The organism is Rhodovulum sulfidophilum DSM 1374, assembly GCF_001633165.1.
Lineage (GTDB): Bacteria > Pseudomonadota > Alphaproteobacteria > Rhodobacterales > Rhodobacteraceae > Rhodovulum > Rhodovulum sulfidophilum.
The window spans coordinates 2,957,710-3,071,739 of the sequence record NZ_CP015418.1 but is presented as its reverse complement, the minus strand read 5'-3'; the positions used below and the strand labels follow the sequence as shown (position 1 = coordinate 3,071,739).

General features: G+C 66.7%; 103 protein-coding genes, 1 tRNA gene and 1 pseudogene (2 of these 105 cut by a window edge). 32 read left to right on the top strand and 73 right to left on the bottom strand.

Annotated features, from left to right (window positions below; translation table 11 throughout):
* The 9 genes from A6W98_RS14400 to A6W98_RS14360 all read right to left on the bottom strand — a co-directional run.
* Positions 1-715 carry the 5' portion of an SIR2 family protein gene (locus A6W98_RS14400; protein ID WP_042462536.1) on the bottom strand. 575 nt of this gene lie to the left of the window's left edge, so only the first 715 of its 1,290 coding nucleotides appear in the window; it begins with the start codon at positions 713-715; its stop codon lies beyond the left edge, outside the window.
* Positions 716-952: 237 nt separating this feature from the next.
* Positions 953-1,528: an HNH endonuclease family protein gene (locus tag A6W98_RS14395; RefSeq protein ID WP_081251942.1), complete on the bottom strand. Its 576-nt coding sequence runs from the start codon at positions 1,526-1,528 to the stop codon at positions 953-955.
* 62 nt (positions 1,529-1,590) lie between these two features.
* Complete coding sequence (locus A6W98_RS14390; RefSeq protein WP_063490988.1) at positions 1,591-2,397, bottom strand: DNA adenine methylase; 807 nt, start codon at positions 2,395-2,397, stop codon at positions 1,591-1,593.
* A gap of 369 nt (positions 2,398-2,766) precedes the next feature.
* Positions 2,767-3,096: a bacteriophage spanin2 family protein gene (locus A6W98_RS14385; RefSeq protein WP_042464309.1), complete on the bottom strand. Its 330-nt coding sequence runs from the start codon at positions 3,094-3,096 to the stop codon at positions 2,767-2,769.
* Positions 3,093-3,602: a lysozyme gene (locus tag A6W98_RS14380; protein WP_042464308.1), complete on the bottom strand. Its 510-nt coding sequence runs from the start codon at positions 3,600-3,602 to the stop codon at positions 3,093-3,095. Before A6W98_RS14380 ends, A6W98_RS14385 begins: the two co-directional genes overlap by 4 nt.
* Before the next feature lie 4 nt (positions 3,603-3,606).
* The gene (locus tag A6W98_RS14375) at positions 3,607-3,819 is read right to left on the bottom strand and encodes a DUF7940 domain-containing protein (protein ID WP_042464306.1); all 213 of its coding nucleotides are present in this window, start codon (positions 3,817-3,819) and stop codon (positions 3,607-3,609) included.
* 25 nt (positions 3,820-3,844) lie between these two features.
* On the bottom strand, positions 3,845-4,132 hold the full coding sequence (locus A6W98_RS14370) for a hypothetical protein (protein WP_042461673.1): 288 nt from the start codon (positions 4,130-4,132) through the stop codon (positions 3,845-3,847).
* A gap of 70 nt (positions 4,133-4,202) precedes the next feature.
* Complete coding sequence (locus tag A6W98_RS14365; protein WP_042464304.1) at positions 4,203-5,048, bottom strand: hypothetical protein; 846 nt, start codon at positions 5,046-5,048, stop codon at positions 4,203-4,205.
* A gap of 7 nt (positions 5,049-5,055) precedes the next feature.
* A complete protein-coding gene (locus A6W98_RS14360) occupies positions 5,056-5,556 on the bottom strand; it encodes a hypothetical protein (protein WP_063490931.1) in 501 nt (166 codons plus the stop codon).
* On the opposite strand from A6W98_RS14360, the pseudogene A6W98_RS14355 reads away from it, so the two are divergent.
* A pseudogene (locus A6W98_RS14355) lies at positions 5,531-6,127 on the top strand (IS110 family RNA-guided transposase); the annotation flags it as partial. The gene A6W98_RS14360 and the pseudogene A6W98_RS14355 overlap by 26 nt on opposite strands.
* A gap of 415 nt (positions 6,128-6,542) precedes the next feature.
* Here the strand turns inward: A6W98_RS14355 and A6W98_RS21180 are convergent.
* Positions 6,543-6,959 (bottom strand): hypothetical protein, encoded by a 417-nt coding sequence (locus tag A6W98_RS21180; protein ID WP_042465177.1) that lies wholly within the window; start codon positions 6,957-6,959, stop codon positions 6,543-6,545.
* 418 nt (positions 6,960-7,377) lie between these two features.
* Positions 7,378-7,707, bottom strand: a complete 330-nt coding sequence (locus tag A6W98_RS21175; protein WP_143540189.1) for a hypothetical protein — start codon at positions 7,705-7,707, stop codon at positions 7,378-7,380.
* Positions 7,708-7,963: 256 nt separating this feature from the next.
* Between A6W98_RS21175 and A6W98_RS14350 the strand changes: the two genes are divergently transcribed.
* Both A6W98_RS14350 and A6W98_RS14345 read left to right on the top strand, forming a co-directional pair.
* Positions 7,964-8,737, top strand: a complete 774-nt coding sequence (locus A6W98_RS14350) for an HD domain-containing protein (protein WP_231098284.1) — start codon at positions 7,964-7,966, stop codon at positions 8,735-8,737.
* Positions 8,738-9,059: 322 nt separating this feature from the next.
* The gene (locus A6W98_RS14345; protein ID WP_155734820.1) at positions 9,060-10,244 is read left to right on the top strand and encodes a hypothetical protein; all 1,185 of its coding nucleotides are present in this window, start codon (positions 9,060-9,062) and stop codon (positions 10,242-10,244) included.
* Positions 10,245-10,486: 242 nt separating this feature from the next.
* On the opposite strand, the gene A6W98_RS21170 is transcribed toward A6W98_RS14345, so the two are convergent.
* The 14 genes from A6W98_RS21170 to A6W98_RS14280 form a co-directional block, all read right to left on the bottom strand.
* Complete coding sequence (locus A6W98_RS21170) at positions 10,487-10,939, bottom strand: hypothetical protein (protein ID WP_155734819.1); 453 nt, start codon at positions 10,937-10,939, stop codon at positions 10,487-10,489.
* A 77-nt stretch (positions 10,940-11,016) separates the two neighbouring features.
* Positions 11,017-11,814, bottom strand: coding sequence for a hypothetical protein (locus tag A6W98_RS21165; protein ID WP_155734818.1), 798 nt, complete (start codon positions 11,812-11,814; stop codon positions 11,017-11,019).
* 317 nt (positions 11,815-12,131) lie between these two features.
* Positions 12,132-12,707 carry an HNH endonuclease family protein gene (locus A6W98_RS14335; RefSeq protein ID WP_081251941.1) on the bottom strand — a complete coding sequence of 192 codons (576 nt, stop codon included), beginning with the start codon at positions 12,705-12,707 and terminating at the stop codon, positions 12,132-12,134.
* 62 nt (positions 12,708-12,769) lie between these two features.
* Positions 12,770-13,576: a DNA adenine methylase gene (locus tag A6W98_RS14330; protein ID WP_063490987.1), complete on the bottom strand. Its 807-nt coding sequence runs from the start codon at positions 13,574-13,576 to the stop codon at positions 12,770-12,772.
* A gap of 159 nt (positions 13,577-13,735) precedes the next feature.
* A complete protein-coding gene (locus tag A6W98_RS14325; protein ID WP_042462525.1) occupies positions 13,736-14,065 on the bottom strand; it encodes a bacteriophage spanin2 family protein in 330 nt (109 codons plus the stop codon).
* Positions 14,062-14,343 (bottom strand): glycoside hydrolase family protein, encoded by a 282-nt coding sequence (locus tag A6W98_RS21505; protein WP_406679292.1) that lies wholly within the window; start codon positions 14,341-14,343, stop codon positions 14,062-14,064. The genes A6W98_RS14325 and A6W98_RS21505 overlap by 4 nt, the downstream gene beginning before the upstream one ends.
* Complete coding sequence (locus A6W98_RS14315; protein ID WP_081251939.1) at positions 14,276-15,115, bottom strand: phage terminase large subunit family protein; 840 nt, start codon at positions 15,113-15,115, stop codon at positions 14,276-14,278. Before A6W98_RS14315 ends, A6W98_RS21505 begins: the two co-directional genes overlap by 68 nt.
* Before the next feature lies 1 nt (position 15,116).
* Entirely contained in the window at positions 15,117-15,761 is a 645-nt protein-coding gene (locus A6W98_RS22150) for a terminase small subunit (RefSeq protein ID WP_042462523.1), read from the bottom strand.
* 103 nt (positions 15,762-15,864) lie between these two features.
* Positions 15,865-16,584 carry a hypothetical protein gene (locus A6W98_RS14305; protein WP_045291887.1) on the bottom strand — a complete coding sequence of 240 codons (720 nt, stop codon included), beginning with the start codon at positions 16,582-16,584 and terminating at the stop codon, positions 15,865-15,867.
* A 262-nt stretch (positions 16,585-16,846) separates the two neighbouring features.
* Positions 16,847-17,266 carry a hypothetical protein gene (locus A6W98_RS14300; protein ID WP_155734817.1) on the bottom strand — a complete coding sequence of 140 codons (420 nt, stop codon included), beginning with the start codon at positions 17,264-17,266 and terminating at the stop codon, positions 16,847-16,849.
* 109 nt (positions 17,267-17,375) lie between these two features.
* On the bottom strand, positions 17,376-17,984 hold the full coding sequence (locus tag A6W98_RS14295) for a hypothetical protein (RefSeq protein ID WP_168161833.1): 609 nt from the start codon (positions 17,982-17,984) through the stop codon (positions 17,376-17,378).
* 50 nt (positions 17,985-18,034) lie between these two features.
* On the bottom strand, positions 18,035-18,682 hold the full coding sequence (locus tag A6W98_RS14290) for a hypothetical protein (protein WP_042461730.1): 648 nt from the start codon (positions 18,680-18,682) through the stop codon (positions 18,035-18,037).
* A complete protein-coding gene (locus A6W98_RS14285) occupies positions 18,679-19,251 on the bottom strand; it encodes a hypothetical protein (protein ID WP_042462515.1) in 573 nt (190 codons plus the stop codon). Before A6W98_RS14285 ends, A6W98_RS14290 begins: the two co-directional genes overlap by 4 nt.
* Positions 19,252-19,546: 295 nt before the next feature.
* Positions 19,547-19,795: a hypothetical protein gene (locus A6W98_RS14280; protein WP_052678065.1), complete on the bottom strand. Its 249-nt coding sequence runs from the start codon at positions 19,793-19,795 to the stop codon at positions 19,547-19,549.
* 107 nt (positions 19,796-19,902) lie between these two features.
* Here A6W98_RS14280 and A6W98_RS14275 point away from each other — a divergent pair, with 107 nt between their 5' ends.
* Positions 19,903-20,889 (top strand): site-specific integrase, encoded by a 987-nt coding sequence (locus tag A6W98_RS14275; RefSeq protein ID WP_042462513.1) that lies wholly within the window; start codon positions 19,903-19,905, stop codon positions 20,887-20,889.
* A gap of 95 nt (positions 20,890-20,984) precedes the next feature.
* On the opposite strand, the gene A6W98_RS14270 is transcribed toward A6W98_RS14275, so the two are convergent.
* A tRNA-Leu gene (locus A6W98_RS14270) sits at positions 20,985-21,068 on the bottom strand.
* Between the two features lie 682 nt (positions 21,069-21,750).
* On the bottom strand, positions 21,751-22,989 hold the full coding sequence (locus tag A6W98_RS14265) for a urate hydroxylase PuuD (RefSeq protein ID WP_042462511.1): 1,239 nt from the start codon (positions 22,987-22,989) through the stop codon (positions 21,751-21,753).
* Positions 22,990-23,089: 100 nt separating this feature from the next.
* On the opposite strand from A6W98_RS14265, the gene A6W98_RS14260 reads away from it, so the two are divergent.
* Complete coding sequence (locus tag A6W98_RS14260) at positions 23,090-24,022, top strand: LysR family transcriptional regulator (RefSeq protein ID WP_042462509.1); 933 nt, start codon at positions 23,090-23,092, stop codon at positions 24,020-24,022.
* Here A6W98_RS14260 and uraH read toward each other — a convergent pair.
* A complete protein-coding gene (gene uraH, locus A6W98_RS14255) occupies positions 24,007-24,363 on the bottom strand; it encodes a hydroxyisourate hydrolase (protein ID WP_042462508.1) in 357 nt (118 codons plus the stop codon). The two genes, A6W98_RS14260 and uraH, sit on opposite strands and share 16 nt — an antisense overlap.
* 144 nt (positions 24,364-24,507) lie before the next feature.
* Here uraH and puuE point away from each other — a divergent pair, with 144 nt between their 5' ends.
* From puuE to A6W98_RS14210, 9 genes are all read left to right on the top strand, one after another.
* Positions 24,508-25,923 (top strand): allantoinase PuuE, encoded by a 1,416-nt coding sequence (puuE, locus tag A6W98_RS14250; protein WP_042462506.1) that lies wholly within the window; start codon positions 24,508-24,510, stop codon positions 25,921-25,923.
* The gene (locus A6W98_RS14245) at positions 25,920-26,747 is read left to right on the top strand and encodes a bifunctional allantoicase/(S)-ureidoglycine aminohydrolase (RefSeq protein ID WP_042462503.1); all 828 of its coding nucleotides are present in this window, start codon (positions 25,920-25,922) and stop codon (positions 26,745-26,747) included. The genes puuE and A6W98_RS14245 overlap by 4 nt, the downstream gene beginning before the upstream one ends.
* A complete protein-coding gene (locus A6W98_RS14240) occupies positions 26,747-27,232 on the top strand; it encodes an ureidoglycolate lyase (protein ID WP_042462501.1) in 486 nt (161 codons plus the stop codon). Before A6W98_RS14245 ends, A6W98_RS14240 begins: the two co-directional genes overlap by 1 nt.
* 34 nt (positions 27,233-27,266) lie before the next feature.
* A complete protein-coding gene (locus A6W98_RS14235) occupies positions 27,267-28,703 on the top strand; it encodes a uracil-xanthine permease family protein (protein WP_042462499.1) in 1,437 nt (478 codons plus the stop codon).
* Between the two features lie 199 nt (positions 28,704-28,902).
* The gene (locus A6W98_RS14230; RefSeq protein WP_042462497.1) at positions 28,903-30,327 is read left to right on the top strand and encodes a circularly permuted type 2 ATP-grasp protein; all 1,425 of its coding nucleotides are present in this window, start codon (positions 28,903-28,905) and stop codon (positions 30,325-30,327) included.
* Positions 30,328-30,331: 4 nt separating this feature from the next.
* The gene (locus A6W98_RS14225; protein ID WP_042462495.1) at positions 30,332-31,273 is read left to right on the top strand and encodes an alpha-E domain-containing protein; all 942 of its coding nucleotides are present in this window, start codon (positions 30,332-30,334) and stop codon (positions 31,271-31,273) included.
* Positions 31,274-31,277: 4 nt separating this feature from the next.
* Positions 31,278-32,072 (top strand): transglutaminase family protein, encoded by a 795-nt coding sequence (locus A6W98_RS14220; protein ID WP_042462494.1) that lies wholly within the window; start codon positions 31,278-31,280, stop codon positions 32,070-32,072.
* Between the two features lie 33 nt (positions 32,073-32,105).
* Positions 32,106-32,837 (top strand): proteasome-type protease, encoded by a 732-nt coding sequence (locus tag A6W98_RS14215; RefSeq protein ID WP_042462493.1) that lies wholly within the window; start codon positions 32,106-32,108, stop codon positions 32,835-32,837.
* Positions 32,838-33,178: 341 nt separating this feature from the next.
* On the top strand, positions 33,179-35,032 hold the full coding sequence (locus tag A6W98_RS14210; protein WP_052678064.1) for a hypothetical protein: 1,854 nt from the start codon (positions 33,179-33,181) through the stop codon (positions 35,030-35,032).
* 75 nt (positions 35,033-35,107) lie between these two features.
* Here A6W98_RS14210 and A6W98_RS14205 read toward each other — a convergent pair whose 3' ends face one another.
* Entirely contained in the window at positions 35,108-35,569 is a 462-nt protein-coding gene (locus A6W98_RS14205; protein ID WP_042462492.1) for a CreA family protein, read from the bottom strand.
* A gap of 136 nt (positions 35,570-35,705) precedes the next feature.
* Here A6W98_RS14205 and A6W98_RS14200 point away from each other — a divergent pair, with 136 nt between their 5' ends.
* Complete coding sequence (locus A6W98_RS14200; protein WP_042462491.1) at positions 35,706-36,869, top strand: isovaleryl-CoA dehydrogenase; 1,164 nt, start codon at positions 35,706-35,708, stop codon at positions 36,867-36,869.
* 37 nt (positions 36,870-36,906) lie between these two features.
* Positions 36,907-37,422, top strand: a complete 516-nt coding sequence (locus A6W98_RS14195) for a lysozyme inhibitor LprI family protein (RefSeq protein ID WP_075788470.1) — start codon at positions 36,907-36,909, stop codon at positions 37,420-37,422.
* A 113-nt stretch (positions 37,423-37,535) separates the two neighbouring features.
* Here the strand turns inward: A6W98_RS14195 and A6W98_RS14190 are convergent, their stop codons facing one another.
* Entirely contained in the window at positions 37,536-38,135 is a 600-nt protein-coding gene (locus tag A6W98_RS14190; RefSeq protein WP_042462488.1) for an OmpW/AlkL family protein, read from the bottom strand.
* A 119-nt stretch (positions 38,136-38,254) separates the two neighbouring features.
* Between A6W98_RS14190 and A6W98_RS14185 the strand changes: the two genes are divergently transcribed.
* From A6W98_RS14185 to A6W98_RS14170, 4 genes are all read left to right on the top strand, one after another.
* Complete coding sequence (locus A6W98_RS14185; RefSeq protein WP_042462487.1) at positions 38,255-39,859, top strand: carboxyl transferase domain-containing protein; 1,605 nt, start codon at positions 38,255-38,257, stop codon at positions 39,857-39,859.
* 88 nt (positions 39,860-39,947) lie between these two features.
* Positions 39,948-41,894, top strand: coding sequence for an acetyl/propionyl/methylcrotonyl-CoA carboxylase subunit alpha (locus A6W98_RS14180; RefSeq protein ID WP_042462485.1), 1,947 nt, complete (start codon positions 39,948-39,950; stop codon positions 41,892-41,894).
* On the top strand, positions 41,887-42,765 hold the full coding sequence (locus tag A6W98_RS14175) for a hydroxymethylglutaryl-CoA lyase (RefSeq protein WP_042462483.1): 879 nt from the start codon (positions 41,887-41,889) through the stop codon (positions 42,763-42,765). The genes A6W98_RS14180 and A6W98_RS14175 overlap by 8 nt, the downstream gene beginning before the upstream one ends.
* A 72-nt stretch (positions 42,766-42,837) precedes the next feature.
* The gene (locus A6W98_RS14170) at positions 42,838-43,344 is read left to right on the top strand and encodes a hypothetical protein (protein WP_042462481.1); all 507 of its coding nucleotides are present in this window, start codon (positions 42,838-42,840) and stop codon (positions 43,342-43,344) included.
* Here the strand turns inward: A6W98_RS14170 and A6W98_RS14165 are convergent.
* The 8 genes from A6W98_RS14165 to A6W98_RS14130 form a co-directional block, all read right to left on the bottom strand.
* Entirely contained in the window at positions 43,334-44,110 is a 777-nt protein-coding gene (locus A6W98_RS14165) for an HAD family hydrolase (protein WP_042462479.1), read from the bottom strand. The two genes, A6W98_RS14170 and A6W98_RS14165, sit on opposite strands and share 11 nt — an antisense overlap.
* A 3-nt stretch (positions 44,111-44,113) precedes the next feature.
* Positions 44,114-45,223, bottom strand: a complete 1,110-nt coding sequence (locus A6W98_RS14160) for an aminotransferase class V-fold PLP-dependent enzyme (protein ID WP_042462477.1) — start codon at positions 45,221-45,223, stop codon at positions 44,114-44,116.
* Entirely contained in the window at positions 45,220-46,002 is a 783-nt protein-coding gene (locus tag A6W98_RS14155) for an ABC transporter ATP-binding protein (RefSeq protein WP_042462475.1), read from the bottom strand. The genes A6W98_RS14160 and A6W98_RS14155 overlap by 4 nt, the downstream gene beginning before the upstream one ends.
* On the bottom strand, positions 45,999-46,775 hold the full coding sequence (locus A6W98_RS14150; RefSeq protein WP_042462473.1) for an ABC transporter ATP-binding protein: 777 nt from the start codon (positions 46,773-46,775) through the stop codon (positions 45,999-46,001). The genes A6W98_RS14155 and A6W98_RS14150 overlap by 4 nt, the downstream gene beginning before the upstream one ends.
* Positions 46,772-47,593: an ABC transporter permease gene (locus A6W98_RS14145; protein ID WP_231098282.1), complete on the bottom strand. Its 822-nt coding sequence runs from the start codon at positions 47,591-47,593 to the stop codon at positions 46,772-46,774. The genes A6W98_RS14150 and A6W98_RS14145 overlap by 4 nt, the downstream gene beginning before the upstream one ends.
* Positions 47,586-48,581 (bottom strand): ABC transporter permease, encoded by a 996-nt coding sequence (locus tag A6W98_RS14140; protein ID WP_042462471.1) that lies wholly within the window; start codon positions 48,579-48,581, stop codon positions 47,586-47,588. Before A6W98_RS14140 ends, A6W98_RS14145 begins: the two co-directional genes overlap by 8 nt.
* Positions 48,582-48,603: 22 nt before the next feature.
* Positions 48,604-50,208: an ABC transporter substrate-binding protein gene (locus A6W98_RS14135; RefSeq protein WP_247904408.1), complete on the bottom strand. Its 1,605-nt coding sequence runs from the start codon at positions 50,206-50,208 to the stop codon at positions 48,604-48,606.
* 150 nt (positions 50,209-50,358) lie between these two features.
* Positions 50,359-51,450 carry a substrate-binding periplasmic protein gene (locus A6W98_RS14130; protein ID WP_042462467.1) on the bottom strand — a complete coding sequence of 364 codons (1,092 nt, stop codon included), beginning with the start codon at positions 51,448-51,450 and terminating at the stop codon, positions 50,359-50,361.
* A 221-nt stretch (positions 51,451-51,671) separates the two neighbouring features.
* Between A6W98_RS14130 and A6W98_RS14125 the strand changes: the two genes are divergently transcribed.
* On the top strand, positions 51,672-53,717 hold the full coding sequence (locus tag A6W98_RS14125; protein ID WP_155734815.1) for a hypothetical protein: 2,046 nt from the start codon (positions 51,672-51,674) through the stop codon (positions 53,715-53,717).
* Between the two features lie 113 nt (positions 53,718-53,830).
* Entirely contained in the window at positions 53,831-55,528 is a 1,698-nt protein-coding gene (gene ade / locus A6W98_RS14120; RefSeq protein ID WP_042462462.1) for an adenine deaminase, read from the top strand.
* A 194-nt stretch (positions 55,529-55,722) separates the two neighbouring features.
* Here ade and eda read toward each other — a convergent pair whose 3' ends face one another.
* Positions 55,723-56,364, bottom strand: a complete 642-nt coding sequence (eda, locus tag A6W98_RS14115) for a bifunctional 4-hydroxy-2-oxoglutarate aldolase/2-dehydro-3-deoxy-phosphogluconate aldolase (protein ID WP_042462460.1) — start codon at positions 56,362-56,364, stop codon at positions 55,723-55,725.
* Positions 56,365-56,424: 60 nt separating this feature from the next.
* Positions 56,425-58,230, bottom strand: coding sequence for a phosphogluconate dehydratase (edd, locus tag A6W98_RS14110; protein WP_042462458.1), 1,806 nt, complete (start codon positions 58,228-58,230; stop codon positions 56,425-56,427).
* 120 nt (positions 58,231-58,350) lie between these two features.
* On the opposite strand from edd, the gene A6W98_RS14105 reads away from it, so the two are divergent.
* On the top strand, positions 58,351-59,547 hold the full coding sequence (locus tag A6W98_RS14105; RefSeq protein WP_042462456.1) for an RSP_2647 family RNA methyltransferase: 1,197 nt from the start codon (positions 58,351-58,353) through the stop codon (positions 59,545-59,547).
* Positions 59,544-60,095, top strand: a complete 552-nt coding sequence (locus tag A6W98_RS14100; RefSeq protein ID WP_042462454.1) for an RSP_2648 family PIN domain-containing protein — start codon at positions 59,544-59,546, stop codon at positions 60,093-60,095. Before A6W98_RS14105 ends, A6W98_RS14100 begins: the two co-directional genes overlap by 4 nt.
* Before the next feature lie 308 nt (positions 60,096-60,403).
* Here the strand turns inward: A6W98_RS14100 and A6W98_RS14095 are convergent, their stop codons facing one another.
* Both A6W98_RS14095 and A6W98_RS14090 read right to left on the bottom strand, forming a co-directional pair.
* Positions 60,404-61,147: a helix-turn-helix transcriptional regulator gene (locus A6W98_RS14095; protein WP_052678061.1), complete on the bottom strand. Its 744-nt coding sequence runs from the start codon at positions 61,145-61,147 to the stop codon at positions 60,404-60,406.
* 85 nt (positions 61,148-61,232) lie between these two features.
* Entirely contained in the window at positions 61,233-61,928 is a 696-nt protein-coding gene (locus A6W98_RS14090) for a M48 family metalloprotease (protein ID WP_042462453.1), read from the bottom strand.
* 267 nt (positions 61,929-62,195) lie between these two features.
* Between A6W98_RS14090 and katG the strand changes: the two genes are divergently transcribed.
* The 5 genes from katG (at position 62,196) to A6W98_RS14065 (ending at position 69,347) form a co-directional block, all read left to right on the top strand.
* Positions 62,196-64,403, top strand: a complete 2,208-nt coding sequence (katG, locus tag A6W98_RS14085; RefSeq protein WP_042462450.1) for a catalase/peroxidase HPI — start codon at positions 62,196-62,198, stop codon at positions 64,401-64,403.
* A gap of 289 nt (positions 64,404-64,692) precedes the next feature.
* Positions 64,693-65,403 carry a response regulator gene (locus A6W98_RS14080; protein WP_081251937.1) on the top strand — a complete coding sequence of 237 codons (711 nt, stop codon included), beginning with the start codon at positions 64,693-64,695 and terminating at the stop codon, positions 65,401-65,403.
* Between the two features lie 9 nt (positions 65,404-65,412).
* Entirely contained in the window at positions 65,413-67,740 is a 2,328-nt protein-coding gene (locus A6W98_RS14075; protein ID WP_052678059.1) for a HAMP domain-containing histidine kinase, read from the top strand.
* Positions 67,737-68,204 (top strand): response regulator, encoded by a 468-nt coding sequence (locus A6W98_RS14070; RefSeq protein WP_042462448.1) that lies wholly within the window; start codon positions 67,737-67,739, stop codon positions 68,202-68,204. The genes A6W98_RS14075 and A6W98_RS14070 overlap by 4 nt, the downstream gene beginning before the upstream one ends.
* A gap of 3 nt (positions 68,205-68,207) precedes the next feature.
* Positions 68,208-69,347 carry a sensor histidine kinase gene (locus A6W98_RS14065; RefSeq protein ID WP_052678057.1) on the top strand — a complete coding sequence of 380 codons (1,140 nt, stop codon included), beginning with the start codon at positions 68,208-68,210 and terminating at the stop codon, positions 69,345-69,347.
* A 21-nt stretch (positions 69,348-69,368) separates the two neighbouring features.
* Here A6W98_RS14065 and A6W98_RS14060 read toward each other — a convergent pair whose 3' ends face one another.
* From A6W98_RS14060 to A6W98_RS14050, 3 genes are all read right to left on the bottom strand, one after another.
* The gene (locus A6W98_RS14060; protein WP_231098281.1) at positions 69,369-69,824 is read right to left on the bottom strand and encodes a response regulator; all 456 of its coding nucleotides are present in this window, start codon (positions 69,822-69,824) and stop codon (positions 69,369-69,371) included.
* A 146-nt stretch (positions 69,825-69,970) separates the two neighbouring features.
* Positions 69,971-70,312 (bottom strand): response regulator, encoded by a 342-nt coding sequence (locus tag A6W98_RS14055; RefSeq protein ID WP_168161832.1) that lies wholly within the window; start codon positions 70,310-70,312, stop codon positions 69,971-69,973.
* Positions 70,236-73,055 (bottom strand): transporter substrate-binding domain-containing protein, encoded by a 2,820-nt coding sequence (locus A6W98_RS14050; protein ID WP_042462443.1) that lies wholly within the window; start codon positions 73,053-73,055, stop codon positions 70,236-70,238. Before A6W98_RS14050 ends, A6W98_RS14055 begins: the two co-directional genes overlap by 77 nt.
* A 379-nt stretch (positions 73,056-73,434) precedes the next feature.
* Here A6W98_RS14050 and A6W98_RS14045 point away from each other — a divergent pair, with 379 nt between their 5' ends.
* On the top strand, positions 73,435-74,274 hold the full coding sequence (locus tag A6W98_RS14045; protein ID WP_042462441.1) for a beta/alpha barrel domain-containing protein: 840 nt from the start codon (positions 73,435-73,437) through the stop codon (positions 74,272-74,274).
* A 4-nt stretch (positions 74,275-74,278) separates the two neighbouring features.
* Here A6W98_RS14045 and A6W98_RS14040 read toward each other — a convergent pair whose 3' ends face one another.
* Entirely contained in the window at positions 74,279-74,656 is a 378-nt protein-coding gene (locus A6W98_RS14040) for a VOC family protein (RefSeq protein WP_042462440.1), read from the bottom strand.
* Between the two features lie 105 nt (positions 74,657-74,761).
* Between A6W98_RS14040 and ilvD the strand changes: the two genes are divergently transcribed.
* Positions 74,762-76,600, top strand: coding sequence for a dihydroxy-acid dehydratase (ilvD, locus tag A6W98_RS14035; RefSeq protein ID WP_042462438.1), 1,839 nt, complete (start codon positions 74,762-74,764; stop codon positions 76,598-76,600).
* A gap of 154 nt (positions 76,601-76,754) precedes the next feature.
* Complete coding sequence (locus tag A6W98_RS14030) at positions 76,755-77,750, top strand: NAD(P)H-binding protein (RefSeq protein WP_042462436.1); 996 nt, start codon at positions 76,755-76,757, stop codon at positions 77,748-77,750.
* Between the two features lie 3 nt (positions 77,751-77,753).
* On the opposite strand, the gene A6W98_RS14025 is transcribed toward A6W98_RS14030, so the two are convergent.
* From A6W98_RS14025 to A6W98_RS13900, 27 genes are all read right to left on the bottom strand, one after another.
* Complete coding sequence (locus A6W98_RS14025; RefSeq protein ID WP_042462434.1) at positions 77,754-79,172, bottom strand: TrkH family potassium uptake protein; 1,419 nt, start codon at positions 79,170-79,172, stop codon at positions 77,754-77,756.
* A 369-nt stretch (positions 79,173-79,541) separates the two neighbouring features.
* Entirely contained in the window at positions 79,542-79,895 is a 354-nt protein-coding gene (locus A6W98_RS21160) for a hypothetical protein (protein ID WP_155734813.1), read from the bottom strand.
* A gap of 181 nt (positions 79,896-80,076) precedes the next feature.
* Entirely contained in the window at positions 80,077-81,639 is a 1,563-nt protein-coding gene (locus A6W98_RS14020; RefSeq protein ID WP_052678055.1) for a formylglycine-generating enzyme family protein, read from the bottom strand.
* Entirely contained in the window at positions 81,636-82,835 is a 1,200-nt protein-coding gene (locus A6W98_RS14015) for an ABC transporter permease (protein WP_042462432.1), read from the bottom strand. The genes A6W98_RS14020 and A6W98_RS14015 overlap by 4 nt, the downstream gene beginning before the upstream one ends.
* The gene (locus A6W98_RS14010) at positions 82,832-83,575 is read right to left on the bottom strand and encodes an ABC transporter ATP-binding protein (protein ID WP_042462430.1); all 744 of its coding nucleotides are present in this window, start codon (positions 83,573-83,575) and stop codon (positions 82,832-82,834) included. Before A6W98_RS14010 ends, A6W98_RS14015 begins: the two co-directional genes overlap by 4 nt.
* A gap of 4 nt (positions 83,576-83,579) precedes the next feature.
* A complete protein-coding gene (locus A6W98_RS14005; RefSeq protein ID WP_042462428.1) occupies positions 83,580-85,502 on the bottom strand; it encodes a vWA domain-containing protein in 1,923 nt (640 codons plus the stop codon).
* Positions 85,499-86,509 carry a hypothetical protein gene (locus tag A6W98_RS14000; protein ID WP_052678054.1) on the bottom strand — a complete coding sequence of 337 codons (1,011 nt, stop codon included), beginning with the start codon at positions 86,507-86,509 and terminating at the stop codon, positions 85,499-85,501. Before A6W98_RS14000 ends, A6W98_RS14005 begins: the two co-directional genes overlap by 4 nt.
* A gap of 3 nt (positions 86,510-86,512) precedes the next feature.
* On the bottom strand, positions 86,513-89,215 hold the full coding sequence (locus tag A6W98_RS13995; protein WP_042462425.1) for a virulence factor SrfC family protein: 2,703 nt from the start codon (positions 89,213-89,215) through the stop codon (positions 86,513-86,515).
* A gap of 9 nt (positions 89,216-89,224) precedes the next feature.
* Entirely contained in the window at positions 89,225-92,341 is a 3,117-nt protein-coding gene (locus tag A6W98_RS13990) for a virulence factor SrfB (RefSeq protein WP_042462423.1), read from the bottom strand.
* Positions 92,338-93,579, bottom strand: a complete 1,242-nt coding sequence (locus A6W98_RS13985; RefSeq protein ID WP_042462421.1) for a hypothetical protein — start codon at positions 93,577-93,579, stop codon at positions 92,338-92,340. The genes A6W98_RS13990 and A6W98_RS13985 overlap by 4 nt, the downstream gene beginning before the upstream one ends.
* A 10-nt stretch (positions 93,580-93,589) precedes the next feature.
* Positions 93,590-95,398 carry a trypsin-like peptidase domain-containing protein gene (locus A6W98_RS13980; protein ID WP_052678053.1) on the bottom strand — a complete coding sequence of 603 codons (1,809 nt, stop codon included), beginning with the start codon at positions 95,396-95,398 and terminating at the stop codon, positions 93,590-93,592.
* 2 nt (positions 95,399-95,400) lie between these two features.
* Positions 95,401-96,090, bottom strand: coding sequence for a hypothetical protein (locus A6W98_RS13975; protein WP_155734812.1), 690 nt, complete (start codon positions 96,088-96,090; stop codon positions 95,401-95,403).
* Positions 96,091-96,267: 177 nt separating this feature from the next.
* The gene (locus tag A6W98_RS13970) at positions 96,268-97,527 is read right to left on the bottom strand and encodes a peptidoglycan-binding domain-containing protein (RefSeq protein WP_052678052.1); all 1,260 of its coding nucleotides are present in this window, start codon (positions 97,525-97,527) and stop codon (positions 96,268-96,270) included.
* Between the two features lie 204 nt (positions 97,528-97,731).
* Positions 97,732-99,120, bottom strand: a complete 1,389-nt coding sequence (locus tag A6W98_RS13965; protein WP_052678051.1) for a peptidoglycan-binding domain-containing protein — start codon at positions 99,118-99,120, stop codon at positions 97,732-97,734.
* 605 nt (positions 99,121-99,725) lie between these two features.
* Positions 99,726-102,425, bottom strand: a complete 2,700-nt coding sequence (locus tag A6W98_RS13960; protein ID WP_052678050.1) for a methyl-accepting chemotaxis protein — start codon at positions 102,423-102,425, stop codon at positions 99,726-99,728.
* Between the two features lie 54 nt (positions 102,426-102,479).
* On the bottom strand, positions 102,480-103,667 hold the full coding sequence (locus A6W98_RS13955) for an ABC transporter substrate-binding protein (protein ID WP_042462417.1): 1,188 nt from the start codon (positions 103,665-103,667) through the stop codon (positions 102,480-102,482).
* A 159-nt stretch (positions 103,668-103,826) separates the two neighbouring features.
* Positions 103,827-104,588 (bottom strand): ABC transporter ATP-binding protein, encoded by a 762-nt coding sequence (locus A6W98_RS13950; protein ID WP_042462415.1) that lies wholly within the window; start codon positions 104,586-104,588, stop codon positions 103,827-103,829.
* Complete coding sequence (locus A6W98_RS13945) at positions 104,585-105,439, bottom strand: ABC transporter ATP-binding protein (protein ID WP_042462413.1); 855 nt, start codon at positions 105,437-105,439, stop codon at positions 104,585-104,587. The genes A6W98_RS13950 and A6W98_RS13945 overlap by 4 nt, the downstream gene beginning before the upstream one ends.
* The gene (locus A6W98_RS13940) at positions 105,436-106,347 is read right to left on the bottom strand and encodes an ABC transporter permease (RefSeq protein WP_042462411.1); all 912 of its coding nucleotides are present in this window, start codon (positions 106,345-106,347) and stop codon (positions 105,436-105,438) included. Before A6W98_RS13940 ends, A6W98_RS13945 begins: the two co-directional genes overlap by 4 nt.
* On the bottom strand, positions 106,344-107,330 hold the full coding sequence (locus tag A6W98_RS13935; protein WP_234153408.1) for an ABC transporter permease: 987 nt from the start codon (positions 107,328-107,330) through the stop codon (positions 106,344-106,346). The genes A6W98_RS13940 and A6W98_RS13935 overlap by 4 nt, the downstream gene beginning before the upstream one ends.
* A 76-nt stretch (positions 107,331-107,406) precedes the next feature.
* Positions 107,407-109,002 (bottom strand): ABC transporter substrate-binding protein, encoded by a 1,596-nt coding sequence (locus A6W98_RS13930; RefSeq protein WP_042462407.1) that lies wholly within the window; start codon positions 109,000-109,002, stop codon positions 107,407-107,409.
* Positions 109,003-109,074: 72 nt separating this feature from the next.
* Entirely contained in the window at positions 109,075-110,145 is a 1,071-nt protein-coding gene (locus A6W98_RS13925; protein WP_042462405.1) for a dipeptidase, read from the bottom strand.
* Between the two features lie 107 nt (positions 110,146-110,252).
* A complete protein-coding gene (locus A6W98_RS13920) occupies positions 110,253-111,563 on the bottom strand; it encodes an ATPase (protein WP_042462403.1) in 1,311 nt (436 codons plus the stop codon).
* Positions 111,564-111,734: 171 nt separating this feature from the next.
* Complete coding sequence (locus A6W98_RS13915) at positions 111,735-112,229, bottom strand: prepilin peptidase (RefSeq protein ID WP_042462400.1); 495 nt, start codon at positions 112,227-112,229, stop codon at positions 111,735-111,737.
* A 10-nt stretch (positions 112,230-112,239) separates the two neighbouring features.
* The gene (locus tag A6W98_RS13910; RefSeq protein WP_042462398.1) at positions 112,240-113,091 is read right to left on the bottom strand and encodes a tetratricopeptide repeat protein; all 852 of its coding nucleotides are present in this window, start codon (positions 113,089-113,091) and stop codon (positions 112,240-112,242) included.
* A 27-nt stretch (positions 113,092-113,118) separates the two neighbouring features.
* Positions 113,119-113,682, bottom strand: coding sequence for a tetratricopeptide repeat protein (locus A6W98_RS13905; RefSeq protein ID WP_052678148.1), 564 nt, complete (start codon positions 113,680-113,682; stop codon positions 113,119-113,121).
* 4 nt (positions 113,683-113,686) lie between these two features.
* Positions 113,687-114,030 carry the 3' portion of a type II secretion system F family protein gene (locus tag A6W98_RS13900; protein WP_042462396.1) on the bottom strand. Its footprint extends 646 nt past the window's final position, so 344 of the gene's 990 nt are visible here — the last part of the coding sequence; its start codon lies off the right edge, out of view — the gene reads right to left on this strand; it ends in the stop codon at positions 113,687-113,689.

Here is a 114,030-nt window from a genome sequence, read left to right as displayed (position 1 = left end):
TATCGAGCTGCTCAGCCAAAGCACGGCGATACGTGGCTGGGTTGAAGCGGCGTTCGACCGTGCCCGAGAAACCATTTGAGTAGGGAATGCCTGATCGGTCCATCGCCTTTTCGTTGAAGAGGTCGTAGTTGGTGGTGAAGACCCAAGGTGGCGCAAGCCCACGGGATCGTGTAGCCAACGACTGATAAAAGCGCCGATAGAGTGTCACGACTGTTTCGTCGCCTTTTGCAAACATTCCTTCGCTGCATTTCTGAAGGATGAAACCCTTAACGCCCGAAATAACAGCCTCGACGGTTTTGAGCGCTTCCTGGAAATCCGTATTAGTGCTCGTCTTGCAAAATTGCTGCGCCGTCATCAGCGCTTCCATCATCCGCTCGAGGTTCTTGCCGAAATCTCCGTTTGTAAGCTCGATACCGAGCGTGTCGTTGAGCGCAGCCCGTTGCTCAACAGTCACAAATGAATTAAATCCCGGGAGGCCAGGCATAGTTTTGAGTATCGTTTGAAACTCTGCCGCGAGCGGCCCCATGGTCGGAATGCCAAGCTCATTGTTTTCGTGTGTGTAAGACGAGCAACCTGAGCCAATGAGGAAAGACAGGTTTTTGGAGCCAAATACCTCTGCCAGATGCCGCCGAATAACTTCAGCGCGCTCGTCAAAGCCTGCTTCAGGGGGGAGCTTCGCGAACTCGTCTTTGCTCCCTTTTCTAAAATTGATCAAACAACCTCTCCAAGTAAGTCTCGCCCTTGCCTTCGGGCCGTACGGTAGCGCATGAGTTCAAATGTTGTAAGCCCGGTTCCGGTTGCTGCACCTCAATCATAAAGACATGCAGCGAATGTCCACAATTCGCCCGATTTTTTGAACTTAGCCGAGATGAGGTCCTGAGCACTTTGAATGTCTGCTCCCGCCGGTGATGCTGAACCGCTTTTCGCCTGCAGAGAAAGTCCGCTCACCGCCCTACGCCCCACACAGCCGCCCGGTCAGCGCCACCAGCTCCCGCTCCTCGGCAGCGGACTGCACAAGCCCGTAGCTTGCGGCGATCCGCCGGAACCGCAGCACATACTGACAGCGGAAGCCCGGATCCGGCGGCAACCAGTCGAGCGGCCCGCGCGCGCCTTTCGAGCGGTTCGCCGAGGCGCTGACGGGCAGCAGGTTGACCGGATCGCGGGCGAAGCGGGCGCGCTTCTGGGCCGACCAGCTGGCGGCGCCGTGGCCCCACGCATAGCGCAGCGGCACGATATGATCGATGTCGAGATCCCCGGCGTCGGTGATCACCTGCCCGGTATAGGGCGCGAACCAGCGGCCGTGGCGCACCGAGCAGCCCGAGGGCGCGAGCCGCACCGGCACGGTGGAGAGAGCCGCCAGCAGCTCGGCCCGGGTGTCGAGGCAGTCGCCGTCGGGATCCGTCCAGCCCGAGCCGAAGGCCGCGCGCTCATAGGGCGCGGCCGGTGCGTCGCTCTGCGGGGCCTGCGCGACCGGCGCGCAGGTCAGGAGCGTCAGGCTCAGCAGGAGCAGGGACAGGAGACGGCGCATGGGACGGACCTTTTACCGGGCGCCCCCAAGATCCGGTTAAACGCCGACCGGGCCGGGGGAACTCATACGAGCCCCACCCTGACCTCGCGATTGGCGATGATCAACTCCCGCGCGGCGGTCGCGCCGCCCTTCGAGACCGAGTAAGTCAGCCGCACCTCCTCGATCAGGAAGGCGCCGAACAGATCGCGGATTTCGGGCCGGTCGTTGATCGACAGCAGGAAGGCGCCCTTGATCCGGCCCAGGCGCTCGGCCAGCTCGGCGAACTGGTCGCGGTCGAAGAGCCCCTTGCCGTAATCGTCCTCGCCACCCCAATAGGGCGGATCGAGATAGAACAGCGCCTGCGGGCCATCATAGCGGGCCAGCACGTCCTGCCAGGGCAGGTTCTCGAAGACCACGCCGTCGAGCCGGGTATGAGCGGCGTCGAGCAGCGGGCCGATCTTGGCCAGGCTGAACAGAGGCCCACTGTTCGGCGATATGCCGAAAACCCCGCGGAGCTGCCCGCCGAAGGCCAGCCGCTGCAGATAGAGGAAGCGCGCGGCACGTTCCAGATCGGTCAGCGTGGCCGGATCGCAGGCGCGGAGCCGCTCGAACTCGCGGCGCGAGGTGATCTGGAAGCGCATCACCTCCATCAGCTGGGGATAATGGCGCTGCAACACGCGGAAGAGATTGGTGATCTCGCCGTTCAGGTCGTTCGCCACCTCCAGACGCGGGCGCCAGCTTCGGCGCAGGAAGACCCCGCCCATGCCGAGGAAGGGCTCGACATAGGTGCGGTGCGGGATCGCCTCGATCCGCTCGATGATCCGCCGGTTGAGGGCCTTCTTGCCGCCCATCCACGGGGCGACGGGGGTTGCGGGGACGGTTTTTCGCATTTCGTTCATGTCAGGAACCTGTTCTAGGTCCGCCCGCTCTCGCGAGAGCCGGGCGACAGATTCCCTCTCGGGTGTCGGCGCAGCATCTGTTGACGCAGGCTGCGTGGTGAGGCGGTGCTACAACACCGCCTTGCCCCCGCCCGTAAGCGGGGGGAATTCAGTTGCGTGAGAGAAGGAAAGGGTGGCACCCCCAAGCGGGCACGCGAGAACGGGGCGACCCCCGCGGGCGTTGGGCCTGCGAGGGTCTAATTTAGTTTCAGTTCTTTGATAAGTTTAGTGGGCCCTTGCCTGGCCAGTTCCGTTGTTATAGCGGATACCCTAACCAAAGGTTGTCTGTATTATAGATAACTCGCCTTATGGTTGTATTTCTCATGATCGCCTTCCCCTGACCGCTTCGCCGATCCGCCGCCCGATCTCGCCGGGCGAGGGGGCGATCCATCCGATCAGGGCGACCAGCACGATCCAGGGCGGAATGACATTGACGATGACGGTCTCGACGCGGTCGGCGCGGAGGCGGTTCTCGGATTGCTCCTGGCGGATCTCGCGGGCGCGGGGCCGAAGGATGGAAGGCGCGTTTTCGACCTTCTGGCCCTGGACGTTTTCGGCCCCGGCCTGGACGTTGGCGGCGACGTTTGGCCCGAGCGGCACGGGCAGCCCGCCGCATCCGGCCAGCAGCAGCGCCGCGAGGAGCGCCCTCATGCGCCGTCCCAGCGAAACGGCACGTCGGCCGGAACGCCGTCGAGCCCCTCATGACAGAGCTGCCGGGCCTTGTTGCGGCGGATCAGGAGGCCGCGAATGCCCTTGCCGCCCGCGAAGCGCCAGCGCGGAAGCTCGTCGCAGGCGCCGCGCAGATCGCCCGCATTGAGCTTGCGGATCAGGGTCGAGCGCGCAGCCGCGCCGAGCCCGACATTATAGGCCCAGTCCAAAATGCCCACATAGCTCCGGGCCGGGATCAGGTCCTCGACGGGATCCGCGATCAGCCGGTCGAGCCCGGCCTCGAACTCCGCGAGCCTCCCGGCGAACATCGCCCGGCACTCGGCGGGCGTGTAGCTGTCGCCGAGCGCGACGCCCCGGGTCTCGCCGAAGCAGACGGTCGGCATGCCGACGATGTCGAGATAGGCCTCTGTCTTCAGGCCCTCATTGCCACCGACGAAGCTGAGCGCGAGGGCGGTGGCGGCGGCGCCGCGTTTCAGGATCCTGCGCATCGGTTCACTCCATCCTCTGGGCGATCAGCCGGGCGGCGAAGGCGGCCGCGGTCACCAGCGCCGACAGCCCGGCAAAGAGGCCGCGCGGGATGCCCAGCAGATCGGGCGAGGCGAGCGAGAGCCCGGCCTCACAGCCCGAGAGCAGGCCCGCGATCAGGATGAGACGGATCGACCAGGCGCGCCGGATCAGCGCGCGCCAGTGGGGCACGAGGTGCATTTGGGGCTCCTTTCGGGGGAATAGCTCAGCGCGGGACGCGCTGCAGGACGGTCTTGATGTCGGCGCGAAGCTCGCGCAGCAGCGCGTTGGTCTCCTCGCGGTCGCGCTGGCGGGCGGCGAGATCTTCGGCGCGCTGCCGCTGCCAGCGGGCCTCGAGGGCGCGGATCTCCTCGGCGAGCCGGGCGGTCTCGCGGTCGAGCGCGGCGGTATTGGTCCGCGCCCGGGCCTCGAGCCGTACCGACCAGACGGCCAGCCCGAGCAGCGAGAGCATCACCGCCCACCAGTCCCGGATCTGCGTGGTCAGTTCCTGCATGGGGCCTCCGGCGGATGGGCGCGCGCGGTGTTGGTGACGGTCATGGCGGGCCTCGTCATGGGAGGGCAGATCAGCCGGTGAGGTGTTCGCGGCGCCTGAACAGGCGGACGCGGCCGGTGCGGAAGACCTCGTTGATGCGTCCGCCCTCGGCCCAGCGGACCCGGACGGCACTCAGCGCCGAGGCCTCGGGGGCGCCGGTCGGGACGGCAAGATCCTCCATCCCGGCCTTCAGCGGCGCGTCCCAGATGCAGCCATGGACCAGCCGGGGCTGGCGCGGCATGGGCAGCCGCAGCATGCCGGAACAGACGTCATCCCTGCGGAAGCCCGCCCCGGGGAAGGACGTGAAGGGCGACCAGGTGCCGGTGACCTCGGGCCGCACCGAGATCTGCAGTGTGGAGGTGGTCTTGTTGGTGGCGACGGCCTCGAAGACCAGCGCATATTCGTATCCGTCCTCGAACTCGGGCGTCTCCACGTTCTGGATGCTGCCTGCCTTGTCGTAGCTCCAGATCAGGCCGGTGGCGCCGTCGCCGGGCCGGACCATGTCGAAAGGGTGCCAGCCCGGGATCACAGCGTCGGGGGCGTGGGCCAGGATCGCGGCGCGCAGGATCGCCCCGGTCACCGCGCCGTAGATGTCGGAAAACGCATCCTTCGCCTGGGCCTCGGTCAGCTGGTTCACCCCGGCCGGAACGAAGCTGCCGGAGGCGAAGGAGCCCAGCGTGATCCAGCCATTGTTCGGGACATTGCGCATCTTCAGGGCGCGGGCGTCGGTATCGACCCAGAGCATGCCGGCCGCCGTCTCGGCGGGCGGGGTGGCCCCGGCATTGCCGCTCTGGATCGCGGAAAGCACGCCCTGCAGCATGGCGAAGGCCTGGGCCTTGGTATGGCCGGTGTCGAGCAGATAGGTGGCTTGGGTCATGTCATCCTCATGCGGCCTGGAGGGCGGTCACGGTCAGGCCCGTGATGCCGATGGTGTAATCGGGGCTCTCGACGCCCAGGACCGCGCGGAAGCGGAAGGCCCGGCCCGAGTAGTCGGCGGCATCGAAGCTCTGCCAGGGCCCCCAGCGGGCGGCGTCGGGGGCGTCATCGGTAACCGAGACCTGCAGATCGACATCGCCATAGGCATCCGTCGAGCCGAGCCAGAGCCGCGCATCGGGCGGCGTCCACATCGCCGTGCCGGAGGGCTCCCAGAACAGGTCCCGGGCCTCCGAGATCAGGAGCTCGATATCCGAGATCAGCCGCACCGGCTGGACCGCGCCCAGATCGATCCGGCCCGCGAAGGCATAGCGCGCGCGGGTCTCGCCCGGCGCCATCGCCAGCACGCCGCCCGCCGCGCTGCAGCCGGTGGCGGTTCCGGCAAAGCCCGGGGCCTCGGCCAGGGTGGCGACGGTGGTGGTCGGGATGGCCGCGGAGTTCGGGATCGCCATCGCTCGGGGCGTCGCGCGGGCCATCGATTTTGCGAAAGGGATCATCGAGGGCAAGCAGTCCGGGTTCCCCGAGCTCGCCCAGGACGTTCTGCGGGTCCTCAGCCGTCAGCTGGTCGAGCTCCACAACCGCTTTCGCTGGTACGAGATCACGATGCGTATCCAGGCTCGTCTCAGCCGCCAGGCGCAACTCCTGCAGAGCATTCCCGGAGTTGGGCCGGTCACCGCCTCGGCCGTGGCCGCCACGATCGGATCGGGTCACCAGTTCAAGAGTGGGCGGGAATTTGCGGCGTGGCTTGGTCTGACACCGCGCAACCACTCCAGCGGTGGCAAGGAGCGCTTAGGGAAGATCACCAAGATGGGCGATCGGTATCTGCGTCAGCTTATCGTCGTCGGCATGACATCGCGTGTGCGGCAGGTCTCCAACCATCCGGAGCGTGCCGATCCCTGGCTGACGAAGCTGCTGCAGAGGAAGCCTGCCCGGCTCGCGACCGTCGCCATGGCGAACAAGACGGCGCGGATCATGTGGGCGGTGCTGACCAGGAACGAATCCTACCGACCTCACACAGCCTGAGACATACCGAAACAGCGAGATAGCAAGACCGACGATGTGATGGTGTACCCTTCAGCCGCAACGATCAGGAAGCTCCGCCGAATGTCCCGGGCGAAATTGCCCGCAAAGCAGATAGGAACCTGATCTGCGGATCCCATCAGGGCCAGCGGTGTGAACCGCGCAAACAGGCCGGACACAAGACTGCTTCTGAAAAGGTGCGCGAGATCATTTACGACTTGCTATGCGGGAGCCATCCACACAAGACGTTCGATGCCCCAAGGGCGCGCCGCCCGCCGATCACGGAAGCGGCCGTTCATCCCGGCTGCAGCATGCACTCAGGCCGCCAAGGTCCGGAGAGCGGGACGGAGTGGACTTTGCCGCTTGGCTGTCGAATGACCGCTTGCACAAATTTTCAGTGCCCTTTGGCGGTGCCTGATTAGACCACTTCGTCCGGGTACGGCAGCTCATCAAGAGCCACGTTCACGAAGTCGGGGTCGGGTGTCCTGGAAAACCGCACGGCGGGCACATGAGTTCGCCCTTCCGCTATCGCTTTCACAACACGATGCATGCCATCCATCAGTCGTCCTTCGGCGCAGAGGATAACGGGATGAAGTGGATCGACTTCGTTGATCAAAGCGACGTGAGAAGCAATTGAGCGCGGTGTCGGCACGGCGTTTGCATCACCGTACCACCAATTCTCGTCTGTTTCGGCAATATCACTCACCGGAACAGTTTGCACCTCGATATCGCGTGCAGCGCGCATGAGCCGATGCACGTCCCATACGTGCCGATCCGACCCCACTTGGCGAGAATGGTATTGTTTTCTTACTGTTTTGGTATTCGTCCGGTCCATTGCCACCTAATAGCAAAGCATTGGAAGCGCTGCTAGCGATCCGTTTTGATCTTCGGGAAGCCGACATTCGTGCTTCGAGCCGCATCGGTCGGTTTGGGCTCAAAGCCGACATGCGGCGGCGCAGCATGGTGCTGGAGCGCCTGGCGGCACCCACTTGGGCGCTCGTTGCCGATAGCAGACGTTCGCGCAGGGCGCGGCGGATGACCGCAGGCAGCCCAGAGCTGCCGGTCGTGCCCCAGCGTCACCTGCACCTGCACCTGCACCAAGGACAGCGGCTAGCGGCTGGTTGGCACCGGCACGGCGTCGCCCCGTACCTAGGCTGTCTACTTAACCTTCTTGACTAACGAATGACACGACGGTTCCGACAAATGCGGCGCCTCATCCAAGACTGAAATCCTATGGCCCTGGCGTGTGTCGGTTAGCGGCAAATGCCCTCGTAGACGTATGCACCCACAGCACTGTCCAGAGAAGCATTAGTGATTTGATAACCATTTGGGCAATGCCCCCCCTCGCCGAGGTAGCTTCCAATAAGCCACTCGTGTTGCTTTCGAAGTTCATCAGGTGCGTTGACAACGCCGTTGTAGGCGTCCGCACTTACAACGTAGCGAAATGCGGTCCTCCCATCCACAGCGCGGTTGACGCTCCCACTGCCTTTCATCAGGTCAATAGAAGGCACCGGGTCGACCATGCAGCCGCTCAAGATGAGCGGGATACAAATGCCTGAGAGTACTTTCTTCACGATATCCATCCATTAGCTTTCTATACTCTCCTTCTGGTAATGCGGCATGCCTGACCTGACTAGCTCGAATGCTTGTGGAGCGGTACGACGAAAGAGCAGGTCCTACGGAAGGTATGGTGAATGGAGCAAAATCTTCATCTCGGCGCAGGCAAGAGACATCAGATATTGGGACCAGGGGTGTCAGGACTGATGGTGGCTACACCTTAGCCGCCGTTCTCGCCGAGCGCAGCGTGCGGCCCTTAGTTGCCTTCCAATCACCACGCCGATGCCGCGCCGCAGCTTCGCCAGACCGGCCATCCATCCATGGCGCAGCATCTTCGGAGGAAGAAGGTCGGCAGAGCGGAACAAACCCGCCATCCGCAGATATCAGAAGACAATGTGCACCCACGCGGACAAGCAGATACAAGACCAGTTTCCCAAGCCTCATGTTGCCAAGGCACTTTTACCCCATGCCTTCGATCTGAGAGACGGAGCGCATGACGAGGCACATCTGCTTCGAGTCTGGCGCAATGTCGAGAGGATTGCCAGCGAAGAGGGGGGCGACATTGAGATCCTGCTTGCCGCAACCCTGCTGCACGACTGCATCTGGATCGACAAGGGGTCCTCGCAGCGCCACATGGCATCACGTCTTGCTGCGGCGAAGGCACGTGATGTTCTGACTGGCATGGCGTGGAGCGACGACCGGATCAACCAGGTCTGCCATGCCATCGAAGCTCATAGCTTTTCCGCCTGTGTTACTCCGGCCAGCCTGGAAGCCAAGATCCTTCAGGATGCTGACAGACTTGACGCCATCGGCTTCATTGGCGTGGCGCGCTGCTTCTACATCGCCGGCCTCAGGAAAGCTTCGATCTGCGATGCCGTCGATCCAGCTGCAAATGATCGGCCCCTGGACGAGGACCTCTTCGCACTGGACCATTTTCAGACCAAGCTGATGAAGCTTGAGCGCGGGTTTCAAACGATGACCGGCGCACGCTTGGCAGCAGATCGGTCTGCTCATGTGAAGAGCTTCTATAACGGACTACTTGCTGAGCTCAGCTAAGGCCTCGGAGCTGACCGGCGGCGACGCGGCGTGGCGCTTGAGCGCCTGGCACCCCCACTTGGTCGCTCTCTGCCGATAGCCGCCGTTCGACGCCCCAAGCCCGAACCGCCTGCGGCTCACGAAAGCGACCGTTCATCCCCGCTGCAGCATGCACTCAGGCCGCCAAGGTCCGGAGAGCGGATGAAGCCGCCAGTGCGATCAGAACTGCTAACGACTGCTCCCGGCCCCTTATAGAAAACAAGTTACCGATAGCCCATGCGTTGCCGACAAGCTACTATCCCGGCGAAGCAACAGTAGCTTCTGTGAATGAACCGGGCAAACATTGGCGTATTACGAACAGGATTTCAAAGAGGTCGCGCATTGTGGTGCGAACACCACCATCAATATCGCATGCGATGACGAAGGAAGAAAGAGCGCTGCGTTTGGGATTGTTAGCCGCAGACCAGGGCCAATGGCTGCCGCTGGTATCTATATCTTACTGCCTCATGGAATTCCGGTTTCTGATTTCAAAATGGGGGGAATTGCACAACCGTTTGATCCGCCGCTACCGGAAGGGTGCGTCCCGGCAATTCTTGGGTCTGACTCACTTGGATGTTGGGGTCATCAATGCCCGTGCTGTAGTGGCTACTTCCGCAATGGAAACCACGCGGCAATTTATCCGCAGACCTGCCCATACTGTGGCTTGAGAGCGGCAGCATTTGAATTTCTCACTCCGGCACAGATGAAGTTCCTTGCTCACCTTGCGGAGAGGTTGAAGGAAGAACTTGCGGCGCCCGATGCGAAGGGGACAGAGCGACAAGTTGAAATCGACATGGAAAGCCTTGTTAAGCAGGCCGCAGATGAGCCAAAGCCTGACTTCTACTATGCGTCACAGACCCAACAGACGCGATACAAGTGCGACCAATGTGGAGAGTTTAACGATATCAGAGGCCTCTATGGCTACTGCGCCGCGTGCGGATGGCGAAATAATATCCAGATGCTCACGGCTCGATTTGAGGAAATCAGGCAGTCTCTAAATGACGGACAAGCGCAACCAGAGGCAGCCGTTGGCCAAAGCGTATCGGCGTTCGATGCAGCCTGCCGTGACTTCGCCAATCAACTCGTGCGCCGCATTCCGATGAAGCCCGCGCGGAAAGAAACGCTTTCCAGGTTGGTCTTTCACGATATTGAGTCGGATACGTTTAAGCGTTTAAAAGATATTTTTGACATGAACCCACTTAAAGGAATTGTGGAGAAGGATGCTAGATTCATCCGACTCATGATGGAGCGAAGGCACATCTACGAACACAACGCTGGAGTCATAGACCGTAGATACATCGAACGAAGCGGCGATGAAGACGCCGTGGAGGGTAATCTACTGCGTGAAAATCGCGGAAACACCCACCGGCTGATTGGTTTGCTTGCTCGTATGGCAAGCAACGTTAGCACGGATTTCCACGAGATATTCACGCCGACTGAGTGGCCAATCAATTCTTTCAAAGAGCGGCAAAGACGGGCGGAGCGATAGGCGTCCTTAAGTGGCCTTTCGTGCACAGTGCATTATTGGTCAAAAGGGCTCCAAGCGGTCATGCAGCGCTGCGGTGGGCCGCATGAGCAGCCTGGCGGTGCTGCATGACGCCCCCGGCCCAGAGCCGAACTTCATGCCAGGCGCAGCGGATGACCGGAGCCAGCCCTAAGCCGACGTATGCGTCCGGCGCTGCACGACAAATTTGGAAGTCTAGATCTTTAGTCCCGGGCTGTGGTGGTCTACTAATCTGGAGGTTTGGCGTATTCTGAATCAAAAACCTCATGAGATCTCTTGATCACCATCAACAATGTCAGCAAAAAGTGAAGGTAAAGAAATCCTAAAATCGCCGACTCCAACCTCTCTGGCAGATCCAATACATAAAGAGCAAGGAAGATGGTCACAGACGAAAATGATACGAGTATCAAGTATGATATATTCGTGTTTATCTCCCTCAGCAATACTCGGACTTCTTCCAGCCTGTCTTTCTCACCTGCTTGAGTTATTGGGTCTTGGCTGAACTTTCTATCTGCTCGAAAGACACCATACATTGCAACCTGCGCGCTGAAAAGTAACGCAGAAAAGATTGAAAATACGGAAATAGAAACGCCAAAAACTTCATCTCCAAGACCCACGCAGAACCAGAAAAGAGAGAATCCAAAAAGCGCTGGAAGAAAGTAGAAGGCAAGAATGTCCATGGTTGACACTCTTTGATTTCGATAATCTGACAGGCTCTTTATATGAGCCTTAAGAACGCCAAGGATGTTGAATTTCATCAGTTCATGCCGTACTGCTCGCGAAAATCAACGATAATTTGCGTGGCGACTCGTTCCAAGGATTCATAAAGTGGGTGCCCGTCCTCTTGAAGTTCAACATTATCAGTGATGTCAATCACGCCAGCAGTATTTTCAGGCCCGATAATGCCTACTTTTCGGTACGTTCCGCCGATACTGATTAGCGCGCTTGCTTCGTCGAATTCAATCCCGTTGATCACCATGGCGGCCGTCCCATTTGCCGCTTCAATCAAAGGTGCAACGTCCGTGAACCGGCCGAACATTCTCCGTCGAAGAGCGGAAATGGAAAGCTCGATGTCTACTTCCTCGGGCGGAAGGTCTTGGAGAATATCGACTCGATCTTTTGGCACCCGCTTTCGTGAAAGAATTAACTTCTTCACCGGAGTTTGAGCGTACATTTCTTCGGCTGGAGGCATAACTTTTCTAGCGGTTAGACGAGTATTGCCGCTCCAATCGTTGTACTCTTTAGTGAATGAAGACAGAACCTGGCCAACGCAAGAGCGATCTCGATAGGACTGGAAGGCAGCAAATCCAAAGTTCGCATTCTCAGGAATCCAGATTTGATAGTACAGCGGAATCTCTTCAACGTGATCGCTACGTCGCTCAAACAGGACATCGTTCTCGCCTGAGCTGCGCATCTTTGAGCTGATGCCAAATGTTCCATACTCGACTAGCCCACCATACGATCTGCCCTCTGGAGGGCGTGGATTCAACCTCCAGCTACGCTCGATGTTGTTGTTCTGCGTGTTTGTGAGCTTCCCTTGGATGAAGGTATTCATAAATTGCGAGGGCTGAGATCCCGGCCCGTGAGTGTCGAATGGGATGCGTTGGTAATCATCAGACCGAGAAAGGACCAATTGATATACGTATAGTCCAATTTTTGTCAAATTTCTATCTCCACAAGATACCCCGCCCAGCAAGCAATAAACTTCATCGTTTATTGAGAGGGTGCCGAGTCAGTATTGTTCGTTGACTTCCGGGCGCTTGTAAACCGCAATTTGAAGCAGGCTACGTTTCTAGGCGCGCCAGTTAACGTCAACAAACTGCGCTCTACGGACGTTCATGCCAAGTACAGCGAAGGTCAGCTTCCCGCCCATTACGCCCCACACAGGCGCCCGGTCAGCGCCACCAGCTCCCGCTCCTCGGCGGCGGACTGCACAAGCCCGTAGCTTGCGGCGATCCGCCGGAACCGCAACACATACTGACAGCGGAAGCCCGGATCCGGCGGCAACCAGTCGAGCGGCCCGCGCGCGCCTTTCGAGCGGTTCGCCGAGGCGCTGACGGGGAGCAGGTTGACCGGATCGCGGGCGAAGCGGGCGCGCTTCGCGGCGGGCCAGCTGGCGGCACCATGGCCCCATGCATAGCGCAGCGGCACGATGTGATCGATGTCGAGATCGCCCGCCTCGGTGATCACCTGCCCGGTATAGGGCGCGAACCATCGGCCGTGGCGTACCGAGCAGCCCGAGGGCGCGAGCCGCACCGGCACGGTGGAGAGAGCCGCCAGCAGCTCGGCCCGGGTATCGAGGCAGTCGCCGTCGGGATCGGTCCAGCCCGAGCCGAAGGCCGCGCGCTGATAGGGCAGGGCCGGTGCAACGCTCTGGGGCGCCTGCGCGACCGGCGCGCAGGTCAGGAGCGTCAGGCTCAGCAGAAGCAGGGACAGGAGACGGCGCATGGGACGGACCTTTTACCGGGCGCCCCCAAGATCCGGTTAAACGCCGACCGGGCCGGGGGAACTCATACGAGCCCCACCCTGACCTCGCGATTGGCGATGATCAACTCCCGCGCGGCGGTCGCGCCGCCCTTCGAGACCGAGTAATTCAGCCGCACCTCCTCGATCCGGAAGGCGCCGAACAGATCGCGGATCTCGGGCCGGTCGTTGATCGACAGCAGGAAGGCGCCCTTGATCCGGCCCAGGCGCTCGGCCAGCTCGGCGAACTGGTCGCGGTCGAAGAGCCCCTTGCCGTAATCGTCCTCGCCACCCCAATAGGGCGGATCGAGATAGAACAGCGCCTGCGGGCCGTCATAGCGGGCCAGCACCTCCTGCCAGGGCAGGTTCTCGAAGACGACGCCGTCGAGCCGGGCATGGGCGGCGTCCAACAGCGGGCCGATCCGGGCCAGGCTGAAGCGTGGCCCGCAGCCAGGCTGCACGGCGAAAACCCCGCCGAGCTGCCCGCCGAAGGCCAGCCGCTGCAGGTAGAGGAAGCGCGCGGCGCGTTCCAGATCGGTCAGCGTGGCCGGATCGCAGGCGCGGAGCCGCTCGAATTCGCGGCGCGAGGTGATCTGGAACCGCATCACCTCCATCAGCTGCGGATAATGGCGCTGCAACACGCGGAAGAGATTGGTGATCTCGCCGTTCAGATCGTTCGCCACCTCCAGACGCGGGCGCCAGCTTCGGCGCAGGAAGACCCCGCCCATGCCGAGGAAGGGCTCGACATAGGTCCGGTGCGGGATCGCCTCGATCCGCTCGATGATCCGCCGGTGCAGGGCCTTCTTGCCGCCCATCCAGGGGGCGACGGGGGTTGCGGGGACGGTTTTTCGCATTTCGTTCATGTCAGGAACCTGTTCTAGGTCCGCCCGCTCTCGCGAGAGCCGGGCGACAGATTCCCTCTCGGGTGTCGGCGCAGCTTCTGTTGACGTGGGCTGCGTGGTGAGGCGGTGCTCCAACACCGCCTTGCCCCCGCCCGAAAGCGGGGGGAACTCTCAGGTCCGGCGGCGCGTGACCGCTTCGCCGATCCGCCTCCCGATCTCGCCCGGCGAGGGCGCGATCCAGCCGATCAGGGCGACCAGGACGATCCAGGGCGGGATGACATTGACGATGACGGTCTCGACGCGGTCGGCGCGGAGGCGGTTCTCGGATTGCTCCTGGCGGATCTCGCGGGCGCGCGGCCGCACGATGGAGGGCGCGTTCTCGACCTTCTGGCCCTGCACGTTTTCGGCCCCGGCCTGGACGTTGGCGGCGACGTTGGGACCGAGCGGGACCGGCAGCCCGCCGCATCCGGCCAGCAGCAGCGCCGCGAGGAGCGCCCTCATGCGCCGTCCCAGCGGAACGGCACCTCGGCCGGGATCCCGTCGAGCCCCTCATGGCAGAGCTGCCGGGCCTTGTTGCGGCGGATCAGAAGCCCCCGCACGCCCTTGCCGCCCGCGAAACGCCAGCGCGGGAGCTCATTGCAGGCGCCGCGCAGATCGCCCGCGTTGAGCTTCCGGATCAGGGTCGAGCGCGCGGCCGCGCCGAGGCCCACATTATAGGCCCAGTCCAGAATCGCGACATAGGTGCGGTCGGGGATCCGGTCCTCGAGGGGATCCGCGATCAGCCGGTCGAGCCCGGCCTCGAACCCGGCCAGGCGGTCGGCGAACGGCCGGATCGGGCTGCCAGCCCGGATCGGTCACCGGATAGGCGGGCGAGGATTCCGCCAGCACGCAGCCGCGCGAGAGGTAGCTCTTGATCCGCTGCACCGCCATCCGGACCGGCGCGCCCTCGGGATTGTCCTTGCCGCCCAGCACCAGCGGCATGTGGTCGAGATCGGTCAGCAGCACGGTCTTGTAGGTGCCGCCCGACAGCACCTGCGGGGTCGGATAGCCGATCAGCAGCCGCATGCCGCGAAAGCGCTTGCGGCTGAAGGTGTCGTCGTCGCGGCCGCGACCGAGGCGGCTGTAGACCTCGGGGCTGTTGCAGATCAGCTGGTTGAGCTTCTCCTCGACCCATTTGTCCCGCTCGGGCCGCGACATGTGCACGATCAGCGTGGGGTTCTGGTCGCAGGTCACCGCATGCAGCGACACCGTCTGCAGCATCATCGTCTTGCCGCTTTGCGACGGCCCCATGAAGGCCACCACCTTGAAGAGCCGCGACTGGGTCACGTCCGAGGGCTCGACCATGTAGGGGGTCACGCTCCGGTCGAAGCCCTGCCAGGCGCCCTGGACCTGCACGTTGATATAGCGCTCGGCGGCCTCGGTCACCGACAGGCGGCTCGGCGGATCCAGCATCGGCAGCGCGTCGGCCAGGATCTCCTCGGGCGTGGTCAGGCCCGGCAGCGGCGCGAAGCTGCGCAGCGCGCCGATCCGGGCATCGCGGATCACCACCATCTCAGAGCCCCATCTCGCCCTGGTCGCCCCGCCGCAGCGCGACCGGTTCGGCCGCACCCCGGCCGATGGCCTGTTCCAGGTTGCCGCGCGCCCGCACCAGCGCCCCGTCGCAGCGGGCCTCGAGCTTGGCGGTCTCCTCGGGATCGAGCGAGAACTCCATCTCGCAATAATCGACCAGCGTGGTGATGGTGCGGCGGAACTCGACCAGCATGTCCTCGAAGAGATCGCGCACCCGCGCCGTCCGGGTCAGCTCGCCGCGCTGCTCGGCCGCGCGCTGGTAGCGGTAATCGGCATCGGCCTCCTCGGCGATCTGCTTGGCGGTCAGCCCGGCCGAGGCATTGGCATCCTCCTCGTCGAGATTGCGGAACGCCATTGCCAGCTGCGAGGCCGAGCGGTCGGCCGCCGCCTTCGCCGCCCGCGCCCCGGCATCGCGATGCCTCCGCCAGGCGTAGCAATCGGCCGGCGAAAAGGCATATTCCCGGCCGTTCCCGCCTTCCTCCAGCACCGGCATGCCCTGCGCGATCCATTTGCTGATCGTGTTGTCGCTGACATCGAGGGCGCGGGCGATCTGGGCGCGGTTCATTGCGGTGTCCTCCACCCCCTCGGGCAGCGGATAGAGGCGGCGGAGATCGGCCAGATCGGTCATGACAACAACAACCCTCACTCGCAGCTTCGAAAATTCAGACACACATGCAGGCACCGGGGTGCGAATTACCCCCGTGCGATCCCCCTCCGGGAAGGACCCGCGCTCATCTGGCGGTGGAAAAGGCCTTCCTGATCGCCGCCCGCATCCGGCCCGGCATCTCGCGCGCGGCGACGATCCGGCCATGGCCTTCCATGTCGAACCGCGCGCCGTAGCGGGGCAGCCGGTCGGTGAAGGACAGGAACTTGGTCAGCCGCTTGCCCTGCCGCTTCCAGACCCCGGGCGACAGCTGCCCGGGCTTCGGCACGAAATACCGCGCCGCCCGCGCGCTGCGCTTGCGCGAGCCGTCGGTGCTGTTCTGGGCGCGGTCCTGCTGCGCCCCGATATTGGAAAGCGCCCGCTGGATCTGACCGGCGGGCAGGTTGCCATGGGCGTTGAGCCTGGCGCCCCGCGCCGGAACCACCGCCTCGATATGGTCTTCATAGGCGACATTGCCGATGATCAGCCGCTCGATCCCGGTCTTCGGGCGGGCGCCGCCGCGCTCCTCGACTTCGAGGTAATGCCGTCCGCGCGGGGCATCCTTGCGCTCGACCGTCGCCTCCGGCTTCCGCTTGGTCGCCCGCCGCAGGAAGAACGCATTCAGCGTCCAGCGCGTCGGCCGGTCGAACACCTTCTGCATCAGCGTCCTGTTCTCTTCCAGAACCGCCTCGCCGGTGGCGTTCAGCGCCAGCATCGTCGCGTAAGGCATCTGCTTGCGCTCCACCTCCCGAAGCCGGGACACCAGCTTGCGCAGATCCGAGGACGAGACACCTGCCGTCAGCTTCATGCCGTTCCTCTCTGCCAGCGGGCTGCGAGAGCCCGTCCCGGAACGCAAAGCGCCCGGGGCGGGGTCTCCGCTCCGGGCGCAAGTTGGGTGACGGCACTATGTCAACGGGATCAGATTACAGTCAAGAAAAAAGTTTCCGGAGCCAAGATCACGCCCCGTTCTTGAGCATCATGTCGATGTGCTTCTCGGCTTACCGAATATTGTTGAAGGCTGCGCCGTAAGCATAGAGTTTCAAGCGTTTGGCTGGCTCTATAACTAGCGGTCAAACGCCCGAGGCGCGTTCAGAAGAGCGACTAACGCTTGGCTCGTCCCGGCCGACTTTCGTCACTGGCTCCTTCATCCGTGCCAACTCGAACATTCCACGAGCCACAGCCGCAATATCTAAAGTCGATTTTGCTTGGTGTGCCATCATCATGGTGAAAAAGCCTGAACCCATAACGATTCCCCCTGGAATAGCACCGACAAGCCGTGCCGAGATCGAAGGCTCAGCCTCAACATAGCCCAGCTGTGCAAGCTCGTTCATGCTGCCATAAAATCCACCCAACAGATGTCCGTAAAAGCCGCCATCCCTGAAGCCCACGAAAGTGATTGCAACACCTCCAAGAACCACGACCCAGGAGAAAACATCGACCAGCTCGCAAACCACCCTGCGAAAAATAAATTGCTCTTTGAAATCTTTCATTTTCAAGCTCCGATCAGTCATAATTAAAGTTGCATCTCGATACAAAAACCTGTCAACAAGAAACCTTGCCAGCATCCCGCCGCAATCATTTCTCATGCAATGAACGACGCTATCGCCAGGGTGTCATTGGCGGCATGTCCCCGGTGAGGCTGATCTGCGCCAGCTCCTCCCCCTTCAAAGCCGCCTGCACCTCCAGCAGATAGCCCCACCAGTCGAGGTAAGCCCGCCGCGCCGCCGCGATCTGGCTCTGGGTCGGGGTCCAGACGCAGGGCGTGAAGCGCACCGCGTCCTGGACGATCACGCCCTTGCGGTTCCTGCGCGGGATCGGTTGCCAGCCCTCGGCGCCGAGCGCCGCCGCATCCGCGGCTTTGCCCCAACGGTTCGGGCGATTGTGCTGCCACTCGGCCGGGCGGAGCCGCGGGCGTGCGTCGGGCATCCAGTCGGGCGTGCGGTCCGCGCGGGCGAGATCCGCGACCAGCGTGGCCGCGTACCAGGGCAGGACGTTGCGGACCACGGTCGCGATCAGCTCGGCATCGTCATGCGGGCGGGAGCGGCCGCGGCTGGTGTCGACGCGCGTGCCCAGCTGGGCGCGTTCGAGGGTCACGTATTCCATGCCGAAGGGGCGCCAGCCGGTGCCGCCGACCGCCTCGATCTCGTCATGGTCGAGCCGCGCGCATTCCGTGCCGAAGGCCCATTCCAGCGCCTCCCGAACTGGCATCGCCCGCCGGGTCCGGGGCGCGGGCGGCACCCTGATCCGGGCCGCCGCCGTCATGCCGCGACCCCGGCCTTGCGCAACGCCCGCGGTCCCACCGCCACCCGGATCCGGTCGAGCTCGACTTTCAGAACCGACAGCTCGGCCAGCTTCTTCTCGGCCGCCGCCCGCTGCCGTGCTGCCTCTTCGGCAACCGCCCGCATGTCGCGTTCCAGCGCCTCCATCCGGCCGAGCGCTCCCGCGATGTCTTCGTTGCCGCCATCGGGACCGAAGAACGCATCCCGGATCTCGGCCACCCAGCCCGGCATCACCCCCAGCACCTCGGCCACCGTCGCGTCGGTGTCGCCCTGCCGGTAGCGTTCCGCCGTGGTGTCATAGACCCCTTCCAGCAGATCCATGATCTCGCGCTTCTGTGCCCGGGTCGGTTGCCGCAACGCCCCATCCGGGTTCGAAGCCGGTGCCGTCGTCGTCTTTGCCATGCCTGTCGCCTTTCGTTTCGCTTCGCAGGCCGGGCAGTGGAGCTTGCCCTTCACCTCGGCCCAGCCTTGCCCGATCATCTTCCGGTTTATCTGCCCCGCGTCCGGCACCCAGACCCTGCCGGGTCGATGCAGGTAGTTGCAGGTCACGACCTCCTCGCGGCCGCAGCCATCGCAGACCACCCGCGCCCGGTTCACGCCTTTGCCCTTGATCGCCCGGATGCTCATGCCGAGGCCCCCGCGAGATCGGCGATGCTGCGGCAGTGGGCGAGGCGGGCCTCGCGGTCCCGCAGCCAGGTGGCCTCGGCCGGGGAGAGCTGCCCGGGACCGGCGCCCGCCAGATGCGCGTGGCGGCGCAGTGCCTCGCCCGCCGCCTGGCGGATCTGCCCCAGCGCATAGCTGCGCGGCCAGCGGCGGTTGTGGCGCAGATCGTCCAGGAGTTCCGGCGCCCAGCCCTCGGCCAGCGCCTGCCGCCCCACCGCATGGGCGAAGACCGCGCGGATCAGCGGCGAGGCGTCGTCGGCGGGCGGCTGGATCTGCGCCGCCGCCTTCAGGATCGCATTGGCGATGGGGAAGCGGTCGCGGTCCTTGCCGCCGGGCTGGGCCGCCGCCATCTCCTCGAGCGCGGCCAGGTTCGGCGCGCTCATATAGGCCAGCCGCTTGGCCAGATCGGCCAGCATCTCCTCGAACTGCGCCTTGGTCATCGCCCCGGGCTTCACCAGCCCCCGCCGCAGCAGGGGCTCGACCAGCAGATCCCGCACCCGCTTCTCGCCCTCGGCCTGTTCCCTCGCATCCATCTCGGTTCCCTTCTTCTCTGCCTTGCCCGGTCGCCTCAGGACTGTCCCGACATTGTCCGGCGGACATTTGCGGGACAGTTGCGGACAGTTCGGGACAGTCGGGACAGTCCGGCCCCTTTCCTTGCCCTTGCCGGGTTATCCACAGGCCTTGCCCTGTCAGACTGACGCGAACCGTCCATGTTCCTGTCCTTTTCTCTGTCTATGTCCCTGTCGTGCAGGACAGTCTGAAACTGTCCGAGACTGTCCCTGAACTGTCCTCGGGACAGTTGCGGACAGTCTCGGGACAGTCTGGAAGTTACTCGCGGGCGCGCGCGGCCCGGTTCACGTCGAACATGTGGCTGGACCAGGCGGCGAGCGCCCGCTCGACCCAGGTCGAGCCGCGATAGCCGCAGCCCTGTTCGACCAGCCAGTCGTCCATCCAGAGGATGGCGGCGTCGTTCTGCGCCAGCTCGGGATGGAGCCCGGCCACGGCCGAGCGCAGCCGCTGGCGCCGCTTGGCGGCGTTCGCCGCCTCGTTGCGCGCCCGGTTCGCGACCTGGTTCATAAGGGAGTATTGCCCCCGCCAATCGAGCTTGCTCCTGGCCTAGAACGCTGGCGCGCATCAGAACTGAGGGCAGTCCTCGATGGTCAGGTTCCGCGAGAGAGGTTCGAGTGGTGAAGCGCACACAGCGGCCCTACGTTTCCCGGCGCAGGGTGAAGGGAAGAACCTACTACTATTTCCGTCGCAACGACACATTCGTTCGTCTGCCAGACAACCCTGACAGTCCCGAATTCGATCACGCCTATTGGGCCTGCCGGTCGGGGAGGAATGTCGCCGCCAAGACGAGCTTCGACGCGCTCATAACCAGCTATCTTGCCTCTCCGGCCTTTCTCGCGAAGGCCCCGACCACACGCAGTGAATACCGCCGCACGCTCGACCAGATCAGAGCAAAGAATGGGCCGAAGGATTTCACGCGCCTGCGACGCCGCGACGTCATCGCGGCCCGCGACACCCATGCGGAGCACTGGCGAAAGGCAAACGCGATGGTCGAAATGCTCTCGATACTCGCGCGTCATGCGCGGGATCTGGAATGGATCGACTTCAACCCGGCGGAAAATGTCGAGAAGCTCAAAGGCGGCAGCTACGAACCGTGGCCTCCTTGGGCACTTGACGCCTTTCCGCGCGAAGCGGAAGGCGCCGCCTTGACGGCCTTTCACTTGGGCGTGGGAACGGGCCAACGGCTTGGCGACCTGTGCAAGATGGAATGGAGTCACTACGACGGCGATGCCATTGCGGTGGTACAGGGAAAGACCGGTCAGCGCCTATGGGTGGCGTGTCCTGCCGACCTGCGCGAATACCTTGATGCCCTGCCTCGTACTGGCCGCTTCATCATCGCCAAGAACATGACGCAACCCCTCGGCAAGAGGACAGTGCAGCGACTGGTCGAAGGCGTCAGGAAGAAGATCGGCGCCACGGCCTATGTCATTCATGGATGGCGCTACACCGCTGCGATGCAGCTTGCGGAAGCCGGTTGCAGCGATAGCGAGATTGCGGCCGTGACGGGGCACCGCACGTTGCAGATGGTCCAGAAGTACCGCGCTGCCGCGAACCAGAGGCGCCTGTCCAGGCAGGCACAGGATCGCAGGGGCAGAAAGTGAACAGAACGTGAAACCGGAAAACTTTCCGGAAAACCGGCGCTGCGGGCGTTGCCGGAGGTCCTGCCGTCAGGATGAATTACATATATTTTTCAATATGGTGCGGGTGAAGGGACTCGAACCCCCACGCCAAAGGCGCCAGAACCTAAATCTGGTGCGTCTACCAGTTCCGCCACACCCGCATCGCCTGCCGGGCCAGGTCCTCTCGGGACCGGGATGGCCGGGCAGGCAGGCGCTCTTCTAGCAAAGGCCCCGACATGAGGCGAGCCCAAAAATCCGCAGCGGGTGCGGCGGTATCTGGAATGACGGGATCGGGTCATTTTCGGGTAGGTGCGGGGAGTTTCGTCAGGACGCATCTGGCCTTCGGACAACTTGCCATGGTCTCAGGCGGAGCGTCGGGGCTGGTGCCGGAGCCGCGCTGGTTCGGCAAGCGGTGGCGGGCGTGTCGTAGGCTCAGGCGCTCGGCCTGACCGGGCCATGTGGCGGGATCACGGCCGGCCTGAGCCCGAGCGGGGCCGTGGTGCCCGCGGGCTGGTCCGAGCCTTCGCTGCCATCGGCCGGCATGCGGGCGTGCAATCGCTGGTCCGGGGCGGCCGAAGCGCTGTCTCTGCGCGGGGCTTTTTCCCGGTTCTGAGCCGACGATGGTCATCGTCAGGCGCGACCGATGATGGTGCCGGGGCGGGCGATCCATGAAGCAGGCGGAGCCATGGACGGGGCATGGGCTCGGGTACAGGCGTGAAGGCGATGGCCATCAAAAAGGCGGGCACCCAAAAGCTGGGCACGAACAGATGGGCGTAAAGACGATGGGACGGCTCTCGCAACCGTCTTACGGTCTGCCCCGATGGCACGGGGCCGAGGCGGCCCTCAGGATGCGCCGGAGCGCAGCTTGCGATACCACTCCACGATGCGCGCGCGTTCCTCGGGTGGCATCATCATGACATTGCCGGGCGGCATGGCATGGGTCAGGCCGGCCTGGCGGTAGATCTGCCGGGCATGGCGCGCGACCGTCGGCGCGCTGTCGAGCCGGACCCCCTTCGGTGCCTGCCCGAGCCCGGGCCAGAGCGGCTCGGCGGTGTGGCACATCGCGCAGCGGCTTTCGACGATCTCCTGCACCTCGCCGAAGCCCGTCGAGGCGACGATCCGGGCGAGAGGCGCGGGCAGGGCGGCCTCTGTCTCGGGCGCGGCCATGTCCCTGGTGGGCCAGAGTGACAGCGCCACGATGGCAGCGAACAGGGCGGCGGTCGCGGCCCATGTCCACCAAAGGCGGCCCTTGCGGGCATGCATGCTGTTGAAGAAATGCCGGATCGTCACGCCCATCAGGAAGACAAGGCTTGCGATCAACCAGTTATAGGGGCTCGCGAAGGCCAGCGGATAGTGGTTCGAGAGCATCAGGAAGATGACCGGCAGGGTCAGGTAGTTGTTATGGGTCGAGCGCAGCTTGGCGATGGTGCCGTATCTCGGGTCGGGCTGGCGTCCCGCCTTGAGATCGGCCACCACGATCCGCTGGTTCGGCATGATCACCAGAAAGACATTGGCCACCATGATCGTGCCGGTGAAGGCGCCGAGATGCAGAAGTGCTGCGCGGCCGGTGAAGACCTGCGTGTAGCCCCAGGCCATCGCGACGATGATCGCGAAGAGGATCAGCATCAGCACGGTCGGGCGGCGCCCCAGCGAACTGCGGCACAGAAGGTCATAGCAGATCCAGCCGATGGTCAGCGATCCGGCCGAGATCGCGATCGCCTGCCAGGGCGCCCACTGGATCTTGTCGTAATCGACCAGAAAGAGATCCGCCCCCATCCAGTAGACCAGCGCCAGCAGGATCAGCCCGGAAATGAACGTCCAGTAGGCCTCCCATTTGAACCAGGTCAGGTGGTCGGGCATGTGGTCGGGCGCGACCATGTATTTCTGGATATGGTAGAAGCCGCCGCCATGGACCTGCCATTCCTCGCCCAGCACGCCCTCGGGCAGCGGGCGCGACCTCGTCAGCCCCAGATCGAGGGCGATGAAATAGAAGGACGATCCGATCCAGGCGATCCCGGCGATGACATGCAGCCAGCGCACCGCGAATTCCAGCCAGTCCCAGACCAGCGAGAGGTCGAACATGAGCAAACTCCTTGAGATGGGCGCAGGCTATACGCGGGACCGGCTTTCTGATAATTCCGGATTATCCCGATCAGCTTCAAGAAATCCCGAATAATCACCCGTGGCCAGCATCAATACGATCCGAATGTTCGTGCGTGTCTACGAACTGGGCAACATGTCGGCCGCCGCGCGCGATCTGCAGGTTTCGGCCGCGGTGGCCTCGTCGCGGATCGCCGATCTGGAACGGCATCTGGGGATCCGGCTGTTCACCCGCACCACCCGTTCGATCCAGCCGACCGAGCAGGGCCGGATCTATTATCCCAAGGCGGTGAAGGTGCTCGAGGCGCTGGAAGAGGCCGAGGCCGCGGTGCAGGAGATCACCCATCACCCGCGCGGCTCGCTTTACGTCTCGGCGCCGCTGGGGGTGGGGCGGCGGCTGATCGCGCCCAATGTGGTGCTGTTCCAGGACCGCTACCCCGACATCCATGTGCGGCTGCGGCTGTCGGACCGGCGGGTGGATCTGGCGGGCGAAGGGCTCGATGCGGGGTTCCTGCTGGGCGATCTGCCGGATTCGGGGCTGAAGGTGCGGGCGCTCGGCGATTGCACGCGGGTGCTCTGCGCGGCGCCGACCTATGTCGCGCGGCGGGGGATGCCTTGCTGCGGGGCCGACCTGATCGACCAGGGCCATGATTGCCTTCTGTTGCGGTTTCCCGGCTCGCGCGAGTTCCGCTGGACCCTGCAGACCCCCGAGGGGCCGCAGAGCTTCAACGTCAAGGGCCCCTATGCCTGCGACGACGGCGATGTTCTGACCGCCTGGGCGCTGGACGGGCGGGGCGTGGTGCTCAAGCCCGTCTTCGACGTGGCCGAGCATCTGGCCTCGGGCGCGCTGATCCCGGTCTGCGAACAGACGCCGCCCCCCGATGCCCGGCTGGCCTGTCTGTTTCCCCACAAGAAGAACCAGGACCCGAAAAGCCGCCTGTTCATCGAGTTCATGGCCGAGCGGATCAAGGCCGCGCTGCGCCGGCGGGCGCAGATCTATCAGCTGCCGCGATAGGTCGAATAGCCATAAGGCGACAGCAGGAGCGGCACGTGGTAATGCGCCTCGGCATCCTCCATGCCGAAGCGGATCGGGATCTGGTCGAGGAATTTCACCTCTCCGGTCGCAAGGCCCGTGCGCTCCAGATAGTCGCCCGCGAAGAAGACCAGTTCATAGGTTCCGGTCCTGAAGGCCTCGGGCGGCAGGATCGGCGCATCGGTGCGGCCGTCGGCATTGGTCTCGACCTCGGCGACCTTGCGGTGGGAATTGCCCGAGACGCGGTAGAGGGCGATCCGGAGCCCGGCCGCGGGGGCCCCGGTGGCGGTGTCCAGAACATGGGTGGTCAGATAACCGGGCATCTTGTCCTCGCGCTGAATGGGGTGCTGCTTTCCTTATGGCATAAGCCGGGACCCAAGGAAGACCCCGAAAGACTTTCAGGAAATACTTGAAAGACTGGGCGTTATTCATGGTTTATGCGAAAGTGATCCGAAGGAGGACCTCTTTTGACCCGCTATCCGCGTGACCTTCGGGGCTACGGCGCGACGCCGCCCCACCCGCAATGGCCGAACGGCGCCAAGATCGCCGTGCAATTCGTCATCAATTACGAGGAGGGCGGCGAGAACTGCATCCTGCATGGCGATGCGGCCTCCGAAGCCTTCCTGTCCGAGGTCGTGGGCGCGGTGCCCTGGCCGGGCCAGCGCCACTGGAACATCGAGACGATGTACGAATACGGCGCGCGGGCCGGGTTCTGGCGGCTGCACCGGATGTTCACCGAGCGCGACATGCCGGTCACGGTCTATGGCGTGGCGACGGCGCTGGCGCGCGGGCCCGAACAGGTGGCCGCGATGCAGGAGGCCGGTTGGGAAATCGCCAGCCACGGGTTCAAATGGATCGAATACAAGGATTTCTCCGAGGAGGACGAGCGCGCCCATATGGCCGAGGCCAAGCGGCTGCATGCCGAGGTCACGGGCGAGGCGCCGCGCGGCTGGTATACGGGGCGCTGTTCGGCCCAGACCGTGCGGCTTGCGGCCGAGGATGGCGGGTTCGCCTATGTCTCGGACACCTATGACGACGATATGCCCTACTGGACGGCGGTGGGCGACCGGCATCAGCTGGTGATCCCCTATACGCTTGATGCCAATGACATGCGGTTTTCGGTGGCGGCGGGCTATGGCTCGGGCGACGAGTTCTATGCCTATCTCCGCGACAGTTTCGATACGCTTTATGCCGAAGGGATGGCAGGCGCGCCCAAGATGATGTCGGTCGGGCTGCATTGTCGGCTGGCGGGACGGCCCGGACGGGCGGCGGCGCTGAAGCGGTTTCTCGATTACATCCGCGGCTTCGACGGGGTCTGGGTCGCGCGGCGGATCGACATCGCCGAACACTGGGCTTCGGTCAATCCGCCTGTCCTGTGGGAGAGGCCCACGGCGATGGATCGCGACAGTTTCGTCGCGCGCTTCGGCGGCATCTTCGAACAGTCGCCCTGGATCGCGGGAGGAGCCTTCGAGCTGGAGCTCGGCCCGGCCCATGACAGCGCGCTGGGGCTGCATAATGCCTTGGCGCGGGTGTTCCGGTCGGCCGGACCCGAGAAGCGGCTGGAGGTGCTGAAGGCGCATCCGGATCTGGCGGGCAGGCTCGCCGCCGCGAAACGGCTGACCGAGGCCTCGACCGCCGAGCAGGCCTCGGCCGGGCTCGACGCGCTGAGCGACGCGGAACGTGCGCGCTTCGAGGATCTGAACCGCCGCTATACCGAGCGCTTCGGCTTTCCCTTCATCATCGCCGTGCGCGACCATGACAAGGCGGGCATCCTCGCGGCCTTCGAGCGCCGGCTTGAAAACACCGCCGATGCCGAATTTGCCGAGGCCTGTCGTCAGGTCGAACGGATCGCGCTGCTGCGGCTGAAGGAGATCCTGCCATGAGCCAGTATTACGCCCCGACCGGCGGGCTGCCGGGGCAGGAGGTCCTGCATACCGGCCGCGCCGTCTTCACCGAGGCCTATGCGGTCATCCCCAAAGGCGTGATGCGCGACATCGTCACCAGCAACCTGCCGCATTGGCGGGGCACGCGGGCCTGGATCATCGCGCGCCCGATGACGGGCTTTGCCGAGACCTTCGCGCAATATGTGATGGAGGTGGCCCCGGGCGGCGGGTCGGACCGGCCCGAGCCCGATCCGGGCGCCGAAGGCGTGATCTTCGTCACCGGGGGGGCGCTCGATCTCAGGCTGGGCGGGCTGGCGCACCTGATGACGGCGGGGGGCTATGCCTATCTGCCGCCGGGGGCCGACTGGACGGTCGAGAACCCGGGCGAGACGCCCGCGCGGTTCCACTGGCTGCGCAAGCGCTATCAGGCGGTCGAGGGCATCGACCGGCCCGAGGCCTTCTTCGTCAACGAGGCCGATATCGCGCCCAATGCCATGCCCGATACCGAGGGGCGCTGGGCCACCACGCGCTTCGTCGATCCCGACGATCTGCGCCACGACATGCATGTGAACATCGTCACCTTCGAGCCGGGCGGCGTGATCCCCTTCGAGGAAACCCATGTCATGGAGCACGGGCTCTACGTGCTCGAGGGCAAGGCGGTCTACAAGCTGAACCGCGACTGGGTCGAGGTCGAGGCGGGCGATTTCATGTGGCTGCGCGCCTATTGCCCGCAAGCCTGCTATGCGGGCGGGCCGGGGCGGTTCCGCTACCTGCTTTACAAGGACGTGAACCGGCATCCGGCGCTTGCGCTCGGGGCGCTGTGATGTTGGAGGCCCAGCCGATCACGCCCGAGGCCTTCGCCCCCTTCGGTGAGGTCGTCGAGACCGGCGGCGATTTCAAGCTCATCAACGAGGGTTGCTGCCGCCGCTATTCCGATCTCGTGACGCTCGACATCCTCGACGGGCGGCCCGGGATCAGCCTGTTCCAGGCCGAGATCCGGGCGCTGCCCCATGACTGCACGCTGATGGAGCGGCACCCGCTGGGCTCGCAATGCTTCATTCCTATGCAGAATGCCGAATTTCTGGTCATCGTGGCGCCGGATGAGGAGGGGCAGCCGGGCCCGCCCTCTGCCTTCATTGCCGGTCCGGGGCAGGGGGTAAATATCGGCCGCAATGTCTGGCATGGCGTGTTGTGCCCGATTTCGGGCTCGGGGCTCTTCGCCGTTATCGACCGCATCGGCGCGGGGGCCAATCTGGAAGAGGTCCGTCTGAAGACGACGCTGAGGATAAGGCGCGCTCGGCCGGGCTAGGCAAGAAACAAACAAGAACGGGGAGATTTCGACGATGGCTGTAGACAGCTCCATCGGGACGCCGGATCAGCTGCGCGACCCGAACTATACGCCTGCGCTTCACAAGGCGATACCGCTGGGCATCCAGCATGTGCTGGCGATGTTCGTCTCGAACGTGACGCCGGCGATCATCGTCGCGGGGGCCGCGGGCTTCGGTTTCGGGTCGGAGGCGGGGGCCCAGGGCTTCCCCGACATGACCTACATGATCCAGATGTCGATGCTGTTTGCAGGGATCGCGACGCTGTTTCAGACCATCGGTCTGGGCCCGGTGGGGGCGCGGCTGCCGATCGTGCAGGGCACGAGCTTTGCCTTCATCCCGATCATGATCCCGCTGGTCGCGGGCAGGGGCGTCGAGGCACTGCCGGTCCTGTTCACCGGCGTCTTTGTCGGCGGGCTGTTCCATGCGCTGCTGGGCACGGTGATCGGAAAGATCCGCTTTGCGCTGCCGCCGCTTGTCACCGGGCTCGTGGTGACGATGATCGGGCTCGCGCTGGTCAAGGTCGGCATCCAGTATGCCGCGGGCGGCGTTGCGGCGATCGACAGCCCCGAATATGGCAGCCTGCTGAACTGGTCGGCGGCGCTGGTCGTGGTTTTCGTCACGCTGGGGCTGAAATTCTTCGCGCGCGGGATCTTGTCGGTCTCGGCGGTCGCGGTGGGCATTCTGGCGGGCTATCTCTTCGCGCTGGCGACGGGCATGGTGACCTTTGGCGGCATCGGCGACAGCTGGCAGCGCGCGGCCGTGCTGGAAGTGCCGCTGCCCTTCAAATACGGGGTCGAGTTCAGCTTCGCCGCCATCATCGGCTTCGGCCTGATGGCCGTGGTTTCGGCGGTCGAGACCGTGGGCGATGTCTCGGGCATCACCAAGGGCGGCGCCGGGCGCGAGGCGACCGACCGCGAGATCGCGGGGGCGACCTATGCCGACGGCGTGGGCACGGCCATTGCCGGTGCCTTCGGGGCGCTGCCCAACACCTCCTTCAGCCAGAATGTGGGGCTGATCGCCATGACCGGGGTCATGAGCCGGCATGTGGTGACCTGCGGGGCGTTTTTCCTGATCCTCTGCGGGCTGGTGCCCAAGGTCGGCGCCCTGATCTCGACGATCCCGATCGAGGTTCTGGGCGGGGGCGTGATCGTCATGTTCGGCATGGTGGTCGCCGCGGGCATCTCGATGCTGTCGGACGTGACCTGGAACCGGCGCAACATGGTGATCTTCGCCATCGCGCTTTCGGTCGGGCTCGGCCTGCAGCTGGAACCGAAAGCGGTGCAGTATCTGCCCGATACCTTGCAGATCCTGATGACCAGCGGGCTGTTGCCCGCGGCGCTGATCGCCGTCGTCCTGAATCTGGTGCTGCCCGGGGAACTCGCCTCGGAGGCGACCGAAGAGGTCTCGGGCGGCATGTCGGGGCATGGCCGCGGGAGCCTCGGACAGGACTGACCCGGGGCAGGGGCCGACGGGCAGGGCAGCTTCCGGCTGTCCTGTTCCGTATTTTACAACCGCAATTTCCCCGCTATGTCCTTCATGCGCGGGGTGTCCGCCGAATTTAATGCATATATTTTAGGCATCCGCATTCTTGTTGCGCGCTTGGCGGTGGGAAATCATTGCCGGTGCCGCGGGGCGGAAATAGCGTAAGGCCATGAACGAGAGCCAGACCTTCGACGAGATGTGGGGCCGCGAACAGGTTCTGCGGTCGCCCTATGAGCGTTTTCACGAGTGGTTCGAGGGCGAGGACATCGCCCGGTTGCGCGCCAAGCAGCGCGAGGCCGAGGAGGTGTTCCGCCTGACCGGCATCACCTTCAATGTCTATGGCCGGGCCGAGGCCGAGGAACGGCTGATCCCCTTCGACATCATCCCGCGGATCATCTCGGGGCGCGAATGGCAGCGCCTCTCGCGCGGGATCGAACAGCGCGTCAAGGCGATCAACGCCTTTCTCTATGACATCTATCACCGGCAGGAGATCGTTAAGGCGGGCCGCATCCCCGAGCAGATGATCGCGCGCAACGAGGCCTTCCTGCCGCAGATGGTCGGGGTCAAGCCGCCGGGTGGCGTCTATACCCATATCGTGGGCATCGATCTGGTGCGCACCGGCGACAACCAGTTCTACGTGCTGGAAGACAATGCCCGCACGCCCTCGGGCGTCAGCTACATGCTGGAAAACCGCGAGACCATGCTGCAGATGTTCCCCGAGCTGTTCTCGCGGAACCGGGTGCAGCCGGTGCAGACCTATCCGCTGGACCTGCGCCGGTCGCTCGCGGCCTGCGCGCCCTCCGATGTCGACGAGAAGCCGACCGTCGCGGTGCTGACGCCCGGCATCTACAACTCGGCCTATTTCGAGCATGCCTTCCTGGCCGACCAGATGGGGGTGGAGCTGGTCGAGGGGCAGGATCTCCGCATCGTCGGCGGCAAGGTCGCGATGCGCACGACCGAGGGCTACCGGCCGATCGACGTGCTCTATCGCCGGGTCGATGACGATTTCCTCGATCCGCTGAACTTCAATCCCGACAGCGCGCTGGGCATTCCGGGCATCATGGATGTCTACCGGGCGGGCCGGATCACCATCGCCAATGCGCCGGGCACCGGCATCGCCGATGACAAGGCGATCTACAGCTACATGCCCGAGATCGTCGAATTCTATACCGGCGAGAAGGCGATCCTCGAAAACGTGCCGACCTGGCGCTGTTCCGAACCCGAGGCGCTGGCCTATGTGCTCGAGAACCTGCACGAGCTGGTCGTCAAGGAGGTGCATGGCTCGGGCGGCTACGGCATGCTGATCGGCCCGACCTCGACCAGAAAGGAGATCGCGGCCTTTCGCGACAAGCTGAAGGCCAGGCCCGGCAATTACATCGCGCAGCCGACGCTGTCGCTGTCGACCGTTCCCATCTTCACCCGGAACGGGCTGGCGCCGCGGCATGTGGATCTGCGCCCCTTCGTGCTGGTCAGCCCCGCGGGGATCAAGATCACGCCCGGCGGTCTGACCCGGGTGGCGCTGAAGAAGGGATCGCTGGTGGTGAACTCGTCCCAGGGCGGAGGCACCAAGGACACCTGGGTGCTCGAGGACTGACGCGATGCTGGGAAAGACCGCAAATGGCCTGTTCTGGATGTACCGCTATCTCGAGCGGGCCGAAAACACCTCGCGCCTGGTCGAGACCGGCCAGCGCATCGCTCTGACGCGGCTGGACAGCCCCGATGACGAGTGGCACTCGGTGATGCAGACCGGGGGCGTGGCCAAGGCCTACAAGCGGCATCACGAGGCGGTCACCAAGGAAGGTGCCATTGACTGGATGCTGCGCGCCAAGGAGAATCCCTCCTCGGTGCTCTCGGCAATCTCCTCGGCGCGGCAGAATGCCCGCGTGGTCCGCACCGCGCTGACCCATGATGTCTGGGGGGCGATGAACGGCTGCTACATGGAGGTGAAGGCGGCGCTGTCGCGCCGGGTGAACGAGCGCGACCTGCCCGCGGTGATCGACCTGATCAAGGACCGCACCGCGCTGGTGCGCGGCACGACCCAGGGCACGCTGCTGAGAAACGACATCTTCAATTTCGCCCGGATCGGCACCTTTCTCGAACGCGCCGACAACATCGCCCGCATTCTCGACGTCAAGTATTACGTGCTGCTGCCCTCGACCTATTCGGTGGGCTCCTCGATCGACAATGTGCAATGGGAGACGATCCTGCGCGCGGTCTCGGCGCGGGGCGGCTTCCGCATGGTGCATGGCGGCCAGGTCGGCCCGCGCGATATCGCCCAGTTCCTGGTGCTCGATCGCAAGATGCCGCGCAGCCTCGACTTCTCGGTCACCAAGATCCGCGACAATCTCGAATATCTCGCCTTCGATTATGGTGTCCGGCACCCGTCGCACGATCTGGCCGAGGCGCTCAAGCAGCGCTTTACCGCCCATGATATCGACGCGATCTTCGATTACGGCCTGCATGAATTCCTGCAGGACGTGCTCGGCGCGCTGAGCGAGCTCGGTCGGCAGATCGAGATAGATTACAGATTCTACGAGTGATCCGATGCGGCTGAAGATACGTCATTCCACGCGCTACGCCTTCGACGACCCGGTGATCTACGGGCTCCAGCAATTGCGCAAGACCCCCAAGAACGGCCCCGAGCAGCGGGTGATCGCCTGGAAGACCATCGTCGAGGGCGGCCGCAAGGAGCTGAGCTTCGAGGACCATCACCGCAACACGGTCGAGCTGATCAGCTTCGAGAGGGACGTGACCGAGCTGGTGGTCCGCAGCGAGGGCGAGGTCGAGGTGCTCGACACGTCGGGCGTGATCGGTCCGCATCGCGGTCCCTCGCCGCTCTGGCTGTTCCGTCAGCCCACCGCCCGGACCCGGGCCGGGCCGGGCTGCCGGGCGCTCCTGCGCGAGGTGAAGGGCGAAAGCGATCTCGACCGGCTGCATGCGCTGTTGCGGGTGGTGCATGGCGCCGTCGGCTACGAGATCGGGGTCTCGCGCCCCGACTGGACCGCCGAGGAGGCGCTGGCGGCGGGCAAGGGCGTGTGTCAGGATCATGCCCATGTCTTTGTCGCCTGTGCCCGCGAGATGGGCTTTCCAGCCCGCTATGTCTCGGGCTATCTGATGACCGACGGCGTCCAGTACGAGGCGAGTCACGCCTGGGCCGAGGCCCATGTCGAGGGTCTGGGCTGGGTCGGCTTCGATGTGTCGAACGAGATGTCGCCGGACGGGCGCTATGTCCGTGTCGCGACCGGCCTCGATTATGCCGAGGCCGCACCGGTGACCGGCTCGCGCATGGGCGGCTCCGGCGAGGCGTTGTCGGTCGAGATCGAGGTGGCCCAGCAATAGCGCTGGCGCGCGAATGCGGGGATTGGGACGGCGATGACCTATTGTGTGGGCCTGATGCTCGAGCGCGGGCTGGTGATGATGTCGGATACCCGCACCAATGCCGGCGTCGACAATGTCTCGACCTTCGGCAAGATGTTCACCTGGGAAAAGCCCGGCGAGCGGGCGCTGGTGCTGATGACCGCGGGCAATCTCGCCACCACCCAGTCGGTGGTCTCGATCCTCGACGAGCGCACCAAGGCCCATGGCGAGCGCGATCCCTCGCTGTTCGAGGCGCCCTCGATGTTCCAGGCGGCGCGGCTGGTGGCGGCCACGCTGAAGGACGTGATCGCCGCCCATGCCGATGTCGGCCAGCGGGCCGATGCCTCTTTCAACGCGACGCTGATCCTTGGCGGTCAGATCAAGGGCGGCGCGCCGCGTCTGTTCCTGATCTATCCCGAGGGCAATTTCATCGAGGCCGGCGTCGACACGCCGTTCTTCCAGATCGGCGAGACCAAATACGGCCGCCCGATCCTGGTGCGCGCCTATGACGCCGCGATGAGCTTCGAGAAAGCGGTCAAGGTGATGCTGGTCAGCTTCGATTCCACGCTCAAGGCCAATCTCTCGGTGGGCATGCCCTTCGATCTGCAGATCTACGAGACCGACAGCCTGCAGCTTGGCCGCCGCATCCGGATCGATCCGCAGGACGCCTATTTCGAGCGGATCTCGACCGGCTGGGGCGAGGCGCTGAAATCCGCGCTCGACAGCCTGCCGGATTTCGAATTCTGAATTTCGACTTCCGGGCCGCAGAAGGTGGGGGCCGGGGTGATGCGGGGGCAATGCCGGGTTTGCTTCCGGGCTCGGTGCCGACCTGTCCCGGGGCGAAAACCCGGCAGGACCGGGGCGCGAAGCGGATCAGGTATATCCCGGTGGAGGGCAGATCTGGCTGTGACCGTCGCTGCCGCGACAGGTCATCGGTCGTCCATCCGGGTGAAAACAGGCGCCTTTCCGCCGATTTTTAAGGCCCGCTCTTCTGTTCCGGGCGATTTTTTGCCATCAGAGACGTTTACCTTGTTTCAAGGCCAATGGGTCAGCTTGTCGGTCAGTCGGACTGCGGCTAAGGAATCGACATGACCTCCAAACACCCCCAGAAGGGCAAGGCTTGGCCGTCGGCGTATCGTCGCGCGTCGGATGCCTCCCTGTCCTTTACCCGGCGCGTGGCGCAGGGCCGGGCGCCGCGTCACGCGGTTCCGGTTCTGCTTGTCGCCGGGGCGGCGCTGACCGCCTTGGTCACGCTCCTTGCCGTTGGTGCGGTTCCGTCCGCCTCGGGCCGGTCGCCGGATGCGACGCTGACGCTCGGCCGCGATGCCGTGCCGGTGGATGGCGCCGTGCTTCTGGCCGGGGAAGACCCGGCCCGTGCCGCGCCGCTTGTGCCCGTGGCGCGTCCTGCCGCCTTCGCGCGCCCCGATGCCGGGCCGCTTTCGACAGATGGTCTCGGGCCCGTCGCCGAGGCCCGGGCGCTACAGGGAAGACAGGCCGGCCGGGCATTGCTTGCGGCCTATCCGGCATCGCCCGGGGGCACCCTGCTGCCGACCGGGATTCATGTCTTCGCGGGGGCGCCCGATCTGTCGCCGCCCGCGCGGCCCGATGCCGACGCGGCTCCGGACGCGGACACGCTCGCTCAGCTCCGGCCGCCGCGCCGTCCGCTGGCAGCGGCCGATCCGAAACGCCCGCGTCCGCGTCCGGCCGCTATCGGCAACAGCGCCGCGGCAACGGGTCCTGCCGCCGCCTCCGACCGGCCGCGCTCGCGCCCTGCCTCGGCTGCCATGGCCTCCTCCGCGCCGGACCTGGCCGGGCTTCGGCCGGTATCCCGACCGCTTGCGCTGGCCGAGGTGGAGCCCGCGGCTCCTGACGCCCTTCGCCCGTCGACCCGGCCGACCGCCCGGGCCGGGGCTGCTTCCGCCGCCAGCCTGGTGCCTTCTGAAAGTGCCGGGCATTCCATGGCCACGGTGCCGGTCGTGCCGCCCGCGGCCAAAGCCGCCGAGACGGCACCCGGTCTCCGGGCCTCGCTGCGCCCGCAGACCCGGCCAGCCGCCCTGGCCCGTCTGGCCCGAGGCGCGCTGGTCCCGGATGGCCGCCAGGCGGTCGCCCCCAGGGCCGAGCCTTTCGCTCATACTGATATCGCCCGCGGCGCCCATGGCTGCTCGACGCGTCTGGCCCGCGGCATTCCCGGCCGGCCCCGCGGCGCTCTTTCCGGAAACGCGATCGGCGCGCGGATGAGCGGTCTGCATGGCGGCGACCGCGACGCGCTGATCGTGCAGCAGGCACTTGCCGGCAATATCCCCGATTTCCTGCGCGAACTGACCCCGGTCCGGGTCTCGGGCAGGCTGCCGGGTGGGCGCCGGGCCGATGTGACCATCTGCGTGACACCGGATTATCTGGCGCTGGGCAGCGATGCGGATTTCGTGCGCGTGCCGATGGGCCTGCCCGCGGCGGCGCGGATCGCCGACCGGTTCGGCTTCCTGTTGCCGACCACGCGGATGGTCGATGCGATCTATGGCCAGGCCCGGATGCGGTTGGCGCCGCGACCGATGCAGCCCGGGGCGCAGATGAGCTCGACCCGGTATTTCCTGCAGCACAACCGGACCGTCGAAGGTCAGACTGGTGGCCGCGAGGGCCAGTTGACCGCCGGACAGAAGAAGGATCTGGTCCTGACCAACCGGTTGCGCAGTCATCCCGGCCGGGTCGCGATCTATGGCTGGCACAAGCCCGACGGCCATCCGATCCAGCCGCTCAGCACTGTCCATGGCGCCTATTATTCCGATTACAGCCATGGCGTCCGGCTGGTCAGCCAGACCGCCTTTGTCGACGGCCGTCCGGTCTCGCTGGCAAGCCTGCTCGCCAACCCGTCCTACGCACAGATGCTGACCGGCGAAGGGCCGATCGCAGCGCCCGAGCGGCTGATGGCCTCGCTGTACCGGTAGGGGCGGCGGCGTCCAGCCTGGTTCCGCTTGCGGTCCGGTCGGGGTGCCCGCTTGGCCAGAACAGGGCGCGTGGCCTCAGCGCGGGGCGGAATTGAACAGCGGCACGGTCGAGATCGACATCTTGGCCGAGCCCTCGCTCAGTTCGCGGGCATGGGCCAGATAGATCAGCGTCTGGTTTTCCGCGTCGAAGATCCGCTTGATCCGGATGGATTTCAGCACCAGCGACCGGGATTGTCGGAACACTTCCTCGCCATCCGGGCTGCGATCGATATCGCCGATCTCGATCGGGCCGGTCTGGCGGCAGGCGATCGAGGCATTCGACGGGTCCTCGAACCAGTTGCCCTGGCTCAGCCGGTCCAGCATCGAGCGCGAGAAATAGGCGACATGACAGGTCACACCGGCGACGTCGGGGTCCTGGATCGCCTCGATCACGATGTCATTGCCGGTCCAGTCGACCCCGACCCGTCCGACCTCTTCGGCCGGGGCGGTAAGCGGCAGAACGGCGAGAAGCGCGGCAAGCAGGGCAGGGCGGGGCATTGATGGATCCTCATCTCTGATGTCGTGCCAAAGGTAGGCATCCCGCCGCGCATTGCCACAGCGATTGACGCCGCACCTCGGGGGATGCTATTTAATGAACAAGCGTTCAATAAGCTGGGGAGGAGGAGCCCGGGCGATGTTCACCGCGACGATGGAATTCGATCTCGACGACGACACCCGCGCGCTGCGCGACATGGTGCATCGCTGGGCGCAGGAGCGGGTTCGGCCGATGGCTGCCGCGATCGACCGCGACAATGTCTTTCCGGCCGAGCTCTGGCGCGAAATGGGCGATCTGGGCCTGCTGGGGATCACCGTGCCCGAAGAGTATGGCGGTGCCGGCATGAGCTATCTGGCTCATGCCATCGCGATCGAGGAGATCGCCCGCGCCTCGGCCAGCGTCTCGCTGAGCTATGGCGCGCATTCGAACCTCTGCGTGAACCAGATCAAGCTGAACGGCAGCGAGGAGCAGAAACGCAAGTACCTGCCGGGTCTGATCTCGGGCGCGCAGGTCGGCGCGCTGGCGATGTCCGAGGCGGGGGCGGGCTCGGACGTGGTCTCGATGCAGCTCCGCGCCGAAAGGCGGAACGATCATTACCGCCTGAACGGCACCAAATACTGGATCACCAACGGCCCGGATGCCGACACGCTGGTCGTCTATGCCAAGACCGATCCCGAGGCGGGCCCCAAGGGCATCACCGCCTTCATCGTCGAGAAGACCATGGCCGGGTTCTCGACATCGCGCCATTTCGACAAGCTCGGCATGCGCGGGTCGAACACGGCCGAGCTGATCTTCGAGGATGTCGAGGTCCCCTTCGAGAATGTGCTGGGCGAAGAGGGCAAGGGCGTGCGGGTGCTGATGTCGGGGCTCGATTACGAGCGCGTGGTGCTGGCGGGCATCGGCACCGGCATCATGGCCGCCTGTCTCGACGAGGTCATGCCCTATATGCGCGACCGGCGCCAGTTCGGCCAGCCGGTCGGAAGCTTCCAGCTGATGCAGGGCAAGATTGCCGACATGTACACGGCGATGAATTCGGCCCGGGCGTATGTCTATGCCGTCGCACGGTCTTGTGATCGCGGCCGGGTGACGCGGCAGGATGCGGCGGCCTGCGTGCTCTATGCCTCGGAAGAGGCGATGAAACAGGCGCACCAGGCGGTGCAAGCCATGGGCGGCGCTGGATTTTTGGCAGATAGCGCGGTCGCGCGCCTGTTTCGCGATGCCAAGCTGATGGAGATCGGCGCGGGCACGTCCGAGATCCGGCGGATGCTGGTGGGGCGTGAATTGATGAAGGCGATGGTCTAAATGAGAGTCAGAGACTCAACTTTAGAAGGTGATCCAGATGCGACTTCCTCTGATCCTCGCCGCCGCGCTGGCCGTGGCCACTCCCGCCCTGGCCCAGCAATACGATTTCACGCCCGATGCCACGCTGGCCTGCATGAAAAAGCAGAAGATGCACGGCGCCGACATCGCCTGTGTCGGCAACTCCGCCCGCGCCTGTTTCCAGAAGATGAAATCGCCTTCCGTAAGCGATATCGCCGCCTGCCAGCAGGCCGAGGCCGAATACTGGAAGGCGCGCATGGACAGCGCCTATGAGCATCTGCTCGGTCTGGCAGAGGCCGCCGATGCGGACTTTGCCAAGGCCCAGGGCGAACCCCAGCACGCGACCATGGTGCAGGACCTCAGGGACGAACAGGAGCAATGGAACAGTTGGCAGAAAACCCGTTGCTGGGTCGAGGCGATGATGCGTCGCGGGACGCCCTACCGCACGACGGCGGCCGCGGGATGCACGATGAAACAGATCGCCGCCCGTGCGATGTTCATGGAAAGCGCGGTCAGCTATATGGAAAACAAGTAAGCTGGCCTTCTGAGGCCGCGGGTCCCGCCTTGTACGACGCCGCGGCCCGGGGCCGGGCCTTCAAGGCCCATGTCCGGCCGGGGCCGGGCATGGGCGGGGATGTTCTGCGGAGATCAGAACTTCCAGATATAGGAAACGCCAAAGACCCAGGGGTCGATATGGGCGGTGCCGATCTTGCCGCCATTCAGCTTGACGTCGCTGTCGATGTCGATCCAGCGCACATCGGTCCGGATCGAGTGGCGCTCGTCGATGGCGTAGTCGAGGCCGGCATGCAGCGCGAGGCCCCAGGAATCGTCGATATCGACATCGCCAAGCGCGCTGTCCGTGTCCCAGAAGGTGGTGTAGTTCAGACCGGCGCCGAGGAAGGGCGTGACCGAGCTGCTGTTGACGAAGTGATATTGCAGCGACACCACCGGCGGCAGCTGCAGCGTATCGGCCTTGCCGACACCGTCGATATTGATGTTGTGCTTGAAGGGCAGGGCACCCAGCACCTCGACGCCCCAATTATCGGCGAAGAAATATTCGAAGGTGAGGGTCGGGCGGGCATTGTCGCCGACATGCGACTCGGCGCCTGCGAGGGTGCCATTGTCCGATTTCGGAGACACGTAGCCAAGCCCGAGGCCGAAGGTCCAGTCGCCTTTCGACTGCGCATCGGCGGCGGATCCGGCCAGAGCGGTTGCGGTCAGGGCAATGGCAAGCAGGGAGGTCTTCATTGCAGTGTTCCTTAGAATTTGAATCGCTCTCGGTCATTGGGGCGGAATGACATGGGTTTCCTTGACTTGTATCAATTCGCAGCATGGTGCTGCATACAATGGTGCGCGGAGGACACGCGATGCGTCTGAGATCCGCCGTCCTGCCGACCTCCGACAGCTTCCGGGCCAATCGCGCGGCCCATCTCGAGGCCCTGCGCGAGGTTTCCGAGGCCGCGGCGCTGGGCGCGGCGGGCGGGGGCGAGGCCGCGCGCGCCCGCCATGTCGCGCGGGGCAAGATGCTCCCGCGCGAGCGGGTCGCGAACCTGCTGGACCCCGGCAGCCCGTTTCTGGAAATCGGCGCGACTGCCGCCCACGGGCTTTATGACGGCGCCGCGCCCTGCGCCGGGGCCATTGCCGGGATCGGCCGGGTCGAGGGGCAGGAGGTCATGGTTCTGGCCAATGACGCCACGGTGAAGGGCGGCACCTATTACCCGATGACGGTCAAGAAACACCTCCGCGCCCAAGAAATCGCGGCCGAGTGCCATCTGCCCTGCCTTTATCTCGTCGATTCCGGCGGGGCGAACCTGCCCAATCAGGACGAGGTCTTCCCCGATCGCGACCATTTCGGGCGGATCTTCTACAACCAGGCGCAGATGTCGGCTGCAGGCATCCCGCAGATCGCCGTCGTCATGGGCTCCTGCACCGCGGGCGGCGCCTATGTGCCCGCCATGTCCGATGTCACCATCATCGTCCGCGATCAGGGCACGATCTTCCTTGCCGGGCCGCCGCTGGTGAAGGCTGCCACCGGCGAGGTCGTCTCGGCCGAGGATCTGGGCGGCGGCGATGTCCATACAAGGCTGTCGGGCGTGGCCGACTACCTGGCCGAGGACGATGCCCATGCACTGGCGCTGGCCCGCCGCGCCGTGCGCCATCTGAACCGCGAACGCCCCGCCACCGTCCGCTGGGAAACGCCCGAAGATCCGGCCTGCGATCCCGAGGAAATCCTTGGCGTCGTGCCCGCCGATCTGCGCATGCCGTATGACATCCGCGAGGTGATCGCGCGGCTCACTGACGGCTCGCGCTTCGACGAGTTCAAGCCCCGCTTCGGCGAGACCCTCGTCACCGGCTTTGCGCATGTCATGGGCTGCCCGGTCGGGATCGTCGCCAATAACGGCGTGATCTTCTCCGAGGCTGCGCAGAAGGGCGCGCATTTCATCGAGCTCTGCGCCCAGCGCGGCACGCCCCTCGTCTTCCTGCAGAATGTCACCGGCTTCATGGTCGGCCGCAAATACGAGAACGGAGGCATCGCGCGGCACGGCGCCAAGATGGTCACGGCGGTCGCGACCGCTGCGGTGCCCAAGATCACCATGCTGGTCGGCGGCAGCTTCGGCGCGGGCAATTACGGCATGGCCGGCCGCGCCTATTCGCCCCGCTTCCTCTGGAGCTGGCCCAATTCCCGGATCTCGGTGATGGGCGGCGAGCAGGCCGCGGGCGTTCTCGCCACCGTCAAACGCGACGCCATCGAACGCGCGGGCAGCAGCTGGTCGCCCGAGGAGGAGGCCGCTTTCAAACGCCCCACCATCGAGATGTTCGAGGCCCAAAGCCACCCGCTCTACGCTTCGGCCCGGCTCTGGGATGACGGCATCATCGATCCGCGCAAATCCCGCGAGGTTCTCGCGCTTTCGCTCTCGGCCGCGCTGAACGCGCCGATCCCCGACACCCGCTTCGGCCTCTTCCGGATGTGACGCGCATGCCCGTTCTTCTTGGCAGAAATACTCCGGGGGGTGCGGGGGGCTGGTCCCCCGCCGCGACGACAGCCACGAAAGGCACGCCATGTTCCGCAAGATCCTGATCGCCAATCGCGGCGAGATCGCCTGCCGGATCATCGCCACCGCCCGCCGCCTCGGCATCAGGACCGTCGCCGTCCATTCGACGGCCGATGCCCGCGCCGCCCATGTGGCCATGGCCGACGAGGCGGTCGCGATCGGCCCGCCCGCGCCCGCCGACAGCTACCTGCGCGCCGACCGCATCATCGAGGCCGCGCTGAAAACCGGCGCCGAGGCGATCCATCCGGGCTATGGCTTCCTGTCGGAAAACCCCGATTTCGTCACGGCGGTCGAGGCCGCGGGCCTCACCTTCATCGGCCCCTCGGCCGAGGCGATCCGGGCCATGGGCCTCAAGGACGCGGCCAAGGCGCTGATGGAACAGGCGGGCGTGCCCGTCGTGCCCGGCTATCACGGTGCCGATCAGGACGATGCCCATCTCGAGGGCGCGGCCGAGGCCATCGGCTGGCCGGTGCTGATCAAGGCCGTGGCGGGCGGCGGCGGCAAGGGGATGCGGGCGGTCGCCCGTCCGGCCGATTTCGCCGCCGCGCTGGCCTCCGCCCGGTCCGAGGCCGGGGCCGCCTTCGGCAACGAGGCGGTGCTGATCGAGAAGCTGATCGAACGCCCCCGCCATCTCGAGCTGCAGATCTTCGGCGACGGCACCGACGCGGTTCATCTTTACGAACGCGACTGCTCGCTTCAGCGCCGCCACCAGAAGGTGATCGAGGAGGCCCCCGCGCCCGGCATGACCCCCGAGATGCGCGCCGCCATGGGCGAGGCCGCAGTGCGGGCGGCCCGCGCCATCGGCTATCGCGGCGCGGGCACGGTCGAGTTCATCGTCGACGCGTCCGACGGGCTCCGCCCCGACCGGTTCTGGTTCATGGAGATGAACACCCGGCTGCAGGTCGAGCATCCCGTGACCGAGGCCGTGACCGGGCTCGATCTGGTGGAATGGCAGCTCCGCATCGCCGCCGGCGAGGGCCTGCCGCTGACCCAGGACCGGATCCCGCTGACGGGCCATGCCTTCGAGGCCCGCCTTTACGCCGAGGATGTGCCCGCTGGCTTCCTGCCCGCCACCGGGACCCTGGCGCATCTGGAATTCCCCGAAACCGTCCGTGCCGATACCGGCGTGCGGACGGGCGATACGATCAGCCCGTGGTACGATCCGATGATCGCCAAGATCGTGGCGCATGGACCGACCCGCGCCGTCGCGCTGAACCGGCTGGCCCGGGCGCTCGAGGATACGCAGGTCGCGGGCACCGTCACCAACCTGGCCTTCCTTGGCCGTCTTGCCCGGCACCCGGGTTTTGCCCGGGGCGAGGTCGATACCGGCCTCATCGACCGCGAGATCGACCTTCTGGCCGAAAGCCCCGCGCCCGCCCGGGTGATCGATGCGGCGGCACTGCTCGAGGCCGCGGCTCCCCCCGCCGGGCCGCTGGCGGGCTTCACCCTCTGGGCCCCGCTCCGGCGCCGCGTGACGCTGCGCCGCGATGGCGAGGAGGTCACGGGAACGCTGCTTTTCGAGGGTCCGGCCCGCGCGACCGTCGAGATCGGCGAAACGGTGCTCGACGCCCGTCTTGGGCCCGAAGGCTGGCGGATCGACGGCGCCTTGCCCGGGGCCGTGCTGCGGGCGGGCGGTGCGATCCATGTCTTTGCCGGGGCCGATGGCAGTTTCAGCTTCACCCCGGTCGATCCGCTCGACCGCGCGGCGGCGGCGGGCGCCGGGGCGGATGTGATCGAGGCGCCGATGCCGGGGCTGCTCAAGACCCTCGCGGTGAGCGAGGGCGATCATGTTGCCGCGGGCCAGCCTCTGGCCGTGCTCGAGGCGATGAAGATGGAGCATATGCTGGCGGCGCCCCGTGCGGGCATCGTGGCCGAGGTGCTGGCCGCGCCCGGCGCCCAGGTCGAGGCCGGGGCGGCGCTGATACGGCTGACGCCGGAGGAGGAGGATGCCTGACCGGGTCGAGATCTTCGAGGTCGGGCCGCGCGACGGGCTGCAGAACGAGCCCCGTGCGATTCCGCTGGCCGAGAAGATCGCGCTGATCGACCTGCTCAGCGGGGCAGGCTTCCGGCGGATCGAGGCGGCCAGCTTCGTGCGCCCCGAACGGGTGCCGCAGATGGCCGATGGCGCCGAGGTGCTGGCGGGCATCCGCCGGGCGCCGGGCCTGCGCTATGCCGCGCTCACCCCCAATATCCGCGGCTATGATCGTGCCCGTGCCGCCGGAGCCGACGAGATCGCGATCTTCGCCTCGGCCTCCGAAGGGTTCAGCCGCGCCAATATCAACGCCTCCGTCGATGAGAGCCTCCGCCGTTTCGCCCCGGTCGCCGTGGCGGCGCGGGCCGACGGGCTGCCGATGCGCGGCTATATCTCCTGCGTGACCGACTGCCCCTATGACGGCCCGACCCCGCCCGGCGCGGTCGCGGCGCTGGCAGAGCGGCTGCTGGCGCTGGGCTGCTACGAGATCAGCCTTGGCGACACCCTCGGCAGCGCCAGGCCCGAAACGGTGGGCGCGGTGTTGCGCGCGGTTCTGGCGGTCGCCCCGCCCGAACGCTTCGCGGGGCATTTCCATGATACCGGCGGCCGGGCCATGGCCAATATCGAGGTGGCGCTCGACGCGGGGCTCCGGGTGTTCGACGCCGCGGCCGGCGGGCTTGGCGGCTGTCCCTTCGCCCGGGGCGCGCCCGGCAATGTCGCGACCGAGCGGGTGGCGGCGCGGCTCGCCGCCCTCGGGCTGAGGACCGGGCTCGATCCCGACCGCCTGGCCGAGGCCGCGGGCTTCGCGCGGCGGATGCGCGGCGGCCCGTCCGGGGCCGGATCTTTCGCTTGAAACGGGGCGATTTATCGCATCCATGAACACCCTGTCCGAGGCGCATGATGCGATTCGGAAAAGGAGCGCCCCATGGACCACACCGCCGGCCGCTGTCCCTTTGCTGCCCAGCGCGAGACGCATAGCGGCTTCCATCCTTTGCACCTGCGCCGCTCGATCCTCAATCGCGAGGTTCTGCGTCCGGTCCTGCGCCAGCTCGGGCTCGAGACCATGCCCCACGATCCCCATGTGACGCTTGCCCATAGCACGGTCCCGGTCGACTGGGGCCTCAAGGTTTTCGAGCCGGACCCGCACCGGATCGCGATCACCCCGCAAAAGCCGCGCTTCGAGCGCGGCGCGGCGGGCGGGGTCGATCTGGTCTTCGGGGCGCCCGAGCTAGAGGCCCGCTGGCAGGCGCTGCGCGATGCCGGGGCGGTCTGGGATCTGCCGCCCTTCGTGCCGCGCGTGGCGTTCGGCCCCGCGCCGGCCGAGCTTCCGTCGATCTGCTTTTTCACCGGGCCGGTGCTGTTCGGCCCCGAATGGCGCGCGACGCCCGATTGCGTGAAGGCGGACGCGCCGCAGTCTTCGGCTAAGGCCTGATCCGGCGGGGCGGACCGGCCCGCACCGGACAGCGCCCGAGAAGGCCCGCCATGGCGTCGAGCCGCGCGATCCGGGCGGCCGCGCCCCGGGGCAGGGGGGCCCGGCCGGTCTCGTCATAGAAGATCGCGGTCAGCCCCAGCGCGGCGGGTGCGGTGACGTCCCAGACCGGATCGTCGCCCAGCATCCAGGCCTCGCCGGGCGCGGTGTCGAGCCGCGCCAGCAGGCGCAGATAGGCGCGCGGATCGGGCTTGCCGAAGCCTGCCTCCTCCTCGATCTGGATCGCCCCGAAGAAGGGCGCAAGCCCGAAACGCGCGAGCTTGGCGCGCTGCCGGGCGCCCGATCCGTTGGTCAGAAGCCCCAGCCGCAGACCGCGCGCGTGCAGCTCTTCCAGCATCCCGCGCGCGCCCGGTTTCAGCGTGATCGCCTCTTCGAGATAGGTCTCGAACCGGTCGGCGATGCGGTCGGCATCGATCCCGTGCAGCGGGTCCGACCCGGCCGGCCGGGCGAGGTTCAGCCGGTGGAAGGCCGAGCGCACCACCCGCCGCCGGGTCGCGTCGCCCTCGAGCCGCCAGAGCTTGCGGCCCTCCTCGTCCGACAGGAAGCTCAGCACCCGGTCCAGCACCTCGGCCGTGACCCAGCGGGTCGAATGCTCGCCCAGCGCATCGGCATGCTCGGCGATGATCGCGGCCCAGGTCCGCTCGGGCTGGCGATAGGCGGTCAGCAGCGTGTCGTCGAGATCGAGAAGGAGGGTCCGGGGCGGGCGCATGGCTCAGGCTTTCGCGGCCTCCCTGAAGGCGGTTTCGGCCGCGGCGAGGGCCTGGTCGGTGGGCGCGGGCCAGCCCGCGGCGGCGAGTGCTGCGCCAAGCCTGGCAAGATCGCCCAGCACATTGTCCAGGCGGGCGCGCGGGCCGGTATGGTTCAGCCGGATCACCCGCGCGCCGGCCGCGCCGGTGCCCGCGCTGAGCGTGTCGCCCGCGACATGGGCCAGAACCCCGGCGGCGGACAGCCCCTCGGGCAGGGCCAGGGCGGTGACAAGCGCCGAGGCCTCGGCGGGCGGCACCCATTCGGTGCCGGTCAGCGCGCGCGCGCCGGCACGGGCGGCGGCGGCGGCGCGGGCATGGCGGGTGCGGATCGCCTCTGGCCCTTCGGCCTCGACCCGGGCAAGCGTCTGGGCGAGGGCATGGAATTCGAGCGCCGAGGGCGTGCCCGGCAGCGCGCCCCGGCCGGTTTCAAGCCAGTGCGCGCGCAGATCGCCGAGCGACAGGATCGAGGGCGCGGCACCGGGCGGGGCGATCCGCTCCCATGCGGCGGGCGAGACGGCGATGGCCGAGGTTCCGGCCGGTCCCCCCAGCGCCTTTTGCGGCCCCATCACGGCGATATCGATCCCCAGCGCGTCGAGCGCGAGCGGGTGGCCGCCCAGCGAGGCCACGGCATCGACCGCCAGCAACACGCCATGGGCCCTGGTCAGGGCCGCGATCTCGGCCAGAGGGTTGAGGATGCCGGTCGCGCTTTCGGCATGGACGAGGGCGACCAGATCGAAGCGGTCGGTGACCAGCGCCTCTGCCACGGTTGCGGCGGCGACCGGATGTCCCGGCGCCCGGCCCGCGATCTCGGTCACCTCGGCGCCGGCGCGCCGCAGCCATGCGCCGAACCACTGCCCGTAAGGCGAGGTCGCGATATTCAGGACCTTGCGGCCCGGCGCGCCGATCGAACTTGCCACCGCCTCCAGCGCCACCATCGCCTCGCCCTGCACCAGCAGCACATCGTTGCGGGTGCCCATCAGCCGTCCGATGGCATCGGCAAGCGGGGCGAAGCCTTCGGCCGGAAAGTCCGGCGCATCGGGCAGCGGCAGCCAGAAGGGGGCGGGCAGGGCGGTCATGGAAGGGCCTCTTCGGCGGGGATTTCGGGCACGGCAGCGATCAGGCGGCGCAGGATCTCGCTGCGGGGTGCGGCCAGCAGCGCCTCGGTCGGGCCGGTCTCGACGATCCGGCCGGCCTCCATCACCGCGATCCGGTGCGACAGGGCGCGGGCGACGGCCAGATCGTGGCTGACGAAGAGATAGGCCAGCCCCCGCTCGCGCTGCAACCGGGCCAGCAGCTCCAGCACATGGAACCGGAGCGAGGCGTCGAGCGCCGAGACCGCCTCGTCGAGCAGCACGAGTTTCGGCCGGGGCGCGATGGCGCGGGCGATGGCCACGCGCTGGCGCTGGCCGCCCGACAGCGCCTCGACCGGGCGGCGGGCCAGATCGGGCGAAAGCCCGACCTCGCTCAGCAGCCTCGCGACATGCTCGGGCCAGTCCGGACGGGGGGCGATCCGGTGCAACCGCAACGGCTCGCTCAGCGCGCCCGCGACGGTGGCGCGGGGATGAAAGGCGGCGGCGGGGTCCTGAAACACCATCTGCATCGCCCCGCGCGCCTGGCGCAGGGCGCGACCGCGCAGCGCGCCCCAGTCCTGTCCGTCAAAGCGGATCTCGCCCGCATCGGGCTCGGTCAGCCGGGTCAGCACGCGGGCCAGCGTGGACTTGCCGCAACCCGAGGGGCCGATCAGGCCCAGCGTCTCGCCTGGCGCGATGGTCAGGCTCACCCCGTCAAGCGCCCGGATGCGGCGCGGGCCGGGATAGGTCTTGGCAAGGTCGCGGGCATCGAGCAGCGGGCTCATGGCGCGTCCCCGACAAGGCGCGGGCTGCTCAGGTCGAGATGGGCGGCCAGAAGCGTCCGCGTATAGGCCTCGCGCGGGCGGTGCAGCACCCTTGCGGCGGGGCCGGTCTCGATCAGCCGGCCGTCATGCAGCACCGCGATCCGGTCGGCAAGCCCGCCCGCCAGCGCCATGTCATGGGTGATGAACAAAAGCGTCATCCCCTCGGCCTCGACCAGCCCGCGCAACAATTCCGCGATCTCGGCCTGCACCAGGACGTCAAGCGCGCTGGTCGCCTCGTCCGCGATCAGCAGGCGCGGTCCGGCCGCGATGGCAAGCGCGATGGCGATCCGCTGGCGCTGCCCGCCCGAGAACTGGTGTGGATAGGCGGCGAGCGCGCGGTCGGGATCGGGGATCCGGACGCGTTCAAGCAGCTCGGCGGCACGGGTGCGGGCCGCCTTGCGCGACAGCGGCAGATGGGTGCGCAGCACCTCGTCCAGATGGCGGCCGACCGACAGGAGCGGGTTGAGGCTGCCGCCCGGGTCCTGGAACACGTAGCCGATGTCGCGGCCCGGCCGGGGCAGGGGCTCGGTCCAGTCGATCCGGCCCGAGACCTCGGTGCCGGCGGGCAGCAGCCCGGCCAGGGCACGGGCGAGCGTCGATTTGCCCGAGCCGGATTCGCCGATCACCGCGAGTTTCTCGCCGGCGAAAAGCGCAAGGCCCAGATCGCTCAGCGCGGGGATGCGCGCACCCGGATAACGGATGCCGAGGGCGGTAAGGGTGAGAAGCGGCGTCATCTGTTCCTGCGCCCCGACAGGATGTCGGTCAGCGCCTCGCCCAGAAGATAGGTCGAGATCACGGTCAGGACCAGCGCGATGCCGGGGATGATCGACAGATAGGCGGCCGAGCGCAACTGGTTGCGGCCCTCGGCGATCATCGCCCCCCAGGTGATCGAATTGGGGTCGCCGAGCCCGAGGAAGGACAGCGCCGCCTCGGTCAGCACCGCCGCGGCGACGATGACCGAGGCCACCGCCAGGACCGGCGGCAGCGCAAGCGGCAGGATCTGGCGGAAGGCGATCTCGGCCGGGGACATGCCCATGACCCGGGCCGCGGCGACGAAATCGGTCTCCCGCAGGCTCAGAACGCGGGCGCGGGCCAGCCGCGCGGGCCCGGTCCAGGCGCCAAGCGCGATGGCCAGAACCACGATGCCCAGCGACGGTCCCGCGGCCGAGACGAAGGCCAGCGCCAGCAGAAAGCCCGGCACGATCTGGAAGGCATCGACGAGGCGCATCAGAACCGCTTCGGTCAGTCCGCCGGCAAAGCCCGCCGCGGTGCCGATGCTCATGCCGAGGAGGACCGCGACAAGGGCCGCCGAAAGCCCCACGCTGACCGAGGTCCGCGCGCCGTGGATCAGCTCGGCCAGAAGATCGCGGCCGAGCCGGTCGGTGCCGAGCGGCAGAGCCGGGTCGGTGAAGGGCGGGATCAGCGGAGCACCCGCGATGGCCAGCGGATCGCCGGGCGCGATCAGCGGCGCGAAGACCGCGACCAGGATCAGGGCCAGCAGGATCGCGGCCCCGAACAGCGCTTCGGGGCGGCCGAGCAGGGCTTTAGCCACGGTCGCTTCCCCCGCCTGCGCCGATCCGGGGATCGAGCCAGCCATAGGCCAGATCGACCATGAGATTGGCAATGACGACCATCAGCGCCGAGGTCAGGATTACCGCCAGCAGCAGCGGCGCGTCGCGCCCGGCCACGGCCTCCTGGGCAAGCCTGCCGAAGCCCGGAATGGCAAAGACGCTTTCGATCACCACCGAGCCTCCCAACATCGCCGCCGATTGCAGCCCCAGCATGGTGACCAGCGGCAGGATCGCGTTTCGCGCGGCATGGTTCAGCGTGATCCGCCAGTCGGAAAGCCCGCGCGCCCGCGCGGCAAGGGTATAGTCCTCGCCCCAGGCCTCGGCCATGCCCGCGCGCATGATCCTGAGAAACAGCGCGAGATAGATCATCCCCAGCGCCGCCACCGGCAGCACCAGATGGCGCGCGATGTCGGCGGCGCGTGCCAGCCCGGTCTTGCCCGAGGCGATGGTCTCGATCCCCGAGACCGGCAGCCAGCGCAGCTGCACCGCGAAGACGATGGCCAGCACCAGCCCGAGCCAGAAGCTCGGGATCGAGTAAAGCACCAGCGAGCCGCCCGACAGCAGCCGGTCGAGCATCGCGCCCGGTCGCCGTCCGGCCAGTACCCCGAGGCCCGAGCCCAGCAGGAAGGACAGCGCCGTGGCGCTTCCCATTAGCCAGAGCGTGTTCGGCAACCGCTCGGCGATCAGCGCGCCGATCGGGCGGTTCAGCGCCAGCGACCAGCCGAGATCGCCCCGCGCATATTGCCCGAGGGTGAAGGCCAGCCGTTTCCAGGCCGGGCCGTCAAGCCCGTATTCCGCGCGCAGCCCGGCTGCCATCTGCGCATCGCCCCCGCCCATCGACAGCAGATAGGCATCGACCGCGTCGCCGCCGGCGCGGTCGAGCAGCAGGAATACCCCCACCAGCACGATCAGCAGGACCGGCAGACTGCCCGCGAGCCGGGCCAGAACGATCCGTATCATCCGCGGCATCGCGGCGCTTCCGTTCCGGCGCTCATTGCGACAGGCCGGTATCCGCCCAGTTCGACACCACCCAGCGCGGATTGGTGGCGACGCCGGTCACCTTGTCCGAAACCACCGAGGTGAAGCTCCAGTCGGCGACGTTGATGATCGGCAGATCGGCCGCGACCATCCGCTGGAGCTTTTTGTACAGCGCCACCCGGGCGGCGGGGTCGAGCGTCACCAGCGCCTCGTCGATCACCGCGTCGAGTTCGGGATCGGCATAGCCGCCCTGATTGGAGAAGGGCACGCCCGGCGGCATGCCCGAGCGCAGAAGGATGGTGGTCGAGATCGCCGGATCGGCGCGGAAGACGGTGGGCGCGATGGCCAGATCGAAGGCGTGATCGGTATAGACCGCCCGGATATGGCCCGCCGCGTCATGGGGCACGATCCGGGCGTCGATGCCGATGGCGGCCAGCGCCTGGCGCAGGTAGTCGCCGAACTGGCGCGTCTCCGAGAAATAGGGCGCGGGCAGCAGCCGCAGGCCAAATCTGGTGCCGTCGGGACCTTCGGGATAGCCCGCCTCGTCCAGCAGCGCCTTGGCGGTTTCGATGTCGAACGGGTAGGTGGCGACATCGGGGGTGTAGAAGGTGGGATCGTTGGCCGGGACCGGGCCGGTGGCGGCTTCGGCATAGCCGAGGAAGATCGTCTTCAGCACGAAGTCCCGGTCGATGGCATGGGCGATGGCCTGCCGGACCTTCAGCTTGGACAGGGCCTCGGTGCGGTGGTTGATCTCGACAGTCAGCTGGTAGGTCAGCGCCTCATAGCCCTTGGTCACGACCTCGAGCCCCGGCACCCGGCCGATCCGGTCCAGATCGGACAGCGGCACCGCCGAGAAGGCCGCAAGATGGACCTCGCCCGCCTCGAGCGAACTGGCCGCCGCGGCGCGGTCGGGCAAGACCCGGAACACGATATCGTCCAGCAGCGGAAGGCCCTCGCCCCAGTAGCTGTCATTTCTGCTCAGCAGGTAATATTCGCCGGGGCGGTGCTTGCCCCATCTGAACGGGCCGGTCCCGATCGGCGCCGCATTGGCCGGGTTGGTGGCGATGTCCGTGCCCGCGTAGAGATGTTTCGGCAGTACCGAGGACACCACCGGCAGCGCATTGGCGATCAGTTGCAGCGGCATCGGCTGCGAGAAGCGGAAGACCGCGGTCAGCGGGTCGGGGGTCTCGACCGCCTCGAGATTGGCAAAAAGCGCGCGGCCGATATTCTGCAGGGGCTTCCAGACCTCCATCGCCGAGAAGGCGACATCGGCCGAGCTGAAGGGCGTGCCGTCATGCCACAGAACCCCCTCGCGCAGGGTGAAGGTAACGCTGTGCCCGTCCTCCGAGCCCTCCCAGCCGGTCGCCAGAAGCGGCCTCAGCCCGCCGGGCGCGTAGCTGGCCTCGGCCAGCGGCTCGATCACCTTCGAGGTGATGAAGAAGACCCCGTTCGAGGCGACGATGGCCGGGTTGAGCTGGCGCGGCTCGCTGTCGGCGGCGACGATCAGGCGCCCGCCTCCGGCCGCATGCGCGCGCCCCCACAGCGCCGTTGAGCCAAGCAGGGCGGCGGTGCCGGTCAGGAGGCTGCGGCGGGAAATCGTGGCAAGCATTGGAACCATGTCCTTATCTGAGCCGGCGATTGCGCCGCCGCCCGGCGGCAGGCTGGCACCGTCCGGCCCGGGGTGCAAGAGCGCGCGGGACGGGAGGACCGGAATGGCGACAGCGCCACCGGCGCAAGGGGCGGTCCCTGCCTGTGGCGGAGCTGCCCGCTATTTCAGGGGGTTGCCGTCCCGCACCTTGCTTTGGAATTCCATCAGAAACCAGAAGCTGCGGTCGATCTGACGTCCGAAGCACTGGCGCAGGCGCCGGGTATATTCGCCGTTCCGGTCCTGTTGGCGCGCGGTCAGGAACCGGCTGAAATCGGCGATCAGCGCGGCCTTGCCGGGCGGCGCGACCACGGCATAGGGCTCGATCGAGATCGCCGCCGGGATCAGCCTCAGCTCGTCCTTGAACCTGGCGAGGGAGGAGGCGGTCGTTTCAGTCTCGCTATCGTCAAGCGCCTCGAAGCGTGCCGCGATAGCCTCGGGCAGTTCCATCCGCCGGGGCAGCTTGTCCAGATGCTGCCAGTACCAGGCCAGGATGTGATGGTCGCCGACCAGAACGTCGATGCCCTTCGGTCCCGGGGCGCGCAGGGCCAGAATGGCCTCGGCCGTGCTGTCGAAGCCGACGGCACGCTCGAGCCCGTCGAGCGAACAGCTCTTGTTGCGGCGAATGAACTCCTGCCAGGTCTCGATCCGCCGCGGGTCGAGGACGCGGTCCTGCATGCCCGGTGCGGATGTCGTGCCGTTGACGACGCCGACCCTGCAGGACGTGCCCTCGGCCTGGGCGAAGCGGGCATTCACCAGCGCCGAGGTGCTGGTCAGGAAGGTGTAGGGCGAATGCGGGACCGAGGCCGCCAGCGTGACGGTGGCCGTGGTCGCACCGCAAAGCATGTCGAAAGGCGGAGCCTCGGCGGCAAGCGCGTCATGACGTTTGTCGACCGCGACCGGCACCGCCTCCACTTGGGGGCCTGCGCCGCGGCAGCGCGAGAGCAGATCGAGCAGATAATCCCGGCAAAGCCCGACAGTGTAGCCGGCATAGCCGCCGAGCAGTCCCTCTTCCTCGTATCCGCAGGTCGCAGACAGATCGGGCGCCCGGGCCTCGGGGTTGATTCGGAATGAAAAGGGAGGTGCGTCCTCGCGCAGCCCGACCCGGATCGTGGCGGAACAGACCCCATCCGCTGCTCTGTCGCGGCTCTGGGCCGGTCCGGGCTGCCCGCTGACGGTGAAAATGAATATCGCAATAAAACAATTCCGTATCATGTCTCTCTCATGGCTGGATTGTTCTGTGCGGCGCATCTCTTGGCGCGTCGTCAAATAGGTATTTCTTGAATAATTGGAATTATGGTAAACAATTTTACGGGGAATGAGAAATTATTATTCGAGGCGGACCGATGCTCGTGAAGATTTTCTGGTCGCTGGTTTTTGCTGTCGCATTTTCTTTATCTATAAATTCCGGCGGTCTTGCGGATCTGGAGGCCCAGTTGCGGGCGATGCCCGTGGGATTCGATGTGATCGTCCGGGGCGGCCTGCCTGGCGAAGGCGAACGCAGGGCGGTCACGCTTCTGGCGGCGCTTTTGGTGCTGGGGCTTTTCGCTCGCCGCTTCAACGGCTGGCCCAACGGCGCCCGCGGTCCGGTGGGCTTTCCCGAGCACGGGCCGCGCTATTTCACGACCCGGTTCCGGTTCTGCGCCTGGGCGCTGCTTTACGGATCGGTGATCGCGGGCGCGTTTCTGGTCGTGGTGTTCTTTCCGACGCTGGCGGATCAGGCGGTGGCACTGCTGTTTCCGGTGATGCCCGGCAATCCGTTCCTCAGCCAGATCGACAAGGTGCTGCCCTCGGCGCCGCCGGGCGGGGGCACGCAGTGGTCGCTGGCCGCGGCGGTCGGCATCGCGGCGGCCTTCTATACCTCGGACTGGGAAAGGATGCTGCGCGAGCGGTTCCAGAACAACGCGCTGATCCCGCGGCAGGCCGAGCAGCTGTTCGAGGAATTCACCAGGTTCGAGGCCGTCGTTCCGGTCGAGTCCCATTTCGGCGACCGGTTCATGATGCAGTTCCGCGAACGCGATGATCTGCCGACCTACCATCGGATCGATCTCGATCCGGAACAGGCCGAACTGGCGCAGATGCGTCTGGAGCGACTGGCCCGGGTCGAGTTCATGCACTGGCGGATGACGCAGGGCGACTTGCCCGAAGAGGTCGCCGCGCGACTGGCCGAACATGTGCCGTTGCGCCAGCGGCTGCTCGACAAGCTGGCGGCGATCCGGGACGAGGCATTGGCGATCGACCTGCAGCTGGTGCAGGTCACGAACCTGCTGCTGTGCCACCTGGTCGAAGCGCAGCGGCCCGACTTCCGCCGACGGCTCGGGCAGGCCGCGGGGCTCGATTGCGAGCAGGATCGGATCGAGACGTTTCCGGTCTCGCGGCTCGACGACGTTATCCCGGTTCTCGAGGACGAGCTTCGGCGGATTGCCGAGGCCGAGCCGGTGCCGATGGGATGGCAGGGCGAGGGCGACGGTGCCGCCGGGCAAGCCATCGAGGCGCTGCAGGAGCAGGTCGCCAGTCTGCGCGCGCTCTTGCCGCTTTGCGTCACGGGGCTCGAGGTTCAGCGCGGACGGCTGCGCGATCTGAGCGCGAGGCTCGAGGATCTCTGGTGCGAGACCTTGCGCTTTGCGATCTGCATCGGCCTTGCCGCGCCCTATGCCAGCGGCAAGCGCTTCTTCTGTGCGCTCGGCCTGCGCGCCAGGATGGGCTATGACGTCAATCTCAGCATCGTGCTGGCGGTTCCCATGGGGCTGTGCTTCTTCTGCGCGGTCGCGTTGCTGAGCGGCCAGTCTTCCGCCCATGCACCCGGGGCCAATCTGGAGGGGGCTGAGCTATTGCAACGCGTCAGGATGCTTCTGGGAGGCATGAAGATCGCCGCGACCGAGCGTCCGCTCTGGCTCATCCTCGGCGGCTTCTTCATCGGCTGGCCGCTGCTTCAGGGCTGCTATGTCGGCAGCGCATTGGCACATGGCCGCCAGACCGAGGGCGGCTTCGGACGGCCCGGCGCGCTGCGGCCGCTGGACTATCTGATCTCCTTCGTGATGATCTGGTCGGTCCTGGTTCCCGGGGTGGCGGCGCTGATCTATGTGCTTGGCTTTTCCGCGGCTTTTCCCGATGTCTATGTCGGCGCTCTGGCCTATGCGCCGGTGTCTGCCCTCTGGGGCGTCATGGTCAGCATTACCTCGATGCGCGCCTTCGATACGCAGGCCGAGGGTCCGGCGATCCGGATCTGGGAGAGCGTGATTTTCCTGCTGCTGGTGGCGGTGGGCGTGGTGGTGGCCGAGATCTGGATCGGGTCGGTTGATCCGGAGAGCGATACCCCCTTCAATGCCGGCCGGTTCTGGAACCTGCTGTTTCTGGCGTCAGCGCTGACCATGGTGCTGATCGGGGCGATCCTGCTCGCGACGTCGTCCAAGGTGAGCGGCAAACTCCGACGCATGCAGGGCGCGCGCCTGACGCCGCTTCGCCCCGCCTATCCGGCCTAGCGCGACGCGCCCGGCCGAGGGCCTTTCCTTTCCATCGCTGCGTCGGTTTTCTCGGTTGAATGCGCCGCTGCGGCTTGCGACTTTCATCCCTGTCCCAGGCAAGGAGTCGCCCCATGGTTCAGCCGCTTTCCGATCTGATCCGTCAGGGGCGCGGGCTCGTTCCGGCCGATCTGGTGCTGAAGGGCGGGCAGGTTCTCGACGTGGTGACCGGCGAGACGGTGCCTGGCGATGTCGCGATCTGCGGCGAGACCATCGTCGGCATCGGCGCCGAGTATGACGGGCGCGAGACCATCGACGTCTCGGGGCTGACGCTGGTGCCGGGCTTCATCGACACCCATCTGCATATCGAAAGCTCGCTGGTGACGCCCCTGGAATTCGACCGCTGCGTCTGTCCGCGCGGCGTGACGACGGCGATCTGCGACCCGCATGAGATCGCCAATGTGATCGGGGTCGAGGGTATCGAATATTTCCTCGAGGCCGCGACCCGCACGGTGATGGATATCCGGGTGAACCTGTCCTCCTGCGTGCCCTCGACCGGGATGGAGACCGCGGGCGCGCGGATCGAGGCGGCGGATCTGCTGCCGCTCAGGGATCACCGCCAAGTCATCGGGCTGGCCGAGATGATGAACTATCCGGGCGTTCTGATGCAGGAGCCGGGCGTTCTGGCCAAGCTCGAGGCATTTCGCGACGGCCATGTCGACGGCCATGCGCCGCTTTTGTCGGGCAGGGATCTGAACGCCTATATCGCCGCTGGCATCCGCACCGAGCATGAGGCGACGACGGCCGCCGAGGCCCGCGAGAAGCTGCAGAAGGGGATGCGGGTGCTGATCCGCGAGGGCTCGGTCTCGAAGGACATGGCGGCGCTGCGCCCGCTGCTGACCGAGCTGAGCTCGGCCTATATGTGCCTGTGCACCGACGACCGGAACCCGCTGGATATCGCCGAAGAGGGGCATCTGGATCACATGATCCGCTGGATGATCGCCCAGGGCACGCCGGTGCTGGCGGCCTATCGCGCGGCCTCGCTCTCGGCGGCAGAAGCCTTCGGGCTGAAGGATCGCGGCCAGATCGCGCCGGGCAAACGGGCCGATATCGTGGCGGTCGCGGACCTGGCCGAGTGCCGGGCGCAGCTTGTGCTGTCGGGCGGACGGGCGGCCACGGCCGCGGCTTTCGCGGCGCGCGAGGCGGTGGCGCCGGTCGGGCGGGGCTCGGTGACGGCGCCGAAGGTCACGGCGGCCAGTTTCCGGGCGGCCTCGAACGCGGCCGAGACCCATGTGATCGGGATCCTGCCGGGCAAGATCCTGACCGAGCATCTGGTCGAGGACATGCCCCCGGAGGGCGGCGAGAAGCGCGCCGATCCGGAGCGCGATCTGGCCAAGGTCGCGGTGGTCGAGCGGCACGGCAAGAACGGCAATGTCGCGGTCGGCTTCGTGCGGGGCTTCGGGATGCAGCGGGGCGCCATCGCCTCGACCGTCTGCCACGATCATCACAATATCGTCGCGGTCGGCATGTCCGAGGCCGACATGGCGCTGGCCGCGACCCGGCTTTCCGAGATCGAGGGCGGGTTCGTCGTGGCCGAGGGCGGCAAGGTGCTGGCCGAACTGGCGCTGCCGGTGGCGGGGCTGATGAGCCTCGAGACCTTCGAGACGGTCGAGGCGCGGCTGAAGGATCTGCGCGCGGCGGCGAAATCGCTGGGCGTGGTGCTGGAAGAGCCGTTCCTGCAGCTGGCCTTCATCGCGCTGCCGGTGATCCCGGCGCTGAAGATCACCGACCGCGGGCTGGTCGATGTCGAGAAATTCGAGATCATCGGCTAGGGGCGCGCCAGTTCGGTCTTGTGGCCGGGCCCGCGTCCCTGTCGGGCCTTGGCGGGGTGCTGACAAAGTCCCGGCCTGCCCGCGCGGGGATCAGAGCCCCCCATTCCGGGGAACTCTCCTTGCGCGGGCAAATCGTAAAAGAGACGATGAGATGGACGAAAATCGCGCCGTGACGGTGTTGTATCGGCAGCCTGTCAGCGCGGCAGGGCGGCGGCCTCGCGGGCAAGCGCGGTGATCGCGTCCCAGTCGCCGGCGGCGACCTTGTCCTTCGGCGCGATCCAGGAGCCGCCCGCGCAGATCACGTTGGGCAGGCTCAGGTAGCTTGCGGCATTGGCCGGGCTGACGCCCCCGGTCGGGCAGAAGCGGATCTGCGGCAGCGGGCTTGCCAGCGCCTTCAGGGCTGGGGCCCCGCCCGCGGCTTCGGCGGGGAAGAATTTCTGCACCGTGTAGCCGCGTTCCAGCAGGATCATCGCCTCGGTCGCGGTCGCGGCGCCCGGCAGCAGCGGCAGGTCGCCTGCGCGTGCCGCATCGAGCAGCGCGGGCGTGGCGCCGGGCGAGACCCCGAAGGTGGCGCCCGCCGCCGCCGCGGCCTCGACATCGGCGGGGGTCAGGAGCGTGCCCGCGCCGACCACGCCACCCTCGACACCCGCCATCTCGCGGATCGCGTCGAGCGCGGCAGGCGTGCGCAGCGTGACCTCGAGCACCGGCAGGCCGCCCGCGATCAGTGCCTCGGCCAGCGGCCGGGCGCGTGCGGCATCCTCGATCACCAGCACCGGGATGATGGGGGCGCGGCGGCAGATCTCTTCGGTGATCTCGCTGGCGGCATTGGGGGTCATTGGCGGTCCTTTCGCGCGGATATCCACTGTTGCAGGGGTATTTAGGCCAAGAAGAAGGGGTCAGACAACGATCCCCGCCCCTTCGGCTGCGGATTTCGCATTGGCGCGGAAGGCCGCGAAGAGTTCGCGCCCCAGCCCGGTCTCGTTGGCCGAGAGGTCGGGGGTGACGGGGGCGCGGTCGAGGGCGCCTTCGGTCCGCACCTCGAGCCGGCCCGCGGGCGCGTCGAGCCGGATCACGTCGCCGTCGCGCAGCCGGGCGAGCGGGCCGCCATCGGCGGCCTCGGGCGAGACATGGATCGCGGCGGGCACCTTGCCGGAGGCGCCCGACATCCGGCCGTCGGTGACCAGCGCGACCTTGAGGCCGCGATCCTGCAGCACCGAAAGGGTGGGGGTCAGGGCGTGGAGTTCGGGCATCCCGTTGGCGCGCGGCCCCTGGAAGCGGACGACGACGATGGTGTCCGAGGTGAACTCGCCACGCCGGAACGCGGCCTTGACCTCTTCCTGGTCCTGGAAGATGCGCGCGGGGGCCTCGATCACATGGCGCTCGGGGGCCACGGCCGAGATCTTGATGATGCCGCGCCCGAGATTGCCGTCGAGGGCGCGCAGCCCGCCCGTCTTCTGGAACGGATCGGCGGCGGTGCGCAGGATCTTGTCGTTGAGGCTTTCGCCCGCGCCCTCGCTCCAGGTCAGGCGGCCATCGACGAGCTTCGGTTCCTGCGTGTAGCGGGCGAGGCCCTCGCCCGCGACGGTCAGGGTGTCGGGATGCAGCAGGCCCGCCTCGAGCAACTCGCCGATCATGTAGCCCAAGCCCCCGGCGGCGTGGAAATGGTTCACGTCGGCCAGCCCGTTGGGATAGACGCGGGCCATCAGCGGTGTGATTTCCGACAGGCGCGCGAAATCCTCGATGTCGAGGAGGATGCCCGCGGCGCGCGCCATGGCGGGCAGGTGCAGCACGAGATTGGTGGAGCCCCCCGTCGCCATCAGCCCGACGATGCCATTGGCGAAGGCGCGTTCGTCCAGAACCCGGCCCGCGGGGGTGTAGCGGTTGCCCAGGGCGGTGATTTCCAGCGCCCGTTGCGCGCCCGCGACGGTCAGCGCGTCGCGCAGGTCCGTGTTGGGGGTGACGAAACTGGCGCCCGGCAGGTGCAGCCCCATCAGCTCCATCAGCATCTGGTTGGAATTGGCGGTGCCGTAGAAGGTGCAGGTGCCCGGGCCGTGATAGCTTTCCATCTCGGCCTGCATCAGCTCGTCCCGGCCGATCTCTCCGGTGGCGTATTTCTGGCGGACCTTCGATTTCTCATCATTGGGCAGGCCGCTTGTCATCGGCCCCGCGGGCAGGAACACCGCCGGGATATGGCCGAAGCTTGCCGCAGCGATCACGAGGCCCGGCACGATCTTGTCGCAAACGCCCATGAAGAGCGCCGCGTCAAAGCAGTTATGGCTGAGCGCGACGCCGGCTGACAGTGCGATCACGTCGCGCGAGAACAGCGACAGCTCCATCCCGGTCTGGCCCTGGGTGACGCCGTCGCACATGGCGGGCACGCCGCCCGCGACCTGGGCCGTGGCCCCTGCCGTGCGCGCGGCGTCGCGGATCAGCGCCGGGAAGCGCTCGAAGGGCTGATGCGCCGAGAGCATGTCATTATAGGCGGTGACGATCCCGAGATTGGGCGCGCGGCCCACGGCCAGGCGGTCCTTGGCCTCGCCCGAGGCGGCATAGGCATGGGCCTGGTTGCCACAGGTCAGATGGGCGCGGGCCGGGCCCTGGTCTGCGGCGCGTCCGATCCGGTCGAGATAGGCGGCGCGGGTTTCGGCCGAGCGGCTGGCAATGGCTTGGGTGACCTCTTCCAGCACTGGATGAAGCGGCATAACGGGTCTCCTGTCGCGGGCTTTCGTGCCACTTATAGGGCGTTAGCGCTAACGGGGAAAGGGGCGGCGGGGGCTGCGAATCCGCTTCACGTCGCCCGCGCGAGGCCCTAGAGGGAAGCGATGAGCATCGATTATCCGACGATCCGCCTCATGCCCAAGGCCGAAGCGCGCGCCATCCGGCATGGTTTTCCATGGGTTTATTCCGACGAGCTGGTCATGGACCGGCGCACCAGGGCGCTGGCGCCCGGTAGTCTGGCGGTGCTGGAGGATACCGAGCGACGGCCGCTGGGCCTGGCCGCGGTCAATCCGCTGTCGCGGATCGTGGCGCGGGTGATCGACCGCGATCCCGAGGCCGAGATCGATAGCGCCTGGTTCGCCGCCCGGATCGGGCAGGCGTCGCGCCTTCGCGAGCGGCTTTACCAGCAGCCCTTCTACCGGCTTGTCCATGCCGAGGCCGACGGGCTGCCGGGGGTGGTCATCGACCGTTTCGGCGACACGGCGGTGGTGCAGCCCAACGCGGCCTGGGCCGAGCTTCGGCTGGAGGCGCTGGTCGAGGCGCTGCGGCAGGTCACGGGCGTCGGCACCGTGGTCAAGAACGGCTCGGGCCGGGTGCGCGGGCTCGAGGGACTGGCCGAGGAGACGCTGGTCCTGACGGGCGCGCTTGAGGGCCCGGTGCCGGTGCCGATGAATGGCGCGACCTACATGGCCGATCTGACCGGCGGGCAGAAGACGGGGCTGTTCTACGATCAGCGGCCGAACCATGCCTTCGCGGCGGGGCTGGCGCAGGGCGCGCGGGTGCTCGACGTCTTTTCGCATGTCGGCGGCTTCGCGCTGGCAGCACTCGCGGCGGGGGCGGAAAGCGCGCTGGCGGTCGACGGTTCCGAGCCCGCTCTGGCGCTGGCCGAGGCGGGCGCCCGGGCCTCGGGCCTCGACGCACGGTTCGCGACCCGGAAGGGCGATGCCTTCGACACGCTGGCGGCTCTGGATGCCGAAGGCGCGCAATTCGATCTGGTGATCTGCGATCCGCCCGCCTTCGCCCCCTCGAAGAAGGCGTTGGATGCGGGGCTCCGGGCCTATGAGCGGGTGGCGCGGCTGGCGGCGACGCTGGTGGCGCCCGGCGGCTATCTGGTCCTTTGTTCCTGTTCGCATGCCGCCGATCTGGCGAAATTCCGGGCGGCCAGCGCGCGCGGCATCGGCAAGGCCGGGCGACGCGGGCCGATCGTCTATACCGGCTTTGCCGGTCCCGATCACCCGGTGCTGCCGCAGCTGGCCGAGTCGGGCTATCTGAAGGCGCTGGCCTTCCGTCTGACCGAATGAAGGTCCTGCTGGACGCCTGCGTGCTTTACCCGACCGTGCTGCGCGAGATCCTTCTGGGCGTCGCGCGCCGGGGCGGCTTCACCCCGCTCTGGTCGGCGCGCATCCTCGAGGAATGGGCGCGGGCCGCGCGCAAGATCGGCCCGACCGGCGAGGCGCAGGCGCGGGCCGAGATCGCGCTGCTGCGCGCGGCATGGCCGGGGGCGGAGGTGGCGCCGCGGGCCGGGCTCGAGGCGCGGCTCTGGCTGCCCGATCCGAATGATGTGCATGTCCTGTCCGCGGCCATCGCGGGCGGGGCCGATCTTCTGCTGACCTTCAATGCGCGCGACTTTCCCGGTCATCTGCTGGCCGCGGAGGCGCTGCGCCGTGCCGCGCCCGACGCGCTTCTGATGGATCTGTGGCTGGCCGATCCGGAGCCGGTCGAGGCGACGGTCGCCGAGGTGCATGACGCGGCCGAGCGGATCGCGGCCGAGACGCTGGACCGGCGCGCGCTGCTCAAGCGGGCGCGGCTGCCGCGGCTGGGCAAGGCCCTGGACACGCCCCGGGGCTGACGCGGCCGGAAACTGCGGGAAGCGCCGGCCACTCTCCGTCGCCTCCCGCAGACATGGCCCAACGACCATGGCAATGAAGGGAGATCGCTCTCCCGTGCGGTGCCCGTATCGAACCTCGGACCATTCCGACCCGATTTGCACGCCCGGAGTGACTCGGGCGCGGAGCCCACTGAGCCCGGCCGTCCCGATCCGCCGCACACCCCCCAATTGGGTTCGCCTATTATGCGCTTGCTGCAGCGCAGAAAAAACCGGGGGTTTTCCCCAATGCCCGGCCCGGCAAGGTCCGGCAGGGCCGGGCGCGAGGGAGGCTACGGAACGATCAGGCCAAATATCAGGGCCCGCGCAACGGCATGGGTGCGGTTCATGGCATGCAGCTTGGTCATCGCCGAGGCCATGTGATGCTCGACGGTCTTTTCCGAGATCGACAGCCGGAAGGCGATTTCTTTGTTGCGCAATCCGGTTGCCGCCCAGAGCAGGCATTCGCGTTCGCGCAGCGACAGCCGGACACTGCCGGGGGCGATTGCCGGCGTCTGTGCAAGCGCATGAAACAGCCGGGTTGCCGCGCAAATCGCGCTTCCGCTGGTGGCAAGGATATCGGCCGCCTCATCGCCACTGCGCGCCGAGAAGGCCAGCCCCGCGCCGCTGCGGTTCAGCGCCGACGCCCCCTTGAGCGGCAGCGTGAGGCCGAAACTCACCCCGAAATCCTCGCATAGATCCAGCACCTCGCGGCTCGCGGGATCGGTATCGAGACGGGCGTCGGGATGGGCCCAGTATAGCGGCGCCTCGGCCCCGGAGTCGCAGTAAAGCGCGCGCGGGTCGTGGTCGATCATCCCTTTTTCGGCATAAAGATGGGTGAAGTCGGCGGGAAAGGTCGAGCGATAGAGCATCTCCTGCGAAATCGTCCGCGACCTGACCGCCGGTGTCTGAGCATAGATGATACGCGACACACCGTGACTGTGCAGGTGGTCGTTGAACACCCGCCAGAGGGAATCGAACGAGGTTTGCGCGCGCAGAGTTTCGACGAAATCGAGGCATTGGGTGTCAACACTCATCAAGCTCAATTCCGGGCAACACGGCTCAGAGGTAGCAGGGGAAGAATTAAGGATTACCAAAGAAAAACGCTCAAATTTGTCGCTCCTAGGGTGTTTCCGGAACCGCCCACCGGGCTTCCAGAGCTTCGATCGCGGCGATGCGGTCCGCGGATTTCGGATGGCTCATCAGCCAGGCGGGCATTGCGCCACCCCGGCTTTGCGTGACGCGGTCGAGCTTGGCGAAAAGTGTCTTCTGCGGCGCGGTGCCGATCCCCGCCTTGGTCAGCAGTGCCGCGGCATAGGCATCCGCCTCATATTCGTCCTGACGGCTGAGCCGCGCCGCCAGAAGCGAGGCCAGCGCATTGGCGATATAGACGCCGATGCCGGGCAGGAACCGGCTCAGCACCATCGCCAGGGCCGTCCGCATCGCGTTCTGGCCCGAGAAATCTATCATCCGGCGGCGGCTGTGCCCCAGCGCGACATGGCCCAGCTCATGCGCGATGACGCTGGCCAGTTCTTCGGCGCTGACCTCGCCCGCGTGGTAGCGGTCGTGAAAGCCCCGGGTGATGAAGATCCGCCCGTCGGGTGCTGCCAGCCCGTTGACCGGCTCGATCTCGTAGATGTTGACGCGAATCCGCTGCAGGTCGAGCGCCTTGGCCATGCGATCGGTCAGCGCCTTCAGCCGCGCATCGGCCAGCTCTGACGACTGTGCATCGAGTTCGCGGCCGGTTCTCCAGGCCGAGAAGCGGTACATCGCGATGGCGTAGAGGGTCGCCAGAAGGATCGGGGTCAGCTTCAACATGTCGTTAGGATATGGGGCGGGCGGCGGCGGGTGCAATCCTGTACTCGTCCCTGTGCGGCGATGCCGGGCGGGCAGGGTGATAATCTTTGGTTATCGAAAATATCAATAATGCCAAATTATATAAATCACCAAGCTCTGCTACAAAGAGAGCAAGGGAGGAATCGGACGACACCTGTCCGCGCCGACGGTCATCGCGTCGGCAGATGGGGGCCGTTCCGCGTATCTTCTTGCAGACCCCAACCCCCAACCAAAGATCCGGAGGGAGACATGGACGGAAACGACAGACCGGCCGGCACATGCCCGGTATTGCACGCCACCTTCGGCGGCCAGTCGAACCGCGACTGGTGGCCGAACCAGCTTAACCTGCGCATCCTGCATCAGAACCCGTCCGCCGCAAATCCGATGCAGCCCGGCTTTTCCTATGCCGAGGCCTTCGGGGCGCTCGATCTGAACGCGGTCAAATCCGACCTGCGGGCGCTGATGACCGAGAGCCAGGACTGGTGGCCGGCCGATTACGGCCATTATGGCGGGCTTTTCATCCGCATGGCCTGGCACAGCGCCGGCACCTATCGCACCGCGGACGGACGCGGCGGCGGCGGCACCGGGAACCAGCGTTTCGCGCCGCTCAACAGCTGGCCCGACAACGTCAACCTCGACAAGGCCCGGCGCCTGCTCTGGCCGGTCAAGAAGAAATACGGCAATGCCATCTCCTGGGCCGACCTGATGATCCTGGCGGGCAATGTCGCGCTTGAAACCATGGGGCTCAGGACCTTCGGCTATGCCGGCGGGCGCGAGGATATCTACGAGCCCGAGGAGGACATCTACTGGGGCTCCGAGCGCGAATGGCTCGCCACCAGCGACAAGCCGCAAAGCCGCTATTCGGGGGATCGCGACCTGGAAAGCCCGCTGGCCGCGGTGCAGATGGGGCTGATCTACGTGAACCCCGAGGGGCCAGACGGCAATCCCGATCCGCTCGCCTCGGGGCGCGACATCCGCGAGACCTTCGCCCGGATGGCGATGAACGATTACGAGACCGTGGCCCTGACCGCGGGCGGCCACACCTTCGGCAAGTGCCACGGGGCGGGCGATGCCGCGCTGCTGGATGCCGAACCCGAGGCCGCGCCGCTGCAGGCGATGGGGCTGGGCTGGCTCAGCCGCCATGGCAGCGGAAAGGGCGCCGACGCGATCACCAGCGGCATCGAGGGCGCCTGGACGCCCAATCCCACCACTTGGGACATGGGCTATTTCGACGTGCTCTTCGGCTATGACTGGGAACTGACGAAAAGCCCGGCCGGGGCCTGGCAATGGACGCCGAAGGACCTGAAGCCCGAGGATCACGCGCCCGATCCCAAAACCGGCGAGCGCAATCGCAAGATCATCATGACCACCGCCGACATGGCGATGCGGATGGATCCGATCTACGAGCCCATCGCCCGCCATTTCCACGAGAATCCGGATGAGTTCGCCGATGCCTTCGCGCGGGCCTGGTTCAAGCTGACCCATCGCGACATGGGCCCGAAATCGCGCTATCTGGGCGCCGAGGTGCCGTCCGAGGACCTGATCTGGCAGGACCCGGTGCCGCCGGTCGATCATCCGCTGATCGAGGCCGCCGACATCGACGCGCTCAAGGCCAAGATCCTCGGCTCCGGGCTCACGGTGGCCGAGCTGGTTGCGACCGCCTGGGCCTCGGCCTCGACCTTCCGCGGCTCGGACAAGCGGGGCGGCGCCAATGGCGCGCGCATCCGGCTGGCGCCGCAGAAGGACTGGGAGGTGAACGAGCCCGAGCGGCTGACCCGGGTGCTGGAGGTGCTCGAGGGCATCAAGGCGGGTTTCGACGCGCGCGCCACGGGCGGCAAGCGGGTTTCGCTGGCCGATCTGATCGTGCTGGGCGGGTCGGCCGCGGTCGAGAAGGCCGCCGCCGAGGCGGGCACGCCCGTCGAGGTGCCCTTCGCACCGGGCCGCACCGATGCGAGTGCCGAACAGACCGACGTCGCATCCTTCGAGGTGCTCGAACCGCTGGCCGACGGTTTCCGCAACTATCAGAAGGGCGCCTGCAGCGTTACCGCCGAGGAATTGCTTCTCGACCGGGCGCAGCTTCTGACGCTGAGCGCACCCGAGATGACCGTTCTGGTCGGTGGGCTCAGGGTACTCGGCGCCAATGTCGGGCAAAGCCCGCATGGCGCCCTCACCGGACGGCCCGGGCAGCTGACGACCGACTTCTTCGTCAACCTGCTGGACATGGGAACGGCCTGGGCGCCGACCGATGCCGACGAGACCCTGTTCGAAGGTCGCGACCGGGCAAGCGGCGCGGTGAAATGGACCGGGACCCGGGTCGATCTGGTCTTCGGGTCGAACTCGCAACTGCGGGCGCTGGCCGAGGTCTATGCCCAGGACGACGCCGGACCGGCCTTTGCCGCGGATTTCGCCGCGGCCTGGGCCAGGGTGATGAACGCCGACCGGTTCGATCTGGTCTGAGCGTATGAGACCGCCCGGGGCGACGCTGGCCGCCCCGGGCCAGGGAAAGGGGGGATGCTCTCTGTCTTTCTGTGCAGTATCCGTTGCGAAAGTTTCCAAATCGCAAAGGGTGGCGCCGCAATCCATTTTTATACAAACTCATCCCGATGGGTTTCAGTTTTCTGCTGAAACCCATCGGGATTTTACGTAGCGTTAACTCGTAACCCAAATCATACGGGTAGTGTTACGCCAAGCAGGCCGATCGACGACAGGTCGCCATTGCACCGGCTCGTGATCAAGGTTTCCTGACATGACGAATATGCCAACGGACAGTCTCCCTGTGCTTCGTCGCCCTGCCGAGCGGACCTTCGGTGTCCTGATGCTGGACGACAATGAAATCGACCGCATGCGGCTGAAACAGCTCTGTCTGCGGGCGGGGCTCAGTTTCCGGGTACGTGAAGCCGCGGATCTGGACGATTTTCGTCGCGCGCTGGACGAAGCCCCTTATGACATGGTTTTTCTCGACTACGACCTGAAGATGGATACCGGGCTGGACGCGCTCGAGTTGCTCAAGGCCCATCCCGCTCAGGCCGAGGCGATCGCCATCATGATCACCAGCACCGATGCGCCGGCAACTGTGGTCGAGGCGATGCGCAGCGGTTGTTCCGACTTCCTGGTCAAGGACGAGCTCAGCATCTCGATGATCCGCCGCGCCGTGACCGCCGCGATCGAGCGCGAGATCTACCGGGCCGCGATCCTTCGCGAACATGAGGCCCGGGTCAGCGTCGAACGCATGCTCGAGAGGTTTTCCGCGGTCTGCGCGGCCGATATCCGCGGCATGCTGTCGGGAATGCTGCGCAAGATCCGTGGCGTCACGCAATCGGTCGAGGGCCATGCCCAGATCAGCCAGGAGGTCGCCGAGGCCGAGCGGGCCTGCATGGAGCTGTTCGAATATCTGGAGAACATGAACGGCATTCTCGCCCTTGAGGTGGATCCCGGGCGCGAGCGGTTGTCGCGATAGGATGGATGCGTGGCGATCGGAGGGATCATAGCCAGACGTCGCCTCGGGCTCAGCGCGAAGCTCGCGCTTCTGGCGCTTGTCGTCGTGCTGACGGCCACGCTCGTCTTTTCCGCTGTCACCCTCTTCGGGTCGCAATGGTATCGTCAGGCGGCTTTGTCGCGCATGGAGTTTGCCGGTGCCTTTTTCAGCGAGCGGGTGCTGCGCGAGCTGGAACTGATGGCCTCCGATGCCGGCAATCTCTCGGTGCTGCCGGAGATCGGCGCTGTGGCCGATGGCACGACCCGAGGCGCAAACGGGACCGGATCTGACGACGAGGGCCAGGTTTACTGGCGAAAGCGGCTTGAGGCGGTGTTCGAATCCGTGCTTCTGACCCGGCCGCATTACACCCAGGTCCGTTATATCGGGCGCGAGAACAACTGGCGCGAGATCGTGCGCGTTCACCGTGTGGGGGATCGGATCGAGGTCGTCGCACCCGGCGGGATGCAGTCGAAGGGCAACGAGCCTTATCTGGCCGACCGCAAGGCGCTGAATGCGGGTCTTCCCTTCTTCTCGCGCATCACTCCGAACCACGAACATGGTCGCGAGGTCGGTCCGCCCACGATCCGTTTTGTCGTGCCGGTCCTGGGGACTGCGGGCACTGTCGGCGGTGCGCTGGTGATCAACGCCGATTTCGAGTGGTTGCTGCGCGCCGCCAATCTGCATCCGTCCGACGGTTTCTCGGTGACGGTCATGACCTCCTCGAACGATTACATGATCTTCGATCCGGTGACCGGTCCCGGTCGGCTGCGCTTTCACGACACGCCCGAATGGAACCCGGCCGAGCTGCCCGATCTTGCGGGTATCGGGGGCGGCGACATGGCTGATACGACCGAAATCGGCTGGCGCCGTGCTTTCAATGTGACCAGCCTGCCATCGGGGTCGCCCAGTCGCGGCGATCGGCTGAGCTTGCGGACGGATATCTTCGTGGTGACCGAATTGCCGACACGGTTGCTGTTCGCGCCGCTCCGTCAGCAACTCTTCTGCGGTCTTGCGGCTGCCATCGTCCTGTCGGTGGGGGCCGCGTCGGTCGCCTGGATCATCGGCAAGCAACTGACCGCTCCGCTGCACCGGCTGGCCCAGGGGCTGCGCAAATGCGATTTGGGCGAGGATATGAGCGACCTCATCCCGACCACCAATGACGAGGTCGGCGAACTCGCGCGGGCGCTGGTCAGCCTCAACGACCGGCTCTATCAAAAATCGACGAAGCTCAACGCGATCTTTTCCGAGGCGGCAGATGGTCTGATCACGATCTCGGAAGCAGGCGTGATCGAGGAGGTGAACGCCGCTACGGCGCGCATTTTCGGTTACGACGCCGCCGACATGGTCGGTCGCAATGTGTCGATCCTGATGAGCGAGGAAGACGCAGAACGACATAACGACATGCTGCGGCGGCGGATTGGGCGCAGGGAGCAGAAGCGACTGATTGCGGGGCGCGAGGTGGCGGGCGTTCGCAAGGACGGGACGCAGATCATCGTCGAAATCTCGGTGGCCAGCGCCCGTCAGACCGGAGGGTCGCGTTATATCGGCGTCATTCGCGATGTGACCAGTCGACATGAGCAACAGGCACGCAGTGAGGCGTTGGTCAAGGCGCTCGAGCGATCGAATGCCGATCTGGATGCTTTTGCCTATTTCGCGTCGCACGACCTCAAGGCGCCGCTACGGGTTATCGATAACGCTTCGGCCTGGCTCGAGGAGGATCTTGCCCCCTATCTCAACGAAGATACGCGCGACAGCATGGATCTTCTGCGCAGTCGTGTCGCTCGGATGGAGCGCTTGCTCGACGATCTGTTGAACCATTCGCGGATCGGTCGGATCGAAGAAAAGGCGCAGATCGTCGAAGGTCGGGACCTTTTCGACGAATTGCGTGGGTTGTTGCAAATTCCCGATGGCTTCTCCTTCGAGGCCACGCCGGAATTCATGGATCTGCGAATTCCGAACATGCCGATCAAGACTGTTCTGCTCAACCTGCTCGGAAATTCTCTCAAGCATCATGATCGGGAAACCGGCTTCGTCCGTCTGTCGGGCTACGAGACAGACACCGCGTATCACCTTTCGGTAACCGATGACGGGCCCGGGATACCGCCCAAATATCATGCAAAAGTTTTTGAGATGTTCCAGACCCTGCGTCCGCGTGACGAGGTCGAGGCCAGCGGTATGGGGCTGGCAATGGTGCTCAAACATATCCAGCTCGCCGGCGGCGAAGTCCGGATCGACAGCGACGGCTCACGCGGCACAACCATAAATCTGGTTTGGCCCAAGGCGGCTCGAGCCGACAAGGCGACGGGGCGCGCCGCATGAACCAAAGACCGAACCTGTCGACCGCTCGTGCACCTCTCAACCTGTTGATGGTCGAGGACGACGATGGCGATGTGAAGGCGGTGCGTCGGGCGCTTTATCGTGCGGGTATCGAAGCCACCATGATTCGCGCCGTTGATGGCGTCGAGGCCCTGTCTATCATGCGGGGTCGCGCGCGTCCGCATCCCTCGATCCCCTACATCGTTCTGGCCGATATCCAGATGCCGCGCATGAACGGTCTGGAATTCCTGAATGAGCTGCGCAAGGATTGTAGTCTAAAGCAAGTAATTGTTTTTGTGCTCACAACCTCGAACAATGACCAAGATAAACGTAAGGCCTATGAGGCCGGGATTTCAGGATACATCCTTAAACAGAACGCCGGTCAAGATTATCGCCCTCTAATTGAGACTCTCGATCGTTTTTGGAATATAGTAAGCTTTCCCGACGTTCGTCCCAGTGAGGAATGACAGATGCGCGATCTGGATGTCATGATCATCGATGATGATGCCGGAGACCGGAAGCTCATTCGCAGATTTCTGGAGCGATCGGGGATGTGCAGAACGATATGCGAGGCAGAGCTCGTGCATTCCGCTCTCGACCATGTCGCCGAAACCTTCGATGCAGTGTTTCTCGACTATGTGATGCCAGGGGAAAACGGTCTGGACGGGCTGGAGACGCTTCGGCAGAAATGGCCGACGGCGGCCTTTATCCTGATGACCGGTCAGGGAGATGAACAGATTGCTAAGTCATCAATTCTGGCGGGGGCCGCGGATTATACGCCAAAATCGAGGATCAATCAGACCGGCCTGGAACGCATGCTGGTGCGTGCGGTCGAGGTCGTTCGGCTTGCCCAACGTGTCGAAGAGCAGCGTCAGGAGCTTCTGACCTTCTCGAATGTTCTTGTTCATGATTTCCGGGCCCCGATACGCAGCATCCGCTTTATATGCGAACAGTTGGATGAAGAACTCGGTGGTGCGCAATCTTCGGAATTGCGCAAGTTGATGGAGTTGATGAAGAAAACCGCGACGCAGATGTCGCAACTTGTCGAGGCGCTCGCCAGTCACATAAGAACAGATGCAGATCCGGTTTTCGAATGCATCTCCGTCTCCGACCTTGTCGAGAACGCGCTTTCCTTTCTGGATCATGACATTCGTGAAAGCGGGGCCTGTATCGATCTGGATCTGCCGGATATCGATGTCTTCTGCAGTCCTGCGATGATGGCGCAATTGATTCAGAATTTGGTGCAGAATGCAATAAAATATTCCGGGGGCGGGCTGCCGAACGTTCGTATCGTGGCGCGTCGGCTGGATAACGGGGACGTGCTTTTCGAAATTGCCGATCGCGGTGTCGGGGTGCCAGAGGAATACCGACAGCGTATTTTCGAGCCATTCCAGCGCCTGGCCCAGGCCTCCAACATGCCGGGTACGGGGCTTGGCCTTGCGACCTGTCAGAAGATCGTCAAGCGGCATGGCGGACGGATCTGGTGCGATGCAAACCCGTATGGCGGCACGCTGATGCGCTTTCGGATGCCGACTGGCCGCAAGCCTTTCGACAGTGTTACTTTGAAAGTTTGGAAAACGCGGAGTGACGGTGCCGCCGTGATCCGCTGAAGGTACCAGCGCGAACTCGGGTCAGGCCGTCAAGCCGCGCGATTTCAACACCTCGGCGACGGTGAGCGCGGTGAACTCGGTCTTGGTCCATATTGCTACGACATTGGCTGCCTTTGCCTTGGCGGGCATGAAGGGGGAGGGCCAGTCGCTGACCATGACCACCGGGATCTTCATCCAGTTGCGATGCGCCGCCAATTCCAGGGCAAAATTCGCGCCCTTTCCGTCAGGAAGGGAGTTGTCGAGGAAGATGATGGAAATGGGCATCTCGGAAAGACAGTTTCGGGCCTCGGCCAGGGTGCTGACGAAACGGACCTGAAGGGGCTGAGCATATGCAGCGAGCTTGCGCTCCATGATCATGCGGTCGAACGCCGTGTCTTCGACGACGAGACAAGTCGGTGCGCTCTGTGCCATTCGCTCGACCTTTTGTTTCGATGCCGGAGCATCTGGTTTTTCATGCAAGCCGCCGGAAAGCGTCATTCGCTCTTATCGCGCAATGGCCCGACACAGAATATATAGCACGATCCAGCGGTTGATCGGAGCTGCAATTAGACAAAATGGTATTGATTAAATGCTGCCTCTTCCGAGCGTGGTGGGCGCCCTGGCGGCAGCTCGCGGCCGGCCAGTCAGGCGTTGACCAGCTTGTCGAGATGGGAGATTTCGTTTTCGCCAATGGGTTTGCGCAGGAAGCTTCGCACCATCGGAAAACGTTCGGCCTGCCGCATATCGGCGGCGCATTCCGAACTCGTGAGGATCACGACCACCGAGTTTCTGAGGTGACCGGGCAAGTCCTCGTAGATCCGTTCGAGGAATTCGAAACCGTTCATCCGCGGCATGTTGATATCGAGAATGACGACGTCGATTTTCGGACAGGACGGGTCGCGCAGATAGTCAATGGCCTCCTCTGCCATTCCGAATTCCAGCATCGTTTCCACGAGGCCGGTCTTGCGAATGAGGCGCTTGACCATCTTGCGTTCGAACCGACAATCGTCGACCATCATCAATGTGTTTATCACCCTGCTTCTCCTTGAGAAAAACCGTGAAACGGCTTCCGGCCCCCGGGGTTGATTGCACCATGATACGTCCTCCGTGATTGAGCGCAACTCTTTGGCAAATGGCAAGTCCCAGGCCGCTGCCGGGGTACAAATCCGTGTCATTGAGATGTGTGAACAGATGAAAAATGCGGTCGTGGAATTTCGGCTCGATACCTATGCCCCGATCCGATACCGCAAAAGCGACCATGCCCTGCGGTGCCGCGACCGTTTCGATGTCGATTTCCGGCGTCGTGCCGGGCAGGCGAAACTTGATCGCATTGCTGATCAGATTCTGGATCAGCTGGTGAAGCTGGCGGGGATTGCCCGTCAGACGCGGCAGGTCGCCGACATGCAGACGGGCGCCGCTGGCGACGATGTCGGCGGCAAGATCCTTCATCACGTCGCCGACGACCCCGGACAGCTCGATGGTATCGGATGTCTGCTCGCCGCCGACGCCGACGGCGCGGGTATAGTCGAGGACGTCGCGGATCATTCGTGCCATCCGGGCCAGGATCTCGTGCATGTCCTCGATCAGCGCCAGATCCTCGTCGGGAAGCCGGTCCGTGCTGGCTTCGGTCAGCGCATCGGCGATCAGCATCAGGGTGTTGATCGGCGATTTCAGGTCATGCGAGGTCGCATAGGCGAAGTCGCGCAGCTCGGCATTGGTCCGCTGCACGATCGCGATCTGGGCGCGGAGTTCGGCGTTGAGATCCTCGATCTCGGCCAGATGCCGGCGTTCGCGGGTGACATTCAGCACCATGACCAGGATCGTATTGCCCGGCAGCGCGAAGCTCGACCAGCGGAAGATCTCGCCGTCGGCGGTCTGGAACTCGTGGGAATGGCCGTCGCGCCGACTGGGCCCGGACAGATCGGCGGCCAGTGCGGCGGGCGAGTTCGTGCCCCAATGTCTGGCATCGGCCTTGATCAGCGCCCGCACCGCCTGCCGGTAATCGGCGCCCTCGCGGATCAGGTCGGGGCCCGACGGGCTGATGGCCTTGGCGGCGGAATTGACGAATTCGATCCTTCCATTGGACGCGACCATCAAGAGCCCCAGCGGGATCCGCTCGACCATGTCCGCGGTGAAGCGCAGCCGTTCCTGTCGGATCCGGTGGTGCTGGACCGGGATGTAGCCGATTGCCAGGACCATCAGCAGCCCGAAGCCGCCAAGCGTGAGCAGGATGCGACGGTCGGTCCAGAACGGCGCGGTGCCGAGCCAGGTCGCGCGCAGGTCCTGATAGCGTTGCGAGGCCAGATAGCCGGGGATGACGAGGTTCAGCGCCTCGCGCACGGTGGGCAGGCCGGGGCGCAGGGCAGGAGCGAGGAAGATGCGCTGTCGCGGGAAAGGGGCCTCGGCGATGTCGTCGCCGCGTTTCATCTCGCCTGCGATCCGCGAAAGCATGCCGCGCTCGGCGACGATCGCGTCGATCCTGTCCTCGAAAAGGGCGGTCAGCAGGTCGCGATAATCGTCGAAATGGCGGATGTCGCTGGCATTGCGTTTGGCCACGGTGTTCGCGACGCCCGCCCGCCAGGTGCCGACACGCAGTCCCGACAGCCCGTCGAACTTGTCCTGGCGCCCGCTTCGCACGAATACACCCAGATCGATGGCCTGGATCGGCAGGGCGAAATCCATCCGCAATTCGCGTTCTGGGGTGATCCCGATCAGCGGCAGGATGTCGATCGGGCTTTGCGGTCCGCGGGCCCAGTCCTCGGGCGAAACCGTCTGAAATCTGAGCTCGATTCCGAGTATCTCGCCCAGATCGCGCATCACCTCGACCGAGAAGCCGGTTATCGTGCCATCGTCCCTTGCCTCGCTGAAGGGCGGCAGGTTCACGACGCCCACGGTCAGGATGTCGGGCTGTGGCGGCGCCGCCTCGAGCAGCCATCGCCGGCGCAGATCTTCGAGGGTTCCGCTGGCCCGAAGCGTGGCGATGGCCCGGTTCAGAGGCTCCAGCAACTCGGCCCGGCTGTTATGGATGGCGATGACCCGGTTGAATTCCAGGATCGGCGGCCCGACTGCGGCGATCCTGTGATCCAGGCGCACGCTGCGGACCATGCCCATCACCCAGTCCTCGGCCATCAATGCGGCGTCGATCTCGCCCGAGAGCAGCTTCAGCAGCATCGTTGCGGGCTCGTCGAAAAGCACCGTCCGGTTGTTTTCGAGCAGGCCGGAGGTGTCGGACCCGGCATATTGGCGTATCGTTCCGATGCGCTTGCCGACGGGGGTGACGTAATCGGGCCGGTTCGCATTTTCGGTCAGGACGAAAAGATGCACATGCGCGCGTGCGATCGGCTCGGTGAAGACATGGTTGGCCTCAAGCGAGGGCAGCCGGGCGGTGGCGAACATCAGCTGGCTTTCGCCCCTGATCTGGGCGGCGATCAGGCTTTGCATGTCGTCATAGCGGCGGGGCTCGATCCGCAGCCCGGTCAGGTTTCGGATTTCGGCGATCAGCCGGGGCGTGAAGCCCACGAGCTCGCCCGTCGGCGTCATTTTCCAGAACGGCGGATTGTCGAGCCAGCCCGTGACGATCGCGGGAGGGGACGAGCCAGAGAGCTGGGCCCGGGCCTGGGAGGGGTGGCCCAGCATCAGGACAAGGGCGGCCAGCAGCCAGACCAGGCCCGCTCGGACCAGCCTGCGAAGACGATATCCATTCTCGGAAACGATCCCGGTACTGCGCAATTCGCTCTCCGACCGCTGGCGCGAGACTATGGTTCTGGGTAGGGAGTTTCCCCTAGGTTAGCATGGTTCGGCTTTGGACAGAGTCGGATTCAGTCGCCTATGGACTTTGGTCGGATCGGATCGCGGCCGATCCGCGTCCTGTCGCCCTGTGGCGGTGCCGATGTCGTCAAATCGACAGTTTCTGTCCGCTTCGTGACCGAACCGGCGCAGCAGCCACCGGTTTTTCCGGGCGGGACACATGGCATGCCCTTTGCTTGCATTACGATATGAAGTCGAGTTACATAGCGAACTGCAGCGCGGCGATGCATCCTGACCGGCAGACCGAGGCCTGCGGTCGGGCAGCCAAGGCAAGGTTCGCTCAATCGAGGATCGGACCCGGATGCTGCTTCTTGACGATACCGCCCTGGCTTGCCTCTTGAAACGCGACGGCGCCGTCGCCGCCGCGGCCTTTTCCGCGTCCGGGCGACGGGCCCGCATGGTGTCGGTTGCGCTGCGGGCGCGCGGCTCCGGCATTGTCTGCGGCACCGAGGAGGCCGCCCGGATGTTCGCGCTGCTGGGCTGCGCCGCCGATACCGCCATCGCAAGCGGGACCAGGGCAGAGCCCGGCGCGTTGCTGATCGCCGCGCGCGGACCGGCCGAGGCGCTGGTCGGGGGGGCGCAGGCGGTGCAGACGCTGCTGGAATGGGCCTCGGGCGTTGCCGATTGCGCCGCGCGCATCCTGCGGGCCACGCGCGCGGCCGATCCGGCGGTGGCGGTGGCCTGTCCGCGCAAGGCGATCCCCGGGGCCCGGCCGCTGGCCCTGAAGGCGGTTGCGGCGGGCGGGGCGGCGATCTATCCGGCGCTGGGGTCCGAGGCGGCGCTTGTGCTGTCGGATTGCCGGGCGCTTGGCGGCCGGGCGGCGCCGGGCGAGCGGATCGCGGGGCTGCGGCAGGCGGCGCCGGACGGCCGGGTGACGGTCGAGGTGCGCGACGGCGACGAGGCGCTCGCGGCGGCCCGGCTCGGCGCCGATCGGCTGCTGCTGGCCCGGATGGCCCCCGATGCGGTCGCGGCCACCATGCGCGCGCTGGGGCCGGACTGGCCGGGCGAGGCGCTGGCCGCCGGGCCGATCACCGAAGGCGCCGCCCCGGCCTATGCGCAAAGCGGGGTCCATGCGCTGGTGAGCTCGGCGCCCTATCACGCGCTTCCGGCCGAAATCGACGTGGTCTTCGAGCCGGGCTGAGCGCTCAGGCGGGTTCGGAGATCTCGATCAGGTTCAGGTCGGGGTCGCGCAGGTAGATCGAGCGGATCGGGCCTGTCGCCCCGCTGCGCGCGACCGGCCCCTCGATGGGGCGGATGCCGCGCGCGGCAAGCGCCGCGATCACCGCGTCGAGCGGCCGGTCGGCCAGAAAGCACAGGTCGAGCGCGCCCGGCACCGGCAGATGCGCCCTGGGCTCGAATTCATGGCCCTTGACGTGGAGGTTGATCTTCTGGCTGCCGAAGCACAGCGCCTTGCGACCCGCGCCGAAGGTCTCGAGCCGAAGGCCCAGAACGCCGACATAGAAGGCCAGGCAGGCCTCTTCGTCGGTGGTGGTCAGAACCAGGTGATCAAGCGCGGAAATCATTGCGCGGCCACTCTGCCATGAAGCTCAGGGCCAATGAAAGGTTGATTTTTTCGGCTGCAGGGCGCACTCGTCACCCCGAAGATTTGCCAGCCGGAAAGTCACGACATGCCCGCATACCGTTCCCGTACCAGCACCCATGGCCGCAACATGGCCGGCGCCCGCGGCCTCTGGCGCGCGACCGGCGTCAAGGACGGCGATTTCGGAAAGCCGATCATCGCCATCGTCAATTCCTTCACCCAGTTCGTGCCGGGCCATGTGCATCTGAAAGACCTGGGCCAGATGGTCGCCCGCGAGGTCGAGGCGGCGGGGGGGATCGCCAAGGAATTCGACACCATCGCCGTCGATGACGGCATCGCGATGGGCCATGACGGGATGCTCTATTCGCTGCCCTCGCGCGAACTGATCGCGGATTCGGTCGAATACATGGTCAACGCGCATTGCGCCGATGCGATGATCTGCATCTCGAATTGCGACAAGATCACCCCCGGCATGCTGATGGCCGCGATGCGGCTGAACATCCCCGCGGTCTTCGTCTCGGGCGGGCCGATGGAGGCGGGCAAGGTCACGCTGGGCGACGGCCGCACCGTGTCCATGGACCTGATCGACGCCATGGTGGCCGCGGCCGATGACAAGGTCTCGGATGACGACCTGGCCCGGATCGAGGCCGCCGCCTGTCCGACCTGCGGCTCCTGCTCGGGCATGTTCACGGCCAACTCGATGAACTGCCTGACCGAGGCGCTGGGCCTGTCGCTGCCGGGCAACGGCTCGACGCTGGCCACCCACAGCGCCCGCAAGGAGCTGTTCCTCGAGGCAGGCCGCCGCGCGGTCGAGCTGTGCCGCCGCTGGTACGAACAGGACGATGCCAGCGTGCTGCCGCGCTCGATCGCGACCAAGGAGGCGTTCCGGAACGCGATGGCGCTGGACATCGCCATGGGCGGGTCCACCAATACCGTCCTGCACATCCTCGCCGCCGCCCAGGAAGGCGATGTCGATTTCACCATGGACGATATCGACGCACTGTCGCGCAAGGTGCCGTGCCTGTGCAAGGTCGCGCCCAACACCGCCAATGTGCATGTCGAGGATGTCCACCGCGCGGGCGGCATCATGTCGATCCTGGGCGAGCTGGACCGGGGCGGGCTGATCCATCGCGACTGTTCCACCGTCCATGCCCCGACCCTGGGGGCGGCCATCGACAAATGGGATATCGGCCGGTCCAATTCCGACGAGGCGCGCAACCTGTTCCTGGCCGCGCCGGGCGGCGTTCCGACCCAGGAGGCGTTCAGCCAGTCCTCGAGCTGGCCCTCGCTCGATACCGACCGCAAGGCCGGGGTGATCCGTTCGGTCGAGGCGCCGTTCTCGAAGGATGGCGGGCTGGCGGTGCTCAAGGGCAATATCGCGCTCGACGGCTGCATCGTGAAGACGGCGGGCGTGGACGACTCGATCCTGGTCTTCTCGGGCCCGGCGCGGGTCTATGAAAGCCAGGACGCGGCCGTCTCGGGCATCCTGACCGGCAAGGTGCAGGCGGGCGAGGTGGTCGTGATCCGCTATGAGGGGCCGAAGGGCGGGCCGGGGATGCAGGAGATGCTCTACCCGACCTCCTATCTGAAATCGAAGGGCCTCGGCAAAGCCTGCGCGCTGATCACCGACGGGCGGTTCTCGGGCGGCACCTCGGGTCTGTCGATCGGGCATGCCTCGCCCGAGGCGGCCTCGGGCGGCGCCATCGGTTTGGTGCAGGATGGCGATCTGATCGAGATCGACATCCCGAACCGTTCGATCAACCTCGCGGTCTCCGAGGAGGAGCTGGCCGCCCGCCGCGCCGCGCAGGATGCGAAGGGCTGGAAACCGGCCGCGCCGCGCAAGCGCAATGTCTCGCAGGCGCTGAAGGCCTATGCCCATTTCGCGGCCTCGGCCGACAAGGGCGCGGTGCGGATCGTTCCCGAATAGGGGCGGATAAAGGTCAGGCCCGATGAAACGGCGGGGCGGGGCGCGACGCCGCGTCCCGTTTTCCTTGGCCGTCGCGGGGCCTTAGGTTCTGGCCGACCCCATGCCTTTCCGGGCCTCCATGACCTTTCAGGACCGCTGCCGAGGAGCCGAGACCATGACCGATACCGCTTTGTCGCCCCGGCCCCGGCGGATCTTCCTTCTGGGCGCGACCGGCACCATCGGCCGGGCCACGCTCGACGCGCTGCTGGCGCGGGGCCATGAGGTGGTGTGCTTCCTGCGGCCGCGCGCGGGCGACGATCCGGGGCGAGGCCTGCCCGGCGCGGCGCGGGTCCGGGTCGGCGATGTCACCGATCCCGCCTCGCTGGCGGCCGACGGCTTTCGCGGCGAGCGGTTCGATGCGCTGGTCTCCTGCCTTGCCTCGCGGACCGGTACGCCCCGCGATGCATGGGCCATCGATCACGAGGCCCATTCCCATGCGCTGGCCGCGGCCCGCGCCGCCGGGGCAGATCAGGCGGTGCTGCTTTCGGCGATCTGCGTGCAGAAGCCGCTGCTGGCCTTCCAAAAGGCCAAGCTGGCCTTCGAGGCCGAGCTGATGGCCTCGGGGCTGACCTGGTCCATCGTCCGGCCCACCGCCTTCTTCAAGTCGCTTTCGGGCCAGGTCGAGAGGGTCAGGGCGGGCAAGCCCTTCCTGGTCTTCGGCGATGGCCGGCTGACCGCCTGCAAGCCGATCAGCGATGCCGATCTGGGCCGGTTCATGGCGCTTTGCCTCGACGATCCGGAGCTGCAGAACCGGGTGCTGCCGATCGGCGGCCCGGGGCCCGCGATCACGCCGCGCGATCAGGCCGAGGAGCTGTTCCGCCTGCTGGGGCGGCCGCCGAAGATCAAGCAGGTGCCGGTCGGGGTCATGGACGGGATCGTCGCGCTGCTTTCGGCGCTGGGACGGGTGTCGCCAAAGCTCCGCGACAAGGCCGAATTCGCCCGGATCGGGCGCTATTACGGCACCGAGTCGATGCTGCTGCTCGATCCCGAAACCGGACGTTACGATGCCGATGCCACGCCCGAATATGGCAGCGACCGGCTGTTCGACTATTACGCCCGGCTGGTCAGCGGAGCGGAGCGCGCCGAACTGGGCGCGCATGCGGCGTTCTGAGCCTTACTCCAGCGAGCGCCAGAACCGCGGCGTCAGCAGCACCAGCACGGTCAGCATCTCGAGCCGTCCCAGATACATGCCGATGGCGAGGATCGTCTTGGCCTTGTCGGACAGCGACTGGAAGGTGCCCGCGGGCCCGATGAGGTCGCCGACGCCCGGTCCGACATTGGCCAGCGCCGTGATCGCGCCGCTGAAGGCCGTCGCGGCATCCAGCCCGACCAGCGTCAGGAGGCTCGCGATCACCGCAAAGCTCAGCGCATAGATCGAGAAGAAGCCGATCACGCTCGAGACGATGTCCTCGTCGATCACCCGGCCCTCGTAGCGGATGCGATAGACCCCGTGCGGGTAGCGGACCGAGCGGATGCCCTCGCGCAGCAGCCGGTACATGATCACCCAGCGCATCGCCTTGGCCCCGCCCGAGGTCGAGCCGGTGCAGCCGCCGACCGCGGTCAGGATCACGAAGGCGGTCACCGCGACCGGTCCCCAGGTGGTGTAGTCGGTCGTGGCATAGCCCGTGGTCGAGACCACCGAGACCACGTTGAACGCCACCAGCCGGAGCGCGGCCGGAAGCGGCAGGTCGGTGCTCAGCATCAGCCACAGGCTCAGCGGCAGGATCACCGCGGCCAGCGTCTTCAGCATCGCCGAGACCTGCTCGCTGCGGAACTTGCCGTGATAGACCGAGCGGATGTACCACGAGAAGGGCACCGAGCCGAGCACCATGAACAGCGTGCAGGTCCATTGCAGGAACGGGCTCGCGAAAAAGCCGAAGGACGCGTCATGGGTGGAATAGCCCCCCGTCGACAGCGTGGTCATGGCATGGGTCGCGGCGTCGAAGACACTCATCCCGCCGGCGCGGTAAAGCACGCCGCAGAAGATCATCAGCGAGACATAGACCAGAAGCGTCGCCGCCGCGAACTGGGTGGCGTTGCGCAGCTCCTTCTCGCTCTTGTCCGAGCTTTCGGTTCGGAAAAGCTGCATGCCGCCGACCTTGAGCACCGGCAGAAGCGCGATGCCGGTGCCGATGAAGCCGACGCCCCCCAGCGCCTGCAACAGCGCGCGCCACATCAGGATGCCCCTGGGCGTGCCGTCCAGCCCGGTCATCACCGTCGAGCCGGTGGTGGTGATCCCCGACATCGCCTCGAAGAAGGCATCGGCCGCCGACAGCTTCCACAAGTAAAGCGGCACCGCGCCGCCCGCCGCAGCCATCAGCCAGACCGAGGCGGTCAGCATGAAGGCATGGGGCAGACGCAGCGTCTCGAAGCTGGGTCGGGAGGCCATCGCGACCAGCGTGCCGATCAGCCCGAGCTGGAACGCGGCCTCGCCGAATATCGGTCGGGTCTCGGGGTAAATCGCCGCCACGACCGCCGACATCAGAGCCAGCAGCCCCAGGACAAGCCCGTTGGCAAAGACGACGACGTTCAATCGAGATTCCCTTTGGGGCGACCATGCCACCGCCGCCGGGACATTTCCAGAGACCGAAAGGGCAGGCGACGCGCTTTGGCGTTTCGCATCGGGCAGGTGACGGGCGGGACGGCATCGTAGCCCGCCACCGTCTACCGCGACCTAGATGCCCCAGCGGCTGGCCCTGTGCGTCGAGCCTGCCTATCCCGGTCGCCTTGATGCCGGTTCCGGCCAGGGGGCTCCTCCGAAATCTGTCCGAGAAGCTGTGAAGCCGCTGCGGATTGCCGGGCGGCCAGAGCGTCGACCCCGGTGACGAGCCGGTCGAGGTCTGGCTGTGCCTTCGGTCCCTCATGGGCATTCCGGCCGGCGGCGCGGATCTGCTGTCGCTCGTCAAGCCGCAGCCGTCGTCATCGAAATGGCTGCCTTGCGGGCGCCGGTCATCGGGTCGTCGGCAAGGTCGTCCCTCACGCCGCTCACTGTCATGTCGCCTGTTTCGCGCCGTCCGCTCGTCAGGTCATTCTGCCCCTCGCGAAGGCGAAAGCCACGCCGCGCAGGTTTCTCGAAGGCGGCATGGGGGCGAGCGGGGCAGGCAGATCGTCCGCGACGACCTGAATCCCTGTCAGCAGGGCCAAGCGCATCTCCTTGGCCAGGCGGGCGAAGCTGACTCGGCAGAAGCTCGAGGTCGTCGAAGCCGTTGCCAAGGCCCGCGCGCATCTCGCCGACGGTCAGGGCGCGCGCGGTCATCACCTGCGCAGCTTTCGACCAGGTCCGCGGAGCAGCTCGGCGAGCGATGCGCCAAGTGCGGCCGAGATCGCGGCAAGGACCAGACAGCCAATCTCGATGGCGCTTCCGGTCATCCGCCCGCAGAGGATGAGACGGCTGCGGCAGCGCCCTGCGGTCGCAATGCGGGCCGCTGGGGCCGCTCTCAGTGCGAGAGCACCAGCAGGCGCAATTCCTCCTCCGACATGTCGGGCTTGTCGCGATAGGCTTCGAGCAGGGCCGCGAAACGCGCGAGGTTGTCGAGGATCTGGCGCTGGCCCGAGGCCGAGAGCTCGCCCTGCAAAAGCCGCATCGCATCCTCCGTCAGCTTCGGATCGGCGCCTTCGGTCAGGGATTCGACGGCCGAGCGCAGCGACAGCAGATAGGTCTTCTGGACGTCGCGCAGCATGTCGAGCTTGGTCATCAGCCGCGACCCCGCGCTGCGCAAGGCGCTGCATTGCTCTGCCCGGGCGCAGAGCCGGGTCTGGTCGGCGATGCCGATCAGCTCGCTGCTCATCCGCGCCTCCTCGGTCTGTCCGGCCCGCATCGCGCCCACCAGCACCGCGCCGTTCAGAAGCGTCGACTTTGCGGCCTCGCCGAAGGCGGCGGTCGCCTCCTCGTCCGAGCGGCGGACCTCGAGTTGCAGGTCCTGCAACGCGGCCTTCCGGCGGGGGTCGATTTCCTCGTCGATCATTTCGGCAAGCGTGCCGAGCGGGGTCTGGTCGGGGCCGCCGCGCGCGGTCTTCTCGGTCCGCGCGATCCAGCCCGCCTTGATTTCGCGCAGAACCGGGTCGGACCAGGCGACGCTGCGGCTGAGCACAAGCCGCAGCCCGAAGGTCTTGCCCGCCGTGGCGGTGCCGTCCGCGGCGCTGTAAAGCGGGTATTCGGTGCGTTCGGCCGAATAGACCTGCGCGGGCGCCGACAGGACCGAGCCGCCGCGCGTCACCAGCCCGCCCGCCTGGCCGTGATCGCGCCCGACGGCGTTCAGCCGGTAGGGCTCCAGCATCAGCTCCTCGGCATTGCCGTAGATGTCGTAAAGCCCCAGCGGGTTCGGCCGGGCGAGGCCCACGGGCAGCAGCGCGCCCCGCGCCGAGCCCACCACCTTGGCATAGTCGAACAGATCGCCCTCGCCGAAGAAGCGGCGCGAGGGAAAGACCGTGGGGTCGACCGCCGCGCCGCCGCGGGCCGCGAATTCCCATTCGGTTTCGGTGGGCAGCCGCAGATAGGCCCGGCCATCGGTCTCGGGCGGCAGCGCCTCGCGGGCTTCGGCCAGCAGCCATTCGGAATAACGCTGCGACAGCTCGACCGCGCGGAACCAGGACAGCCCCCCCAGCGCGGTGCGGTCGATCCGTTTGGGCGGGCTGCAATCGCCTGTCAGCGCGCGGCCCTGGGCGCGGGTCATCTCGTAGCGGGCGATGTAATAGACGCTGTCGCCCGGGGCGGGGCCGGGGAAGGCGCCGCGCAGATAGGCGGTGCGCAGATAGTCGGAATAGCCGGTCTCGGGATCGGACTGGCCGACCCGGATGCGACGGTCGGCCAGCGGGTCGTCGGCCTCGACCGGGACCACGACGCGCTGGAAGGCCATCGCCCCGCCGCAGGGCATCGGCAGGATCAGATCGGCGGGCGCGGTCCCGGCCGCGGGGTCGTACTGGGCCTTGTCCCAGGTGACCGGGGCGGCGGCGACCGGCGCGGCCAGAAACAGCGACAGGCACAGGGCCGCGGATCTCATGTCTCTTCCCTCAGGACGGTGGCGGGGTCGGTGGCAAGGGCCGCCCGGGCCGCCGCCAGCGAGGCGCAGCCGACGAAGGCGATCACGGCCGCGGCGATGGTCGCGGCTTGGCCCGCCGAAACCGAGACCAGCCCGCCGCGATCGGTCAGCCCGGTTTCGAACAGCCTTTCGGCCAGCGCCGCGGTCAGGTGGAACAGCAGGAAGGAGACGAAAAGCCCCGCCACCGCCGTCACCAGCGCCTGGATCACCGGGAACAGCGAAAGCTGCCATTGCGGCAGGCCCAGCAGCCCCAGATTGGCCAGGGTGCGGCGGGTGCGCACGACCTCGCCCCAGAAGCCGAAGATCAGCGAGGCGGCAAGCCCTGCCGCCGCCACGGCCACGGTCAGCGCCAGCGCCAGCCCCAGATTGCGCCCCAGCGCCAGCACCGAGGTCACCTGGGCCGTGCGTGCCTGGGTGCGAATGCCGAAGCGGGCTTCCAGCCGGTCCTGCAGCGGCGCCAGCCGGTCGAGCGCGGAGGCATAGACCCGCATCCCCTCGAAGCTTTCGGTTCGGTCGGCCAAGGGCTTGCCGCTGTCGATGCCGTGCTCGGGCAGGGCATAGCCGTCATAGAAGGCCTCGATCAGGTCGAGCATGGCGATATCGGCCATCACCACCCGCCCGTCGAGCCGTCCCTCGGGCAAGACGCCCGCAAGCCGCGCGGGCAGGACCAGCTGGCGCGGCCGGTTCTCGGCCTGGGTGAAGATCTCGACCCGGTCGCCGGGCGCCAGCCCAAGCTGCGCGGCCAGCGCGGGCGAGACCGCGACCTCGTCCGCCCCCAGCCCCGGCAGCGGCGCGATCATCGGATCGCCCCTGCCCGAAGGCGCGATCAGCGCCTCCTGTCGGCCGCGCCCGCCGGTCGCGCGGACATTCACATAGTCGAAGATGCTGCGGGTCTTGAGCGTGGCAAAACCCACATCCTCCCAGCCCTGCACCTCGGCCAGATCGGCGGGCGTGAAGCTCTGGTTGCCCGCGGTGTCGATCTGCAAGGTCGCCGGGTTCGACATCAGATCGCCGATCAGCGCATCATAGACCCCGTTCCGCACCCCATAAAGCACCAGAAGCGGCACGATGACGCCTGCCAGCACCGCGACATTGCACAGCAGAAAGATCCAGTCGCGGAACAGGGCCCGCAGCGCCAGCGTGACCAGAAGCCTCATGCCGCCTCCTGTCCGTCTGCTGCGGCGATCAGGCGGCTTACGGGGCGGCCCGGCGCATGGTCGGGATCGATCTCCAGCCGGTAGCGGGTCAGCGAAAAGCGTTTCAGCAGGTCCAGATCATGCGACGAGACGATCACCGCGGCGCCGCTGCGCGCGGCGGTCTCGAACAGAAGGCTCATCGCCTCGGCGGCGTTTTCGGGGTCGAGCGCCGCGGTCGGCTCGTCGGCGATCACGAAGCGGGGCCGGTGCGCCAGCGCCCGGGCGATGGCGGCGCGCTGGCGCTGGCCGATCGACAGCCGCTCGGGACGCAGCCCCGCGACCGGGCCGAGCCCGAGCCGCGCGATCAGATCGGTCACAAGCCCGGGGTCGGGGCGCGCGCAGATCCGCTGCGGCAGGGCCACGTTCTCGGCCAGCGTCAGGAAGGGCAGCAGCCCGCCGGTCTGCGGCACGAAGCCGAAGAGCCGCCCGCGCAGGGGCGCGAGCCCGCCCCGGCCGGTCCAGAGCGCGGCCAGGTCGCGCGCCGGTCCCTCGGCCGGGCGCAGCCGGTAGATGCCGCCCGGCTCGGGCGCGCGCAACAGGCCCAGAAGCTCCAGCAGCAATGTCTTGCCGGTGCCGCTGGGTCCTGTCAGCCCCACGGTTTCGCCCGCGGCGATGCGAAGCTCGGGCACCCTCAGTGCGAAGCCCCGGTCGCCATCGCTGAGCGAGACCCCGAGATCGCGGATGTCGAGCGCGGCCTCCATCGGCTCAGGGCAGGATGTCGAAGGGCATGGCGAAGACCTGCTCGCCATCGGGCGCGCCCTCGTAAAGCGCGGTCCAGACCGAGGGGTCGTAAAGCCATTTGCGATACTGGGTCAGCTTCTGGCGCATGCCGTCGATGATCTCGCGCCGGACCATCGGTCCCGACATCCAGCGCGCCTCGTCGGTCTGCAGAAGCTGGCTGCGATAGGGCAGGCGTTCGAGATATTCGAGCGCGCCGCCCAGACTGTCGGCATCGGTCGCGACCAGCCGGTCGGGGTTCTGCGCCATCTGCGCGATGACGCCGCGGACCTGCCGGAAGAAGCCGCGCGCCTCCTCCTCGCCGCGCGTTCCCTCGGCCAGCCGGACCAGGTTGTCGAGCAGCTCGGCCATGGTCGCCATCTCGTTCTTGGTCACCAGAAGCCGCGGCTCGAGCGCCAGCGCCCGGGGCTTTTCGGCCGCCTTCTCGGTCACCCAGCTTTCGAACACGTCGGGCGCGCGGGTGCCCTCACGCGCGCCGAGCCAGGCCAGTTGCAGCGCGTGGCCCAGGAATTCGAGATCTTCGTCGCGGTCTTCGGGGGCCAGCACCTGCGCCTGTCCCAGCGCCATCCGCACGTGATCGGTCAGCGCCGTGACCAGCGCCGTCACGGTGTCCTCGAAGGCCTGTTCCGAGCCGCCCTCGATGGGATAGTAGAACTGCCGCCCGGCAAAGCGCGACAGCTGCCGGTAGCGCTCGGCGGCATAGTCGTGATTGGCCGCGCCGGCATCCGTCTTCAGATGCAGCGTCATGATGACGATGTTGCGCCCCTCGGCATCGCGCTGGATCTCGACCGGGCCGATTTCCGAACGCGCATTCGGGTCGCGCGGGTCCTTCGGCCCGGCATCGGTCACGAGGATGACATAGCGCGCGTCGAACGGATCGCCCGAGCCTGTCCGGTCCCAGTCGGTCCGGCGGATCGCATCCTCGACGCCGGCCAGGCTGTCCTCGTTGAAGCCGGGCGACGAGACCGTCGCGGTGCGGGTATTGTCGATCGCCTCGAGCACCGGCAGCTGGTTGATCCGCCTCTCGAGCGGGATCACCTCGCGGGTGCGGTAGCCCAGACCCGGCGCGGCCTCGGGATTGTCGCGGAAGGCCTCGATGCCGAAATTGATCCGTTCGCCGATATCGGTGCCGTTGATGTCGAAGATGATCCGGGCCAGTGCCTTGCGGGTGCGCTCGATATAGGGCTGCATCGACTTGGTGGTGTCGAAGACGAAGACGACGCCCGCGTCGAAATCGCCCGCCGACGAGGACGCCTCGGCCGCGACCACTGGCAGCTCGTCGCGCAGCGGCACCGAGGCCACTTTCAGAAGCAGGTTCGCGTCATAGGTCATCGGGTGCAGGTCCTCGACGAAATCGAGGATCGGCAGGATGTAGAAGCGGTCGCGGATATTGACGTAGTTTTCGGGTTCGATGGCGACGACGCCGTCCTCGGGCGCAAGCATCCCGGTCTCGGCCTTCTCGATCAGCCGGGCCTGGGTGGCGACCAGCGCCTCGTCCTCCATGAAGCCGCGCAGATCGTCCTCGGTCCGGAACATCAGCGAGCGGGCACGGTCGGCGGGGTTGGTGAAGGTGGCGACGATGTTCTGTTTCCAGTCGACCACGGTGTCGGCCGCGACCCAGCCCGCGGGCGCGGCGGTGGCCGAGGGGCCGACCTCGACCCAGCCCTCCTGCCGGGCAAAGACGTAAAGCGGCTGGAACGCCGGATAGCGGCTGGTCTCGGGGCCGTCGGGCGCGTCATGGAGCGGCGCGCCGGGCCGGGTCAGGACCCGCTGATAGACCGTCGATGTGTCCTCGACCAGCAGCGGATGCGCCAGTGCCGCGCCGCTCTGGGCAACGAAAAGCACGATCGCAAATGCCGAAAGGGCCGGGCGGAGGCGGAAGGGGCTCATGGACGGCAATACTCCTCGGCGGCGCTTCGCGACAGCGTGTCGGAGGCCGCGCGCAAATCGGGGCAGAGACGCTCGAGGCGCCTGGTGGCCTCGGCGCTGCCCGCGGCGCGCGCCCGGGCATAATATTCGGCGGCTTTCGAGGCGCTCGGCGTCAGGCTGAGCCCGATCTCGGTCTCGACGGGGTCGTCATTGGCGCCCTCGTCGTAGATCTCGCCGAACAGCAGCAGGGCATCGGCATCGCCCGCATCGGCCCCGGCCTCGAGCGCGGCCAGCGCCTGTTGCGGGGTCACCCGCGCGCCGCAACGCGCCATCAGCGCCCGGCCCTCGGCGAAGGGCAGACCGTCCAGCCCGGCCAGCGCCTCGGGGCGGCAGGGATCGGGCGGCGTCGGCTCGGCCTCGGGGCGATCGGCGACCACCGGCGGGGAAGGCGGCTGCATCAGGAACCAGGCCAGCGCCCCGCCGCAGATCAGAAGCGCGAGTGCTGAAAGCCCGGCGATCAGGGGCAGGCGGCTGCGGCGCTGTTCCTCCGGGGCGGGGTCTTCGGTCTGCGCGGCGGGCGGCGGCGCCCCGGGCCCGGGATCGGGCAGTTTGCCGGTCAGCAAACCCTTTGTGTCGGCCGTCGCCTCAGTCGTGGCCTCGGCGGGTGCCGCGCGCGCCACCGCAAGCCCGCCGATCCGGGCCGCCCCCGGCATCGGCACCACGTCATCGGGCCAGCTCAGCTCGGCCTCGATGCGGTTCACCCGGATCTTCAGCGCGGCATATTCCTCGATCCGGTTGACGATCTCGGGGCCGATCACCAGCCTCGCGCGGTCGCCGTCGCGGACCACCTCATAGGGGCCGAACTCGGCCCGGTCGGATTGCCAACCGTCAAGCCCGAGGAAGCGTTCGGAAAAGGCGTCGAAGACCGAGACCGTGGCCTCGGTCTCGGGCAGGGCCCCGGCCTCGGCCGACAACTCGGCATAGCCTCCCGAGGGACGTCGCGGATCGGGGCGGATCTTCAGCGCCATCGCCTATGCGCCCCCCGCGCCGAACTCGGCCAGGATCTCGCCAAGTTTCTGATTTTGCGCGACATTGACGCCGCCCGCATCGCCATCCCTGGCATTGGCCACGAACATCGCGTCCAGCGCGAAGACCCAGTCGGTCCAGGTCTCCTCGGCGGTCGGGCGCGGCTCGGGCGGCAGGCCGTCGGCATCGTCGGCGCCGGGGCGGGGCGCGAAGACCGGCCGGCTGCCGCCTTCCGGAAGCTCGACCCGGGCGCGCTCGGCCTCGGGCAGGGCGTCGCTGCCCAGCACCGAGACGAAGCGGTTGATATGCTCGGCGCAGACGATGGCGGCGGGCTCGGCCTGCTTGTCGACGGTCAGCCCGAAGGCCATCGCCTTGAGCTGGGTCCGGATCCGCTCGACCACGCCGATGCGCCTGAGCGCATGGGTCAGCTCGGCCGAAAGCGTCGCGACCGCGCCCGGGCTCAGCCCGAAATGTCCGGCCGTTCCGACATCTTCGCGGAACCGCTTGAGCCCCTCGATCCAGACCTCGACCGCGCTTTCGGCCTGGAAGGCCTCGGCGGACATGGTGCGGATATCGGCGCCATTGCCGGTCGCGGTCCGGTTGGCCCTGGCCTCCGTGCTGGGCGGCTCGGCCAGCGCCAGATCCGCGGCAGGCGCGGGGCGGCCGGGACGCAGCGGGCGGCCGGGGCGGGCTGGGGCGGCCGGGCGGGAGGTTTCGGCGGCGGGCCGGGCGGTGGCCGCGCTCGAGACCGCCTGCGAGATCCGGATCGAGGAGGGCACCCGCGAGATCCGGTCCTGCACCAGGTCCTGATCGACCATCAGCGCGGCCAGAACCGCGCCGAAGCGATGCCGCTGCAGCGCGATTTCCAGCTCGTCGATGAGGACGGCCGCCGCCTCGCGCTTTTCCTCGATCCGGCGGCCGATATCGTCCGAGACATGGAAGGGCGCCAGATCGGCGGCCAGATCGCCCGCCAGCCTGTCGAGCTGGGCGCCGATCTGGCCGGTCTTGCTGTCGGGGGTGCAGACCTCGGCCAGCCGCCCGATCAGATAGCTGACACCGCCGTCATTCAGCCCCAGCGCGGCGTCCCAGGCCGCGGCCGGATCGGCGAAATGGCGCTGGACGCTGGCGGCCTCGAGACAGCCCGCGCGCAGCTCGGCCAGACGCGCCTCCTTGTCGGGACGGATGCGGATCTCGCGCTTGGCCTCGTCATAATCGATCAGCCCGTCGACATAGAAATTCGGGTTGCGCAGCCAGTAGCAATTGTCGAAGGGCCGTCCCGGGGTCCAGCTGTCGACCCAGGGGTCCTTGCCGCGGCCGAACTTCTCCAGAAGCGAGGCCTGCATCCGACGCTCGAACCGGGTTTCCGCGCCGCCGGCGGCGGCACTCTCGCCCAGATGCTTGTCGAACTTGGTCAGCACGAAGAACAGGATGCAGCGGCTCGCCGCGCGCTGTTTGGCGCTGGCGCCATGGGTCATCGCGATCCAGGTCTCGACGAGGCCGGGCAGGTCGAGCGTCTCCATGTTGCTGTCCGGCACGCAGAGCAGCATCGAGGTGATTTCCTGGTTCTCGACATAGCGGTCGAACAGATAGGCGACCTTGCCGCGCAGCAAGAGCTGGGTGAGGGTCTTCTCGGGCTCGGCCAGGGTCTTCGACAGCGGCTGTTCGAAGCGGTTGCGGGCGCCGGGAAAGTCCAGCAGGTCTGTTTCCTCGAACAGCTCGTAGGGCCGGGTCTGCATCGGCATCACCAGCTCGGCCGCCAGCGCGCAGACCAGCGCGCGCGGCAGCTCGACCCGGGCGCCCGAGGGCAGGCAGAGCGGCAGGCTGTCGTCCGCCTCACTGTCAAGCCCGTGCAGCGTCTTCACGTCGATGATCGAGGTCTCGCGCGGCGTCAGCGCGGCCAGCGGCGCATGCACCTCCTCGGCATTGCCGGTCTGCTGCAGCGCCTCGCCCAGCCGGATGTAGAGATCGGTCAGCGCGTCATGCCCGCCCCAGAGGATGGCGAAGAAGGCGGCGCGGTCGGCAACGCCCAGCTTCGGCGCGATCAGCGCCGCATCCTCCCAGAAGCTCTTGAGCCCGGCGGCATAGGCCGCGCGCCCGAAGCTGCGATTGACGTAATCGGCGATTTCCAACACGTCGTCATGGCTCAGCCCGGGCACTTCGGCGCCGCCCGTCTTCGCGCGGAAGGCGTCCAGATGGGCGGTGATCGCCTCGGGCTCGGGCACGGGTTCCGACTGGTCGCCATCCATGTAGAAGGAATTGACGATGGTGCGCGCGACATCGGCTTCGGACAGCAGCACCAGCCGGATCGGAAAGCCATCGGGGCAGGGGGCCTTGGTCATGGTGAAGCGGGTGACGAGCCCGGTCGACTCGCCTTCGCCCTCGGGATTGATCTCGCGGATATAGTCGAGCTGGCCGCCCGGGCCCTGGAAATCGGCCACCAGCCGTCCATCTTCGGGCCGCGCCAGCACCGAGACCAGGAAGGATTTCCCCGCCTGCGAGGGGCCGAACACGCTGACCGACATCTTGGTGCGGGCGGCGCGTCCAAGCTTCTGCGCCCGGCGCGCGCCCTTTCGCAGCGCCTGCGCCAGCGATTTGCGGTCGAGCCCCACGGTCTCTGCATTCTCGGGGTCAGACACCCAGTCAAGCGCCTTGCGGGCCGCCGTCTCGACCCGGGCGCATCTTTCGGCAAGCTGGTCCTTGGTCGTCATCCTGCCCCCTCAGTACCGGAACACGCCGGTATCGATCCAGTATTCGTCGTCGAAGCCCAGCGTATGCAGCTTGAGCACGACATCGGTATTCTTCATCCCGTCGCCCGCGCCATCCTCGACCAGGGTGATCTCGAAGGCCTCGCGCAGCGCCTCGCGCCTCAGCTTGGCCTCGGAATCCTCGCGGTCGTCATCGTCGTAATCGGCCTTCTCGAAGGTCACCCGGATCGGCGTCGGCCGACGCTGGGCGTTGGGATTGGCGAAGTCCAGACGGAACAGCGGCGTCGTCGTCCAGCGCTCGATCGGCAATTGCCGCGAGCCGATATGGACGGGCGAGAACATGTCGACCGTGGCCTCCTGCGCGCCGCCCTTCGTATCGAGGTCGAGATCCGAGAACATCAGCCGCGCGTCGAGGATCTGGCCGTTATTGTCCATCTCGCCGACGAAGCGCGCGGTCGACTTCATCTGGAAGGCGCCGGTCGTGACCTTGAAGTTCGGAATGCGGTTCTCCGACAGCGCGATCAGCATGCCGCCGACCGCCACCGTGCTTTTCGGATCGCCGATGCGCTGGGTGATCGGGTCGCGGAACGGGTACCAGCGCCCGGTCTTGTAGCTGTGCATCGAGATCAGCCGGTAGGGCGGCACCACCAGCAGTTCCTCGACGATGGAGCGCACCGCCGGCAGCCGCGAGGGCCGCCCGGTCAACAGCACCACATCGACGCCCAGATGGTCGATCACCTCGGCCATGTTGCCCAGCACCTTCTGGAACGCCTCGCGGGCGATGGCGTCGACATCCTCGCGCGAGGTGGTCAGGACCACATCGGCAAAGCGCCAGTCCGGCGCGCCGACATCGCGCGCGGCCTGCTCGATATAGGCCAGGATCTCGTCCGAGATCAGCGGCTCGGCCGGACCGGCGCGGGGCGGCGCCACGCCATCCTCGTCGGGGGCGGGCCCGGGGCGGGGCAGGCCCAGCGTCTCGGCCACCGACAGATCGAAACGGTCATATTCGGCGGCGGTCTCGGAATGGCTCAGGATCGCGACCGCCAGCGGCATCAGCGCGCGCAGCGCGAACTGGCGGCGCTTCTGCACCACCTGCTGATCCTGCCCGCCGATATCGCCCGCGAAAAGCTCGCGCAGCTTCTCGCCGACATAGCGCCCGCCCGCGGCCTCGATCGAGCTTTGCAGCCGCGGCAGAACGATGCTGGACACCACCCGCTGCAGCATGTCGTCGCCCGCCACGCGAAAGCCCTCGCGGAAGGTCTGCACCGGGTGCAGCACGCGGTTGGCCTCGGACCAGTAGGTCGAGATCATCAGATCGGTGGTGCCGCCGCCGATATCGATGCAGGCCAGCCTGAGGCTGGGGCTGGGCGCGGTCTCGCCGGGGCGGACCCGGTCGCGGCCCTTCAGGCGCAGGAAGGCCTCGATATTGCCGTCGAATTTCTGGGTGATCTCGCTGTAGAGATAGACCAGCTGGGTGCAGCTGGCCTCGTCCCATTCGACGGTGACGGCGGGCTTGATCTTGTAGCGGTCCAGCGCCTCGTCCATGCCCAGCATCGCCCAGACCATCTTCAGCGCGCCCTCGGCCCGGCTGCGCATGATCGCTTGTTCCTGCACCGAGGTCGCGGTGGGCAGGGTCAGGATGATGCGGTTGAGCCGGCGCGGCAGGTCCGATTGCGCCCGGCGCGCCCGCGAGGCGGGGTCGTTGATCTGCACCAGCGCATGGCTGAAGATCTCGGCCAGCATGAAGCCGAACAGCGACGAGCGCGAAAACCGTGGCCGGATCGCCCGGTCCGAGGGGGTGCGGCCGCGGCGGCGCAGGCGCTGTTTCTCCTCGTGGCGGACCTGCTCGATCACGTCGCCCGCCTCGTTCAGCTGGCGCATCGCGGCGCGGACCGATTTGGGCAGGTTGTTCGGGTCGAAATGGTTGTGAAAACGCCAGTCCTGCTGGCGGGTCTCGTCATCCCAGAGATAGCGCTTGGGCGAGCTGAGCCCCGACATCGTCTCGGTGCCTTCCTCGCGCTGGATCAGCCTCAGCGCCTCGGGACCGACGCGCACGAAGCCCGGCCACATGAAGGCGTTCCTGCGCCCCGAGCGGCTGGCAAACCGGTCATCGCCGAATTTCAGATCGGCGAATTCGACCCGGCTTTCGAACAGGCCCGAATAATACAGCTCGGGCCGGGACAGGTCGCGGATCTCGAGGGGAAAGGAGCGCACCAGATCGACCCGGGCCTCGCCCGGGAAGCGTTCGATCAGGATGCCGCAGGTGCGCGAATTGCCCACATCCAGCACCAGATCGACATCGACCGGCGTCACCGCGTCGCGTTCCGAGACGGTGTTGACGAAGCGGATCTTCGGGATCTTCACCGCCCGGTCGATGAATTGCAGGCAGGCGAGATAGCGCGCCCAATGCTCGAACTGATGCGGCAGGGTGTCTTCGGAAATGTTGCGCCCCGGCCGCTCGGCGCGCTTGAAGCCCAGGAACAGTTCTTTCAGCCAGTCCGAGACCCAGAGCTGCGGGTCGCGCTTCTGGCCGTCCTCGCCCTCCTCGATCCGGCGCAGGAACCAGTCCATCTGCGCCGGGTCCGAGACGAAGCGGAAATCGCGCGGGTTCTCGGCATCGGCGATCTGGGGCGCGACGTAATGGGCCGACTGGTCCTGCGCGGTCAGCGCGGTATCGAGCGCGATCTGCACCCGGTGGGTATGGCCGGTCTCGGGATCGGGGGCGGCCAGTTCCACCACCCGCATCCGCGCCCAGGTCGAGGGGCCGGGATCGAAGCGTTCCTCGCCCGCGGGCCCGCGCTCGGATTTCATCCTGAGGACCGGCACCGGCACCCATTTCGACAGGAACGGTTCCAGCGCCGCCGCGGGCCGGATCGAATAGGGGTCGTCATCGGGCTTGGCGGCGCTTTCCAGCGGTGCGTCGAGTTCCTCGTTGCCGGTCAGCGGGATCAGCATCCGCTCGTCCGGGGTGTCGTCGAGGGTGCGCTCGATGAACCGCCAGGGGCGCTGGGCCGCCTGATCGATGGCAAAGCCGAAATCCAGCATCTGGATGCCCGAGAACGGCACCAGGGTGATGTCCTCGTGCCAGTTGACGAGCGGCCGGAGCTGTTCCTTGCGGTCAGAGATCATGGCAATCCGGGATAGTTGATGGTTGTGGTCCAGCTTTCGCCCTGGCGGGTCAGGCGGCCCTCCTGCAGGACCTCGCTGCCTGCGTCGCGGATCAGCAGCCGGAAGCTGTCGGGGCCGCGGGTGCGGTCCTTGAACAGCGTGACGGTGGCGCGGTAGGTGCCCGAGGCCGGACCTTCGAAATAGATGTTCTCGACCGGGTCGGGGCGGATCCGGTCGACATTGCTGTCGACATCGAGCCGCCCGTTGCAGACATTCTTGGCCCGATACCAGATCCGGGCGCCGGTCGGGCAGGTCACGGCCAGATCGATATCCGAGGGGCCGCTCCAGAACAGCGAGAAGTTCAGATCGCCCCGCCGCGCCCCGGCATCGTCAAGCGCGCGGTCGTAGCGGCTTTCCTCGACCGGGGCGGCGGGCGGCGGCGGTGGCGCGGGCTGACAGGCGCGGTCGGCAATGGCGATCCGGCGCTCGATCCGGTCGATCCGGTCCTGCAGGATCAGGGTGCCGGCATCGGCGGCCGAGGCCTCGGGCGGCGGGCCCGGGCAGAAGGAGAAGAGCCCGACCCCCCGCAGCCCGCAGGCCGGAACCAGAAGCGCCACGATCGCGGCCAGCATCAGCGCGAGGATCAGCCAGCCGAGCCAGAGCAGAAGCGGCCAGAGCGACATGCCGGGGCGCGCGTTTGCGGCGGCTACAGGTTCGGCGGGCGCCGTCCCGGTTGCGGGGGCGCTTTCGGCCGCGGCCGGGGCGCTGGCGGGCAGGATCCGGGCGGCACCGGTCAGCCGCCCGCGTTCCGAGCGCTGCCGGTCGCCGGTCCAGGCCCAGTTGACCAGTACCGGTTGCGGCCCGGGCCCGTCGCCGATGGCATAGACGTAATCCTCGCCCGGCACCTGCAGCGCATTGCGCAGCGCTTCGGACAGGCGTTCCGAGCTGGGGCTGCCTTCGGCCGCGATCTCGTCGGCGAGGGCCGCGATCTCGTCGCTCAGCACCTCCAGCCGGGCCATGACCTCCGCGCGCTGCTCGGGATCCAGCGCGTCGAGCCGGCGCACCGCTCCGGGGATCGGCGCATACCAGTCGTAGCGGTCGCCCTGTTCGGTCGCCACCGGCTCGGCAAACAGCGCGGCATGATCGGGGCCGAGCCGGTCGCGCAGGGTATCCGCGATCAGCTCGTAGGAGCGCTGCTCGCGGCTGCCGATGGCGGTCAGCCCGGCCGAGGAGGTGGTGACGATGAGCGCCTCGAACATCCGGTCTCTCCTACTCGTCCGAGGAGGGGCGGAGGTTGAAATCCGGCACGCCCGCGGCGGCCTCGGCCGGGGTCCCGGCGCTGGCGGGCGGCGCCACCGGGCGCAGCAGCTGCGGCTGGCAGGGCCGGGTGACGGTGGCGGGGGTCAGCGCGGCGGATTCGAGAAACTCGAGCAGGTCGCCCGAGGCCAGCGCGACGTTCAGATTGCGCAGCGCGCCCTGCCGGACGAAGGTGTTGACGCCGACGACACGGCCGCACATGTCGACCAGCGGCCCGCCGGAATTGCCCTGCGAGATCGGCGCCGAATGGACGATGGCGGGCGTGCCCTGCGCCAGCACCTGTTCTGCATTGACGGTGCCGTCGGTCACCGCGAGGTCCGGGACCGGATCGGTGCCGCCGCGCCAGTCGCCCAGCAGGTCGTCGGGATAGCCCGCCGCGATCACGCTTTGCAGCTTCAGCGAATGGCCGGGCTTCAGCAGCGTGAAATAGGGCGCGTTCACGCCCTGGACGCGGAGCAGCGCGAAATCGCGCCCGGTGCTGCCGAACGGCCCCACGGTCTTGATCACCGTCACCGGATATTGCTGCCCGAGGCTGCGGTTGATGACGAAGATCCGGTCGTCCTGCGCGCCCGCGACCACGTGATTGTTGGTCACGACGAGATCGGGGCCGACGAAGAAGCCCGAGCCGCGCTCGGCCCGCACCTGTTCGCCGGGGCGGGCATCGGCATCGGCGAGATAGCGCACCACCATCACCGTGCGGGCCTCGATCAGCTCCAGCAGCGAGGTCAGGTCCATCGCCGAGGCGCCGTCCGAGGGCACCTGCACCCGGGCCGGGTCGGGCGGCAGGATCGGGTGCGGATCGGCGGCGGCGCGGCTGCCGGGCGCGTCGGCGGGGTTGGCCGGATCGGGCGGCAGCAGCCCCTCGATGGTGCGGCCGTCAGGCATTGTCAGCGTGCCGTCGGGACGGCATTGGGCGCCGTCCAGCGCTGCCTGCAGCCGCGCCAGCCGGTCTTCGAGCGAGGCGTTGATCTCGGCAACGGCGGCCGCGGCGGCGGCGCGGTCGATGGCCGGGTCGGGGTTGCGGGGCGGAAAGATCCGGGTGCCGGGCAGAAGCAGCCAGACCAGCACGCCGCCCGCGATCAATAGCAGGGCAAGCAAGGGCACCCAGGCGATTACTCCGGGCCAGGCACGCGCGGCGGGTTCGGGCGGGACCGGGCCGGGCGCCACCGTGGCGCCCGCAGCCGGGGGGCCGCTGCCGTCGGTGTCGGGCGGGGGGTCGGCCCGCCGCGCCATGGCTTCGGTTGCGCTGAGCGGCGGCGCAGCGGCCAGCGGCAGAAAGCGCCCCAGTGTGGCGGCGACATGGGCGGCACGGGTCTCGGGGTCGCGGCTCATGCCGACCGGCAGCATGCCCCAGTTCACGATCACCGGCTGGCCGTCGACGACCCAGATGTCGCCGTCGGGATGGTTGGCCAGATGCAGCGCCGCACCGATCAGCGGTCCGTCCTCGGGATCGGCAAGATGGGCGCGGATGGCGCGCAGCCTTTCGCTCAGAACGGCCTCGACCCGGCTGCGGTCGGCCTCGTCCAGCGCGCGAAGGGGGCGGCCCTCGCCGGGGTATTCGGTATACCAGGCGACGCTGGCCGGGGCGGTCTCGTTGCCGCGGCTCAGGAGCGGTTCGGCAAAGAGCGCGGCGGCCTCGGGCGAGACCCGTTCGCGCAGCGCCTGATAGAGCGCCCCGTGGCTTTCCAGCGCCAGCCCGCCGCCGGTCTCGAGGCATTGGCTGAGGTCGATCTGGCACTTGGTCAGGAAATGCTCGGCCATGGTCACTGGTCCTCGGTTCTTCGGCGCAGGCGAACCTCGCCGCGGCCGCCGGTCTCGGGCTGGAAATTGACGCAGCTGGCGCCGCCATCGCCGGCCAGCTCGCAGGTGATGATGCGTTGATGGATGTAGCTGCCGTCGGAACAGCGCAGATTGCCCGGTTCACGCACTTCCAGCCGCTGGAGGCTGCCGGCCGCGTCGCGGTCGAGGAACCGGCCCGAGACCGCGCCCCGGCAGGTGGTGCCATTGGTGGCGGTCATCGTCTCGCGGCCGCGACCCTCGCGGTCGAAGCACATCTCCCACTGGGTGTAATGGGTGATCCGACCGGTCTGGATGTCGCGGGTGCGGAAATCGGAATCGAGCTCCCAGCAGCCGTCGAGAACGCGGATATCGCCACGGTTCCAGATTCCGGGATCGATCCCCGCGCGGTCGGGAGGCGCGGTCGGTTCCGGGGCGGGCGTGGGCGGCACCGCCTCGCATTGCAGCGCGGCCAGTTCGTTTTCGGTCCGGCGGATGTCGCGCAGAAGCGCCAGATTGCGGCTGCGAAGCCTGTCGAGCCGGGCCAGGGCGGCGGTCTCGGCCTCCGAGCGGCAGCTTTGCGCAAGCCATCGGTCGAGCAGGGGAAATTCGACGCGGCAGGCAGCGAGCGCGGCATAGCCGGAGGCGCCCACGATCACCAGAAGTCCGAGCGCCATCCCAAATATCGCCGCACGCAGCATTTCAATCCGCCGTCATCAAACGCAGTGTCAATGCGAAATTATGCCTTGAGTTAATTGCATTTGCGGCCCGGGGTCAACTGCCGCCCACCGCCTGGCCGGCATGCCGCCCCCCGCCGGGTCGGGCAGGGGGCGGATGTCGTCTCGTGCCGGGGATCACTGCAGATTGAAGCTTGGCACGCCGGATCCCGAGGACGAGGTTTCGGGGCCCGAGCCGGCAGGCCCCTGGCCACCCAGCGCCGTGCGCATGATCGCCACGCGCTCGCCGCTCTGGCTGGGGCGCACGGCCGGCTCGGAGCCGCGGTCGAGCGCGTCGAAGGCGATGTCGTACCAGCCCTGGGCCCGGGCCGGGTCGCGCTGGGTGCCGAAGCCGCTGCGCAGATGATGGCCGATCAGTTCGGCATAGGGCCGGGCGCCGCTGCCCACCAGCATCAGCGCCGAGGCCAGCGCCATTTGCGGGTCGTCGGTGCGGTAGCCATAGCCCAGGCAGATGGTCGCCGCGTCCGAGATCTGACGCGGATCGCCACCGATCTCGCGCACCCGCCGGTCGGCTGCGGCCGCGACCTCGACCGCGGACTGGCTGTCGAGCCGGACGATCTGGTCCTCCATCCGCTCGACCACCCAGCGGCAATTCCGGGCCAGCGTCGCATCGGTGGTGCCGCTGCCGGCCAGCAGGTTTTCGGACCGGCTCGAGGCATAGCTGCTGGCGCTGCAGAACTGCTCGTTCAGGGCCTGGCGGGCGCGGTCGGGATCGGTGATGTCGGCCGGGCTCAGCACCGGGCCATTGGCATTGGTGACCATCTGGCTGCTGGTGCAGGCATTGGCCATCGAGGCATTGGCCTGGGGCAGGTCGGGGATCGGGGTCTGGCCGGTATCGCTGTTCCGCACCGGGCAGCGGCCGGTTTCCTGGCAGTAATTGCCGCCGCGCATCTGGCTGGCATAGGCCCTGAGCAGTTCTTCGCCATAGATCCCCGGATAGGCCGAACCGCCGCCGGCCTGCGCCCAGTTATAGGCCCCGACCAGGGTCTGGCGCTGATAGGCGTCAAGCCGGCCGGTCGAGGGATAGCCCATATAGCCCTGATAGCGCGAGATCGCATCGCGGGTGCGGCGGCCCATTATGCCATCGGCGCTGCCCGCCTCGTAGCCGAAATAGTTCAGCGCCTGCTGATCGGTGCGGATCGCCGGGTCGGCCGCGCGCGGCTGCTGCCGGGGCGGCGGAGAGGCGGTGCGCTGAGGTGCGGCGCTCGGTTGGGCATTGCGGTTGCCGCCAAGCCCGCAGCGGCCGGGATTGGCCATGCAGAAGAAGGCCCCGGCCGCGATACCAAGCTTGACCACATCGCCGGTATCCGCGCGCACCGGCCCCGGCATTGTCAGGGCCACGGCGGTGGCGGCGATCAGGAAACCCCTGGCTTTCATAAAGATGTCCTCCAACTGGCATTCGGCTGCCGAACGTTCTCATGCCGAATATAGTAGCGTATCGGCGGCGAGGGGCTACCGCCGAACTGCGCCGGAGGCTGCGACAGGACCTGTCGTCGGCCGATGACTGCCCATTGCTCCGGTCCGGAGCCGTGGAAGATCAGGGCGGTCGGGGCTCCGGAGGGCGCTCCGACCCGCGGCGGCTCAGTTGCCGATATTGAAGCTCGGCAGCGCGGCCGGGGCCGATGCGGCGCCGGCGGTCGAGGCGCCCGTCAGCTCCGGGGCGGGCGCGCCGCCTGTCAGGGCAGCGCGCATGATCGCGACGCGCTGGGCGCTCTGGCTTGGCAGGAAGACCGGCGTGGCGCCGTCATCGAGCGCCGAGAAGGCGGTATCGTACCAGCCGCGTGCCCGGTCGGCATCAGCCTGCACGCCGAGCCCGTCGCGCAGATGGTGGCCCAGAAGCTCCGCATAGGGCCTGGCACCGGCGCCGACCAGCAGCATCGAGGCAGCCAGAACCACCTCGGAATCGTCGGTCCGGTAGCCATAGCCGAGGCAGACCTCGCCGGTCTGCACGAGACCTTGCGTATTGCCGTCCGGCGATGCCTGCCGGATCTTCTGCTGCGCTGCGGCGGTCAGGTCGGCGGCCGGGCGGGTGCCCAGCGCATCGGTTTCGGCGGACATGAAGTCGACCACCTTGCCGCAGTTCTGGGTCAGCTGGTCATCGGTCACCTGGGCGCCGCTCAGCATGCTTTCGGTGGAACTGACGGCATAGGTGCTGGCGCTGCAGAACTGCTCGTCGAGCGCCTGGGTCGGGTTGACGATGGCTGCCGGGCTGCGCACCGCCCCGCCATTGGCCGAAGAGACCATCTTCACCGTCTGGCAGTGATCGGCAATCGAGCGGTTGCCGCTGCTGTCAGGCAATTCGAACCCCGCAAGCGCGCCGCCGGTGGTCATCACCTGAGTCGGCAGCTGGGCGGCGCCTTGCGGGGCCACCGGTTGCGGATAGGCGGGCGCGGCATTCGGCATCGTGCCGTTCGCGCCATAGCCCGTCTGGGGCGGGAGGCCGTTGCCCCCCGGATAGCCCGGCGCCCCGCCATAATTGTTCTGGGCCGGATAGCCGCCGCCCATGCAGCGGCCGGTCTCCTGACAGTAATTGCCGCCGCGGGAATGGCTGGCATAGGCGCGTAGCAATTCCTGGCCCTGAATGCCGGGATAGGTCGCGTTGCCGCCGGACTGTGCCCAGTTATAGGCGCCGACCAAGGTCTGGCGCTGATAGGTGTCGAGTTGACCGGTCACCGGATAGCCCATATAGCCCTGATATCGCGAAATCGCCGCGCGGGTCCGCTTGCCCGTCACGCCATCGGCGCCGCCCGCGTCATAGCCGAAATAGTTAAGTGCCTGCTGGTCGGCGCGAACGGTGGGGTCGCCCGCCCGGCGCGTCGTTCTGTGTTGGTTGCCGCCCTGGCTGCGCCCCTTGAGACAGCCGGTCACGGCGCAGAGAATGGCGCCGCCGACGATCACCTTGCCGAGGTCGTCCGCGCGCAGGCGCTCTGCCGGCAGTGTCAGCGCAAGGCCCGAAATCGCTGTCGTCAATACGATTGTCCTGACAGGCATCCCATTCCCCCGTAATCGGCATTCAAAATCGGTTGATCTTGATTATAGCGAAAAGCTCTTCTGGAATCTTCTGCCAAAAGTGACTTTATTTCAATCAAGTACAAGCAGGTATCGATTTCGAAGAAATTCGGATTCGGGGGGGATCCCGGGTAACGCTGCCTTTCCTGTCGACGGTCTTCGCCGGGGGCCTTGTCGCGGCTTGTGCCGGCTTGCGGAGATCGGTGGCACGAATCCCGGGCGGGACTTTCCGGTCATCCGCGGATGATTGGCGCAGGCGGGGCAGGGTCTGCCGTCGTCTCCATCCGCCGCCCCTGCTGACCGGCCCGGTCTTCAGAAATCGTCGGCCGTGAGCATCGCCTCTGGCACAGGTGTTTCGCGATGGCGCTCGCTCCGCAGCCGTTCTCTCTGTGCTGCGGCCATCTGTCGGCATCCTCCTGTTCCCCAGGCGTTTTGCCCTTGTATCGTCCCTTGCCCGGGCATCGGCGCCGGCGCGCGCTTACACCAGCCAACCGGCGCGTCGGACCGGCAGTGGGCTTTTTCGCCTTGGTCCGGGCCCCTGGCATCGCTGCGCCGTCCGGCGGGGCTCAGAAATCCTGCCAGCCGCCATCGTTGACCGCGGGTTTGCGCGGTTCTTTTGGCATTCGGGTGTCGTCGGGTGAGGGGGCGGGCTCCGTGCGCCGGGCCGCGCGGGCAGCGCCAGGCACGCCCCGCAGACGGAACCGAGACACCAGTCGCTGCAGGCTCGACGCTTCCTGCTTCAGCGTTGTGCTGGCTGCGGTCGTCTCCTCGACCATGGCCGCGTTCTGCTGGGTCGCCTTGTCGAGCTCGGAGACGCCGACATTGATCTCGCCGAGGCCAACGGACTGTTCCTTGGCGCCGGTCGCGATGCCGCCGATCAGTTCGGCGATATGGCTGACCCGCTCGACGATGTCGCTCAGCGCCGCCGCCCCGCGGTTGACCTGGGAGACGCCCGAAGCCACATGGTCGGAACTGGCCGAGATCAGGGTCTTGATCTCCTTGGCGGCTTCGGAGGAGCGCTGGGCCAGCGCCCGCACCTCGGAGGCCACGACCGCAAAGCCGCGGCCGGCCTCGCCGGCCCGCGCCGCCTCGACGCCCGCATTCAGCGCCAGCAGGTTGGTCTGGAAGGCAATGTCGTCGATCACGCCGATGATCTGGTTGATCCCGTCCGAGGATTTCTTGATCTCGGCCATCGCCCCGATGGCATCCTTCACCACCAGGCCGGATTGTTCGGCATTGCCGCGCGCCTCGCGCACGACATCCTCCACCTTGGCAGCACCCTCGGCGGCCGAGCGCACACTGGACGTCATCTCGTCGAGGGCTGCCGCGGTCTGTTCCAGCGTCGCGGCCTGGTTCTCGGTGCGGTGCGACAGATCGCCGGCAGCGCCGGCGATTTCCTCGGCACGGGAATTGATTTCGGTCGCGTTCTCGACGACAGAGCCGATCAGCTCGTTCAGCGTGTCGATCGTGGCGTTGAAATCGGTCCGCAAGCGTTCGTAATCTTCGGGGAAACGGTTTTCGAGCCGGGCGGTCAGGTCGCCTGCCGACAGCGATTGCAGCGCTGCGGCGAGTTCGCTCACGACCGCGTTCTGCTGGGCTGCGCGGGCCTGCCGGTCCTGTTCTGCCTCGTGTTCCAGGCGTTGCATGCGGTCGCGTTCGACGAGCCTGTCGCGGAACACGACAAGTGCCTTGCCCATGCGGGCGATCTCGCCCCCGAAGATGCCGAAGCTCCTGACCTCGGTCAGTTCGCCCTGGGCCAGGCGCCCGGTGACGCGGGCGAGACGGCCCATCGGCCAGATGATCAGAATCCAGGTCAGAACCGGGGCGAGGATGAAGATGGCGCCGCTGCCCAGGGTGACCAGATGCAGACGATTCCGGGCGGCATCGGCATCGGCAAGAAGCGCGGCGCCGGCGGCGTTCGCATCCGCCATCGCCGCATTGTCCTGCGCGCTGGCCGCCCCGGCGATTTCGCGCAGCCGTTCATAGGCCGAACGCGATCCGGCCTCGGCCTCGTCCCGCGCCAGGATCGCGGCGCGGCGCGTGGCCACGATTCCGGTATTCGGGTCGGCATAGGCGGCGAGCCGGTCGATCATGCCGCGCAGGGTGTCGGTCAGGTAGACATGGCCGGTCAGCTCGGTCAGCCTGTCGCGGGCGTCGACGATCTGGGTCTGGGCGGCATCGGCATCGGCGACATCCCTGGCCGTGGCGCCGAGATAGGAGGTGGCGACGAGCGTCTTGACCGCGAGGTCGATATCGGCGGTGTCGCGGATCTGCTGCACCTCGTTGCCGAGCAGTCTGTGGATGGTGTCACGGTTGAAGGCGGCGGTCTCCTCGGCGCCGATCATCAGCTTGAAGGTCAGGTCATCCGTCGCCGAGCTGAGCGCGATGTTGCTGTCGTCGCGCAGCTTCATGACGTCTTCGATATAGCCGGCGCGGGCGCGAAACCCGGTATTGGCCACATTGGCGAAGGCGGCCCTGGTATCGGTCAGGATCGGCAGATATCGTGGGATCGTTCCGGCCGCGTCGAGTTCGGCGAGCACGGTGTCGAGCTTGCGCAGGCTGGCAGCGGCAAGGTCGCGCAGGATCGCGATCATGGCCGGGTCCTTCTGCCCGGCGATGGCCAGCGCGACGCCGGAAAGCAGATTGATCTCGGCCCGCGCCTGCAGGATCAGCGCGGTCGAGTCGAAATCGGTATGGACCAGTGTTTCGAGCGTGTCCGAGACGCTTTCTATGGTCCGTTCGCCGGCGGTGTTCATGTCGCGTACGGCGTCCTCGGTCATTCCGGCGAGGGCCTCGCGGATCTCTTCCACCGTTGCGCTGAAGTCGGTCAGCTGTTCCTGCATCCGGTTCTGACGTGCAAAGCGCCGGTCGAGGGCCGCACGCATCTGGCCGACCTCATCCGAGAGCGCCGTCAGCATCGGCAGGAAGGTGGCTTTCTCCGGGCCGGGCAACCGGTTCACCGCCGCGACGATGTCCTTGCTTTTGGAGATGAAATCCCCGTAGCCCTCATCCACCTCCTGAATATCGCGCGCCATCAGCATCTCCGACAGGGAGTCGCGGATTTCCCCGGTATTCTCGATCACGGTGACGCTGGTGCTTATGCCCGGCAATGCGTCGGTCATGAGCCCGGTGAGCGATGCCGAGAGCGTGTTGAACACCATCGTGGCGATGAGGATCGCCGCCGCCGTCATCGCCCCCATGAGCACAAGGATGGACGAGAATTTCAGCGCGATACTGCCGAAGACCGTCGAAAGGAACTTGAGCATGGCAGCCCTCCGGGAGGTGGTTCTGAGGCCTCGGGCCGCCAGGGCCCGCCCTGGTCAGAGTTTCGGATCGACAGCGGCCGGGGGCAGCGGCTCGAAGGCACCGTCGGCGCCGATCCTGGTGAGAAAGACCTCGTCGAGGCCCTGATTGTCGCCGGGGCCGAAAGAGAAATTCAGCCCGCCGAGGTCGAATGTGCCGAGCTGGTCCAGCGCCTCGAGCATCCGGCTTCGAGTGGCGAAGGGGCCGGCCTTCTGCAGCGCGCGCAGGGCGACGCGCCCCGCCAGATAGCCTTCGAGCGAGACGAAATCCGGTCGGGCCTCGGCATCGACCTCTTTCAGGGCGGCCTGATATTCGGTCACGACCGGCAATGCGGTATCGCCGGGAAACGGCACGACCTGGCTGACGATGATGCCCGCGCCATCGGCGCCGAGTTCCTCGCTGAGCGCCCGCGACCCGACAAAGGAGATATTCACCACGGTCGGCGTGAAATCGAGCCTGCGGCCGACGCGGACGAATTCGGCAACCGGCTTGTAGGCCGCGACCATCACCACCGCGTCGGGATGCGCCTCTCTGATGTTCAGAAGGGCAACCTTTACCGCCAGCGTGTTGCGCGTGTAATTGCCCTCGGCCACCAGGGTGAGGCCGCGTTTCTGCATCGCGCGCCGCACCCCTTCAAGCCCGGCCTGACCGAAACCGTCATCCTGATAGAGGATCGCGATCCGGTCCATGCCGAGCCTGTCGACCAGATAGGCGATCCAGGCTTCGGTTTCGGCATCGTAACTGGCGCGGATATTGGTCACGTTGTCGATCCAGGGCGTGCGCAGGAAATCTGCCCCGGTCAGCGGGCCGATCACCGGCATGCCCGCGCTGGCCGACAGCGGCTGGGTCGCCTTGGCGGTGGGGGTTCCGACCTGGCCGATCAGCGCGAGATGACGATCCTCGGAGACGATCCGCTCGACGGCCGCGGCCGAGCGGGCGGGTTCGTAACCGTCATCGACGCTGTCGAGCATGACCTTGCGGCCATGCACGCCACCGGCGCGGTTGGCCTCTTCGAAGGCCGCGAGCAGGCCGAGACGCATGCCCCGGCCCAGGGCCGCGGCCGGGCCTTCCAGGGCCGCGACCTGGGCAAAGCGGAAAGGCGGCCGGTCGGTCCCGGAGGCGGCGAAGGCGGTGCTTGGCGGGCCGAGAAGGCCCGCGGCAAGGGCGATGGCAAGGGCAGGTGCGATGGCAAGGGCAAGGCGCATGTGAGGCTCCGGTACCGGACGGGTCCGGTCCGAAGCCATAGCTTTGCCTGCGTTAAGATCAGGTGATCATGCCCCCTGAAGGTCGCTGTCATTTCCTCTAAACTTCGAGCGACCTTCAGACATATGCCGGGCGGGACCGCGGAAGGGGAGGCTTCCGGGTCAGTCCCGGCGATAGCCCGTCGAGGCCTGCAGAAGCGCGCGTGTATAGGGATGCGAGGGCGTCATCGCCCGCATCTCTTCCACGCCCATCACCTCGACGATCTCTCCGGCCCGCATCACCGCGATGCGTTCGCAGATATGGGCGACCACCGCGAGATCATGCGAGACCATCAGGAAGGTCAGGTCATGCTCGGCCCGGAGGTCGGCCAGCAGGTTCAGGATCTCGGCCTGGACCGAGACGTCGAGCGCCGAGGTCGGCTCGTCGAGCAGCAGGATCGAGGGCTCGGGCGCCAGCGCCCGGGCGATGGCCACGCGCTGGCGCTGGCCGCCCGACAGCTGGTGCGGATAGCGGAAGCGGAAGGCCGAGCCGAGGCCCACATCGTCGAGCAGCCGCGCGATCCGGGGTTCGACATCGCGAAAACCGTGCAGGTGCAGGGTTTCGGACAGGACCTGATCGACCGACTGGCGCGGATGGAGCGAGGCATAGGGGTCCTGAAAGACCATCTGCACGCTCTTGTAGAATTGCCGGTCGCGGCGGTGTCCGGAGCGCACCGGATTGCCGTTCACCGCCATCCGTCCCGACCAGTCGGGCGCCAGCCCGCTCAGCGCGCGCATGATCGTCGACTTGCCCGAGCCGCTTTCGCCGACCAGCCCGAAGCTTTCGCCATGACCGACCCGGAAGCTCGCGCCCCGGACGGCATCGACCCGGTCGCGGCCCTCGCCGAACCAGACGCTCACATCGTCGAAGTAGAGCGCGCTCATGCCGGCCTCACCGAAGGGGCCTCGGCCCAGGCCGGATCGCGGCGCAGGACCTCCAGCCGTTTCTGCGGCGCGTCAAGCCGCGGCAGCGAGTTCAACAGGCCCCGCGTATAGGGGTGGCGCGCCTCATGCAGCTTGTCGGCATCGCAGGTCTCGACCACGCGCCCGGCATACATGATCAGCACCCGGTCGCAGAAATCGGCCACGAGGTTGAGGTCGTGGCTGATGAAGATCAGGCCCATTCCGCGCTCCTGTACCAGCTTGTCCATGATCTGCAGCACCTGCGCCTGCACCGAGACGTCGAGCGCCGAGGTCGGCTCGTCCGCGATCAGCAGCTCGGGATCGGGGATCAGCATCATCGCGATCATGATCCGCTGGCCCATGCCGCCCGAAAGCTCATGCGGATGGGCGCGCATCACCCGTTCGGGGTCGCGGATCGAGACCGCTTCCAGCATGTCCAGCGCGCGGCGCCGGGCCTCGGCCCGGCTGCCCTTCTTGTGCACGCGCCAGGCCTCGATCAGCTGTTCGCCGACGCTCATCACCGGGTTCAGCGAGAATTTCGGGTCCTGCATCACCATCGAGATCCGCTCGCCGCGCACCTTGCGCATCCGGGCCTCGGATTTCTGCATCAGATCCTCGCCATCGAGCTTGATATGCCTGGCCGTGACCTGCCCGGGCGGCCGGATCAGCCTGAGGATGGAACGCCCGGTCATCGACTTGCCGGAGCCGCTTTCTCCAACGATACCAAGCCGTTCCCGGCCGAGCTTGAAGGACACGCCGCGCACCGCCTCGAACATGCCGGTGCGGGTGGGAAAACGGACCCGAAGGTCCTCGACATCCAGAAGATCGGTCATTTTTCCCCCTTCGGGTCCAGCACGTCGCGCAGCCCGTCGCCCAGCAGGTTGAAGGCCAGCGACACGGTGAAGATGGCAAGCCCCGGCATGGTGGCGACCCACCAGTGATCGAGGATGAAGCGGCGGCCCTCGGAAATCATCGCACCCCATTCGGGGCTGGGCGGCTGCGCGCCGAGGCCGAGAAAGCCAAGACCCGCCGCAGCGAGGATGATCCCCGCCATGTCGAGCGTCACCCGCACGATCAGCGACGAGATGCAGAGCGGCCAGATATGGCGCGTGATGATCCGGACCGGCCCCGCGCCCTGCAACCGCACCGCGCTGATGAAATCGGCGTTCCGAAGCGTCAGCGTCTCGGCCCGGGCGATCCGGGCATAGGGCGGCCAGGCGGTCAGCGCGATCGCCAGCACCGCATTCTCGATGCCCGCCCCGAGCGCTGCCACGAAGGCCAGCGCCAGCACCAGCCGCGGGAAGGCCAGGAAGATGTCGGTGATCCGCATCAGGACCATGTCGACCCAGCCGCCGAGATAGCCCGAGACGGTGCCCATGATCAGCCCCGCCAGCGGCGCGATGAGGGCGACCAGCGTCACGATGTATAATGTGATGCGCGAGCCGTAGATCAGCCGCGAGAGGATGTCGCGCCCCAGCGAGTCGGTGCCCAGCAGATGGCCGGGCGTGCCCAGCGGCTGCAGCCGGGCGGTGAGGTCCTGATGGAAGGGATCATGCGGCGCGATCCAGGGTGCCAGCGCGGCGATGGCCAGCAGCGCGATCAGGATCGCGAGCCCGAACATCGCCATCGGGTTGCGGCGGAAGGCCAGCCAGCCCTGATAGAGGCTGGCCATGCGGGCCTGGATCCGCGACTGCGGCGTGTCGGTCAGAAGCCAGGCGCGAAGTCCGGTCATGTCGGTCATTTCGCCCTCGGATCGAAGACCTTGTAGAGCAGGTCGGAAAAGACGTTCAGCAGCACGAAGGCCAGCCCCACCACCACGGTGCCGCCCAGAACCGCGCTCATGTCGGCCGAGAGCAGGGCGTTGGTGATATAGGACCCGATGCCCGGCCAGGCGAAGATGATCTCGGTCAGCACCGAGCCCTCGAGCAGCCCGGCATAGCTGAGCGCGATCACCGTGATCAGCTGCACCCGGATGTTGCGGAAGGCATGGTTCCAGATCACCGCGCGTTCGCTCAGGCCCTTGACCCGGGCGGTGGTGACATATTCGGCCGACATCTGTTCCAGCATGAAGGAGCGGGTCATGCGGCTGATATAGGCAAGGCTGTAATAGCCCAGCAGGGACGCCGGCAGCACGATATGGTTGACCGCGTCGCGAAAGACCGTCCAGTCGCCCGCCAGCGCGCTGTCGATCAGGATCATCCCCGTGACCGGCTCGATCATGCCGTCATAGAAGATCGACAGCCGCCCCGGCCCGCCGACCCAGCCCAGAATGCCGTAGAAGATCAGAAGGCCCATCAGCCCGAGCCAGAAGATCGGCATCGAATAGCCCACCAGCGCTACCACGCGCGCGACCTGGTCGATCCAGGACCCGCGCCGGACGGCGGCCAGCACGCCCAGGGGCACGCCCAGAAGCACGCCGATCAGCGTGCCCAGCGTCGCCAGTTCGAGCGTTGCCGGGAAGACCCGGGCGATGTCCTCCGACACGGGGCGCGCGGTCAGCAGCGAGGTCCCGAAATCGCCCCGGAGGACGTCCTGCAGATAGAACCAGAACTGGACCATCAGCGGCCGGTCGAGGCCGAGCTCCTGATGGACGCGGGCATAGACCTCGGGGCTTGCGCGTTCGCCGACGATGGCCAGCACCGGGTCGATGGGCATCACCCGGCCGATCAGGAAGGTGACGAACAAGAGGCCCAGCATGGTGATCGCGATCGATCCCAGCGTCATGCCCGTCCGTTTCACCCAGCGGGGAGGGAAGGGCGCGCGCACGCGCCCTTCCTGTGCCTTGCCGGTGGCTGCCATGTTACTTCGTCACCTTCCAGTAGCTGGCATCGGCAATCGCCTGGCCGGTGGTGAAGCCCTCGACATTCTCGCGCAGGCCGTCCTGCTCGATGGCCTGGAACATGATGACGAAGGGCGAGGTCTCGCGGAACCGGGCCTGGATCTCGTGATACATCTCGATGCGCTTGGCAGTGTCGCGCTCGGTCACGGCGGCCTCGGTCATCTCGGTCAGCCCGTCCGCGTCCCAGGAATTCCGCCAGGCCAGGATGCCGCCATTCTGCGCCTCTGCCGAATTGTCGGGGTTGTAGGCGAAGGTCGAGGCATTGGTCTGCGGATCGGGGTAATCGGGGCCCCAGGTGCCCAGATAGACGTCAAGATCGCGGGCCCGGTACTTGGCCAGGATCTGCTTGCCGGTGCCGACCTCGATATTCAGGTCGATCCCGGCCTGGGCGAAGGTGTTCTGCATCGACTGGGCGATTTCCATCCGCTCCTGCACGTCGCGCACCCCGATGGTCAGCTCGAGCCCGTCGACGCCCGCCTCGGAAAGCAGCGTCTTGGCATGCTCGAGATCGAAGAAGAACGGGTTTTCCTTGACCGCCCCCAGATAGGTCTGCGGCAGGAAGTTCTGCTGGATGGTCCACTGGCCCTTGAGGAAGCTGTTGGCCATGCCCTCGTAATCGACGAGGTATTTCAGTGCTTCCAGCACCTTGGGATCCTGCAGCTCGGGGATCTTCTGGTTGAAGGAGGCATACATCAGGTAGCCCTTCAGCTCTTCCTGGATCCGGACGCCCTCGGCGCCGTCAAGGCCCTGCACATCCTGCGGGTTGAGGTTGCGCGCGACGTCGATATCGCCCCGTTCCAGCAGCAGCCGCTGGGTCGCGCTTTCGGCGATATGGCGCACGATCACCCGCTTCATCGCGGGCGCGCCCTGATAGAAATCGGGATTGGCCTGCAGGGTCACGGATTCGTTCGGCTTCCAGGCCACCAGGCTGTAGGCCGCCGAGCCCGCCGAATGGGTCTTGAGCCAGTCATGGCCCATGTCGCCGTCGACCTCATGTTCCAGCACCGTCTTCTTGTCGAGGATCGAGCCGATGGTGGCGGTCAGGCAGTTCAGCACGAAGGAGGTGGCATAGGCCTTGTCGGTGGTGACGATCAGCGTGTTGCCCTCGGCCCGGATCGTCTCGTCGATATTGTCGGGCGTGAAGCCGAACTGGGTCAGAAGGAAGGAGGGCGTGAGGTTCAACAGCACCGCGCGGCGCAGCGAGAATGCGGCATCCTCGGCGGTCACCGGATTGCCCGATGTGAAGGTGACGCCCTCGCGCATGGTGAAGGTGATGCTCCGGCCGTCCTCGCTGACCTCCCAGCTTTCGGCCAGATCGGGCTGGTAGCCGGCCTCGTAATCGAGCGGATCGAAATTCACCAGGCGGCCGTAGACATTGCGCAGCACGTCGCCGCCGGCGAATTCGAAATTCTCGGCCGGGTCGAGCGTGGTGATGTCGTCGATCCGGTTGGCCACGACCAGCATGTTGGCGGGCGTCTCGGCCCAGAGCGCGGGGGCGGTGGCGGCGAGCGTCGCGGTCAGCGCGGCGCCCGAGAGCAGCCTGGCGAAAGCATTCATCTTGGTCGTCCTCTCTGTTGGTTGTTCTTATGTCGTCTTGTGGCGTAGTCCGGGGCGGCGCGGGTGCGCCTGTCAGTGTCCCCAGGTCTTCTCCAGTACCCGCAGCCAGTTGCCCTGGCAGATCCGCGCGATCAGTTCGGGCCCGTAACCATGCGCAACCATTGCCTGGCGCAGGGCCGGAAGGCCTGCCGCCGTGCCGATCGCGGATGGGATCAATGCCCCGTCGAAATCCGAGCCGAGCCCGACCCGGGACTCGCCCAGCCGGTCCAGAAGATGGTCGAGATGGCGCAGCATGTCGTCAAGGCCGGTATCGACCATGCGGCCGTCGGGCCTGAGAAAGGCGGTGGCGTAATTCAGCCCGACCATGCCGTCGCTGGCGGCGATGGCGTCGAGCTGGGCATCGGTCAGGTTGCGGGCATGGGGACAGATCGCATGGGCGTTGGAATGGGTGGCGACCAGCGGTGCGTCCGAGTGTTTCGCGACATCCCAGAACCCCGCCATCGTCATATGCGAGAGATCGAGCATGATCTTCAGTGCGTTACAGCGCCGGACCAGCGCCACCCCCAGATCGGTCAGCCCGCCGCCGGTATTGCCGTCGGACGGATAGCGGAACGGCACGCCCTCGCCAAAGATCGTGGGTCGGCTCCAGACCGGGCCGAGCGAGCGCAGCCCCGCGCCATGCAGCACGTCGAGCGTGATCAGCTCGGGATCGATGGCCTCGGCCCCCTCCATGTGCAGCACGGCCGCCAGCTTGTGCTCGACCATCGAGATGTGGACCTCGGCGGCGCTGCGGCAGATCTTCAGCGCGCCCAGCTCTTGCAGCCGCTCGAGCGTCGCGATCTGCGTCATCGCCACCTGCAGCGCGTGGTCCTGCGGCACCGGCTCGGGCAGGGGCAGGTCATAGCTGTCGCGGGCCATCTCGTCGTGATCGGTGTCGCCCTCGTCGGAGGGGACATAGACCGCGAAGAACCCGCCGCCCAGCCCGCCCTCGCGCGCCTTGGGCAGGTCGATATGGCCGGGCCCGCCGGTCACGAAGCTTTCGGCGGCCTTGGGGCCACCGGCGCGATAGAGCCTCAGAAGAACGTCGTTATGGCCGTCGAACACGGCCGGAAGGGTATTGGTGTCCACGGAGGTCTCCGGCATTGTCGGGTCAGCAGGTCTGACTTACCCGGGCAACTTATTCAAAATCAGACGGACCGAAAGCCCGAATTCGGACCTTTCGGTCAAAAAGCGAGGCGCCAGGGGCGGGCTCAGTGAAGGATGGGGTCGTCGCGGACGAACATGTTGGCCCAGGCGCGATCGATCAGCTCGGGACTCATCTGGCGGGGCAGCCCCTCGAAGTCGCAGATCGCGATCATCTGATCGATCAGGAAGACCGGCTGGTAATTGGCATAGACATTGTCGATGGTCGGGTATTTCTCCCGCAGCAGGTAGATCAGCGCGTCTTCGTCGATGGGCATCTCCTTCCTGCGGGCGACGCTTGCGAAGATCTTCAGGAACTCTTCCTGGCAGGGGCCGTCGAGCTTGATCTTGAAGAAGATCCGGCGCAGCGCGGCGCGGTCGAAGATCTCGTTCGGGTGGAAGTTGGTCGAGAAGATCACCAGCGTGTCGAAGGGCACCTCGAATTTCTCGCCCGATTGCAGCGCGAGGATGTCGCGGCTTTCCTCCAGCGGCACGATCCAGCGGTTGATCAGCGCTTGCGGCGGCTCGGCCTGACGCCCCAGATCGTCGACGATGAAGACGCCGCCGGTGGCTTTCAGTTGCAGCGGCGCCTGATAGGTGCGGGCGGTCGGGTTGTAGACGAGGTCGAGCATCGACAGCGACAGCTCGCCCCCGGTGATCACGGTGGGACGGCGGCAAAGCACATAGCGGCTGTCGGTCCGGCCCGTGGCCCGGCGCAGCGCGGTGGGGTCTTCCTCCTGCGCTTCGGTGGCGCTGTGCACGATCGGGTCATAGACGGTGATCACCTGACCGGCATATTCGATGGCGCGCGGAACTTGGATCAGATCCTCAAGAGCGTCGCATATGCCATTGGAAATGGATGATTTTCCGTTTCCGGGCGGGCCGTACATCAGAATCGAGCGTCCGGCGCCGACGGCCGGGCCCAGCTGGTCCAGAAGCGCGTCGGGCAGGATCAGATGGCCCATCGCCGCGGTCAGCCGGCTGCGGGTGATCCGAATGTTGCGGATCGACTGACGGCGAACCTGTTCGGCATAGACGTCCAGCGGCACCGGCATCGCGCCGTAATATTCCGACTGGGTCAGCGCATCGAGCGCGCAGGCCTTGCCCGCCTCGGTCAGCTTATAGCCCATTTCGCCGCCCGAATTGGCATGCAGCGTCCCGGTCGCCTCCAGCAGTTTCTGGCTGCGGGCAAGGTCGACGAGCTCTTGCGTGACGGGCACCGGAAGACAGATCGCCCGCGCGATCCCGCTGACGGCATCGAGCGCCTTGCGGAAAACCGTCTTCAGCAGGATGTCGCGCATCATCACCATCGGCAGCCGCATCTCGGCCAGCGAACGGGGGGCGGGCGGCCCGGAGAGCTTCGGGGCTTGCAGGGGCATGGCGGGTCCGGACACGGCTGCGCTATCGGGGCCGAGACTGCTGCCTGTTTGCGGTAATTTCGGGGCGAAAACCTATGTTTTCAGGGTGAATTATTGGATTGGTTCCGTTCTCTGGGCGCTTTGGAGCTGCGCTCTCGCGGCCCCCATGGCCAGCCGGTACGGATGGCGCGTCTAGATCGCGCTCGGCATCGCTCCGATGGCGGCCAGGCCGAGATAGAGGATCAGCGCCGGCCCCAGCGCGAGGGCCATCGGAAAGTCGCGCGCCTCCCAGGAGGCCCAGCCGGAGAGCGCCTGGCGCAACGCCGGGACACGCCGGGCCAGGCGATGCGCGACGAAGCTTACGGGGATCGTCGCGGCCAGCAGAAGCAGGAAGGCGCCGATATCCGGCGGGGCGATGAAGGGGGCCATCGCCGCGGCGAATTTGGCATCGCCCGCGCCGACCGCGCCGGTCAGGTTCAGCACGAACCCCAGCACCAGCACCACCGCCAGATGCAGCCAGCGCCAGGCCCAGGGGGAAAGCGGCAGGGCCGCGAACCCGACCAGCGCATAGACCGCGACCAGGGCCAGCACCGCCCGGTTGGGAATGGTCATGGTCCTGAGATCGCTGAGCGCGGCCCAAAGCGCGATCGGGGTCGCGAAGGGCAGGAACCAGAGCGCCGCGGTCATGGGCAAGGGCCTAGCCCTGCGCCTCGAGCGCGCGACGCGCCTGCACCGCGGCCTCGAAATGCTGCGGATGGGTCTCGATGGCCTGTTCCAGAAGGCCCTTGCCGATGGCGACGTCGCCCTGCTTGATCGCGGTCAGGGCCAGAGTGTGGTACAGCTGGGCGCGCTCGGTCTGGGTCATCCGGACCACCGGCAGCTCGTATTTCCGCTGCGCGCCGCGGGCCAGGACCAGGTTGTTCTTGGCGGTGAAGAGCCCGGGATCGTAGGTCAGCGCAGTCACGAACAGCCGCTCGGCGCCCTTGAAATCGCCGCGCGTCAGCTTGGAATACCCCCAGTTGTTGAAGACCCCGGCGGGTTTGGTGGTCAGCCCGGCCGCGGTTTCGTAAAAGCTGTCTGCCTTCGCCCATTCGCCGTTGCCATCGGCCACCATCGCCTCCAGCCGGTAGCGCCGATAGGTCTCGAAGGTGGGCGGGATCCGGTCGAGCTCGGCCTCGGCCTTGTCCCACTCGCCGATCCGGATCAAGGCGTCGGCGTAATTCACCCGGTCCTCGTTGCCCGCATCGTGATGGCGCAGCACGGCCGCCCAGGCGGTGGCGGCCTCGGCCGGGCGCTGCGCCCGGATCAGCGATTGCGCGAGGCCGCGCCGGGCGGAGATCTTGTCGGGATCCTCCTCGAGCAGCCGCCGGAAATAGCGGATCGCCTCATCGGGGTCTGCAACCGTCATCATGATGCCGGTCAGGCTGCTTTCGTCGCTGGCCAGCACGTCCTGCACGGCGCGGTCGACATCGGTATCGCCGGGTTTCTGGCAGGCCGAGACGGTCACCGCCAGGGCGACGCAGATCGGGGCCAGGACGGGATGGCGCATCGGGGCATCCTTTCGGTCGCTCTGATCTCAGGGCGGGGCCAGAAGCAGGTATCTGCCCTCGCCGCGCCGAACCAGTTCGAAGGTGGTGCCTTGGTTCCGAGGTGAATCATAGTCGGGATTTTCTGTCTTTGCGATAGCGAGCCGCAGATTGCGGCGAATGTCCTCGGACCGGCCGCTGTCCAGCGCGAAGGCGGTCTCGAAGACCCGCCGGGCCTCGCCGGGCTCGCCTTTTTCCATCAGCACCACGCCGAGATTGTTCCAGGCCGGCACGAAGCGCGCATTCGCGGAAATCGCGCGCCGCAACTGGGTCTCGGCCTGGCCGAGCCGTCCGAGCCGGAGATTGGCCGAGCCGATGCCCGACAGCACATCGGCGCTCAGCCCGTGCTCGGCCGCGGCGCGGTAATAGGCCCTCAGCGCCAGGTCGTATTCGCCCGCCGCCATCAGACGGTGACCGACGACGAGCCCGTCGACCGCCGTTGCCGGATGCGCCGCGCCGTTCGGGGCGGGCAGGCCGCGATAGGCCGGCGAAAGCGTCCCCGACGCGCTGCAGGCGGTGCAGAAGACCGCGGCCAGCACCGCGCCGCGGCGCAGGGGGTCAGAAGTCTGCGTTCTGGAGCGTGTCGTAGATCTCATAGATGGAGGGGCCGATCAGGATGATGAGCAGCGGTGGCACCGTGAACATCATCGTGCCCAAAGTCAGCTTGGTCGGCAACTTGTTCGCCTTTTCCTCGGCGCGCATGACGCGCTTGTCGCGCATCTCGGCCGAAAATACGCGCAGCGCATCGGCGATCGAAGTGCCGAAGGTCGCCGACTGGATCAGCACCGTGATGAAGAACGAGATATCGGTGATGCCGCAGCGTTCGGACATGTCGCGCAGCACCTGTACCCGGTCCTTGCCGGCCTTCAGCTCGTTCGACACGATCTCGTATTCCGCGGCCA

Excerpts from the sequence above, each read along its gene's own strand:
- A6W98_RS14395 (WP_081251942.1), bottom strand. The coding sequence starts at position 1,528 with ATGCGCCGTCTCCTGTCCCTGCTCCTGCTGAGCCTGACGCTCCTGACC.
- A6W98_RS14390 (WP_063490988.1), bottom strand. The coding sequence starts at position 2,397 with ATGCGAAAAACCGTCCCCGCAACCCCCGTCGCCCCGTGGATGGGCGGC.
- A6W98_RS14385 (WP_042464309.1), bottom strand. The coding sequence starts at position 3,096 with ATGAGGGCGCTCCTCGCGGCGCTGCTGCTGGCCGGATGCGGCGGGCTG.
- A6W98_RS14380 (WP_042464308.1), bottom strand. The coding sequence starts at position 3,602 with ATGCGCAGGATCCTGAAACGCGGCGCCGCCGCCACCGCCCTCGCGCTC.
- A6W98_RS14375 (WP_042464306.1), bottom strand. The coding sequence starts at position 3,819 with ATGCACCTCGTGCCCCACTGGCGCGCGCTGATCCGGCGCGCCTGGTCG.
- A6W98_RS14370 (WP_042461673.1), bottom strand. The coding sequence starts at position 4,132 with ATGCAGGAACTGACCACGCAGATCCGGGACTGGTGGGCGGTGATGCTC.
- A6W98_RS14365 (WP_042464304.1), bottom strand. The coding sequence starts at position 5,048 with ATGACCCAAGCCACCTATCTGCTCGACACCGGCCATACCAAGGCCCAG.
- A6W98_RS14360 (WP_063490931.1), bottom strand. The coding sequence starts at position 5,556 with ATGGCGATCCCGAACTCCGCGGCCATCCCGACCACCACCGTCGCCACC.
- A6W98_RS21180 (WP_042465177.1), bottom strand. The coding sequence starts at position 6,959 with ATGGACCGGACGAATACCAAAACAGTAAGAAAACAATACCATTCTCGC.
- A6W98_RS21175 (WP_143540189.1), bottom strand. The coding sequence starts at position 7,707 with ATGGATATCGTGAAGAAAGTACTCTCAGGCATTTGTATCCCGCTCATC.
- A6W98_RS14350 (WP_231098284.1), top strand. The coding sequence starts at position 7,964 with ATGCCGCGCCGCAGCTTCGCCAGACCGGCCATCCATCCATGGCGCAGC.
- A6W98_RS21170 (WP_155734819.1), bottom strand. The coding sequence starts at position 10,939 with ATGGACATTCTTGCCTTCTACTTTCTTCCAGCGCTTTTTGGATTCTCT.
- A6W98_RS21165 (WP_155734818.1), bottom strand. The coding sequence starts at position 11,814 with ATGAATACCTTCATCCAAGGGAAGCTCACAAACACGCAGAACAACAAC.
- A6W98_RS14335 (WP_081251941.1), bottom strand. The coding sequence starts at position 12,707 with ATGCGCCGTCTCCTGTCCCTGCTTCTGCTGAGCCTGACGCTCCTGACC.
- A6W98_RS14330 (WP_063490987.1), bottom strand. The coding sequence starts at position 13,576 with ATGCGAAAAACCGTCCCCGCAACCCCCGTCGCCCCCTGGATGGGCGGC.
- A6W98_RS14325 (WP_042462525.1), bottom strand. The coding sequence starts at position 14,065 with ATGAGGGCGCTCCTCGCGGCGCTGCTGCTGGCCGGATGCGGCGGGCTG.
- A6W98_RS14315 (WP_081251939.1), bottom strand. The coding sequence starts at position 15,115 with ATGGTGGTGATCCGCGATGCCCGGATCGGCGCGCTGCGCAGCTTCGCG.
- A6W98_RS22150 (WP_042462523.1), bottom strand. The coding sequence starts at position 15,761 with ATGACCGATCTGGCCGATCTCCGCCGCCTCTATCCGCTGCCCGAGGGG.
- A6W98_RS14305 (WP_045291887.1), bottom strand. The coding sequence starts at position 16,584 with ATGAAGCTGACGGCAGGTGTCTCGTCCTCGGATCTGCGCAAGCTGGTG.
- A6W98_RS14300 (WP_155734817.1), bottom strand. The coding sequence starts at position 17,266 with ATGAAAGATTTCAAAGAGCAATTTATTTTTCGCAGGGTGGTTTGCGAG.
- A6W98_RS14295 (WP_168161833.1), bottom strand. The coding sequence starts at position 17,984 with ATGCCAGTTCGGGAGGCGCTGGAATGGGCCTTCGGCACGGAATGCGCG.
- A6W98_RS14290 (WP_042461730.1), bottom strand. The coding sequence starts at position 18,682 with ATGAGCATCCGGGCGATCAAGGGCAAAGGCGTGAACCGGGCGCGGGTG.
- A6W98_RS14285 (WP_042462515.1), bottom strand. The coding sequence starts at position 19,251 with ATGGATGCGAGGGAACAGGCCGAGGGCGAGAAGCGGGTGCGGGATCTG.
- A6W98_RS14280 (WP_052678065.1), bottom strand. The coding sequence starts at position 19,795 with ATGAACCAGGTCGCGAACCGGGCGCGCAACGAGGCGGCGAACGCCGCC.
- A6W98_RS14265 (WP_042462511.1), bottom strand. The coding sequence starts at position 22,989 with ATGTTCGACCTCTCGCTGGTCTGGGACTGGCTGGAATTCGCGGTGCGC.
- uraH (WP_042462508.1), bottom strand. The coding sequence starts at position 24,363 with ATGCCCGGTTATCTGACCACCCATGTTCTGGACACCGCCACCGGGGCC.
- A6W98_RS14245 (WP_042462503.1), top strand. The coding sequence starts at position 25,920 with ATGAGCCAGTATTACGCCCCGACCGGCGGGCTGCCGGGGCAGGAGGTC.
- A6W98_RS14240 (WP_042462501.1), top strand. The coding sequence starts at position 26,747 with ATGTTGGAGGCCCAGCCGATCACGCCCGAGGCCTTCGCCCCCTTCGGT.
- A6W98_RS14235 (WP_042462499.1), top strand. The coding sequence starts at position 27,267 with ATGGCTGTAGACAGCTCCATCGGGACGCCGGATCAGCTGCGCGACCCG.
- A6W98_RS14230 (WP_042462497.1), top strand. The coding sequence starts at position 28,903 with ATGAACGAGAGCCAGACCTTCGACGAGATGTGGGGCCGCGAACAGGTT.
- A6W98_RS14225 (WP_042462495.1), top strand. The coding sequence starts at position 30,332 with ATGCTGGGAAAGACCGCAAATGGCCTGTTCTGGATGTACCGCTATCTC.
- A6W98_RS14220 (WP_042462494.1), top strand. The coding sequence starts at position 31,278 with ATGCGGCTGAAGATACGTCATTCCACGCGCTACGCCTTCGACGACCCG.
- A6W98_RS14215 (WP_042462493.1), top strand. The coding sequence starts at position 32,106 with ATGACCTATTGTGTGGGCCTGATGCTCGAGCGCGGGCTGGTGATGATG.
- A6W98_RS14210 (WP_052678064.1), top strand. The coding sequence starts at position 33,179 with ATGACCTCCAAACACCCCCAGAAGGGCAAGGCTTGGCCGTCGGCGTAT.
- A6W98_RS14205 (WP_042462492.1), bottom strand. The coding sequence starts at position 35,569 with ATGCCCCGCCCTGCCCTGCTTGCCGCGCTTCTCGCCGTTCTGCCGCTT.
- A6W98_RS14200 (WP_042462491.1), top strand. The coding sequence starts at position 35,706 with ATGTTCACCGCGACGATGGAATTCGATCTCGACGACGACACCCGCGCG.
- A6W98_RS14195 (WP_075788470.1), top strand. The coding sequence starts at position 36,907 with ATGCGACTTCCTCTGATCCTCGCCGCCGCGCTGGCCGTGGCCACTCCC.
- A6W98_RS14190 (WP_042462488.1), bottom strand. The coding sequence starts at position 38,135 with ATGAAGACCTCCCTGCTTGCCATTGCCCTGACCGCAACCGCTCTGGCC.
- A6W98_RS14185 (WP_042462487.1), top strand. The coding sequence starts at position 38,255 with ATGCGTCTGAGATCCGCCGTCCTGCCGACCTCCGACAGCTTCCGGGCC.
- A6W98_RS14180 (WP_042462485.1), top strand. The coding sequence starts at position 39,948 with ATGTTCCGCAAGATCCTGATCGCCAATCGCGGCGAGATCGCCTGCCGG.
- A6W98_RS14175 (WP_042462483.1), top strand. The coding sequence starts at position 41,887 with ATGCCTGACCGGGTCGAGATCTTCGAGGTCGGGCCGCGCGACGGGCTG.
- A6W98_RS14170 (WP_042462481.1), top strand. The coding sequence starts at position 42,838 with ATGGACCACACCGCCGGCCGCTGTCCCTTTGCTGCCCAGCGCGAGACG.
- A6W98_RS14165 (WP_042462479.1), bottom strand. The coding sequence starts at position 44,110 with ATGCGCCCGCCCCGGACCCTCCTTCTCGATCTCGACGACACGCTGCTG.
- A6W98_RS14160 (WP_042462477.1), bottom strand. The coding sequence starts at position 45,223 with ATGACCGCCCTGCCCGCCCCCTTCTGGCTGCCGCTGCCCGATGCGCCG.
- A6W98_RS14155 (WP_042462475.1), bottom strand. The coding sequence starts at position 46,002 with ATGAGCCCGCTGCTCGATGCCCGCGACCTTGCCAAGACCTATCCCGGC.
- A6W98_RS14150 (WP_042462473.1), bottom strand. The coding sequence starts at position 46,775 with ATGACGCCGCTTCTCACCCTTACCGCCCTCGGCATCCGTTATCCGGGT.
- A6W98_RS14140 (WP_042462471.1), bottom strand. The coding sequence starts at position 48,581 with ATGCCGCGGATGATACGGATCGTTCTGGCCCGGCTCGCGGGCAGTCTG.
- A6W98_RS14135 (WP_247904408.1), bottom strand. The coding sequence starts at position 50,208 with ATGGTTCCAATGCTTGCCACGATTTCCCGCCGCAGCCTCCTGACCGGC.
- A6W98_RS14130 (WP_042462467.1), bottom strand. The coding sequence starts at position 51,450 with ATGATACGGAATTGTTTTATTGCGATATTCATTTTCACCGTCAGCGGG.
- ade (WP_042462462.1), top strand. The coding sequence starts at position 53,831 with ATGGTTCAGCCGCTTTCCGATCTGATCCGTCAGGGGCGCGGGCTCGTT.
- eda (WP_042462460.1), bottom strand. The coding sequence starts at position 56,364 with ATGACCCCCAATGCCGCCAGCGAGATCACCGAAGAGATCTGCCGCCGC.
- edd (WP_042462458.1), bottom strand. The coding sequence starts at position 58,230 with ATGCCGCTTCATCCAGTGCTGGAAGAGGTCACCCAAGCCATTGCCAGC.
- A6W98_RS14105 (WP_042462456.1), top strand. The coding sequence starts at position 58,351 with ATGAGCATCGATTATCCGACGATCCGCCTCATGCCCAAGGCCGAAGCG.
- A6W98_RS14100 (WP_042462454.1), top strand. The coding sequence starts at position 59,544 with ATGAAGGTCCTGCTGGACGCCTGCGTGCTTTACCCGACCGTGCTGCGC.
- A6W98_RS14095 (WP_052678061.1), bottom strand. The coding sequence starts at position 61,147 with ATGAGTGTTGACACCCAATGCCTCGATTTCGTCGAAACTCTGCGCGCG.
- A6W98_RS14090 (WP_042462453.1), bottom strand. The coding sequence starts at position 61,928 with ATGTTGAAGCTGACCCCGATCCTTCTGGCGACCCTCTACGCCATCGCG.
- katG (WP_042462450.1), top strand. The coding sequence starts at position 62,196 with ATGGACGGAAACGACAGACCGGCCGGCACATGCCCGGTATTGCACGCC.
- A6W98_RS14080 (WP_081251937.1), top strand. The coding sequence starts at position 64,693 with ATGACGAATATGCCAACGGACAGTCTCCCTGTGCTTCGTCGCCCTGCC.
- A6W98_RS14070 (WP_042462448.1), top strand. The coding sequence starts at position 67,737 with ATGAACCAAAGACCGAACCTGTCGACCGCTCGTGCACCTCTCAACCTG.
- A6W98_RS14065 (WP_052678057.1), top strand. The coding sequence starts at position 68,208 with ATGCGCGATCTGGATGTCATGATCATCGATGATGATGCCGGAGACCGG.
- A6W98_RS14060 (WP_231098281.1), bottom strand. The coding sequence starts at position 69,824 with ATGACGCTTTCCGGCGGCTTGCATGAAAAACCAGATGCTCCGGCATCG.
- A6W98_RS14055 (WP_168161832.1), bottom strand. The coding sequence starts at position 70,312 with ATGGTCAAGCGCCTCATTCGCAAGACCGGCCTCGTGGAAACGATGCTG.
- A6W98_RS14045 (WP_042462441.1), top strand. The coding sequence starts at position 73,435 with ATGCTGCTTCTTGACGATACCGCCCTGGCTTGCCTCTTGAAACGCGAC.
- A6W98_RS14040 (WP_042462440.1), bottom strand. The coding sequence starts at position 74,656 with ATGATTTCCGCGCTTGATCACCTGGTTCTGACCACCACCGACGAAGAG.
- ilvD (WP_042462438.1), top strand. The coding sequence starts at position 74,762 with ATGCCCGCATACCGTTCCCGTACCAGCACCCATGGCCGCAACATGGCC.
- A6W98_RS14030 (WP_042462436.1), top strand. The coding sequence starts at position 76,755 with ATGACCGATACCGCTTTGTCGCCCCGGCCCCGGCGGATCTTCCTTCTG.
- A6W98_RS21160 (WP_155734813.1), bottom strand. The coding sequence starts at position 79,895 with ATGACCGCGCGCGCCCTGACCGTCGGCGAGATGCGCGCGGGCCTTGGC.
- A6W98_RS14020 (WP_052678055.1), bottom strand. The coding sequence starts at position 81,639 with ATGAGATCCGCGGCCCTGTGCCTGTCGCTGTTTCTGGCCGCGCCGGTC.
- A6W98_RS14015 (WP_042462432.1), bottom strand. The coding sequence starts at position 82,835 with ATGAGGCTTCTGGTCACGCTGGCGCTGCGGGCCCTGTTCCGCGACTGG.
- A6W98_RS14010 (WP_042462430.1), bottom strand. The coding sequence starts at position 83,575 with ATGGAGGCCGCGCTCGACATCCGCGATCTCGGGGTCTCGCTCAGCGAT.
- A6W98_RS14005 (WP_042462428.1), bottom strand. The coding sequence starts at position 85,502 with ATGAGCCCCTTCCGCCTCCGCCCGGCCCTTTCGGCATTTGCGATCGTG.
- A6W98_RS14000 (WP_052678054.1), bottom strand. The coding sequence starts at position 86,509 with ATGGCGCTGAAGATCCGCCCCGATCCGCGACGTCCCTCGGGAGGCTAT.
- A6W98_RS13995 (WP_042462425.1), bottom strand. The coding sequence starts at position 89,215 with ATGACGACCAAGGACCAGCTTGCCGAAAGATGCGCCCGGGTCGAGACG.
- A6W98_RS13990 (WP_042462423.1), bottom strand. The coding sequence starts at position 92,341 with ATGATCTCTGACCGCAAGGAACAGCTCCGGCCGCTCGTCAACTGGCAC.
- A6W98_RS13985 (WP_042462421.1), bottom strand. The coding sequence starts at position 93,579 with ATGTTCGAGGCGCTCATCGTCACCACCTCCTCGGCCGGGCTGACCGCC.
- A6W98_RS13980 (WP_052678053.1), bottom strand. The coding sequence starts at position 95,398 with ATGGCCGAGCATTTCCTGACCAAGTGCCAGATCGACCTCAGCCAATGC.
- A6W98_RS13975 (WP_155734812.1), bottom strand. The coding sequence starts at position 96,090 with ATGGCGCTCGGACTTCTGGTGATCGTGGGCGCCTCCGGCTATGCCGCG.
- A6W98_RS13970 (WP_052678052.1), bottom strand. The coding sequence starts at position 97,527 with ATGAAAGCCAGGGGTTTCCTGATCGCCGCCACCGCCGTGGCCCTGACA.
- A6W98_RS13960 (WP_052678050.1), bottom strand. The coding sequence starts at position 102,425 with ATGCTCAAGTTCCTTTCGACGGTCTTCGGCAGTATCGCGCTGAAATTC.
- A6W98_RS13955 (WP_042462417.1), bottom strand. The coding sequence starts at position 103,667 with ATGCGCCTTGCCCTTGCCATCGCACCTGCCCTTGCCATCGCCCTTGCC.
- A6W98_RS13950 (WP_042462415.1), bottom strand. The coding sequence starts at position 104,588 with ATGAGCGCGCTCTACTTCGACGATGTGAGCGTCTGGTTCGGCGAGGGC.
- A6W98_RS13945 (WP_042462413.1), bottom strand. The coding sequence starts at position 105,439 with ATGACCGATCTTCTGGATGTCGAGGACCTTCGGGTCCGTTTTCCCACC.
- A6W98_RS13940 (WP_042462411.1), bottom strand. The coding sequence starts at position 106,347 with ATGACCGACATGACCGGACTTCGCGCCTGGCTTCTGACCGACACGCCG.
- A6W98_RS13935 (WP_234153408.1), bottom strand. The coding sequence starts at position 107,330 with ATGACGCTGGGATCGATCGCGATCACCATGCTGGGCCTCTTGTTCGTC.
- A6W98_RS13930 (WP_042462407.1), bottom strand. The coding sequence starts at position 109,002 with ATGAATGCTTTCGCCAGGCTGCTCTCGGGCGCCGCGCTGACCGCGACG.
- A6W98_RS13925 (WP_042462405.1), bottom strand. The coding sequence starts at position 110,145 with ATGCCGGAGACCTCCGTGGACACCAATACCCTTCCGGCCGTGTTCGAC.
- A6W98_RS13920 (WP_042462403.1), bottom strand. The coding sequence starts at position 111,563 with ATGCCCCTGCAAGCCCCGAAGCTCTCCGGGCCGCCCGCCCCCCGTTCG.
- A6W98_RS13915 (WP_042462400.1), bottom strand. The coding sequence starts at position 112,229 with ATGACCGCGGCGCTCTGGTTCCTGCCCTTCGCGACCCCGATCGCGCTT.
- A6W98_RS13910 (WP_042462398.1), bottom strand. The coding sequence starts at position 113,091 with ATGCGCCATCCCGTCCTGGCCCCGATCTGCGTCGCCCTGGCGGTGACC.